Origin of the sequence: Nocardia sp. CNY236 (assembly GCF_000482385.1) — a bacterium.
In the GTDB taxonomy this organism is placed as follows: Bacteria; Actinomycetota; Actinomycetes; order Mycobacteriales; family Mycobacteriaceae; genus Nocardia.
The window spans coordinates 41646-156988 of sequence record NZ_KI519395.1 but is presented as its reverse complement, the minus strand read 5'-3'; the positions used below and the strand labels follow the sequence as shown (position 1 = coordinate 156988).

General features: G+C 64.6%; 109 protein-coding genes and 1 tRNA gene (1 of these 110 only partly in view). 42 read left to right on the top strand and 68 right to left on the bottom strand.

What is annotated here, in order from left to right:
• A protein-coding gene (locus K940_RS0124945; RefSeq protein ID WP_196812362.1) for an NAD(P)-dependent alcohol dehydrogenase crosses the window boundary here: on the top strand, positions 1 to 912 show its 3' portion. 150 nt of this gene lie to the left of the window's left edge; 912 of the gene's 1062 nt are visible here — the last part of the coding sequence; its start codon lies off the left edge, out of view; the stop codon is at positions 910 to 912.
• A gap of 92 nt (positions 913 to 1004) precedes the next feature.
• On the opposite strand, the gene K940_RS30300 is transcribed toward K940_RS0124945, so the two are convergent.
• From K940_RS30300 to K940_RS30295, 3 genes are all read right to left on the bottom strand, one after another.
• Positions 1005 to 2489, bottom strand: coding sequence for an MDR family MFS transporter (locus K940_RS30300; RefSeq protein ID WP_036530302.1), 1485 nt, complete (start codon positions 2487 to 2489; stop codon positions 1005 to 1007).
• A 454-nt stretch (positions 2490 to 2943) separates the two neighbouring features.
• The gene (locus K940_RS0124935) at positions 2944 to 3204 is read right to left on the bottom strand and encodes a hypothetical protein (RefSeq protein WP_028479703.1); all 261 of its coding nucleotides are present in this window, start codon (positions 3202 to 3204) and stop codon (positions 2944 to 2946) included.
• 211 nt (positions 3205 to 3415) lie between these two features.
• Positions 3416 to 3670: a hypothetical protein gene (locus K940_RS30295; RefSeq protein WP_081706644.1), complete on the bottom strand. Its 255-nt coding sequence runs from the start codon at positions 3668 to 3670 to the stop codon at positions 3416 to 3418.
• 18 nt (positions 3671 to 3688) lie between these two features.
• Here K940_RS30295 and K940_RS0124925 point away from each other — a divergent pair, with 18 nt between their 5' ends.
• A complete protein-coding gene (locus K940_RS0124925) occupies positions 3689 to 4345 on the top strand; it encodes a hypothetical protein (RefSeq protein WP_028479702.1) in 657 nt (218 codons plus the stop codon).
• Between the two features lie 523 nt (positions 4346 to 4868).
• Here the strand turns inward: K940_RS0124925 and K940_RS0124920 are convergent.
• A complete protein-coding gene (locus K940_RS0124920; RefSeq protein WP_028479701.1) occupies positions 4869 to 6038 on the bottom strand; it encodes an erythromycin esterase family protein in 1170 nt (389 codons plus the stop codon).
• Between the two features lie 90 nt (positions 6039 to 6128).
• On the opposite strand from K940_RS0124920, the gene K940_RS0124915 reads away from it, so the two are divergent.
• From K940_RS0124915 to K940_RS0124900, 4 genes are all read left to right on the top strand, one after another.
• Positions 6129 to 6812: a TioE family transcriptional regulator gene (locus K940_RS0124915; protein ID WP_051407539.1), complete on the top strand. Its 684-nt coding sequence runs from the start codon at positions 6129 to 6131 to the stop codon at positions 6810 to 6812.
• Between the two features lie 318 nt (positions 6813 to 7130).
• Entirely contained in the window at positions 7131 to 7784 is a 654-nt protein-coding gene (locus K940_RS30290) for a helix-turn-helix domain-containing protein (protein WP_081706643.1), read from the top strand.
• Between the two features lie 174 nt (positions 7785 to 7958).
• Complete coding sequence (locus tag K940_RS0124905; protein WP_028479699.1) at positions 7959 to 8144, top strand: hypothetical protein; 186 nt, start codon at positions 7959 to 7961, stop codon at positions 8142 to 8144.
• Between the two features lie 100 nt (positions 8145 to 8244).
• On the top strand, positions 8245 to 8940 hold the full coding sequence (locus tag K940_RS0124900) for a DUF899 family protein (RefSeq protein ID WP_028479698.1): 696 nt from the start codon (positions 8245 to 8247) through the stop codon (positions 8938 to 8940).
• A gap of 330 nt (positions 8941 to 9270) precedes the next feature.
• Here K940_RS0124900 and K940_RS0124895 read toward each other — a convergent pair whose 3' ends face one another.
• From K940_RS0124895 to K940_RS0124885, 3 genes are all read right to left on the bottom strand, one after another.
• Positions 9271 to 10881, bottom strand: a complete 1611-nt coding sequence (locus K940_RS0124895) for a serine/threonine-protein kinase (protein ID WP_028479697.1) — start codon at positions 10879 to 10881, stop codon at positions 9271 to 9273.
• Between the two features lie 139 nt (positions 10882 to 11020).
• Entirely contained in the window at positions 11021 to 11959 is a 939-nt protein-coding gene (locus K940_RS31215; protein ID WP_051407522.1) for a DUF4352 domain-containing protein, read from the bottom strand.
• On the bottom strand, positions 11956 to 12288 hold the full coding sequence (locus K940_RS0124885; RefSeq protein ID WP_155981115.1) for a hypothetical protein: 333 nt from the start codon (positions 12286 to 12288) through the stop codon (positions 11956 to 11958). The genes K940_RS31215 and K940_RS0124885 overlap by 4 nt, the downstream gene beginning before the upstream one ends.
• An 864-nt stretch (positions 12289 to 13152) precedes the next feature.
• Here K940_RS0124885 and K940_RS0124880 point away from each other — a divergent pair.
• Positions 13153 to 15591 carry an ATP-dependent RecD-like DNA helicase gene (locus tag K940_RS0124880; protein WP_231390509.1) on the top strand — a complete coding sequence of 813 codons (2439 nt, stop codon included), beginning with the start codon at positions 13153 to 13155 and terminating at the stop codon, positions 15589 to 15591.
• Positions 15592 to 15697: 106 nt separating this feature from the next.
• Here the strand turns inward: K940_RS0124880 and K940_RS33335 are convergent, their stop codons facing one another.
• Together K940_RS33335 and K940_RS30280 are read right to left on the bottom strand one after the other, a co-directional pair.
• Positions 15698 to 15838: a hypothetical protein gene (locus K940_RS33335; RefSeq protein WP_196812361.1), complete on the bottom strand. Its 141-nt coding sequence runs from the start codon at positions 15836 to 15838 to the stop codon at positions 15698 to 15700.
• A gap of 34 nt (positions 15839 to 15872) precedes the next feature.
• On the bottom strand, positions 15873 to 17123 hold the full coding sequence (locus K940_RS30280; RefSeq protein WP_051407521.1) for an amidase family protein: 1251 nt from the start codon (positions 17121 to 17123) through the stop codon (positions 15873 to 15875).
• 238 nt (positions 17124 to 17361) lie between these two features.
• Between K940_RS30280 and K940_RS0124865 the strand changes: the two genes are divergently transcribed.
• Positions 17362 to 18321, top strand: a complete 960-nt coding sequence (locus K940_RS0124865; protein ID WP_036530283.1) for an antibiotic biosynthesis monooxygenase — start codon at positions 17362 to 17364, stop codon at positions 18319 to 18321.
• A 149-nt stretch (positions 18322 to 18470) separates the two neighbouring features.
• On the opposite strand, the gene K940_RS0124855 is transcribed toward K940_RS0124865, so the two are convergent.
• Both K940_RS0124855 and K940_RS30275 read right to left on the bottom strand, forming a co-directional pair.
• Positions 18471 to 19442 (bottom strand): helix-turn-helix domain-containing protein, encoded by a 972-nt coding sequence (locus K940_RS0124855; protein WP_231390508.1) that lies wholly within the window; start codon positions 19440 to 19442, stop codon positions 18471 to 18473.
• 270 nt (positions 19443 to 19712) lie between these two features.
• Positions 19713 to 20180, bottom strand: coding sequence for a hypothetical protein (locus tag K940_RS30275; RefSeq protein ID WP_231390507.1), 468 nt, complete (start codon positions 20178 to 20180; stop codon positions 19713 to 19715).
• 434 nt (positions 20181 to 20614) lie between these two features.
• Here K940_RS30275 and K940_RS0124845 point away from each other — a divergent pair, with 434 nt between their 5' ends.
• Both K940_RS0124845 and K940_RS32730 read left to right on the top strand, forming a co-directional pair.
• Positions 20615 to 20800, top strand: a complete 186-nt coding sequence (locus K940_RS0124845) for a hypothetical protein (protein WP_155981113.1) — start codon at positions 20615 to 20617, stop codon at positions 20798 to 20800.
• Positions 20797 to 20949 (top strand): hypothetical protein, encoded by a 153-nt coding sequence (locus K940_RS32730; protein WP_155981112.1) that lies wholly within the window; start codon positions 20797 to 20799, stop codon positions 20947 to 20949. The genes K940_RS0124845 and K940_RS32730 overlap by 4 nt, the downstream gene beginning before the upstream one ends.
• Positions 20950 to 21372: 423 nt before the next feature.
• Here K940_RS32730 and K940_RS0124825 read toward each other — a convergent pair.
• Positions 21373 to 21445, bottom strand: a tRNA-Asn gene (locus tag K940_RS0124825).
• A gap of 198 nt (positions 21446 to 21643) precedes the next feature.
• Between K940_RS0124825 and K940_RS0124820 the strand changes: the two genes are divergently transcribed.
• A complete protein-coding gene (locus K940_RS0124820; protein ID WP_028479691.1) occupies positions 21644 to 21889 on the top strand; it encodes a hypothetical protein in 246 nt (81 codons plus the stop codon).
• A gap of 419 nt (positions 21890 to 22308) precedes the next feature.
• Here the strand turns inward: K940_RS0124820 and K940_RS34230 are convergent, their stop codons facing one another.
• From K940_RS34230 to K940_RS0124785, 6 genes are all read right to left on the bottom strand, one after another.
• The gene (locus K940_RS34230) at positions 22309 to 22533 is read right to left on the bottom strand and encodes a hypothetical protein (protein ID WP_231390514.1); all 225 of its coding nucleotides are present in this window, start codon (positions 22531 to 22533) and stop codon (positions 22309 to 22311) included.
• A 467-nt stretch (positions 22534 to 23000) separates the two neighbouring features.
• On the bottom strand, positions 23001 to 24920 hold the full coding sequence (dnaG, locus tag K940_RS0124805; RefSeq protein ID WP_028479689.1) for a DNA primase: 1920 nt from the start codon (positions 24918 to 24920) through the stop codon (positions 23001 to 23003).
• A 124-nt stretch (positions 24921 to 25044) separates the two neighbouring features.
• The gene (locus tag K940_RS0124800) at positions 25045 to 25866 is read right to left on the bottom strand and encodes an HAD family hydrolase (RefSeq protein ID WP_028479688.1); all 822 of its coding nucleotides are present in this window, start codon (positions 25864 to 25866) and stop codon (positions 25045 to 25047) included.
• Between the two features lie 98 nt (positions 25867 to 25964).
• Positions 25965 to 27116, bottom strand: a complete 1152-nt coding sequence (locus K940_RS0124795) for an FIST N-terminal domain-containing protein (protein WP_028479687.1) — start codon at positions 27114 to 27116, stop codon at positions 25965 to 25967.
• Between the two features lie 90 nt (positions 27117 to 27206).
• Entirely contained in the window at positions 27207 to 28466 is a 1260-nt protein-coding gene (locus K940_RS0124790) for a deoxyguanosinetriphosphate triphosphohydrolase (RefSeq protein WP_028479686.1), read from the bottom strand.
• A 6-nt stretch (positions 28467 to 28472) separates the two neighbouring features.
• A complete protein-coding gene (locus K940_RS0124785) occupies positions 28473 to 29051 on the bottom strand; it encodes a YdcF family protein (RefSeq protein ID WP_155981120.1) in 579 nt (192 codons plus the stop codon).
• A gap of 188 nt (positions 29052 to 29239) precedes the next feature.
• On the opposite strand from K940_RS0124785, the gene K940_RS0124780 reads away from it, so the two are divergent.
• Together K940_RS0124780 and K940_RS30270 are read left to right on the top strand one after the other, a co-directional pair.
• A complete protein-coding gene (locus K940_RS0124780; RefSeq protein WP_028479684.1) occupies positions 29240 to 31207 on the top strand; it encodes a TPM domain-containing protein in 1968 nt (655 codons plus the stop codon).
• 47 nt (positions 31208 to 31254) lie between these two features.
• Positions 31255 to 31701 (top strand): DUF1707 domain-containing protein, encoded by a 447-nt coding sequence (locus K940_RS30270; protein WP_051407517.1) that lies wholly within the window; start codon positions 31255 to 31257, stop codon positions 31699 to 31701.
• 52 nt (positions 31702 to 31753) lie between these two features.
• Here the strand turns inward: K940_RS30270 and K940_RS30265 are convergent, their stop codons facing one another.
• From K940_RS30265 to K940_RS0124755, 3 genes are all read right to left on the bottom strand, one after another.
• Positions 31754 to 33247 (bottom strand): NAD(P)-binding domain-containing protein, encoded by a 1494-nt coding sequence (locus K940_RS30265; RefSeq protein ID WP_081706637.1) that lies wholly within the window; start codon positions 33245 to 33247, stop codon positions 31754 to 31756.
• Between the two features lie 104 nt (positions 33248 to 33351).
• Positions 33352 to 34848 carry an NAD(P)/FAD-dependent oxidoreductase gene (locus K940_RS30260; RefSeq protein ID WP_081706635.1) on the bottom strand — a complete coding sequence of 499 codons (1497 nt, stop codon included), beginning with the start codon at positions 34846 to 34848 and terminating at the stop codon, positions 33352 to 33354.
• 106 nt (positions 34849 to 34954) lie between these two features.
• Entirely contained in the window at positions 34955 to 36346 is a 1392-nt protein-coding gene (locus K940_RS0124755; protein WP_028479683.1) for a glycine--tRNA ligase, read from the bottom strand.
• 224 nt (positions 36347 to 36570) lie between these two features.
• Here K940_RS0124755 and K940_RS0124750 point away from each other — a divergent pair, with 224 nt between their 5' ends.
• Positions 36571 to 36921, top strand: coding sequence for a helix-turn-helix transcriptional regulator (locus tag K940_RS0124750; RefSeq protein WP_028479682.1), 351 nt, complete (start codon positions 36571 to 36573; stop codon positions 36919 to 36921).
• A 3-nt stretch (positions 36922 to 36924) separates the two neighbouring features.
• Positions 36925 to 37359, top strand: coding sequence for a Fur family transcriptional regulator (locus tag K940_RS0124745; RefSeq protein WP_028479681.1), 435 nt, complete (start codon positions 36925 to 36927; stop codon positions 37357 to 37359).
• 17 nt (positions 37360 to 37376) lie between these two features.
• Here K940_RS0124745 and K940_RS0124740 read toward each other — a convergent pair whose 3' ends face one another.
• Positions 37377 to 38420, bottom strand: a complete 1044-nt coding sequence (locus K940_RS0124740; RefSeq protein ID WP_231390506.1) for a hypothetical protein — start codon at positions 38418 to 38420, stop codon at positions 37377 to 37379.
• A gap of 34 nt (positions 38421 to 38454) precedes the next feature.
• On the opposite strand from K940_RS0124740, the gene K940_RS0124735 reads away from it, so the two are divergent.
• A complete protein-coding gene (locus K940_RS0124735) occupies positions 38455 to 39072 on the top strand; it encodes a TetR/AcrR family transcriptional regulator (RefSeq protein ID WP_028479679.1) in 618 nt (205 codons plus the stop codon).
• A 5-nt stretch (positions 39073 to 39077) separates the two neighbouring features.
• Here the strand turns inward: K940_RS0124735 and K940_RS0124730 are convergent, their stop codons facing one another.
• The 5 genes from K940_RS0124730 to K940_RS0124710 all read right to left on the bottom strand — a co-directional run bounded on the left by K940_RS0124730 (position 39078) and on the right by K940_RS0124710 (position 42650).
• Entirely contained in the window at positions 39078 to 39488 is a 411-nt protein-coding gene (locus tag K940_RS0124730) for a hypothetical protein (RefSeq protein ID WP_036530268.1), read from the bottom strand.
• Between the two features lie 14 nt (positions 39489 to 39502).
• The gene (locus K940_RS0124725) at positions 39503 to 40321 is read right to left on the bottom strand and encodes an isoprenyl transferase (RefSeq protein WP_028479677.1); all 819 of its coding nucleotides are present in this window, start codon (positions 40319 to 40321) and stop codon (positions 39503 to 39505) included.
• Positions 40322 to 40387: 66 nt separating this feature from the next.
• Positions 40388 to 41170, bottom strand: coding sequence for a DNA repair protein RecO (gene recO, locus K940_RS0124720; protein WP_028479676.1), 783 nt, complete (start codon positions 41168 to 41170; stop codon positions 40388 to 40390).
• Positions 41171 to 41179: 9 nt separating this feature from the next.
• Positions 41180 to 41797 carry a TetR/AcrR family transcriptional regulator gene (locus K940_RS0124715; RefSeq protein WP_028479675.1) on the bottom strand — a complete coding sequence of 206 codons (618 nt, stop codon included), beginning with the start codon at positions 41795 to 41797 and terminating at the stop codon, positions 41180 to 41182.
• A complete protein-coding gene (locus K940_RS0124710; protein ID WP_028479674.1) occupies positions 41784 to 42650 on the bottom strand; it encodes an alpha/beta fold hydrolase in 867 nt (288 codons plus the stop codon). The genes K940_RS0124715 and K940_RS0124710 overlap by 14 nt, the downstream gene beginning before the upstream one ends.
• Positions 42651 to 42802: 152 nt before the next feature.
• On the opposite strand from K940_RS0124710, the gene K940_RS0124705 reads away from it, so the two are divergent.
• Positions 42803 to 44233 (top strand): amidase, encoded by a 1431-nt coding sequence (locus K940_RS0124705; RefSeq protein ID WP_028479673.1) that lies wholly within the window; start codon positions 42803 to 42805, stop codon positions 44231 to 44233.
• Between the two features lie 34 nt (positions 44234 to 44267).
• Here the strand turns inward: K940_RS0124705 and era are convergent, their stop codons facing one another.
• The 10 genes from era to hemW form a co-directional block, all read right to left on the bottom strand.
• Positions 44268 to 45194 (bottom strand): GTPase Era, encoded by a 927-nt coding sequence (era, locus tag K940_RS0124700; protein ID WP_028479672.1) that lies wholly within the window; start codon positions 45192 to 45194, stop codon positions 44268 to 44270.
• On the bottom strand, positions 45187 to 45570 hold the full coding sequence (locus K940_RS30255; RefSeq protein ID WP_051407516.1) for a hypothetical protein: 384 nt from the start codon (positions 45568 to 45570) through the stop codon (positions 45187 to 45189). The genes era and K940_RS30255 overlap by 8 nt, the downstream gene beginning before the upstream one ends.
• Entirely contained in the window at positions 45567 to 46931 is a 1365-nt protein-coding gene (locus K940_RS0124690; RefSeq protein ID WP_028479671.1) for a hemolysin family protein, read from the bottom strand. Before K940_RS0124690 ends, K940_RS30255 begins: the two co-directional genes overlap by 4 nt.
• Entirely contained in the window at positions 46928 to 47482 is a 555-nt protein-coding gene (ybeY, locus tag K940_RS0124685) for an rRNA maturation RNase YbeY (RefSeq protein ID WP_028479670.1), read from the bottom strand. The genes K940_RS0124690 and ybeY overlap by 4 nt, the downstream gene beginning before the upstream one ends.
• A gap of 62 nt (positions 47483 to 47544) precedes the next feature.
• Positions 47545 to 48606 (bottom strand): PhoH family protein, encoded by a 1062-nt coding sequence (locus tag K940_RS0124680; protein WP_196812367.1) that lies wholly within the window; start codon positions 48604 to 48606, stop codon positions 47545 to 47547.
• A 230-nt stretch (positions 48607 to 48836) separates the two neighbouring features.
• On the bottom strand, positions 48837 to 49577 hold the full coding sequence (locus K940_RS0124675) for a 16S rRNA (uracil(1498)-N(3))-methyltransferase (protein WP_028479668.1): 741 nt from the start codon (positions 49575 to 49577) through the stop codon (positions 48837 to 48839).
• A complete protein-coding gene (gene dnaJ, locus K940_RS0124670) occupies positions 49578 to 50732 on the bottom strand; it encodes a molecular chaperone DnaJ (RefSeq protein WP_028479667.1) in 1155 nt (384 codons plus the stop codon).
• 146 nt (positions 50733 to 50878) lie between these two features.
• A complete protein-coding gene (gene hrcA / locus K940_RS0124665) occupies positions 50879 to 51910 on the bottom strand; it encodes a heat-inducible transcriptional repressor HrcA (protein ID WP_028479666.1) in 1032 nt (343 codons plus the stop codon).
• A 278-nt stretch (positions 51911 to 52188) separates the two neighbouring features.
• Positions 52189 to 52962, bottom strand: coding sequence for an alpha/beta fold hydrolase (locus K940_RS0124660; RefSeq protein WP_231390505.1), 774 nt, complete (start codon positions 52960 to 52962; stop codon positions 52189 to 52191).
• Positions 52963 to 53164: 202 nt separating this feature from the next.
• Positions 53165 to 54295 carry a radical SAM family heme chaperone HemW gene (gene hemW / locus K940_RS0124655; protein WP_231390513.1) on the bottom strand — a complete coding sequence of 377 codons (1131 nt, stop codon included), beginning with the start codon at positions 54293 to 54295 and terminating at the stop codon, positions 53165 to 53167.
• A gap of 538 nt (positions 54296 to 54833) precedes the next feature.
• Between hemW and K940_RS0124650 the strand changes: the two genes are divergently transcribed.
• The 5 genes from K940_RS0124650 (at position 54834) to K940_RS0124630 (ending at position 60470) form a co-directional block, all read left to right on the top strand.
• Positions 54834 to 56636, top strand: coding sequence for a nitrite/sulfite reductase (locus K940_RS0124650; protein WP_081706633.1), 1803 nt, complete (start codon positions 54834 to 54836; stop codon positions 56634 to 56636).
• Positions 56633 to 57373 carry a phosphoadenylyl-sulfate reductase gene (locus tag K940_RS0124645; protein WP_196812360.1) on the top strand — a complete coding sequence of 247 codons (741 nt, stop codon included), beginning with the start codon at positions 56633 to 56635 and terminating at the stop codon, positions 57371 to 57373. The genes K940_RS0124650 and K940_RS0124645 overlap by 4 nt, the downstream gene beginning before the upstream one ends.
• Positions 57370 to 58302, top strand: a complete 933-nt coding sequence (gene cysD, locus K940_RS0124640; RefSeq protein ID WP_028479661.1) for a sulfate adenylyltransferase subunit CysD — start codon at positions 57370 to 57372, stop codon at positions 58300 to 58302. Before K940_RS0124645 ends, cysD begins: the two co-directional genes overlap by 4 nt.
• A gap of 1 nt (position 58303) precedes the next feature.
• The gene (locus K940_RS0124635; protein WP_028479660.1) at positions 58304 to 59593 is read left to right on the top strand and encodes a sulfate adenylyltransferase subunit 1; all 1290 of its coding nucleotides are present in this window, start codon (positions 58304 to 58306) and stop codon (positions 59591 to 59593) included.
• 127 nt (positions 59594 to 59720) lie between these two features.
• Positions 59721 to 60470, top strand: coding sequence for a sirohydrochlorin chelatase (locus tag K940_RS0124630; RefSeq protein WP_028479659.1), 750 nt, complete (start codon positions 59721 to 59723; stop codon positions 60468 to 60470).
• A 13-nt stretch (positions 60471 to 60483) separates the two neighbouring features.
• On the opposite strand, the gene K940_RS0124625 is transcribed toward K940_RS0124630, so the two are convergent.
• From K940_RS0124625 to K940_RS34215, 14 genes are all read right to left on the bottom strand, one after another.
• The gene (locus K940_RS0124625) at positions 60484 to 61482 is read right to left on the bottom strand and encodes a diiron oxygenase (RefSeq protein WP_051407515.1); all 999 of its coding nucleotides are present in this window, start codon (positions 61480 to 61482) and stop codon (positions 60484 to 60486) included.
• Between the two features lie 22 nt (positions 61483 to 61504).
• Positions 61505 to 62503: a diiron oxygenase gene (locus K940_RS0124620; protein ID WP_028479657.1), complete on the bottom strand. Its 999-nt coding sequence runs from the start codon at positions 62501 to 62503 to the stop codon at positions 61505 to 61507.
• Between the two features lie 147 nt (positions 62504 to 62650).
• Positions 62651 to 64234 (bottom strand): 4Fe-4S binding protein, encoded by a 1584-nt coding sequence (locus tag K940_RS0124615; RefSeq protein ID WP_028479656.1) that lies wholly within the window; start codon positions 64232 to 64234, stop codon positions 62651 to 62653.
• Positions 64235 to 64243: 9 nt separating this feature from the next.
• Positions 64244 to 65239, bottom strand: a complete 996-nt coding sequence (locus K940_RS0124610; RefSeq protein WP_028479655.1) for a diiron oxygenase — start codon at positions 65237 to 65239, stop codon at positions 64244 to 64246.
• 157 nt (positions 65240 to 65396) lie between these two features.
• Positions 65397 to 66401 (bottom strand): Hsp70 family protein, encoded by a 1005-nt coding sequence (locus tag K940_RS30250; protein WP_196812359.1) that lies wholly within the window; start codon positions 66399 to 66401, stop codon positions 65397 to 65399.
• A gap of 223 nt (positions 66402 to 66624) precedes the next feature.
• The gene (locus K940_RS34225; RefSeq protein WP_028479654.1) at positions 66625 to 66930 is read right to left on the bottom strand and encodes a diiron oxygenase; all 306 of its coding nucleotides are present in this window, start codon (positions 66928 to 66930) and stop codon (positions 66625 to 66627) included.
• Positions 66931 to 66947: 17 nt separating this feature from the next.
• Complete coding sequence (locus K940_RS34220) at positions 66948 to 67115, bottom strand: diiron oxygenase (RefSeq protein WP_369797540.1); 168 nt, start codon at positions 67113 to 67115, stop codon at positions 66948 to 66950.
• A gap of 113 nt (positions 67116 to 67228) precedes the next feature.
• Positions 67229 to 68218, bottom strand: a complete 990-nt coding sequence (locus K940_RS0124590; RefSeq protein ID WP_051407513.1) for a diiron oxygenase — start codon at positions 68216 to 68218, stop codon at positions 67229 to 67231.
• A gap of 108 nt (positions 68219 to 68326) precedes the next feature.
• Positions 68327 to 69337: a diiron oxygenase gene (locus tag K940_RS0124585; RefSeq protein WP_051407538.1), complete on the bottom strand. Its 1011-nt coding sequence runs from the start codon at positions 69335 to 69337 to the stop codon at positions 68327 to 68329.
• A gap of 198 nt (positions 69338 to 69535) precedes the next feature.
• Positions 69536 to 70531, bottom strand: coding sequence for a sulfate/molybdate ABC transporter ATP-binding protein (locus tag K940_RS0124580; protein ID WP_028479650.1), 996 nt, complete (start codon positions 70529 to 70531; stop codon positions 69536 to 69538).
• Positions 70528 to 71334 carry a sulfate ABC transporter permease subunit CysW gene (gene cysW, locus K940_RS0124575; RefSeq protein WP_028479649.1) on the bottom strand — a complete coding sequence of 269 codons (807 nt, stop codon included), beginning with the start codon at positions 71332 to 71334 and terminating at the stop codon, positions 70528 to 70530. The genes K940_RS0124580 and cysW overlap by 4 nt, the downstream gene beginning before the upstream one ends.
• Complete coding sequence (gene cysT / locus K940_RS0124570) at positions 71331 to 72221, bottom strand: sulfate ABC transporter permease subunit CysT (RefSeq protein WP_369797539.1); 891 nt, start codon at positions 72219 to 72221, stop codon at positions 71331 to 71333. Before cysT ends, cysW begins: the two co-directional genes overlap by 4 nt.
• 35 nt (positions 72222 to 72256) lie before the next feature.
• Positions 72257 to 73303 (bottom strand): extracellular solute-binding protein, encoded by a 1047-nt coding sequence (locus K940_RS0124565; protein ID WP_028479647.1) that lies wholly within the window; start codon positions 73301 to 73303, stop codon positions 72257 to 72259.
• Between the two features lie 208 nt (positions 73304 to 73511).
• Positions 73512 to 73601: an Ms4533A family Cys-rich leader peptide gene (locus K940_RS34215; protein WP_369797538.1), complete on the bottom strand. Its 90-nt coding sequence runs from the start codon at positions 73599 to 73601 to the stop codon at positions 73512 to 73514.
• Positions 73602 to 73667: 66 nt separating this feature from the next.
• On the opposite strand from K940_RS34215, the gene K940_RS0124555 reads away from it, so the two are divergent.
• Positions 73668 to 74723, top strand: coding sequence for a M48 family metallopeptidase (locus K940_RS0124555; protein WP_028479646.1), 1056 nt, complete (start codon positions 73668 to 73670; stop codon positions 74721 to 74723).
• Between the two features lie 89 nt (positions 74724 to 74812).
• Here K940_RS0124555 and K940_RS0124550 read toward each other — a convergent pair whose 3' ends face one another.
• Entirely contained in the window at positions 74813 to 75094 is a 282-nt protein-coding gene (locus tag K940_RS0124550) for a hypothetical protein (protein WP_028479645.1), read from the bottom strand.
• A gap of 102 nt (positions 75095 to 75196) precedes the next feature.
• Here K940_RS0124550 and K940_RS0124545 point away from each other — a divergent pair, with 102 nt between their 5' ends.
• Complete coding sequence (locus K940_RS0124545) at positions 75197 to 77182, top strand: glycoside hydrolase family 15 protein (RefSeq protein WP_028479644.1); 1986 nt, start codon at positions 75197 to 75199, stop codon at positions 77180 to 77182.
• Positions 77183 to 77197: 15 nt separating this feature from the next.
• On the opposite strand, the gene K940_RS0124540 is transcribed toward K940_RS0124545, so the two are convergent.
• From K940_RS0124540 to lepA, 3 genes are all read right to left on the bottom strand, one after another.
• On the bottom strand, positions 77198 to 78997 hold the full coding sequence (locus tag K940_RS0124540; RefSeq protein ID WP_028479643.1) for a dynamin family protein: 1800 nt from the start codon (positions 78995 to 78997) through the stop codon (positions 77198 to 77200).
• Between the two features lie 92 nt (positions 78998 to 79089).
• Positions 79090 to 81372, bottom strand: coding sequence for a hypothetical protein (locus tag K940_RS32725; RefSeq protein WP_028479642.1), 2283 nt, complete (start codon positions 81370 to 81372; stop codon positions 79090 to 79092).
• A 266-nt stretch (positions 81373 to 81638) separates the two neighbouring features.
• Positions 81639 to 83549: a translation elongation factor 4 gene (lepA, locus tag K940_RS0124530; protein ID WP_081706663.1), complete on the bottom strand. Its 1911-nt coding sequence runs from the start codon at positions 83547 to 83549 to the stop codon at positions 81639 to 81641.
• An 83-nt stretch (positions 83550 to 83632) separates the two neighbouring features.
• Here lepA and K940_RS0124525 point away from each other — a divergent pair, with 83 nt between their 5' ends.
• Positions 83633 to 84193 carry a type II toxin-antitoxin system PemK/MazF family toxin gene (locus tag K940_RS0124525; RefSeq protein WP_028479640.1) on the top strand — a complete coding sequence of 187 codons (561 nt, stop codon included), beginning with the start codon at positions 83633 to 83635 and terminating at the stop codon, positions 84191 to 84193.
• 26 nt (positions 84194 to 84219) lie between these two features.
• Here K940_RS0124525 and K940_RS0124520 read toward each other — a convergent pair whose 3' ends face one another.
• Positions 84220 to 85008, bottom strand: a complete 789-nt coding sequence (locus tag K940_RS0124520) for an aquaporin (RefSeq protein ID WP_028479639.1) — start codon at positions 85006 to 85008, stop codon at positions 84220 to 84222.
• A gap of 357 nt (positions 85009 to 85365) precedes the next feature.
• Between K940_RS0124520 and rpsT the strand changes: the two genes are divergently transcribed.
• Positions 85366 to 85626, top strand: a complete 261-nt coding sequence (gene rpsT, locus K940_RS0124510; RefSeq protein WP_028479638.1) for a 30S ribosomal protein S20 — start codon at positions 85366 to 85368, stop codon at positions 85624 to 85626.
• 178 nt (positions 85627 to 85804) lie between these two features.
• Positions 85805 to 86053: a hypothetical protein gene (locus tag K940_RS30240; RefSeq protein WP_036530190.1), complete on the top strand. Its 249-nt coding sequence runs from the start codon at positions 85805 to 85807 to the stop codon at positions 86051 to 86053.
• Positions 86054 to 86103: 50 nt separating this feature from the next.
• Here K940_RS30240 and holA read toward each other — a convergent pair whose 3' ends face one another.
• The 11 genes from holA to K940_RS0124445 all read right to left on the bottom strand — a co-directional run bounded on the left by holA (position 86104) and on the right by K940_RS0124445 (position 98132).
• Positions 86104 to 87072, bottom strand: a complete 969-nt coding sequence (gene holA / locus K940_RS0124500) for a DNA polymerase III subunit delta (protein ID WP_028479637.1) — start codon at positions 87070 to 87072, stop codon at positions 86104 to 86106.
• A gap of 161 nt (positions 87073 to 87233) precedes the next feature.
• Positions 87234 to 89729, bottom strand: a complete 2496-nt coding sequence (locus K940_RS30235) for a ComEC/Rec2 family competence protein (RefSeq protein ID WP_196812358.1) — start codon at positions 89727 to 89729, stop codon at positions 87234 to 87236.
• The gene (locus tag K940_RS0124490) at positions 89726 to 90667 is read right to left on the bottom strand and encodes a ComEA family DNA-binding protein (protein ID WP_081706623.1); all 942 of its coding nucleotides are present in this window, start codon (positions 90665 to 90667) and stop codon (positions 89726 to 89728) included. The genes K940_RS30235 and K940_RS0124490 overlap by 4 nt, the downstream gene beginning before the upstream one ends.
• Positions 90668 to 90980: 313 nt before the next feature.
• The gene (locus K940_RS0124480) at positions 90981 to 91823 is read right to left on the bottom strand and encodes a DegV family protein (protein ID WP_028479634.1); all 843 of its coding nucleotides are present in this window, start codon (positions 91821 to 91823) and stop codon (positions 90981 to 90983) included.
• A gap of 3 nt (positions 91824 to 91826) precedes the next feature.
• Complete coding sequence (gene octT / locus K940_RS0124475) at positions 91827 to 92552, bottom strand: diglucosylglycerate octanoyltransferase (RefSeq protein WP_028479633.1); 726 nt, start codon at positions 92550 to 92552, stop codon at positions 91827 to 91829.
• Positions 92542 to 93201, bottom strand: a complete 660-nt coding sequence (locus tag K940_RS0124470; protein WP_028479632.1) for a histidine phosphatase family protein — start codon at positions 93199 to 93201, stop codon at positions 92542 to 92544. Before K940_RS0124470 ends, octT begins: the two co-directional genes overlap by 11 nt.
• Complete coding sequence (rsfS, locus tag K940_RS0124465) at positions 93198 to 93614, bottom strand: ribosome silencing factor (protein WP_028479631.1); 417 nt, start codon at positions 93612 to 93614, stop codon at positions 93198 to 93200. The genes K940_RS0124470 and rsfS overlap by 4 nt, the downstream gene beginning before the upstream one ends.
• A 91-nt stretch (positions 93615 to 93705) precedes the next feature.
• Positions 93706 to 94350: a nicotinate-nucleotide adenylyltransferase gene (gene nadD / locus K940_RS0124460; RefSeq protein ID WP_028479630.1), complete on the bottom strand. Its 645-nt coding sequence runs from the start codon at positions 94348 to 94350 to the stop codon at positions 93706 to 93708.
• A 65-nt stretch (positions 94351 to 94415) separates the two neighbouring features.
• Positions 94416 to 95840 (bottom strand): VWA domain-containing protein, encoded by a 1425-nt coding sequence (locus K940_RS0124455; protein ID WP_028479629.1) that lies wholly within the window; start codon positions 95838 to 95840, stop codon positions 94416 to 94418.
• A 3-nt stretch (positions 95841 to 95843) separates the two neighbouring features.
• Complete coding sequence (locus K940_RS0124450) at positions 95844 to 96722, bottom strand: MoxR family ATPase (protein WP_028479628.1); 879 nt, start codon at positions 96720 to 96722, stop codon at positions 95844 to 95846.
• Between the two features lie 144 nt (positions 96723 to 96866).
• On the bottom strand, positions 96867 to 98132 hold the full coding sequence (locus tag K940_RS0124445) for a glutamate-5-semialdehyde dehydrogenase (RefSeq protein WP_028479627.1): 1266 nt from the start codon (positions 98130 to 98132) through the stop codon (positions 96867 to 96869).
• Positions 98133 to 98261: 129 nt separating this feature from the next.
• On the opposite strand from K940_RS0124445, the gene K940_RS0124440 reads away from it, so the two are divergent.
• The 5 genes from K940_RS0124440 (at position 98262) to K940_RS0124420 (ending at position 104020) form a co-directional block, all read left to right on the top strand.
• A complete protein-coding gene (locus K940_RS0124440; protein ID WP_028479626.1) occupies positions 98262 to 99137 on the top strand; it encodes a ribokinase in 876 nt (291 codons plus the stop codon).
• Positions 99138 to 99211: 74 nt separating this feature from the next.
• A complete protein-coding gene (locus K940_RS0124435; RefSeq protein WP_051407512.1) occupies positions 99212 to 100144 on the top strand; it encodes an alpha/beta fold hydrolase in 933 nt (310 codons plus the stop codon).
• A gap of 33 nt (positions 100145 to 100177) precedes the next feature.
• Positions 100178 to 102304, top strand: a complete 2127-nt coding sequence (locus K940_RS0124430; RefSeq protein ID WP_036530241.1) for an ATP-dependent DNA helicase RecQ — start codon at positions 100178 to 100180, stop codon at positions 102302 to 102304.
• Positions 102305 to 102507: 203 nt separating this feature from the next.
• Positions 102508 to 103080, top strand: a complete 573-nt coding sequence (locus tag K940_RS0124425; RefSeq protein WP_028479623.1) for a hypothetical protein — start codon at positions 102508 to 102510, stop codon at positions 103078 to 103080.
• 124 nt (positions 103081 to 103204) lie between these two features.
• Positions 103205 to 104020: a MerR family transcriptional regulator gene (locus K940_RS0124420; protein WP_028479622.1), complete on the top strand. Its 816-nt coding sequence runs from the start codon at positions 103205 to 103207 to the stop codon at positions 104018 to 104020.
• A gap of 123 nt (positions 104021 to 104143) precedes the next feature.
• On the opposite strand, the gene K940_RS0124415 is transcribed toward K940_RS0124420, so the two are convergent.
• Positions 104144 to 104887, bottom strand: coding sequence for a class I SAM-dependent methyltransferase (locus tag K940_RS0124415; RefSeq protein ID WP_051407511.1), 744 nt, complete (start codon positions 104885 to 104887; stop codon positions 104144 to 104146).
• A gap of 550 nt (positions 104888 to 105437) precedes the next feature.
• Here K940_RS0124415 and ligD point away from each other — a divergent pair.
• From ligD to K940_RS33330, 10 genes are all read left to right on the top strand, one after another.
• On the top strand, positions 105438 to 106421 hold the full coding sequence (ligD, locus tag K940_RS30230) for a non-homologous end-joining DNA ligase (protein WP_051407536.1): 984 nt from the start codon (positions 105438 to 105440) through the stop codon (positions 106419 to 106421).
• 130 nt (positions 106422 to 106551) lie between these two features.
• The gene (locus K940_RS0124400) at positions 106552 to 107502 is read left to right on the top strand and encodes a D-isomer specific 2-hydroxyacid dehydrogenase family protein (RefSeq protein WP_028479620.1); all 951 of its coding nucleotides are present in this window, start codon (positions 106552 to 106554) and stop codon (positions 107500 to 107502) included.
• Positions 107503 to 107830: 328 nt separating this feature from the next.
• Positions 107831 to 108727, top strand: a complete 897-nt coding sequence (locus K940_RS0124395) for an SDR family oxidoreductase (RefSeq protein ID WP_028479619.1) — start codon at positions 107831 to 107833, stop codon at positions 108725 to 108727.
• A 1-nt stretch (position 108728) separates the two neighbouring features.
• A complete protein-coding gene (locus K940_RS0124390) occupies positions 108729 to 109655 on the top strand; it encodes a reductase (RefSeq protein ID WP_028479618.1) in 927 nt (308 codons plus the stop codon).
• Between the two features lie 13 nt (positions 109656 to 109668).
• Positions 109669 to 111141: an NAD(P)/FAD-dependent oxidoreductase gene (locus K940_RS0124385; RefSeq protein WP_028479617.1), complete on the top strand. Its 1473-nt coding sequence runs from the start codon at positions 109669 to 109671 to the stop codon at positions 111139 to 111141.
• A 108-nt stretch (positions 111142 to 111249) separates the two neighbouring features.
• Positions 111250 to 112119, top strand: a complete 870-nt coding sequence (locus K940_RS30225) for a MerR family transcriptional regulator (RefSeq protein ID WP_369797537.1) — start codon at positions 111250 to 111252, stop codon at positions 112117 to 112119.
• A gap of 47 nt (positions 112120 to 112166) precedes the next feature.
• The gene (locus K940_RS0124375; RefSeq protein ID WP_028479616.1) at positions 112167 to 113261 is read left to right on the top strand and encodes a methyltransferase; all 1095 of its coding nucleotides are present in this window, start codon (positions 112167 to 112169) and stop codon (positions 113259 to 113261) included.
• A 55-nt stretch (positions 113262 to 113316) separates the two neighbouring features.
• A complete protein-coding gene (locus K940_RS0124370; RefSeq protein WP_028479615.1) occupies positions 113317 to 114021 on the top strand; it encodes an ESX secretion-associated protein EspG in 705 nt (234 codons plus the stop codon).
• A gap of 93 nt (positions 114022 to 114114) precedes the next feature.
• Complete coding sequence (locus tag K940_RS0124365; protein ID WP_028479614.1) at positions 114115 to 114489, top strand: hypothetical protein; 375 nt, start codon at positions 114115 to 114117, stop codon at positions 114487 to 114489.
• Positions 114486 to 115343, top strand: an 858-nt coding sequence (locus K940_RS33330; RefSeq protein ID WP_036530178.1) for a hypothetical protein, incomplete at its 3' end; no start/stop codon positions are given. The genes K940_RS0124365 and K940_RS33330, both read left to right, overlap by 4 nt.

The following is a 115343-nucleotide window of genomic DNA, read 5'->3' as shown; positions in this document are numbered from 1 at the left end:
GTGCCGGTCCCGGCACCCGCGCCCGGCCACGTACTCGTCGCAGTCGAGTCGGCCGCGCTCAATCCCCTGGACTGGCATGCGATGACCGGCACACCGTGGCTGACTCGCCCGCAGGCGGGAATCCGCAAGCCCACGGTGCCGATCATCGGATCGGACTTCGCCGGTCGGGTCGTGACGGTCGGCGACGAAGCCTCCCCGTTTCGGCCCGGTGACGAAGTCTTCGGCTCGGCGTCACAGGCGTACGCCGAGTACGTGGTTGCACCGGTCGAGCACCTGGTCGCCAAGCCGACAACGATCGGCTTCGCCGAGGCCGCAGGCCTGAGCATCACCGGCGTGACTGCCCTCCAAGGACTGCGCGACAAGGGCGAGCTGCAGCCGGGGCAATCGGTGCTGGTCAATGGCGCCTCGGGCGGGGTCGGCACCGCTGCGGTCCAACTCGCGAAGTGGCTCGGCGCCGAAGTGACCGCTGTCTGCAGTTCCCGGAATATGGAGCTGGTCGGATCGCTGGGCGCCGACCACGTCGTCGACTACACCACCACCGACTTCACCGAAACCCAGAGACGCTACGACGTCGTGCTCGACAACCACGGCAATCGCGCACTCGCCGCATGCCGAGGAATTCTCACGCCAACCGGTAGCTATGTTCTGGTCAGCGGTTCGAAGAGCAACATCATCCTCGGGCCGGTCGCCCGCATGCTCCAGACGCTGCTCTACTTCGGTGTCACCCCCCAGCGGGGCCGGCCGTTCATGGCCAGCATGCGGCACGCGGACTTGACACTGTTGGCCGAACTGGTGGCGTCACATCACCTGCGCACGGTCATCGACACCGTCTACCCGGTCACCGACATTCGTGTCGCAATGGACCACCTGGCCACGGGGCACGCCCGCGGCAAGATCATTGTCGAACTCTGAGTCCCCGCCTCTCGACCCCGGCAGTCGACCAGAAACACGGCGACGCCCTTGGTGTTCGACAACACCAAGGGCGTCACGATGTGGTATGCCGTTCAGCCTCCGACCAGCTCCGCATTCTCGTTCTCGGACTTACCCGAGGCGACATCGGACTCCGCGGCCTCATCCGAGGCAACAGCCCGGTTCGGCAGCAGCACCGCCATGACGACCATGATCAGCGCCACAGCCGCGGTGACGAGGAAAGCCAGCCGCAAGCCGTCGAGTTGCGCACCGACGATATCGCCACCGTCGGCAGCGATCGAGCTGCTGCGAGCCGACATCACCGTAATCACCAGGGCCGTGCCGAATGCCGCAGCAACCTGCTGCAGGGTGCTCAGCATCGAGCTACCGTGCGAGTACAAGTGTGGCGGCAGCGAGCCGAGGCCGAGGGTGAACACCGGAGTGAAGGCTGCAGCCAACGACAGCATCAGAAGAATGTGCAGCGCGAGCAACTGCCAATAGGGCATGGACATCGAGATCTGAGTGAACCCGGCCAGCGACACCGTGATCCCTATGGTTCCCGGAATCACCAACACGCGTGCACCGAACCGGTCGAACAGGCGCCCCACAGTCGGTCCCAACAGTCCCATGGCCAAACCACCGGGCATAACCAGTAAACCGGTCTCCAATGGGCTCAGCCCACGCAGGTTCTGCAGGTACAGCGGCAGCAGCATCATCGACCCGAGCATCGCCATGAACGCAACGGACATCAGAAACAGCGCTTTGGCGTAGGCACTCGACCGCAGAACCTGAAGATTCAGCAACGGCGTACCCGTGCGCTGCAGACTCAACTGACGGAACACGAACACCGCGATCAGGGCCAAGCCCACAGCAACGATCAGCGCCGGTTTGGCAAAATTGCCGGACTCGAACCGACTGAGCCCGAACACCAGTCCACCGAACCCGAGCGCGGCCAGCGCCACACTCACGACGTCGATGTGGCCGGCTTGCGGTTCACCGATGTTCTCCAGCTGACGCAGGCCCAACCACGCGGTCACGCCCGCAATCGGCAGCACCAGCACGAACAGCCAACGCCACGAGCCGACCTGCAGCACCGCCCCGGAGACGACCGGCCCCATCGCGGGCGCCACCGAAATGGCCAGGGTGACATTGCCCATCACCCGGCCACGGTCGTGTTCGGGCACCACGGTCATCAGCGTGGTCATCAGCAGGGGCATCATCACCGCGGTACCACCGGCTTGGATGATCCGCCCCAGCAGCAGCACCACGAACGTCGGCGCCACGGCCGACAGCGCGGTGCCGGCCAGGAAAACCGCCATCGCCACGGTATATGCCTGTCGGGTGGTCACTCGCTGTAGAAACCAGCCGGTGGTCGGAATGACCGCCGCCATGGTCAACATGAACGCCGTCGATACCCACTGTGCGGCCCGCTCGGTGACGTCGAGATCCTCCATCAGCCGCGGGATCGCATTGATCATGATGGTCTCGTTCAAGATCACCACGAATGTCGCTAGCACCAGGACCCGAACGACGGTCGGTGTCCGCCCCTTGGAGCTCGGGGCGGATGGTTCGGCGGACATCGAATACCTCCAGAACGTGGGATGTTGACAGGGAAAGTGGCCCGTTGCCGAGTCACGGATCGCATCCCGGCACAGCCAGTCGCTGAGACGGAGTCGATCTCTCGAACTCATCGGGCGCGGGTGAGTATTCCGGTCGGCACCGACACGACCACCCGTTTTCCTTTTGACGACACTCGCACCCTCGTTAGAAATCGCTGGTCAGCAGCCAACTTCACACGTTGATAGGGCTGAATAGTGAGCCTGGTCACCATTCTCGAAGCACCCGAGAGCATCTCGGGTGACATCACAGCGTCTCACAGATCAGCGGAGCTCGAGGGTCCCAGCACCGAATTGCCCACTGTTGCGCGTATCACGGGAGAAGCCATCGACTGCACCGAATCCGGAACGACCGCCGGTGCGGAGCGCATCCAGCGCCCTTCACGTCGAGGTGACTTCTATGCCGTGTCGAATGCGTTCAGTCCCCGATCGCTTCGGTGTTCCTGTTCTCCGACCCCTCGACCTCGCCCGAGGTGACAGTCCGACTGGGCAGGACAGCCACAATGACCATGATCAGCGCCAGCACCGCGGTGACGAGGAAACTCAGCTGCATGCCGTCGAGTTGTGCACCGACCCGGTCGGCGCCGTCGGTCATGAGCGCATTTCTCCGAGCAGACATCACCGTCACCGCCAGGGCCGCCCCGAATGCCGCGGCCACCTGTTCCATGGTGCTCAGCATGGAGCTTCCGTGCGAGTACAAGCGTTGCGGCAGCGAGCCGCGGCAACAGGATCATCAACCCGAGCAACGCCATGAACGCGACCGACGCCACTGCCAACCCTTTGGCATAGACGCAGTCCGGTAACGCAATCGACAGCGCGGAGCTACCGACGAGGACGGCGGTCACCGACGAAACATGCAGTAGCGGTCGTCCGTCCGGGCCAGTTCGCCTTCATCTTCTGCGTTGTGATCGGCCGCACCGGGATCTCCGAAAACACCCAGCGATTCCGGCGTGAGCCTTCGGTGGCTCGGCGTCGGTGTCAGCGGCCTCCAGCGCGGCTGTCGCCTGGGCGAATCGCATATGCAGCTGCTCACGGACCTCGTCTGGGGTGTAGGCGCGTCGACGACGCTCGGCACGCACCACCACCGCCCCGGTGGCGACCACACCGGCCAGACCCGCCAAACCCACTGCTTTCCACCACCTCACACCCCATAGGCTACGACCATGACAGATACGGCCATCAGTCTCGACCGAGCAGTCGAGATCACCAGAACCGGTGACATCTGGCTGTTCCGTGGCCATTCGGCGGCCGACCGAGTGATCCGTGTGACGACCAACAGCCCGGTCAACCACGTCGGCATGTCCGTGGTGATCGATGATCTACCTGCCTTGATCTGGCATGCGGAACTCGGGCGATCCCTGCCCGACATGTGGACCGGAGCCACCCACCGCGGCGCCCAGCTCCACAACCTGCGCGACGCGGTTCTGGTGTGGGCGCATCGCTACGGTCAGCAAGCCTGGCTACGCCAACTCGACCCACCCGCCACCCGAGAGATGGAAGACAGCGCGCTGCGTACCATCGCCCGGCTCGACGGCACCCCCTTTCCCTCCACTGCTGCCCTGGCCGGGCGGTGGCTGCGCAGTCGCATGCGATTCCCGCGGCGCGCGTCGCAGCGCCGCAGGCCCAGGCAGATGGAGAACGCCTACTGCGCCGAAGTCGTTGCCGCGACATACCAGGCCATGGAACTGCTTCCTCGGCGTCGCCGGCCCGGATGGTACGACCCGGGAAGATTCTGGAGCGGAGACCGGCTGCGACTGTCGGAGACCTATGAGCTCAGCGGTGAGATTGCAATCCGAACACCAGAACACCCGAACTCCTGACCGGTACCGACCCCAGGTCCAGACCTGTCGAGCACACCCATTGGTAGCAGCGGATTCTCGGACAGCGCGGCGAAAAGGCATTGGAGAATCGCCGCACCCTCGAAGCTCATCGCGGCCGACATTCGACGCCTGAGCGAATACGCGCAAGGCACATCCGATTACGCGGCGCAAACCGACCTCATGCCCGACCTACTGGGCGAATTGCATGGGGCCTACGCCCGTGTCCCGGAGCGTCGCCGTGAGGCGTTGCTGGGCATGATCACCTGCTACAGCTCGGCGGTGTGGACGACCAAGCGGCTCGGTGGGCGTGGCCTGCCGCTGCTGGCGGCCCGGGCGGCTCGAGAATGCGCCGAGTTGCTGGAATCCCCGGCGTGGAAGGGCTTCACGACTTGGGTGAGGGGTGACGCGGCAGGCGGACTGTCGCGGCCGGAGCAGTATCGGCGCGCAATGCAGTGTGCTGACGACCTGACTATCGCACGTGGCGGTACGTGCGTGTCAGGCCGACTGAGACGCACGCGCGCTGTCAACTCGGCCACCAACCCAGTTCGAGCGCATGCTCGAGAAACACGACACCGTCGATCGTGTCGAGCTGCGCTGGGTCCAGCGGGAAATAGGCGAAGTCATGGGAGATGCGCGGGGCGGGCCTTGTGACTGCCTGGGCCAGACGGCGGGCGTCGACGAGGGAGTTGTCCCATGGGAGCGTGGCCAGGATGCCCTCGACTGTGTCCTGAGGCGGAGTGTTGTCACCGACAGCACCGAAAGCCGAGGCCAGGTAGGCGTACCGGTCGCCCAGGTGTGCCGCGGTGATTGCTCCTGCGCTCCACATTTCCACCTGTCGGTCGCCGAGCGACAGGAAGCTTTTGTTCCGCTGGAGGTGGAGGTTGTGGGCGAAGACCAGGGCTGGGCCGTGCTCGGCGGCAGCACGAAGGTTGGCGGCCATCATCGCGTCTCGCAGGGCCGACAGCCGGGATATCCGGGCCGGCGACGTGTCGGCCATCCAGCGGTGGTAGCGGAGCAGGCCGATGGCGGTGCGCCCGTACAGTTCGGCCCGCCACCTCTCCTCGGTGCTCAGGTGCGGCGCCTGTGTGTCGAGCAGCGCCACCAGGTCGTCGGCGATCACCCGTAGCCGTTGCGCGTCGACGGACTGGCCGATCGACTCGGACGGGTCCATGAACGCGTCCTCGTTCGACCACCGGTCGTCCCTGCCCAGCAAATCGTCGAGGGTTTCGCGGCCACAGGGCAGCGGGGCGTCGAGGAGGTCGTAGAGGGCGGTAAGCGCCTGGCGTGGGCTTGCCGCCCAGTACTCGAGGGGGCCGTCGAACCCGAAGAACCGCAGCTTCTCGTCGTGCTCCTCGTTGTACGCCCGCATCCAGCGCACGAGGTCGCGGTTGCCCGGTGCCGTGCCGAAGCTATGGCTGAAGCCGCGTTTCATGATGTCATCGAGCGTGCCCACGCCGGTGGTGATGTAGTCGTCCACCACGAGCCCCATCAAGCAATCGCTCTCGATGGCGAACGACCGGTAGCCCTCGTGCTCGACCAGATACCGGAAGATCTCGTTGCGCAACTCTCCCAGTTCTCCCACGAAGTGCCTGGCCTCGCCCAGGCCGAGGAGAACGGGTCGGGCTGGAAGCGACCGCAGGAATGTCGAGATGCTCGGCCCGTCGAGTTGCCGGGCCGTGTCCTGGATATTCATTCCTTATACGATATCGTTGAACCGACCGTGAAAAGTTTCTATGAAATTGCCGCGTTTATCGCGGAAAACCTTCAATCGGTGATGCATCCCATGAGGCCAGTCGACCTAGCGCGCGAGCACCGCCTGTCCACCCAGGCGATCAGAAACTACGAGGACGCCGGCATCCTGCCCCCCGCCGAACGCACCGTCCACGGCTACCGCATCTACACGCCGCTGCACGCGCAAGCCCTGCGCGCGTTCCTCGCCCTCGTGCCCGGGCACGGTCACCAGACCGCCACGTCGATCATGCGGGCGGTCAACCGAGGTGCGACCGAAGACGCGCTGCGGCTCATCGACAGCAGCCACGGCCACCTCCTCGATGACCGCCGCACCCTCGAGGCCGTCGACGCTGCGCTCCGCGATCTGGCGCCAGTACCGCAGCAAGGCGGAGACACGTTCATCGGCCCCCTGGCCAGACGGCTCGGCCTGCGCCCTGCCACCCTGCGCAAATGGGAGGGCGCCGGGCTGGTCCGGCCGCGCCGTGATCCGCAGACCGGATACCGGATCTACAGCGCAGCCGACGTGCGGGACATCCGGCTGGCCCACCAGCTCAGGCGAGGCGGCTACCTGCTGGAGCAGATCGCCCCGTTGATCGATCAGGTCCGCTCCGCCGGCGGCGTTGCCCCGCTGGAGTCGACCCTGCGCGACTGGCAGGCCCGCCTATCCGCTCGGGCCCGCGCCATGCTCGAGGGCGCCGCACACTTGGACGTCTACGTCCGTGCCTGCGAATCCTGATAGAACGAGTCACGGCCAACGGCGGCGCCGAAAGCGACCGCACACCTACAGCCTTACAGTCACAGGTGCCACGAAGCTGGGCTGCGTATACGGCACCCAACCCGAGCAGCCCTCCGATCGACATCGGCCGTCCCTCATTGGCCGACGCGACGAAAGGTAGAGCGGCGCTGGAAAGCCTGGTTCATTCGTTCCGCTACACAGTCGACAACTCCTGCCGGACTACGTAAGCACGTTGGATCGTGGCAGAAGCACGTCGAAAATCCAAGGCGTCTGTTCCGGGAAAGTACGGGAGCTGTCCAGCGCGGCTAGCCTGTACACATGGACCTCGGGGAAAGGCTCCAGAACCGCCGTAAGCGGCACGGACTCACCCAACGCGAGCTTGCGGAGTCTGCCGGTGTGTCCGTGTCTCTCATTCGCAAGATCGAGCAAGGCGAACGTGAAGACGCCCGGATAGCCACCCTGCGCCGACTTGCTGTTGGACTCGATTGCCCGCTGACAGCTCTACTCGGTCCAGCTCCCATCATTCCAGGCGATGGGAGCACTGGCGCCCTGTGGGTGCCCACCCGAGACGCGCTCGCACAACCTGCGGATGACGACGCGATGCCAGTACCTGGCCTGGAAGCGGCTTTGGCACATGCCACGCGGCTGTATCACGACAACGAGTACGGAGGGCTCGCCCAGGTTCTGCCGGGTTCGATTCAGGACGGCAATGCCGCCCCTCCCCTGCTACGCTCACGAGTACTGCAACTGACAGGGTCGGTGCTGGTGCAGACTCGCCAACTCGAACCCGCTCGACTGGCGCTGAATCGCTCGCTGACGGACGCGGAGTCCGCGGGTAATGCACTGGATGCGGCCTCTGCCGTCATCACACTGTGCTGGTTGTTGATCGTAGCAGCGGATGGCGCGAGACATCCTGAGCCGCATCATCACCAAGCGCCGGACACTCACACCGGAGATGCGAGAACTCGCTGAGGTAGTCCGGCTCGAGTACTGATGTGGCACTTCGCACCTTCGCCTCCGAAAGTGCCATAGTGGCAAGCCTATTGCTTGCGCAAGGCTTCTAACCGGTCCCGCAGCCGGGACACAGCCGAACCTCCGGTTCCTCGACGATGGGCGCCGACCGTCATCGACCGATGGGGCGTACCTATGTTGGATCGTGGCAAAAGCAGGTCGAACCTCGTCTCGGTCCTCGACACGAGCGGGGAGCTGGCTATCGGCACAGTCGTCACGGCCATTTCCGGCCGTAAGGTGTCCATATCGACCCCGTCGGTCGAGTGCCTGACTGCCGAGTTCGTCGCGATGGGTGCAGTGATCGACGAGTACCACGACTGACCCGGCACAACAGACGCCGTCGGCGCGGTGATCACAGCGATGAGTTTCGGCCGATATTCAAGTCTTCACCTACAAGACAGCCCACCGTGAGGAGTATCCGATGACAACCCCCGAGTACGCCAAGCCACCTGTGGTCGACCAATCGACGTGGCGCGCTGCGCTCGATGAACTGCGTGCGAGGGAAAAAGCCGCCACCCGTGAACTCGACGCCATCGCCGCGCAACGGCGTCGGCTTCCCATGGTAGAAATGCCCGACTATGTCCTGATCGGCGCGAACGGCCCCGTCCGACTGGCCGAGGTGTTCGACGGCCGATCCCAGCTGATCGTCTACAACCACATGTGGACAGACGGCGCGACCTGGCAGTGCGGCGGGTGCACCGGCTTCACGTCGCAGTTCACCCGATTGGACTTCCTCGACCTCTACGACGCGCGATTCGTCATCGTCACCAATGGACCGATCGACGAGGCTCTCGCCTACAAAGCCAGGGTCGGCAACGCGATGGACTGGTACTCGTCCTCGGAGAGCTCGTTCGCCGCCGACGTCGACGCGCCCCCAGGAGAAGGGTTCGCAGTGAACGTGTTCATGCGGCATGGGGACACCGTGTACCGCACCTGGCACACCAACGGTCGAGGCACCGAACAACTGAGCCACACGTTCCCGCTCATCGACCTGCTGCCCTGGGGTCGCCAAGAAGAGTGGCTGGACTCCCCCGAAGGGTGGCCCTCCCGGCCGACCTACTCGGGCTGGCTGGACTCGCCGGATATAGCAAAACTCTACGGCGACGATGCCCACTGACCACAAGTCCGTTGGCCAGCTCAAAGCTGTTCCGATTGATGGCGTCTACTGGTCGCAACCCGCATACAACCACCTCAGGCACGGTGACCGCGCCTGACTCGACAAATACTTTCAACGACACCGGGTTGCCGAATCGTCCGAGCGGATGCAGGAGGTGAGGCCAGTTCCGTCGATCGCCGCTCGGTTCAGGTCGCCTGTCACTGTCCCTTCGCTGTCCCCCGACCCGCTTGCACGGGGCAAACCCTGTGCTCTTTTCCTGCGCAGCAAGCCGACACACGAATACGCTGTGTTGCCGCGGCATCGAGACCGATCGACCGGTGCTCCTACGGCTCATCGCTCACGCGGCATCAGCTCCACCACCGAGCCGTCTACATCGGCGGCCAGGTAGGCGCCGCCGTAGTCGTCGGCCAAATACACCAGCACCGTAGGTTTGTCCTCGTTGAAGGTCCAGGCCGGATCGACGATGACGTAGCGGGAGGTCGGCTCAGGAATGCCGAGTTCGTCCTGAGCCGTCTGGAAGAGCGCCGGGAGAGCGCCCCACTCGACCGAGCGCAGGTTCACCGTCTCCGTCTCGGTGAGCTCGCCACCGGGACCCACATGGTGGGCTTTGCCTTCGCGGTAGGTGAATTCGTCGTACAGGGTTGGCTGGTCTTGCAGCGGCGCACCGGTGTCGACGAAGGTCGGGTAGAACGTCGTTTCTGTGAATCGCTCTCCGCCGGTGACCTGTTCGAGAGCGGTGATCGCGCGCAGGATTCCATCTGGGGTGAGCAGGTCACCGACCTGCGGTGCGCTCGGGGAGGTGGACTCGGAGGGCGGCTGGACGAAGAAGGTCGGTACGCTGGACGACTCACCCGATCCGGCGGACGCGCTCGTTCTGGCAGCTCGAGGCCACAGTGCAAACGCCGCGACCACCGTGGCGCAAACCACGACCACGAGAACCGCCACGATCCACAGCCGTCGCGGCGGACTGGTCGTCCCGGTGTGCGGATCAGCCACCGAATGCGCGGATGGTCCCGACCACAGCCGTCGCGGCGGACTGGTCGTCCCGGTGTGCGGATCGGACACCGAATGCGCGGATGGTCCCGACGGCATCATTGGAGCCGACAGGCTCGAAGGCACCGGCGGAACAACCCACGGCCCTGATGATCCGGCGAACGCCTGGGACAGCATCCGGTCCACATGCTCGGCCGATGGCCTACGGTCCGGATCGGGCACCAGCACAGCCCGCAAGACCGGTGCCAGCGGCCCCGCCTGCCGAGGCGCAGGCACGTCACCCGCCATGACGGCCGCCAGCGTAGCGACCGACGTTTCGCGGCGCAGCGGGTGATAGCCCTCCACCGCGGCATACAACAGCAGCCCCAACGACCACAGATCCGAGGCCGGATGGCCCTCCAGGCCGCCGAGCCGCTCCGGCGCGACATAGTCCAGCGAGCCGACAACACTGCCGCTGGAAGTGAGTCCTTCCAGCCCGTCGATCGCCGCGATCCCGAAATCGGTCAGTACCGGTGCACCATCCTCGCGCATGAGGACATTCGCCGGTTTGATGTCGCGGTGTAGTACGCCCGCCGCGTGTGTGGCACGCAGGCCTGCGAGAATCCCCTGGCCGATCCGCGCCGTCCACGCCGGAGCCATCGGTCCGGCCGCGAGGTGATCTGCGAGCGATCGACCCCGCACCAATTCCATGACGATCCAGGGATGGGTTTCCGCGGGCGAATCCACGATGTGATGGATTGCCACCACATTCGGGTGACCGATTCGGGCCAGTGCCCGAGCCTCCCGCAACACCCGCTCGCGCTGCACACTCGCCACCCCATTCGGCTCGGCCGCCCGTACCTCCTTCAGCGCCACCTCACGATGCAAGGCGACGTCGTACGCCCGCCATACCGTCCCCATGCCGCCACTACCGAGCGGATCGATCAACTCGAAACGCCCGTCAACCATCGTCCTCCCGGAATTCACCGCGCAAGCCTATGGTTTGCGCGGTGCCCGCGCGAGAGCCGACCCCAGCGTCGGGGCGGTTCACGCGGAACCGTTCGGCACGGCGTTCGAGGCGCGCGGCTGCGGGCCGGATAGGTTCAGGTCAGGGACCGGCAACCCACTCGCCGTTGCCGCTCGAGCCCGAGCACATCACTGACCTTCCATCGGAGGTCCGCGCGAGTTTTCCTAGGTATTCGGCCGAATCGCACGATTCACCGACCTCGTGGGTTTCGGGGACGATGGGCGCGGAGTGGACCCATCGGAATTGACCATTGCCCATGAAGATACACACCAACCACGTTCCATCCGCGGCCGTACCGAAGCGGCCAGATCGGGATTCATCGCAGAATGCCCCGGCTACCGGTGTGGTCGCCGGTGGCGTACTCGGGGCCGTGGTCTTCGTCGGCATCGGGACGACCGGCGGGGCAGGTTCGGGCATTGTCGTGCGGATCTCGGACGACGGTTGCGGTGCCACGGTCGATGGTTTCGCTACGGCGGGAGGAACTTTGACGCTGAGCACAGACGTGCTGAACGGCGCGGTCGCCAGGTGGAGCTTGGCGATATGCACTCCTTCGGGAAGTTGGAACAGTACGAATCCCGATCGAGTGTCGCCGGGCGCGAGTGTGCCACTTCGAAACGGATCGCGCTCGGTGTCGTCGAGCAGCCCCACGTCGTATTGCTCGCCGTTGTCGCCGACCGCGGTAAAGAACATCGGATTCACCTTCGCACCGGCGCTGCCGATATTCTGAACCCGCACTCGGACGGCTTCGAAGTGTTTACCGGGGTCGGGTTTGCTGAATCTATCTGCCACGGGTTCTGTTTCGAGGTCGATGGCCGTCAGCTCCAGCCCGTTCCCCTGGGCCGTCGTGGTCAGCGCCTCCTCGGGGGCCGATTGCGTAGTCGTCGTGCCGATCGGTGACTGCGCCCGATCCTCGTTGTCGTCCTTGTCTGTCCACAGGCCGGTGGCTACCGCGGCAACCAGAACCAGGGTGGCGGCACCGAAGACCGCGAAGGCCACGCGACCGTTGCCGACGGTCGTCACCGCCGCGTCGCGTCTCGTGCGATAGCAGTCAGCGACCAGTCGGCGATCGCCGTCAGCGCGACTCCCGAAATAGCGGTGAGGAACAGACCTATGCCGAGACTGATGGCACTCCCCAACGGACCGCTGTCACGAATGCCCTTCATCACCCGGACCAGGTCGTACGTCCCGACACGGAAGATGCCGAGCCCAAACAGCACCGTCATCCATGCCGCTGGCAGCTTCCCTGCTCGCCAAAAGGCGTGCGCGATCGTGGAGACACCAGCCAATGTCGCCATGACGACAGTGACCTTCCCGTCCGCGTCGATACCATTGGCGGTGAACCCGAACACGCTGATCCATGGTAAAACGCCGCGATCGCCGCGACAATGACGAACACCATCGGGAGCCAAGCCCACACCAGCCGCTTATCGACGACGATGACACCCGAATTCCGCGATGGCCGTGGATCGATCGCCGGTCGCGATCCATGAAATCCCCCTCCTGAGCGAACAAGACGAGCGCGTGAAGCGTATGCCGAATAGTCGAAAACCCAACTGCGGCAGCTGATCAGGCGCTGAACCCGCTGATCCAGCTGCGCCGGAAGACTGTGTCGACCTGGCCAGGACGTCGACCCTCTCGGCAGGCCAGGAACCCGGTCACCCCGCATTTGTCAGCCCACGTCTACCGTACGTACGATCCGGAAGACTGCACGGGTCTCCGGCCCGACCACGCGCCCCCCTTGAATTGTCCGAACGTGTTGCCCCGGAGGCTATTCACTGCCAGGGCAGCGGGCAAGCGAGGACGCGCGGGCGGGCGGGCGGGCGGGTGGGAGGGAGATGCGGCCGTCGCCGACGCAGACCGTGGCGCCGGCGAGCCCAGATGTGTTTTCTGAGAAGTGAGTGGGAGCGATGGCGTCAGTAGAACAGCAGGTGCGCGGCGCGGACAGAGTGATATGTCAGAATCTGGACAGCCTTGCGGACGAGCGAGGATTCCTGTCACAGAACTTGCTCGCGCAGCTACGAAATCTCGTCGAGGGCCTCACTGTCTGGGCGCACGTCAACGATCCTTCGACTGAATTTCACTACGCCAAGGTGGGACCGGCGTTGGATACGGTCAGGGCGACCGCCAAGTGGCGGCCCCTGAGCCGGTTTCACAATCTACTCCAAACGAGCGCTTCACACTACACGCTGGACCGTGACCCATCGGAACGTCTGATGCTGAAGTACTATGAGTACTTGCTTCGAACTCGCGAGATCGCGAGAAAGCAATTGGGCATCACACTTCTCGGCAGCCTGGAGAAGTTCCCGGTCGACCTCGACCCGTCCCTTCGCGAGTACCACGAAAAGATCGCGGTACGCATCAAAGTACTGCGAATGATGCCGTCGTCGAACCAGCGCCGCGAGCGTTACTACATCCACAGTTCGCGGCCATTCTTCGTTGGCGGCCATATCTACTACGAGGTCACCTTTCACCTCGCTCACAATCGGACTAGTAAGTTCGATCGCATCATCGGATTCACCGACATCGACGTCACCGACAAGTACGCTGCCTACCTGGAGCTGGCGAGCGATTCGATCACCGTGCTCGGCCACATGATGCCGATCGTCGTCATCCGTTCGTGGGATGTGTCGATCCGCCCCTGCGAGTTCGATCACTTTGCGAGCATCCTCGGTCGGACGATTCACGTCCTGTCAAGCCACACCGAGTACCGCAACCTGATGCAGTACCTCACGGTCACCCACTCCAATCTTCTCGATCTCGTAGACATGACCGAGGCGCGCTACGTCCAAATCCGCACCTGGGTTCTCGATGACTCCCGACGAACTGCGCTGATCTTCCCCGCGCTCGACCAGGCCCGTGCGCTGATCCGCCAGAATCGGCCGGGTTCGCGTCTACTGCGGTATCTGATGCTTCGGATGAACAACCAAATCATCAAAGCGCAACTCGGCGAGACTGCGTGCGCAGCACTGTCAGACCTTTGGTTGTCGCCAGGGTGTCGGCCGTTCGACACGATGCCGTACTGCACTTCGCCGCGTCGGCACAACCCCTCCTTTGCCGACCTCGCGGAAAGTTTGAACGCGACGAGCCGACAGCACGAGTTGCTGGCGCGCCGCGTCAGGAACAACGTCGAGAAGCACGGTGCCATCTACACACCGGTCTCAGAACTCGAAGACTTGGGTGACGTCGACGAACTGATCAACCGCTACAATCGTGAACTCCCGCCTACCACTCGACACGCACCCCGGAAGCTGGCACACGCGAACGGGCATGTGTTCATCGTCGGATACGAGGACGACACTGTCACGATCATCCAAAATCTACAAAGAATTGCTTCTAGAGGCGTCGATGAACACCGCAAAGACGTGCAGCTGTGGATCGAAGCGCACCCCAATGCCATCGACGACCAGCTGAAGGCCGACGCGTTGAAAGCGCTTTTCGAACACTCAAAGATCGCGCTCATCTATGGCGCGGCCGGCACAGGGAAGTCGACGATGGTGAAGAACATCGCCAGCTACTTCGCCGACAAGTCCAAACTCTACCTCGCACACACGAACCCGGCCGTCGACAACCTGAAGCATCTGGTAGGGGCACCGAACACGGAGTTCAGCACGATCAGCAAGCACGTGTACAGCAGCTCAACGTTCGACAAACGGTACGACGTCCTCGTAATTGATGAATGCAGCATCGTGAGCAACGCTAGTCTGCTCAAAGTACTCGAGAACACCTCCTTCGACCTACTCGTGCTCGTGGGCGACGTATACCAGATCGAGTCGATCGAGTTCGGTAACTGGTTCAATATCATCCGTTCATATATCCCGGAACAATCGGTCTTCGAGCTGACCAAGCCCTTCAGGACGACCGACGAGGAATTGCTCACCTTGTGGAGCAGGGTACGAAGTCTGGATGACCGCATCGAGGAGTCACTATCCAAGAACGGCTACTCGAAGGTGCTGGGCGGCTCGCTCTTCCAACACCACGGTGCCGACGAGATCGTGCTCTGCTTGAACTACGACGGACTTTACGGCATCAACAATGTGAATCGCTTCCTACAGGCGAACAACCCCAATCCCGCTGTGACCTGGAGCGAGCGCACCTACAAGGTCGGTGACCCCGTGCTCTTCAACGAAACCGACCGGTTTCGGCCAGTGATCTTCAACAACTTGAAAGGCGAGATCGTAAAGATCGATCACGTGCGCGGCCGCATCACATTCGACGTGAGGCTCGAACTAGACATTACGGCAGACCAGGTGCACCACACTGATCTGCGCTGGATCGAGGGCTCGACCGTTCGATTCCACGTCTACGAGCGCGGGAACACCGATGATGACGACGACACAGTCCATACGATCGTACCCTTCCAGATCGCGTATGCCATCTCGATCCACAAGGCACAAGGTCTCGAGTACGACTCCGTCAAGGTTGTCATCACGGACGCCAACGAGGAGAGCATCTCCCACAACATCTTCTACACCGCGATCACCCGAGCCCGTAAGCGCCTCGAGGTGTTCTGGACACCGGAAACGCAGCAACGAATCTTGAGCGGCCTCACGATCCGTGAGAACACAAAAGACGAGCACCTGCTGAGGGTGCGCCGTGACGTGAGACCCGTGTCAGCGCGGCCGAGGCGCCAGAGAGCTCGTCAGCGGCCGTAGGCAATCGCGACTGAATCCTCGGCGGATTTGTCTACACCCAGACAGGAATCCGACTCGGCAGGAGAATTCGCACGCGTTGATCCGGGGACAGTACAAGAGTCCGACGCTACAGACTCGCGCCGAGCCAGTTCGCGAACCCCAGTGCGGGCAGTGAAGTCGCATCCGTACAAAGATGACTGCCGCCGATGTAGGCAGTCATGCCGGGGAGCCTTGCGAGCAGGTCGATGGTGCCGAGTGCCGATGCCATCAGGCGATCGGCGAGGTGGTGACCGAGGCACTGCTCAGGTCACAAACCTTCTTCCGTGCGTTGCTGGCCTCCGGGGCCGGAGGCTCTGCGTGCCGCCGCTGTCGGCGTAGCGTACGGCCGCATCCAACAGGGCTGATTCGGCATTGTGCCCGGCCAGGATGCCCACGCCGAAAGCCCGTCCGCTCGTCGGAACGACGAGTTGTGGGCACCCGGACAGGCCGGCGGGCGCAGTCAGCCGGAAGGTCGTCAGCCGGTAGGCCGCCAGTTCCGCGTCGTCGGCGTGCCGGGAGGGCGGCAGATGCGGCATGACCGGAAGCACGATTACCGATCCGTCCTCGACGATGCTGTTCATACGTTCGCGGTAGACCTCCCGGGTCCGCTCTTCGGCCCGCTGTTGATCGGCGGGCATATCGCTGACCTTTTCGGCGTGCCGCAGCCGTCCGGCGATGAGGGGGTGGAATGCGTCCCTGTGCTCGCGTACCCATGCACCGTGGGTCTGCCAGATCTCTCTGTCCACCAGATTCGCGAACATCGAGGCCGACTCATCGGAGACGAAGTCCGCGAAGGCGAAGGAGGTGTCGACAGCGCAGCCGAGCACCTCGGACAAGGTTTCCACTGTCGACCGGATGGCTCGCGCCGCCTCCTCGCAGGCGAGGCTCACGCAGTCTCGGGGAAAGCGGATACGCGAGATCTCTCGCCGAGGCCGGTCGGTCCCGTCGCCGCAGGCGATGGCGAAGCTCTGGGCGAGCAGTGCCGGGTCGATACACATCAAGCCCACTGTGTCGAACGACGGGGCCAGCGGGAGCACTCCGGTGGTGTCCAGTACCCCATGCGTGGGACGCAGGCCGAACAATCCACAGCCTGCCGACGGGACGCGTATCGATCCCGCGGTATCCGTGCCCAGACCGATGTCGACCGCTCGGCCGGCCACGGCTGATGCGGGACCCGAGGACGATCCCCCGGCGAAACGGTCCGGGTAACGGGGATTCAGCGGAGCTATACCCTCCCCGGTATTGCCTTCCAGCGAGTAGGCCAGTTCATCGAGTTTGCCCACACCGGCGATCGCCGCGCCCGCGTCGAGAAGGCGCTCGAGTACCGGGGCTGTCGTCTCACTGGGTGGATGAGTCGCTCGCCACGCGGCGAGGCCGTAGGAAGATCTGTGCCCAGCGAGCGCGATCATGTCCTTCACCGCGACCGAGTGACCGCTGAGCCCGCCCGCACATCGCGCAGGCCGAGGTGCCGAGGTGGGCACCCAGCAATGGAGGTCTTCTTCGGCTTCTGTCATGATCGTCCACTCCTTCTCCTGGAAGGCGTACGAAGGTGATGGGGTAGTCGAGTCGGGTTCGCAAAGCCATCCTGTACATCGCTCACCACGGCTGATTCCCCCTCGAGATTCTCCGAAACTGATGAAGTCGATACCAGCAGCGCGGCTATCGGCATCGCGGCCCGCAACCGCTGCTCCTGCTGGTCGATGACTGTCCGGACGAACGAACACATCGGATCCCGAGAAAGGCATGGAGCGTATGACAGAAGGTGCCACGCTGGTGGTGTCGGTGAACGTTCGCCCTGGCCTGACCGAGGAGTATCGGCGTTGGCAGGACAGGGTGATCGCTGCGGCGACCGACTTCACCGGCTGTGAGGCGACGCAAGTCCATCCGCCCGAATCGGGCGAGGGCGAGCAATGGGTGATCGCCTTCCGATTCTCGCAGCCCGAACAGCTCACGGCCTGGCTTCACTCGGATGTGCGGAGGTCCTTGCTCGAGGAGGGGGATGCCCTGATCGTCGACCAACGCATCCAGGACGTCCTGCTCGGCGGTGCGCCCGCCCATCGAAGGCCCGTTACCGCGATCATCTCGCACGAAGTGCTGCCGGGCCGTGAGCGAGACTACGAGCATTGGCGGGACGAGGTCCTCGAGGCAGCGAGGACCTTCCCTGGTTTCACGGGTTCGGAGGTCTTCGAGCCCGTGGCGGGCATCCAGGAACGTTGGGTCACGCTCATCCGTTTCGACACCCGTGGAGATCTCGACAATTGGCTGAAATCCGACGTCTACACCGAACAGCTCGAGGTAGGACGCCAGAATTTCGCCATCTATCAGGTGCGCAAAGTCGCATCCGGCTTCAGCGGCTGGTTCCGATTCGACAAGGGGGACAAAGGGATGGCCCCGGACGTTCCCCCCAACTGGAAGCAGGCCTTTGCGGTACTCCTCGCGCTCTATCCGATAGTGGTGTTCTTGTCGTACGGCGGGTCCGCACTCGGCGATATCGGGACACCTGTGTTCGTGCAGTTGTTCGTCGAGTCCGCGCTGAGTGTCGCGGCTTTGACCTGGATCGCTATGCCGGTGGTCAACAGATTCTTGGCCTTTTGGCTCATCCCCAGTCGAGTGCGCACCACGACCCGGCAACTCGCCGGTGTCGGGATCGTCGTCCTGGGATGGGCCGTGTCTGTTTCGTTCTTCGGGTTCCTCGACCTCGTTCTTTCGTGACGGCTCAGCCTGCATACTAGTGAGGGTCACGGGTGAACGCCCACCAGCACGTGGTCGGGATCCTCCTCCGTATGGAGTCGAACCAGAAACCCGCCGGTGAACTTTCGGATGACCACCGAACGGGTCTGAATTTGTCGCGGATTCACCAACTATGTGGTGGCGCCCGTGCTCATCTCCGGGTCGATCTGGGTGAGCATCGAGCGCGCCCAGTCGGTGCCCTTGTGCCCGTCCGGCAGAGCCGCGTACCCATCTTCGGCTTCCCGGATCGCGTCCGCCATGTTGCCCATCGCCGCCAGCACAATGCCGCGCTCGAGGCCCCAGAACCCTGGGGTGTACCAGTAGCCGAACGAGGGAAGGTCGATGCCCTCCGTCGCGGCGGCTGCGGCGTCGGCGTGCTTCAGTGCCCGCGCGGCCCGGCGACGATCACCTTGCAGCGCGAGCAGCTCGGCCCGCTGGAAGCGGTCGTAGACACCGAGAATCGGGTGCGCCCGCGTGACGGCTATCGCCGACTCGGTCAGGTCGACCGCGCGCCGCAGATCGCCGTTGTGGCGAGCGGTGTCGGCGCGGAAGCTGCGCGCGTGCGCAAGCTGTGATGGGTCGTCACCGTCCTCGGCGAGCTTCACAGCATCCCCCAGGATCCGGTCCGCCAGGTGCCCCCGATTCGTGGTCTGTTCCAGCCAGCCACGGTAGCAGGCGACTTCGGATGCAAGACTGGCCGACGCTGAGCCGCCTGCACGGTGGCGTGCCAGGGTGCGCGCGGTGGTGTCCATGCCGCGGACCAGCTGCACGACGGACGCCGCCCCGGCGACGTCCTCGAGGTGCCGAGTGCGCTCGAGGACGACCGTGAGGTCCGCCAACCCCGCGCGGCCCGCGCTCGACGGGTGGCCCACGGTCGAGCCGAGCCGTTCCAGGTCGACAGCATCGAGTCCCAGCACGGGGTCGCACAGCACCGACCGATACGCCTCGAGCACCGTGGCTGTGACGGGTCGCTGTCCGGTCTCGACGAGCGATAGATAGCCGGGAGTGAAGGAAGTTCGGCCAGCCATCCGGCGTAACCTGATCCCCGCGACCATGCGCAGCTCCCGCAGCAGTTCGCCCGCCACTCCCGCATCGGTAGACACAAGCAAACAGTAAACCTGTTCAGCGAACGACGCTGGAGGAAAACACTTTCCCCAGCACCTGGCGTCGGGTCGAGTCCGGCGGGTGCTTACCAACTGTGTAGCCGGATGGGACAGACCATAACTTTCAGACGACCAACTGCACAGGACCACGCCCGACGATGTCCGCAGTTATGCTTCTCTGCAACATTTTTCGTGGTTTCAGAAGAGGGTGGCGTCCGCAGTTTTCCAGCCGAATCCATGCGCTCTATCCGGGCACGCACAGGGGCATGGTCAGTGGGGAACATCCGCTTCCCCCTCCGCCGCCCGTCTCCACTTCGCCGCCCACTCCGAGCGGCGGTGCTCGACCGGTAGCGCGTCCACTGCCGCTTCGACCTCATCCCGTGACCGGTCGACCCGCCCCAGGGTCCGCAGTACGCGGGCACGCTGGAGTCCGAAGAATCCAGGGGTGTACCAATATCCGGCGTCCGGAGCGCCTTCCGCCGCAGCCGAGTCTGCCGTCTTGTCGGCCATCACCAGTAGGCGCTGCGCTTCGCATGGCTCACCGTTCACCGCATGGACACGGGCGCGCTGGAAGCGCTCGTAAACACCGATCAGTGGATGGACTCCGGGCACCCGGAGGGCCGCGTCCGACAGAGCAGCGGACTCGGCCCAGTCTCCTCGTTCCAGATCCACGTACGCGGTGAACGACAAACCATGCACCAGGCGGTCAGGGTCGCCGGACTCGATAGCCAGATCCACCGCCTTGCGAAGACTCTTCCGACAGGCGGTGTCGGCACCGGTCGCGTGCTCCAGCCATCCTCGGTACTGGGCTATCTCCGAAGCGATTCCCGCCGCCCTACCGGCTACGCTCGACCGCGCGGAGTCAGCGAAGGACTCCGCCATCGTCGCTATGCCCTGCACCGCCGGGAGCACTGCCAGTGGGCTCGCCGGGCGATTTCACGCAGCGCTACCCCCGCCGCTTCTCGCGCGGCCCGAAGCATCGCCCCTGGTTCCATGTGCCCCAGCTCCCGACTGAAAACACCTGTCAACACCGTAAGCCAGTTCGGACTGGTTTCGCACACATAGCGTCTATTTCAGCCCGCCGCTGGGTAGACGCCGTGCCCTCACAGAGTCCCCGGTGGCGGGTGCCTACCAACTGTGTAGCCGGATGCACGGACCATATGGACTCAGCGATGAACACCGGGCGGTACCTCCAGCACAGCGACGGCACATGGTCGATGGTCGGCCTGGACGGGTGGCCGATCCGCGTAGACGAACTGGACGAATTCCACCCCGATGCCCTGTCGGCCATCGCGGCCGTGCCTCTACCAGTGATCGACATGGAACTGATCATCTTGTGGAACAGTACAATTCGATGACTAGTGGATGGATCATCCTCGGGTGGGTGGCCGTGATCGGCCTGCCCTTGGTGGTGCTGGTGACCGCGATCCTGTGGCCCGAGCACATCCCGAAAGACCGGTCCGTGGAGGGAATCCGGCAGCGGATCGAGGACGAGGACGGCGAGTAGTCGGCACCCACCGGCCCTATGGTGTTCGCTTGCGGTAGCGGTTGAGGACGAAGGTTTCGGCGAGATTCCCGCCCCGCAACGCACTGCTGAACTCGAATGCGATGGTTCCCGCATACTCGTCACGACGGCGAGGATCGCGCCGCTCTGGACCCACTGACCGAACGGGTCAGGATCTTTCGATTACAAGCTGATTGTTCGTCACACGACGATGGGACGAAATCTCCGCAACTTTCTTACGCCCCATTCCGAGTGACACAGCCCGGACTCCCATCGAACTGCAAGCTGCTACCATATTCCGGTAGGAAATTCAGAGCAAACCACCCGGCATTGGTGCATCGAAAAACACCTTGTCCAAAACCATGTCGTTTTCGTGCCTCGGGATCGAATCCAAGAAGCGAAACACAGCTTTGCTGCTGATAATTGCTCCCCCATCTGGACTCGAACCAGAAACCTGCCGATTAACAGTCGGCTGCTCTGCCAATTGAGCTATAGGGGAATATTGGCGGATCATCCCGACCGGGGATGACCTGACAACAACTTTAGCGCATGGCCGAGCGGAGCCCAAATCGCTTCGCTACCTGCTGAGTTGTACGAAATCGCGCGGGAGTTGGTAGTGGGTATCCGGATCGACAGCCTCGTGGGGCGTCGGGCAGGATAGGGGCGGCAAACGGGCGACTGGGAGGAGCACATCGAGATGCTGCGGTTGATCATCGGCGTAGCGGCGGGGTACGTGCTCGGCAGCAAGGCTGGGCGAGCTCGCTACGAGCAGATCAGCGCGGCGACTCGCGCGGTAGCCGCGAGCCCGGTGACCCGCAAGCTCGTCCTCGTCGGCAGGCAGAGACTATCGGACAGGCTCAGCACCCGCCCCGTACTGGAGCCGATGGAACCGCTCGACGAGCGGACCACCGTGCTGGTGCCGCACGATCAGCTGCGACGCTGAGCACACCACCTCATCGAGGTGCGAGCTGTCGCGCCCGGACCATCTGGACAGGGCGATATCGGACGTGGGCCAGTACTCCATCCCTCCGTGATCATGGTGTGAGTCGAGATCGGCACTGATAGCGACGGCGCCGGGCTCGACGCTGATTTGCTGGCATCGGCAAAATGACCATCGGATCCGCTGACAGGGCGTTCATGCTTTCGGCAGTTCGAAGCAGCGCCAGAGAGACGGGCTACCCGTATGGTTTCAGGTCGTCAGAGTAGGCGAGAATTGTGGCGGTCGTCGCACTCGCGTCGCCTGCTCGAAAGCGTACGGGTAGCCGATGAGCTTGGACTCCGCAAATGCTCCCGCGAAGAACGACAATCCGACAGGCAAGTCGTGCACATAGCCGGCAGGCACCGAAATGTGTGGGTATCCCGCTACCGCAGGGGCTGTGGAACACCCACCCGGCAGGACGTTGTCCCCGACCAGCGGGTCGATGACGTACGGCGGTGACCCTTCGGTCGGTGCGACGATCGCGTCCAGCCGGTGTTCGTGCAGCGCCTTGTCGATTCCGTCGGTACGGCCCCAAGTACGGTCAACATGGTGGTCACATCGGCCACGCAGCGGCCCATGGGCCCGGTGGTGTCCTGTGGAGCGGCCACCCCGATGACACCCGAGCGACTCAGCAACCCGACAATGGGTTTGATCCCGACGAGCGGACCGCGGACCCGGCCCTGCCGCCGCTCCGCATCGAACCCATCGGCAATTGCCTGCGCATCGGGGTTCACCTCGATCAACGACCTCAGCGTCGGACCGGAAGAGTCGATCTCCGACACCCGGCGCAGATAGCGCCCGGTCAAGGCGGCAGCGGTCCATGCGCCGTCCTCGAAAGCCCGTTGAAGCTGCAGTACCCGCAGCAGCAGATCAGCGGCTCAACCGCTGGAATCGCAGCACGGCCAAGGGCAGGAAGATCGCGGCCGCATCACCCCAGACGGGTTACTCGACGACATGGCGCACCCGCTGCAGCGAACCGTAAGCTACTGCGGCGCAGAAGAATCCGTACCATCATACCGGAACGCCCTGATCAGGTTCTGGCCCTGGTGGTCGAATGGCCATTGGGAGGCACACCCTAGGCCCCGGTGGCGAAATCGTCGTGGTTGCCCATTGCCTGGGTGAGAAGGCTCTTGCGGTATTGCTCGAGCGCCACGAGGTCGCCGAAAAGCGCGAAATAGGCATCCGACTGCTCGGTCGACGACACCCGTTGCAGTTTGGACTTGAGCTCGGCAATTTGCCGACCGACCCACGCTTCCTGAGTACGAGCCAGTACACCGGCGATGAATCGCGGAATATCGTCCGCTGATTTCACCGGCAGTGGCTCGGTGGCCAGTTCCGACAGCAGTGCGCGCACAGCAAGGTCATCGGTGCGGTCGGCAACGGCGTTGACCCACTCGGCGCCGCCGAGTCCAGCCGCCGCTCCGCCCGCTTCGGTGATCAGCGAACGGACGACGGCATATCCAGGGTGGGTGAAGGCCGCTACTTCGAGTGCGTCGAAACTTGCGCCGGCCATCGCCGGATACTGCAACGCAGCGGCCAATGCCTGCCGCTGTGGCAGCAACGTGGGATCGTTCGGATTGGGCCGAGCCGCAGGATGTTCGGCCAGAACCTCACGCGGAACAGGCGGGCGATCCTTGCCACCGCGTGCACTGCCGTTGCGGCGGCGCCTGGCCTCTTCACCGACTCGCCGCACGACCGTCTGAATGTCGTCCCAGCCCACCCAGCCGGCCAGTTTGGTGGCGTAGGCCTTGCGCAGCGCATTGTCCTTGATCTGCGCGACCACCGGCACCGCACGGCGCAAGGCCTCCACTTGACCTTCAGCACTGTCGAGGTCGTGATCGGCCAGCAGACCGCGAATCACGAACTCGTACAACGGTGTCCGGCGCGCAACCAGATCCCGGACCGCATTGTCACCGGAGTGCTGACGCAACTCGCAGGGGTCCTGCCCGTCCGGTGCGACGGCAATGTAGGTCTGGCCGGCCAGCTTCTGGTCTCCAGCAAAGGCTTTCAACGCTGCTGCCCGACCCGCGGCATCGCCGTCGAAGGTATAGATGATCTCGCCGCGCCAGAAGTTGTCGTCCATCATCAAGCGACGTAACAGCGCGAGGTGCTCGTCGCCGAAGGCAGTACCGCAGGAGGCGACGGCAGTGTGCACACCCGCCAAATGCATTGCCATCACATCGGTGTATCCCTCGACCACGACCGCCTGGTGCCCCTTCGCGATCGCCCGCTTGGCATGGTCGAGACCGAAAAGTACCTGAGATTTCTTGTACAGCACCGTTTCCGGGGTGTTGATGTACTTGGCGGGCAATGTGTCGTCATCGAACAGTCTGCGGGCGCCGAACCCGATGACATCGCCACCGAGATTGCGGATCGGCCACAACAACCGCCGATGGAATCGGTCGATCGGACCGCGCTGACCTTGCCGAGACAGACCGGCGGCCTCCAGCTCTTTGAACTCGAACCCCTTGCGCAAAAGATGCTTGGTCAGCGCGTCCCAGCCGGCCGGGGCATAGCCGCAGCCGAACTGCTGCGCGACCGCGGCGTCGAAATTACGGTCGATGAGGTACCGACGCGCGGTTTCGGCCTCCGGTTCGCGCAATTGGGCCATGTAGAACTCGTGGGCGGCTGCGTTCGCCGCGACCAGCCGGGTGCGAGTGCCACGATCACGCTGCACCGAGGTTCCGCCACCCTGGTAGTTGATCCGATAGCCGATGCGATCGGCCAACTGCTCGACCGCCTCGACGAATCCGAGATGTTCGATCTTCTGCAAGAACGCGAACACGTCGCCGCCCTCACCGCAGCCGAAGCAGTGGAACAGACCATGGTTGGGCCGCACATGGAACGACGGTGACTTCTCGTCGTGGAAGGGACACAACCCCTTCATGGAGTCCGCGCCAGCACGCTTCAACGCGACGTACTCACCCACCACGTCTTCGATCCGGACGCGTTCACGGATTGCCGCGATATCGCGATCAGGAAGTCGTCCGGCCACGGCTCAGAGTCTAGGGGAATGCGGCGGCGAGGTGCCCAGGCGGTTCGATACGCCGCGGCGCGACCTGGCCAAAGCCCTCCCCTACTCCGAAAACCTGTCCGAGGGGGCGGCCGAGGTAATGTGATCAGAACCACCGTGCCAGTAGGGTCGCCAGACCATCCTCGATGACGGGTGGACAGACTTCGTCGGCGGCGGCACGAACGACGTCCGGGGCTTGGCCCATGGCCACCCCGTGGGCGGCCCAAGCGAGCATTTCCAGATCGTTGACGCCATCGCCGACCGCAAGGGTTTCGCTTCGTGCGACACCGAGTTCGACCCGCAGCGTCTCCAACGCGGACGCCTTCGTCACACCGGCCGAGGTCGCGACCAGCCAGGGCCCGTCCAGGCTGATCGCGCACTGTATCCATGGCATCGGCGTGTCCGAGAGCGCGGCGGCCAGTTCGGTACCGGTTCGGCCCGGCCAATGCACGGTCAGCCGGGTGGTCGGAGTTGCTACCAGTCCCGGGAAATCGACCACGCGTACCTTGCTGCTGATCTCCGGGCACGTGTCGGTGTGTCGGGTGGTGCGGTCACCGACCCCGGCTTCCTCGGCAGTGAACACCGCGCCCGGGAGCAGCCGACGCAACACCACAACTGGTTCGGCCGGGTCGAACACGATTTGGTCGAGAACCTCGCCGGTGGCGCTGTCGATCCGGACCGCGCCATTCGAGCAGATCGACACACCGGTCGACAAACCGAGCTCGGTCAGAAACGGCAGCACCGACAGCACGGGCCGACCCGTCGACAAGACCACATGAGCACCAGAATGCGACACCGCCGCCACAGCTGCACTTACCCGAGGGCTGATCATGGTGTGCGCGAGACGAGGACTCACGCCCTCGACACAGATCGTGCCATCGATATCCAGAGCCACGAGACGAGGCCGCCAGCCTCCGGGAGAAGCCACATCTCGAGACTAGACAACAGACCCTCTGACCAACCACGAGCAGCGACGAAGCCTCAGAGGGATCTCGAGCTATTCGGTGTGCGGCCGTAACTCGACGCTCATTCGACGAACAGCGCCATGGACGCGGTGAACCCGTGGAGCGCGTTGCGGCCGGCGATAGGACCGATCTCCCCCGTGGCGAAGCACCCCGCGAGCGGAATGCCGCCGAGTAGATCCACGATCGTCGCGGCATCGTGATCGGCTACCCCGAACATCTTTCGACCGCGACCGGTGCAGGTGAACAGCAGCGCACCCGCCGGATCTCCGGACAACTCCGCGCTCGCCCGTGCCAGCGTCGCGCGCAGGTCCCTGTCCGCGCCGACGGCGTCTCGAACCTGGAACTGCACCGTGGTACCGACCTCGACGGCCTCACCGATCTCCACCGCACCGCTGGGCAAGTCGGCGCCGAGGACCCCACGGATCAGGAAGTCGCCCTGCCCCGGCGCCGCCAAATGCTCGTCGACCACGATCCCGATCTGCAGGCTGTGCATGAACAGGTCCTGTTCGTCCGGTGGCAGCACCTCGATGATCTCTCGTAGCCGTTGCACGGGCGGCCGGCCGCCGAGTTCGGTGATCAGCGAACCACGCGCACCGGTGACGATATACGGGTACCCGATCGGGCGACAGCCCTGCGAAACGACCGGCACGCTGAGCAGGCCGGGCAGCCGGACGCCGACCGCACCGGAGGTCACCACATCTGCATCGCGGAACAGTCGGCTACTGTCTGGCCCCGGCGCACCGCTCACCAGTCCGCCCATGGTGACTATCCCGGGCAGTTCGGTGTTCAAGTGCTGCAGCAGCACGTGTGCCGGGAACGAGTGGGCATCCGGAAGCAGCAGGTGCAGGTCACGCGTCTGCTTGTCGAAGCGGTACCCGGTGAGCAACCCGCCACTCGCCGTGCGCACAAAGTTCAGCCGGAACGTTTCAGCAGGCAGCCCGGATGCCAACCACACCGCCACCGCAGGCTCGTTTTCGATCTCCCGGCGGCCGGCGACCACCGCCTGCGCCACGCATCCCACCAGCGCAGGCGCCTGGATCGTGCGCTGGACGCCGGCGAGAACAGCCGACGCCTCGTCGCCGTGCGCCCGGGACACGAACAGCATCGCAAGCGACACTGCCTCACCGGCAAGCTGCTCACGCGCGCGCACCGCGGCCTGCTCACCCGCCCGCGACGCAGCGGGCGCGGTGGAGAGTCCAACCCCGATCCGCACCCTCTTATCCTAGCCAACCAGCGGATTCCGAGCTGTCGTTGCGGCACAGAGTATTTCACCGCACGTTCGGGGAGGCGCCGAGAATGCGATCTAGACGTCCAGTCGAGCGGCAACCGACTCCAGGCGACTTTCGGTGTAGGAAGCGATCTGGTCGATGATGACGCGCACCCGGTCGGTGTCGGTGGCGGCGGCGTTCCAGAACGGCAGCAACAGCGGGTCGAGGCCGTCCGGGGCAGTCGTCAGGAGATTCTGCGCCACCGCGAGGATGCGCTCACGCTGCACCGCCTGGCGCAGCCGATGCTGCTGATCGGACATCACATAGCGCAGCGCGACCGTTTTCAGCAACGCGACCTCGGCGGCAACCATCCGTGGTATTTCCAGGTCGGCGTGGTATCGCGACAGTGGTTGCAGCCCAGCAACCTGCCTGGTCGCCGCGATCGCGGCCGTGGCGAAGCGGCCGACCAGCTCGCTGGTGAGGCGCTTCAACGCAACCGAGGCAGTGAAGGAACCGTCGTAGGCGGCCGCAGCCGCGACCACCGGCAGTTCCGACAAACGCTGCGCAGCGGAAGTCAGCTCGTCGGCGGCGAGCGAATGCTGGAACTGGCCGAGAGTCGCCAGCGCGTCCTGTTCGACCGGGTCGGCCAGCGCACGTAGATCGATCCGGCCGGCGAGCACGCCGTCCTCGACATCGTGCACCGAATAGGCGACGTCATCTGACCAATCCATGATCTGGCATTCCAGGCTGCGCCGCCGGTCCGGAGCGCCGCTGCGTATCCAGTCCAGACGCTGCACGTCGACGCCGTAGGCACCGAACTTCGTGCCGGGCACCGTCCGGGTCCACGGGTATTTCAGTGTCGCGTCGAGCGCGGCGCGGGTGAGATTGAGGCCCGCGCTGGCGGAATCGGATTCGACGATCTTGGGTTCGAGTCGAGTCAAGATGCGCAAGTTCTGTGCGTTTCCCTCGAATCCGCCGTGGGCGTGAGCGAAGGTATCCAATGCGATCTCACCGTTGTGGCCATAAGGCGGGTGCCCGATGTCATGGGCGAGACCGGCCAGGTCGACCAGGTCGGGATCGCAACCGAGCCCGTCGGCGATACCGCGTCCGATTTGAGCGACCTCGAGCGAATGGGTGAGCCGTGTTCGGGGAGTATCCCCCTCGCGCGGACCCATCACCTGAGTCTTGTCCGCCAGTCGGCGCAGCGCAGCGGAATGCAGCACGCGGGCCCGGTCGCGGGCGAATTCGGTGCGATGCCCGGTCACGAACTCGCTTCCCAGGCCGCCGAGCCCTGCCGTCTTGGCGTGTTCGACGACAAGACGCTGCTGATCGTGGTCGGTGTAGCGGTCGCTCATCGAAACTCACTGTTGCGCGGTGTAGGTGAAGTCCGCTGAAAAGTGTGTGAGCTGGTACCACAGCAGAGCCGCGGTCTCCCTGGCGATGCCATGCATTTGTGACTCTCGGGTGTAGACCGCAGGGCCGGTCCGCGTCGGCGCCGTCCAGGCCGCGAGGCCCTCGTCACGGGCCATCGTGCGCGTGCGCAACGAGTGCCAGGGATCGCTGACCAATATTGCCGAGGACATCTCCCGTGCCCGCATGGCCATCGCCACTGCCTCGACGCTGAGCAACGTATTCGAACCGGTTTCGACGGCAAGAATCTTGTCGCCGGGCACGCCCCGTTCGCGCAGGTAGTTCTTGCCCGAGGCCGCTTCGGTGAACAGGTCACCGTCCTGCTTGCCGCCCACAGTGATCACCTGCGGCGCGACCCCCAACTGGAACAGCTCATAGGCTTGATCGAGTCGTGCCTCGAACACCGAGGACGGCGTGCCGGAGTACTGCGCGGCGCCGAGCACCACGATCGCGTCGGCCGGGGTGTAGTCGTCGATTCGTGCGACCTGCCAGACGCGAAATGCGGTTCCGCCGACCAGCAACACCCCCATCACCGTCGCGCCGATCACCAAGCGGTGTGCCCAACGAAGCGCTCTCGCACCGATTCCGTTCGCTCCGACGGGGTCGGCGCCCGATACGCTGCGCCTCCTTGACGTATCCACCCCCCAAGTCTGCCAGCAGCACAAGGATCCCCAGATCGACCACACGCCGCCGACCGCCGACGGACTAGATTCGTGCCATGTCACTGCTGCTGTGGAATCGACTCGCTCGGCTGCTCGTGCTCGGCGTGACGCTGAGCGGCCTGCTCGTGGGCGCTGCCTCGAGCGGCGCGGAACCACCGTCACGGATGGACACCCATGTCGAGGACTCGGCCCGAGCGCTCGCCGACGATCAGCTGCGCCAGGTTCGGACGGCGGTGGACCGACTCTATGCCGACCAACGAATTCGCCTGTGGGTGACCTACGTGCGCGACTTCGACGGGATTGCCCCGCAGGACTGGGCCGCTCGCACCGCCGCGCTGTCCGGATTCGGCGAGCGGGACCTGCTGCTGGCGGTCGCGACCGAAGACCGCGCCTATCGACTCGCCGGCACAGTGCCCAGCGGCATCAGCGATTCCGAGCTCGATGACATCGAGATCGACGCGATCGAGCCCGCCCTGCGCGACGGACGCTGGGCCGAGGCAGCGATCGCGGCCGCCGACGGCATGGATTCGGCTCTGCGCAACGGTGGGGTGAGCACGCGCGCCTTGCTGCTCATCGGACTGGCAGTAGTACTGACCACCGGTGGCCTGGTGTGGTTCGGACGCAAACGGCGCGGTGATCGCTTCGAAGCTGCACTCACAGCCGCCCGAGGTATCGATCCGCAGGATACGGCAGCGCTGGCGGCACTGCCGCTGGACACCCTGCATGCGCGCTCACGAGAGGCGCTGGTCGATATCGACAATGCGGTGCGTACCAGTGGCGAAGAACTCGACCTGGCCAGCGGTGAGTTCGGTGAAACCGCCACCGCGCCGTTCCGCACCGCGCTCGAACATGCGAAAGCTGCCGCTGCCAAGGCTTTCACGATCCGCCAGCGTCTCGACGACGCCATTCCGGAAACCCCGGAACAACAACGCGCACTGCTGGTCGAATTGATCGGCACGGTGGGGGCAGCGGACAAGGAACTCGATGCGCAGGTGGCCGAATTCGACGCCATGCGTGATCTCCTCTTCGATGCTGCCGCCAGGCTGGACGCACTCACCAGGGACAGCGTCGACGTCATCGCCCGGTTCCCGGGATCGGACGCCGAAATCGTGCGGCTGCGCGCCGCCTATCCGGCCAGCGTGCTCGCACCGATCGACGACAACGTGACCATGGCGCGCGAGCGAATAGCGTTCGCAGAGAAGAATATAGACTCCGGTCGGGCGGCGCTGAGGCGGCGTGTCGGTAGGCAGGGCGGCGCGGTCGCCGCGATCCGGGCTGCCGAATCCGCGATCGGTCAGGCACGCATCCTGCTCGACGCGGTCGACAACGCATCGACGGACATCCACCAGGCCCGTGACGGACTGGCCGGAGTACTGGAAGAGTTGCGCCGCGACATCGCCACCGCCACCGAGTTCACCGCCTACGGCGGCCCGGATTTGGAGGCCGCGCGCACCGCAGCGCAATCCGCACTGGCCGAGGCGACTTCTACTGCGGCCACCGACCCGCTGACCGCCTTCCACCACGCCGTGACCGCCGACACCGACCTCGATCGCGCCCTCGCCGACGCCACCGACCGCAAACGAGCCGTCGAGGACTTGCAGCGCCGACTCGACCGTGCGCTCGCCAACGCGCGAGCCCGGATCGGCGCGGCCTTGGACTACATTACTCCCCGTCGCGGCGGCGTCGATGCCGAAGCACGCACGCGACTGTCGGAAGCGCAGCGCAATCTCGACCAAGCGAATCAGCTGAGCTCCACCGAACCTGGGCAGGCGCTGCAGTACGCGCAGACAGCGGCCGTTCTGGGCGAGCGGGCGCTGCACATCGCGCAATCCAGCGTGCTGGCCTGGGAGAGCAGAACTCCATACCGGGGCACCGACACCGCAGCGGTGCTCGGCGGCATTCTCGTCGGAGGACTACTGCGCGGAGTCGCCGGCGGCGCCCGACATTCCGGCACGGGCTTACGTGCGGGTTCTTTCGGCGGCTCGACCGGGACACGACGAATCAACCGGGGCGGGAGGTTCTGACCGAGGTTCCTCGCACACGATCGAGACCACCGACCTAAGCTGACACCGTGAGTCAGGACAACCTGCGGGCGTCGGACGCCGATCGCGAGAAGATCATCGACCAGTTGCGCCAGGCGATCGCCGAAGGAAGGCTGTCGCTGCCCGAATTCGATGAGCGCCTGCGGCAGGTCTACGCTGCGAAAACCTATGGCGAGCTGACGCCTCTGCTGTCCGACCTTCCCGTCCCTCGCGATGCACGTCTTGCACGGACTGCACGCATTCCGCAATGGGTGACGGTCATGTGGATTCCGTGGGTATTCGTCAATTCCTTGTGCCTAGCGATCTACTTGGCCACCGGCGCGGGCTACTTCTGGCCGTTCTGGGTGGCCGTACCCTGGGGTTTCGCGTTGCTGATTCCGACCACCATCGGTATCGGCAACCACAAGCAAGGCGATCGACCCGCGATCGAAGGCGACGACGGACAGGCAACGGGTCGTATCGACAAAGATCGATAGCACGGCGATACCGACGCCCCCACTGCAGCAGATGACCTGTGCCCGTCTGTCACTACTGTGCACCCGCCCCGTCGACGGACCCGCCGGAACCGTTCGCCGCTGCGCTCCGGGTCTGTGCCTGTCGGCGCCGGGCATCCTCTCTGCGCCAAGCTTTCCGATCTCGGCGCGCGGGAGCGCCGAGCCGTCGAGTACCCCATGCCTTCGCCAGGCGTATCGAGGCGTTCTCGGGGCGCAGGTGTGGCCTGGCCCCGGCCTTCTTCAGCTCCGTGAGCAACTCCCGGCGGAAGTCGCCATAGCCCACTTCGGTGGAGTGGCGTACCGAGTCGATGAACTTGAAATGCGGGTGCGCCAGTTCATGGGCGATCGCCCGCCGCATGTCGGGCGGGCGGTGATAGCGGCCGGTGATCTCCAGACAGGCGAGCATTGCCTGGTAATCGGCGAGCGGCCATACGGAGCCGAGCGGCTGGAACAAACCGATGAAGTAGAGGTTGGGTACATCGGCATGGAACATACGCCGCCACAACGGTACTTTTTTCGCTTCCTCCCAGTCGATGAACGACGTATCGAAGAACGGGAAGGTGATCTTGTACCCGGTCGCCGCTATGACCGCATCGAACACCTCACTACTACCGTCCTCGAAATGAACACGATCACCGTCGAAACGCGAAACACCAACCCTGGGCACCACATCGCCATGACCGAGCGAGTAGATCAACTCGGAATTGATGGTGGGATGACACTGCAGAACACCGTGCTCGGGACGCTGTAGACCGAAATGCTCATAGCGTCCGATGGTCAAATGGACTACCGTTTCCATGACCGGCTGGCGCACCGAATACGGGAGCATACCGGCCGTCTTGTCCGATACCACGTCGTTGGGCCAGCCCACAATAAACTTGGGGACTATCCAGAGTCCATGGCGCATCGATATATCGCAGCGCTCGGCGACGCGCGAACATTCCACTGCCACATCGGCGCCCGAATTGCCGCCGCCGATGACCAGAACACGTTTACCGGTGAATGGCACATTGCTCTTGAATGCATGTGAGTGGATGAACTCGCCGTCGAACCGCCCCGGATACTCCGGCATACGCGGATTCCAGTGATGACCATTGGCAACCATCAGAACGTCGAAAACCTCGACCTGCTCGCCCCCCGGACCGCACGAACGAATGAGCCATGCACCATCTTCACGGCGGGTAGCGTGCAACACCTCGGTATGGAAACGAATCCTGGGGATCACATCGAAGTGTTGGGCATAGTCCTGAAAGTATTTCTTCAGCTGCGTATGGTGAGGGTAGTCCGGAGTATCCGGAGGCAAGGCGAAGTCTTCGTACTCCGAGTAGTATTTGGAACTGATGGTGTGCGTGGTCCAGTAGATACTGGAATGCCCCGGATCCTCTCGGAAAACCCAGTTTCCGCCCACCTGATCGGACTTCTCGAAAACCACCAGATCCGCGCCCAAACCATGCGCGATACACTCCTTGGCGGCAGCAATACCCGATGGCCCCGCGCCGATCACCGCTATCCGAGTGCCAGCCGCCACAACACCACCTCCTGCCGACCCAGTGCCAGCGATACCCGCAACACTACGTGGTCGGGCAGCATCCGCAGGTCACATGACCATCGAATCGTTGATGTCGGGCGCTGCTACTGCTTTGCGGCGACCGCGTCGGCAGGTGCACCGGAACCGCTCGGCGCTGCACTGCGGGCCTCTGCTTGTCGGCGCTGGGCATTCTGTCTCTGTTTGGCGGCTTTCCGAAGGCGGCGCGGAGGGGCGCCGGTACGTCTGCTGGCCCACGCCTTGATCTGAACTATCGATGCGTTCTCGGGGCGCGCGTGCGGCTTGACCCCGGCCCTTTTCAGCTCGGTGAGCAACTCCCGGCGGAAGTCCGCATAGTCCACTTCGGTGGAGTGGCGTACCGAGTCGACGAACTCGAAGTGTGGGTGCGCCAGTTCGTGGGCGATCGCCCGCCGCATGTCGGTCGGGCGGTGATAGCGGCCGGTGATCTCCAGACAGGCGAGCATTGCCTGGTAATCGGCGAGCGGCCATATGGAGCCGCGCGGCTGGAACAGACCGATGAAGTAGAGATTCGGAACCTCGGCATGGAACATACGCCGCCACAACGGTACTTTTTTCGCTTCCTCCCAGTCGATGAAGGACTTGTCGAAGAAGGGAAAAGTAATTTTGTATCCAGTTGCCGCTATGACCGCATCGAACACCTCGCTACTACCGTCCTCGAAATGAACACGATCACCGTCGAAGCGCGAAACACCGACCCTGGGTACGATATCTCCGTGACCAAGTGAATAGATCAGCTCGGAATTGATGGTGAAATGACACTGCAGGAGACCGTGATCGGGATTCTGCAAACCATAGTGCTCGTAGCGCCCAACTATCAATCGCGTTGCCGCCTCCATGATCGACTGGCGCATGAAATGCGGAAGCATCCCGGAAACTTTTTCGTAGATCACGTCGATGGGCCAGCCCAGGAAGAATTTCGAGACGAACCATTGCCCACTGCGCATCGAGATGCAGCAACGCTCGGCGACGTGCGAACACTGCACTGCCACGTCGGCGCCGGAATTGCCGCCGCCGATGACCAGGACGCGCTTTCCGGTGAACGGCACATTGCTCTTGAATGCGTGTGAGTGGATGAACTCGCCGTCGAACCGCCCCGGATACTCGGGCGTATATGGATTCCAGTGATGACCATTGGCCACCATCAGAACGTCGAAAACCTCGATCTGCTCGCCCCCCGGACCGGACGAACGAATGAGCCATGCACCGTCTTCACGGCGCGTAGCGTGCAACACCTCGGTATGGAAACGAATCCTGGGGATCACATCGAAGTGTTCGGCATAGTCCTGAAAATATTTCTTCAGCTGCGTATGGTGCGGGTAGTCCGGAGTATCCGGAGGCAGCGCGAAGTCTTCGTACTCCGAGTAGTACTTCGAGCTGATGGTGTGCGTGGTCGAACAGATACTGGAATGCCCTGGATCCTCCCGGAAAACCCAGTTTCCACCGACCTGATCGGACTTCTCGAAAACCACCAGATCCGCGCCCAAACCATGCGCGATGCACTCCTTGGCAGCAGCGATACCGGATGGCCCGGCACCGATCACCGCGATCCGAGTCCCGACCACCCCACCACCTCCTACCAACCCCGGTACCAGCTACACCTGCAACAATACTTGGGTGGAGCAGCTCCCGCAGATCGAATAGCTCGGCGACTTCGTGGTCCCGCGACTCTCAGGCGCCGATCAAGTGCTGAGCCAGATAGCCTTCGACCTTGTCCAGGGCGATGCGCTCCTGGGCCATCGAATCACGCTCACGGATGGTCACCGCGTGGTCGTCGAGCGTGTCGAAATCGACTGTGACGCAGAACGGTGTACCGATCTCGTCCTGCCGGCGGTAGCGACGACCGATGGCTCCGGCATCATCGAACTCGACATTCCAGTTCTTACGCAGCCGCGCAGCGAGGTCTTTCGCCTTCGGCGTCAGATCGGCATTGCGCGACAAGGGCAACACCGCCGCCTTCACCGGAGCGAGTCGCCGATCCAGGCGCAGAACCGTGCGGGTGTCCACCCCGCCCTTGGCATTGGGTGCTTCGTCCTCGGCATAGGCATCGACCAAAAAAGCCATCAATGAGCGGGTGAGGCCCGCCGCCGGCTCGATGACATACGGCGTATAACGCTCGTTGGTGGTCTGGTCGAAGAAAGTCAATTCGGTGCCGGAATGCTCGGAGTGCGTCTTCAGATCGAAGTCGGTCCGGTTGGCGACACCTTCGAGTTCACCCCATTCACTGCCGGGGAAGCCGAAGCGGTACTCGATATCGGTCGTGCCGGCCGAATAGTGTGAGAGCTTGTCTTTCGGGTGCTCGAACAGTCGCAGGTTCTCCGCAGCGATACCGAGGTCGACGTACCACGACAGCCGATTCTCGATCCAATACTTGTGCCACTCGACGTCGTCACCCGGCTTGACGAAGAACTCCATCTCCATCTGTTCGAACTCCCGGGTACGGAAGATGAAATTTCCGGGTGTGATCTCGTTGCGAAAGCTCTTGCCGATCTGCGCGATGCCGAATGGCGGCTTCTTGCGCGCGGTGGTCATCACATTGGAGAAGTTGACGAAGATGCCCTGCGCCGTCTCCGGACGCAGGTAGTGCAGGCCTTCCTCGGATTCGATCGGACCGAGATAGGTCTTGAGCATCATGTTGAAGTCGCGCGGCTCGGTCCACTGGCCGACGGTGCCACAGTTCGGGCACGCGACCACATCCATGGCGACCGCGTCCGGGTCCTCGAGCTTGTTCTTGAGCGCGTACGCCTCTTGCAGGTGATCCTGCCGAAAACGGTGATGGCACTGCAGGCACTCGACCAACGGGTCGTTGAACACGCCGACATGGCCGGAGGCAACCCATACCTGCCGAGGCAGGATCACCGACGAGTCCAGGCCGACGACATCCTCACGACCGGTGACCACGGTGCGCCACCACTGCTTCTTGATGTTCTCCTTGAGTTCGACGCCCAGCGGACCATAGTCCCATGCCGACTTGGTGCCGCCGTAGATCTCACCGCACGGGTAGACCAGACCCCGACGCTTGGCGAGGTTGGCAACGGTGTCCACCTTCGACTTGGGTGCCACTCGAGAATTCTCCATCCACTGCGATTCGGATCGGTATCGGCCCGACCGAAGCATTCCCACTGGCCGGCCGGAACCATCGGGTCGGCTACAGCCTAACGACCCGGCCCAACCGCGCGTCCACCGCACAGCGCGCCGGACAGATGCCGCGGCCGCGGCGGGCCTGTTTGACATGCGCACCTGCGCATATGCAAACTGGTAATGCTTTCCATTAAGGAGATGGTGTGATGACCACCCAGGCCGCCGCCGAACAACCGCACAACCCGTATCGGTCGCCCGGACCAGCACCGGTTCCCGCACGAACCGTGCTGGAAGACGCCGGTGAGCTGCTGCGGGCGCTCGCAGCGCCGGTACGTATTGCTATCGTGCTGCAGCTACGCGAGTCGCCGCGCCTCGTGCACGAGTTGGTCGACGCCCTCGGTGTCACCCAGCCTCTGGTCAGCCAGCATTTGCGTATCCTCAAGGCCGCGGGCGTCGTTCACGGTGAGCGGTCGGGTCGCGAAGTGCTCTATGAACTCGTCGACGACCACCTCGCACATATCGTCGTCGACGCCGTCGCGCACGCCGAGGAAGGGTGATTCGTGCCAGACAATACGGCCGCTCCACAGAAACCGGTCGGTATCCGTAGCACCAGGCAGCGCAGTGCCATCACCGCGCTGCTCGGTGACATCGACGAGTTCCGATCTGCCCAGGAGCTACACGACGAACTGCGTAAGCGTGGCGAGGGCATCGGCCTGACCACGGTCTATCGGACCCTGCAGTCGTTGGCGGAGGCAGGAATGGTGGACGTCCTGCGTACCGATACCGGAGAGTCGCTGTACCGCCAGTGCTCCACCGGCCACCATCACCACCTGGTATGCCGCCAGTGTGGTCGAACCATCGAGGTCAAAGGCCCGACGGTCGAAGCCTGGGCCGAGGCGATCGCCGGCGAGCACGGATTCACCGAGATCAGCCACACCCTGGAAGTGTTCGGCACCTGCGCGGTCTGCAAGCCCTGCCCCCCGCAAAGCCCCTAGCGCGCATCGCACGCTGTTCAGCCCACCGGCAGTTGGCTCGGCGCCGGTGCGGCCGCCGTGCCGGTCTGCCGGCTGCGCAGCGCACCGATTCCCAGCAGCGCGAGCGCGACGACACACCAACTCGACAGGACGATGAGCGGGCCGGCAGCCGCGGCTCCGTCGAAGAACGCGACCGATCGCAGCAGCGAGGCCGCGGCGCCGGGCGGCAGCAACTGGCCGATCTCTCCCCAGGGCTGCGGCAGCAGCTCGGGCGCCGACGTCGCCGCGGACAGGGGATTGCCCAGCAACAGCATCGTGAGTGCTGCCAGACCGATACCCAGGCGACCGAACAGTGCGCCGAATCCGACAACCGAGCCCGCGACCGTGACCGAGACCAGCCCGGCAACCGAGGAGAGTACGAGATACGACCCGGGCACCACCGACAGCCAGCCTTGGATGATCGCCATACTCAGCAGGCCGCCCAGGACGCCGAAAACGAGCAGTCCGAGCGCTCTGCCGCTCACGGTGGGGATCACCAGCGCAACCAGCACACCCGCAGCGATGCCGGACATCACCAGCGGCAATGCCATGGCGCCGAACGCGATTCCGCGTGGATCGTCGGGATCGCCGGGCACGACGTCCTCCACACGGCCGGCGGGCGCACTGGACAGCTGTCGCTCGAGTTCGGTGAGCTGTTGCGCGACAGCAGGACTTGCGCCGGAAGCGACCAACACTCGTGGTGGTCCCCCGCCGGTGACGATCGCTCCGTAGACCTCTCGGTCGGCGATCGCGGCGCGGGCGGCAGGCTCGTCGGCCATGGTCGTGATCTCGAAGACCCCCGGACTGCGCTCGGCAAGCATGGCCGACACGGCCTCGCTGTGCGGACCGGTCGCCGCCAACGGTAGATCCCGCGGCGCGATATTCGCAGCCGGCCAGGCGAAGGCGATCAACATCAAGGCCTGCAACAGGGCGACGCCGAAGCCCACAGCGAGCGCCCGCCGCGCGGTATCCATAGCACCCTCCCATAAATCGAATGCTCGTTCTTTTTCGGTGATCTTCACCGTTGCACGCTCACTCGACATTGTCAAGAGCGGATATTCGTTTTATTTTGAGGGCATGCCTCGAGTCAGTGAAGAACACCTGGAACGCCGCAGACAGCAGATCCTGAACGCCGCGCAGCTCTGTTTCGCCCGGAAAGGTTTCCACGAAACGTCGATGCAAGACGTCTTCACCGAGTCGGGACTGTCCGCCGGCGCGGTCTACCGCTACTTCAAGAGCAAGGACCAACTGATCACCGCACTGGCCGCCCAGACGACCGTCCATCTGCGCGCGGTCATGGCCGAAGCGATCCAACACGAACCACTGCTCACGCCCGCTGAACTGATCACCGCCATCGCCGAGGAGATCGTGCGCCGCAGCGGCCCGGATGGACCGGTGCGGCTGGCGCCGCAGGCGTGGGCACTGGCCTTGGTCCATCCGGAGGCAGCCGAGATGGTCCGTGCGGCGACATTGGCCATGCGCGCACTGTGGGTCGCCTACGCCGAACGCATGCGCGACGAGGGCTGGCTACCCACCGACACCGACACCGACGCCGTCGCCAAAGCGATGATCGGGCTGCTGCCCGGCTTCATGCTCCAGCATCTGATCCTCGGCGACCTGGACCCGCAGACGCTGGCGCGTGGCGTGCGCACACTACTTCCCTACGGGCACCCCGTCGAGTCCCGGACCCACTGAGTCCGTCAGGGCAACAATCCCTGCCTCGCACGGCTCGCGTTGGACAGCACGAGCAGAAGCATCGTGGTCAACGCCTGGTCGTCCAAACCAGCGGCGGGAAAGGTATAGCGCAAGATGACGTCGGCGAGCTTGCCGTGGCCGATCACCGTGAGCGAACCGAACTGCAGTGCGTTGTTGCGCTCGGCGACCCGCCTGCGCAACCGCGGGTCGAGTAGCCGATCCCAGGCCAACACACAGGTCAGAGTCAGGACATCGAGACCGGGCGCAAGATTCACCGCACGCAACGAGCACAACGCACCCTCGTATTCGTATCCGAGCGACCCTTCGGGGTCGACCCGCACATCGATGCCGTAGCGGGACAAGCACGCTCCGGCGCGTGCCTGTAGTTCCTGGTCCGGGGTCACTGCTGCATCCATCTCGGCGTCCCCGCTCACTTGGTGCCGCCGAAGCGGCGATCACGGGAAGCGTACTGCAGACAGGCCGCCCAGAGGTCGCGTCGATCGAAATCGGGAAAAAGCGTTTCCTGATAAACATATTCGGCGTACGCGGACTGCCAGATGAGGAAGTTGGAGCTGCGGAACTCGCCCGATGGCCGCAAGAACAGGTCGACATCGGGCATGTCGGGCTCGTCCAGATACCGCGCCACGGTCGCCTCGGTGACTCGCTCCGGATCGATCTCGCCTACCGCCACCCGACGAGCGATCTCCCGTGCCGCATCGGCGATTTCGGCGCGGCCGCCGTAGTTCACGCACATGGTGAGGGTCATCACGGTGTTGTCGCGAGTGAGTGCCTCGGCGATCTCCAATTCCTTGATCACACTGCGCCACAGTCGTGGTCGGCGTCCGGCCCAGCGCACACGCACCCCCATCTCGTTCATTTCGTCGCGACGGCGGCGGATCACGTCGCGGTTGAAACCCATCAGGAAGCGCACTTCTTCCGGACTGCGCCGCCAGTTCTCGGTGGAGAACGCATAGGCCGACAGCCACTTCACCCCGATCTCGATACACCCCTCGACGGTGTCCATCAGGACCGCCTCGCCCCGCTCGTGTCCCGCAGTGCGCGGCAGTCCACGCTCCTGGGCCCAACGCCCGTTACCGTCCATGACCAGCGCCACATGGTTGGGCACCAGCTCCGGCAACAGATGCGGAGGCCGAGCTCCGGACGGATGCGGCGCGGGCGGGCGGACGGCGCGAGCGGCCTTCGGCCCGGTCGCGGCAGCGGAGTCTCGACGCAGGATCACGGCCTCCATCCTGCCTGATCGACGCCACCGCCTCCGCGCTACCTGGGCCGCTCACACGCACGGGATGTGCACGAATCACGACCGAGCCGTCTGTGCCGATGCCGTATCGCGTGCAGCAGCCGGTGCCACGGACCGCTCGATGAGTGGCAACGTTCGCAACTGACGCTCCAGGTGCCACTGCACGTGCGCCGCGACCAGCCCACTGGCCTGCCGGCGCGTCACGTCGGGTGTAGCTTCGACCAGCTCCCAATCCCCACGCCGCAAGGCGACCAACAGGTCGAGCACCCCTGTGGCCGGGGTGACCGCGCCTGGAGGGCGACAGTGCACGCAGACGGCGCCGCCGGCGGCGACGTGAAAGGCCCGATGCGGGCCCGGTGTCGCACAGGTGGCGCACTCGTCCAACGCGGGCGCCCAGCCGGCGAAACCCATGGCGCGCAACAGGAATGCATCCAGGATCAATTCGTGTGGACGCCGCTTGGCGGCGATCGCGCGCAGGGCGCTCGTGGTCAGTGCGTGTAGCCGTGGCGCAGGTGCCCGCTCCTCGCCCGCGAGGCGTTCGGCGGTCTCCAGGACGGCGCACGCGGTGGTGTAGCGCCCGTAGTCGTCGATGATGTCGCTGGCGAACGACTCCACCGTATGCACCTGGGTAATGGTGTCGAACGTGCGCCCGGGATACAGCTGTAGGTCGATGTAGGAAAACGGCTCCAGCCGAGCCCCGAACCTGGACTTGGTGCGCCGTACCCCTTTGGCGACTGCTCGGATCAAGCCGTACTGGCGGGTGAGCAGGGTGACGATGCGGTCCGCCTCTCCCAGCTTGTGCTGGCGCACCACAACCGCCTCGTCCCGATACACACGCACATCGCCATCCTATTTCGTCGCCGACTCGGTGGTGCGTAGGAGTCCGGAGACCACCAGCAACACCGACTGCACAGCGTGCGTACGGGCGACGTCCCGGTCGTCGGCATGCGCGACGATCAATGCCGCCTCGCTGATCACGCTGAGCAGCAACTGGGCCAATACCGGGACCGGCGCCTCCGCGATCAATCCGGCAGCCCTGGCGCGCTCGAGTTGGGTGGTGATCAGGCCCAGACCATGGGCCGCCTCGAGGTCGCGCCAGCCTTGCCAGCCGAGCACGACCAGAGCGTCGGTGAGCGCGATGCGCACCACGGCGGGCCGCTGGCAGATCTCCAGAAAGACGCCGATACCGGCCGTCATTCCAGCCAACACGTCGCCGGGGTCGGCCGCCGCAATGGCCTTTTCGGTCTCCGCTGTGATCTCGACTTCGATCTCTTCGAGGACCGCGAGAAAGAGGCCGTGCTTGTCGCCGTAGTGATAGTGCAACGCGCCCCGGGTGACCCCCGCCGCGGTGACCAACTCCTCGGCAGTGGTTCCCGCGAAGCCGCGCTCGGTGAACAGGCGCCGTCCAGCCTGTTCGAGCGCGGCCCTGGTTGCGCGCGAACGGTCTTCCTGGCTACGACGTGGCATGCAGCCGAGTGAACTCCAGTATCGATTCGGCGAGCAACTCGGGCTGGTCTTCCGCGATGAAGGTGTAGGAGTCGTCGATGAACCGCACCGTTGCCTCCGGCAGGTCGCGCGCCAATCGGTGGGCCAGCGATACCGGAAACAAGCGATCCTCGCGCGCCCAGATCAGCAGGACCGGAACGTCGACCTCGTCGAAATGCCGTGCAGCGGCCATCGTGTACCGGTGATGGACCGAGCGCAGGAAGCGACGCAGATCGTGTCGAACCGCCGCCGAGGCGCGGCTCGGTCGCAGATACGATTCGGCGATTTCCGGCGGGACCGGCCGCTTGGCGGCCCAGCCGAAGACCACTGGCAGGCGGTGCAGCGCCCGGATACGCAGCAGGTCGGTCAACAGCCGGATCGACCCAGGAATTCTCGCGATCTGCGGGAATGCCGCGAACGGTATCGGGAAGAACGCCTCGTAGCTGTCCACCGATGCGAGTACCACGCGGCCGATCCGCGAGCTGTTACGAGTCAGCACTATCTGAGCGAGGGCGCCACCGGTGTCGTTGGCCACCAGCGTGACATCGGTGAGGTCGAGCCGCTCGAGAAATGCGGCGATCAGATCGGCGAGACCGACCGGGGTCAGGTCGGCGCCGGGGACCGCGAGTTCGTGTGCGCCCAACGGCCAGTCCGGCGCGATACAGCGGTACCCCGCCGCAGCGATCGCAGGGACCACGTTGCGCCATAGGTCGGCGTTGACGAGCAGGCCGTGCACGAAAACGATCGGAGGGCCAGTCCCGGTCTCGTGGTAGCGGATGCAACCGCCGGGCACGTCCACCTCGTGGATGCGGCCGAGTGCGGTACTGGTTGCCATGGGAATCCTCCAATGGTCTCGGGTCCATCGATTTTTACATACATACGGTATGTATGTCTATATCGCTCGCAGCCCGATCCGCGTCACCGATCTGGACGCTCGACCAGAGCAAGAGGTACCGTGGTCCGAAAAACAAACGAGACGGAGCTCACATGACCGTGTCGGACCCGACCCGACTCCCGCCCGCGACAGGACAACTGGGACTGGCCGAGTTGGCATCGGCCATCGCGGACGGAACGACCAGCTCGACAGCGGCGGTCAGCAGCGCGCTCGACCGAATCGAGGCTTCACAGCCCACGCTCAACGCGTTCCGGGTCGTGCGTCGCGATCGGGCATTGGCCGAGGCCGCAGACGCCGACCGCCGGGTGGCTGCCGGGGAGCGACTGCCCTTGTTGGGCGTACCTATCGCCGTCAAGGACGACACCGACATCGCGGGCGAGCCCACCGCGTTCGGCTGCGGCGGTGACGTCGCGCCGAAAACCGAAGACGCCGAATCGGTTCGGCGGCTACGGGCAGCGGGCGCGGTGATCGTCGGCAAGACCAATACCTGCGAACTCGGGCAGTGGCCGTTCACCAGCGCCGCCTGGTTCGGGCACACGCGCAATCCCTGGGACCGCACCCGAACTCCTGGCGGGTCCTCCGGCGGCGCTTCGGCGGCCGTCGCAGCCGGATTGATTCCCGCAGCGTTGGGATCCGACGGCGCGGGCTCGATCCGCATTCCGGCCGCGTGGACGAACCTGGTCGGCATCAAGCCGCAACGCGGGCGGATCTCCACCTGGCCCGAGCCCGAGGCGTTCTACGGACTCACTGTGAACGGGCCGCTGGCGCACACCGTGGCCGACGCCGCGCTGCTCCTCGACTCGGCCACCGGCGCCCACGCCGGCGACCTACACACCCCACCGCGGATCGGCGCCACCGACGCCGTCGGTCGTGATCCCGGCCGATTGCGCATCGCGCTGTCGCTGCGCATCCCGTTCACCGCGACCAAGACCGCGCTCGACCCGCAGGTCGAACGGGCGGTGCGGCGAACCGCCGACACTTTGCGCGCACTCGGACACACCGTGACCGTCGCGGACCTGCACTACGGTATCGGGCTGGGCCTGTCGTTTCTCCCACGCTCGATGGCGGGCATCCGCCGGGCCCATATCCGGACCCCCGGTGTCGAGATCGATCCGCGGACCAAGACCAATACCCGAATCGGCCGGTTGCTGGAAGGACCGGCACTGTCTGCGGCCCGCCGACTGGAACCGGTACTGCACGCGCGTATCGGGCAGTTCTTCCGCGACTACGACGTGGTGCTGGCCCCGACCACTGCGACTGCGCCGCCGCGAGCCGACGCGCTCGACGGGATCGGCCTGACCGCGACCAACAACCTCATCACCGCGGTCTGTCCCTATACCTGGCCGTGGAACGTCCTGGGGTGGCCGAGCGTCAACGTCCCGGCCGGCTTCACCGACTCGGGTCTGCCAGTGGGTGCACAACTGATGGGAACAGCGAACACCGAACCCCGACTGATTTCCCTGGCAGCCCAGCTCGAGTCCGAACTACAGTGGCATCGTCACCGCCCTACCCCATGGTGGTGACGCCGATCGTTCACCGCCGAAACCTCGGCGGTGATCAGAACCCGAGTTTGCCGAGTTGCTTCGGATCGCGTTGCCAATCCTTGGCTACCTTGACATGGAGGTTCAGATAGATTCGGGTACCGAGGATGTGCTCGATGTGTCCGCGAGCTCTCGTGCCGACTTCCTTCAGTCGGGAACCACCCTTGCCGATGATGATGGCCTTCTGGCTGGGCCGTTCGACATAGAGCAAGGCGTGCACCTCGAGCATGTCTTCACGTTCGGCGTAGGGCAGCACCTCCTCGATGACGACGGCCAAGGAATGCGGCAGCTCATCGCGGACGCCCTCGAGCGCGGCCTCGCGAATCAGCTCGGCCATCAATGTCTCTTCCGGCTCGTCGGTGAGTTCACCGTCCGGATAGAAGGCCGGGCCCGGCGGCAGCTTCGAGGCGATGACGTCGGTCAGCACCCCGATCTGTTCACCCTCGAGTGCCGACACCGGAACCACATCGGCCTCTGGACCCAGCAACTGGGAGACCGCGAGCAGCTGTTCGGCGATCCGGTCGCGACCGACCTTGTCGATCTTGGTGACCACACCGAGCAGCGTGGTCTTCGGCGCCATCTGTTGGACCTGCTGCACGATCCAGCGATCGCCTGGACCGATCTTGTCGTCGGCCGGGATACACAGCGCGATCACGTCGACCTCGGAATAGGTGTCGCGCACGAGGTCGTTGAGGCGCTGACCGAGCAGCGTGCGCGGGCGGTGCAATCCGGGAGTATCGACCAGAATCAACTGGGCATGCTCGCGGTGCACGATACCGCGGATGGTATGCCGCGTGGTCTGCGGGCGCGAGGAGGTGATCGCAATCTTCGCGCCGACCAGTGCGTTCGTCAGAGTCGACTTACCGGTGTTCGGACGACCGACGAAACACACGAATCCCGAACGGAACTCGCCCGACTCCCCCGCTGGCGCCGCCTCACCCATGGTGTGCCTGGCCCGCATCGGCGGTGACGGCCACCGTGTCCGCGAAATCGTCGACGACTTCGAATACCGCACCCGCGCGGTCGGTGAAGATTATTCGTGCCCCCGCCGAGACCTCCCGCACCGCGGGGACACCGAAGTCGGACAATCGACCGCCGACCACCGCAGCCGCCTCGAATCCCTCGGCGCCGCTGGAAATCGCCGCGGCCACAGCGGCTTGCAGCGCAGTCAGCCGCAGGGCGGCCAAATGAACCTCACCTGCGGCATACGTGCGCCCATCGGTATCCCGAATCGCCGCTGCGCTCGGCCCTTCGGTGCGAGCGAGCGCACCTCGGGCCAAGACGACCAGCTTGGTGTCTTCCGCGTCCAGTTCGGTCATTCGGTGTCTCCGTCCTCGTCACGACCGGGCGGAATCTCTCGCTCCGATCCGTCGACTCTGCGTTTGCCATTGGGGGTGTCGCTACTGGATTTCCCGACATGGACCGTCTCATGCGTGGCTTGGACCACGACGGTGCTCACCCGCATCCGTCCGCGCGCGTCCGCGCCGCCCTCGCCGCGCAGCACCAGTCCGTGTACCTCGACCTTCGAGCCGGGCAACGGCACCCGGCCCAGCTCGTGCGCGAGCAGCCCGCCGACCGTGTCGACATCTTCCTCCTCGAATTCCAGCCCGTACAACTGCCCGAGGTCCGCCACCGACAGCCGGGCCGAGACGCGGAAGCGGCCGTCACCCAGATCTTCGACGGGCGGGGTCTCGTCGATGTCGTACTCGTCGGCGATCTCACCGACGATCTCCTCGAGCACGTCCTCGATGGTCACCAATCCCGCGATTCCGCCGTATTCGTCCACCAGCAACGCCATATGGTTGCGTTCGCGCTGCATCCCGTCGAGCAGGGTGTCCAACGGCTTCGAATCGGGGACGAACGTCGCCGGCCGCATGACCTCGCGCACCGGCACCATCCGGCTGTTGTCGGCACACAGCACGAGGTCTTTCAAGTAGACCACGCCACAGATGTCGTCGACGTTCTCGCCGATCACCGGGATGCGCGAATGCCCGGAGCGCACTGCGAGCGACATCGCCTGTGCTGCGGTCTTGTCCGCTTCGATCCACACCATCTCGGTACGCGGCACCATCACCGCCCGTGCCGGAGTGTCGCCGAGTTCGAAAACCGACTGGATCATTCGGCGCTCGTCGTCGGCCACCACACCGCGCTCACCGGCCATCTCGACCACTTCACGCAATTCGATCTCGGAAGCGAACGGTCCGTTGCGGAAACCTTTGCCTGGCGTAATCGCATTCCCGACCAAAATCAGCAGCCTGCTGAGTGGACCGAGCAGTGCCCCGATGACCTGTAACGGTAGCGCCGCCGCCAGTGCGATCGAGTACGCATGCTGGCGCCCCAATGTGCGCGGGCCCACGCCGATCACCACGTAGGACACCAGCACCATCACCAGGGCGGTGACCAGCAGCGCCCAATTCTGCGACCACAACCGCATCAGCGCCGCCGCCAGGAGCACCGTCGCCCCGATTTCGCACAGAATGCGCAGCAACACCACGAGATTGACGTAGCGCGCGCGGTCGGCCACTATCCGGGTCAGCCGAGGCGCACCCGGCCGATCGGCGCGCACCAAGTCCTCGACGCGCGCGGGTGAGATCGTGTTCAATGCGGAATCGACTCCAGCGAACACGCCACCCACCGAGATGAGCAGGACCGCGAGCAGAACGAGGATCACGGAATTCACGCGGGGCCCAGCGACTCTCCGGGTGAGATGAATCCTGTTTTGTCCAGCAGTCGCGCATCGCGTTCAGCGAGTTCGGCTCGCCGCTGCGCCACACGCAGGCTGTCGTACCACTGCTCGAGCAACCTGGCCTGCAACGCGAACATCTCCTTCTCCTCGTCCGGCTCGGCGTGATCGTAGCCGAGCAGGTGGAGCACACCGTGCACCGTGAGCAGCGCAAGTTCGTGATCCGGCGAGTGGCCGGCCTTGTGCGCCTGACCGGCGGCGAACTGTGGGCACAGCACGATGTCGCCCAACATGGACGGACCTGGTTCGGGACTGTCGGGCCGACCACCCGGTTCGAGTTCGTCCATCGGAAAGGACATGACATCGGTCGGGCCGGGCAGGTCCATCCACCGCATATGCAAGTCCGCCATGGTGTCGAGATCGACGAGCACCATCGACAGCTCCGCGGCGGGGTGCACGTCCATCTGGGCGATCACGAACCGCGCGATACTGACCAGCTCTTCTTCGGGCACGTCGATGCCCGACTCGTTGGCGATCTCGATACTCACCCCGATAGCGTACGATCCCGGCAATCGCACAGCCGGAGCGACGCCCACCCAGGCGAAGTACGCTACCGGCGCTCCGCGCGGCTGGCGGCTCTGCGCTGGGCACGATTTCCGCCGTAGTGCGCGGCAACCTGCGGCCGCGACTCGGCCTCGAACCGATCGTAGGCTTCGACGATGTCCGAGACCAGGCGGTGGCGAACCACGTCGCTGCTGGTGAGCTCGACGAAGTGAATATCCTCTATTTCGGTGAGGATCTCGCTGGCGGCACGCAGACCCGACCGCGCACCTGTCGGAAGATCGACCTGTGTCACATCGCCGGTCACGACGATCCGCGAGCCGAACCCGAGCCGAGTGAGGAACATCTTCATTTGCTCGGCCGTGGTGTTCTGCGCTTCGTCCAGGATGATGAACGAGTCGTTGAGCGTCCGACCACGCATGTACGCCAATGGCGCGACCTCGATGACGCCGGCGGCCATCAGTTTCGGAATGGCTTCTGGGTCCATCATGTCGTGCAACGCATCGTAGAGCGGACGCAGATACGGATCGATCTTCTCGTTCAGCGTGCCGGGCAGGAACCCGAGCCGCTCGCCGGCCTCGACCGCCGGGCGGGTGAGGATGATCCGGTTGACCTGCTTGGACTGCAGCGCTTGCACCGCTTTGGCCATCGCGAGATAGGTCTTGCCGGTACCTGCGGGACCGATACCGAACACGATGGTGTTGGCGTCGATCGCATCGACATAACGCTTCTGATTCAGCGTTTTGGGCCGGATCGTCTTTCCCCGACGGGACAGGATGTCCAGACTGAGCACGTCGGCCGGTGATTCGCTGGAGCCCTCGGTGAGCATCGAGACCGTGTGCCGCACGGCCTCGGGTGCGACGACCCGATTACGGCCGGTCAACGCAACCAACTGCTCGATGACCCGCTCGGCGAGTGCGACATCGGCCGCCTTGCCGGTCAAGGTGACGGAATTGCCGCGCACGTGGATGTCGGCGTCGAGCAATTCCTCCAGCTCGCGAAGGTTCTGATCGGCCGAACCCAGAAACGGGAACACGGACTCGGGTGCAAGTTCGATGCTCGACCGCACCGTACGGGCGACCGGACCCGAAGCGTCACCGCCGATGCCCACAGCAGGGGTAACCGAATCGCCGATCTCACCTTGTGTTCTCAACAGTAGCTATTGCCTGCTTTCCGGTCTCGACTGCTGCTGTCTTGACAAGAGTTTAACGCGGCCCACCGACACCGCCCAGAGAATTTGGCGGCACGGGCGCATTCGGCGGAGGATACATTCGGAAACCGCGCAGGTGGGAGCCGCCGCCAGCACACCGCGCGGGTGTCACCGACCCGCTCGCGCAGCGATCACCACCGTGCGGTCAGTGCACCCAGTGCGCCGAGCGCGACCGCCGCCGCGGTCGAGGTGCGCAGCACCGTCGGACCCAGCAGAGCGATGTTCGCGCCCGCCGCCGCCAGTGCCGTGATCTCTGCCTCGTCCAGGCCACCTTCGGGACCCACCACCAGAACGATCTCGGTGGCATCGGCAAGCGGAAGCTCCGCGAAACGGCTGCGGCCGGATTCGTGCAGCGCGACGGCAACAGCGCCGTCGGTTGTCACCTGGCGAATCAGATGAAGCAAATCCCTGGTGCGGTACAACCGAGCGACATCGGGAATGTAGGCCCGACGAGACTGGCGGGCCGCCGCGCGCGCCGCGGCACGCCACTTGCCGATCGCCTTGGCTTCCTTGCCCTCCCAATTCGCGATACAACGCGCCGCGCGCCACGGAATGATCGCATCCGCGCCCGCCTCGGTCATCAACTCGACCGCCAACTCCGAGCGGTCGGATTTCGGCAGCGCTTGGGCGACGGTCACTCGCGGCGCAGCAGGAGTGGCCCTCACCCGATCACGCACCGTCAATTCCAACCGATCCCGGTGTGCGGCGACCACTGTCGAGTCGGCGAGCACGCCGCGGCCATCGGACAGGGTGATCGACTCACCGACTCGGATGCGCCGCACGGTGGCCGCATGCCTGCCCTCTGCGCCGTCGAGTACGGCAACCGCGCCCGGTGCGGGCACCTCATCGACGTAGAAGACGGTCGCGGCCACCTATCGCCCGCTGAACGACGCGCGCAACCGCGCGAACAAGCCGCTGGTGTGCTCCGACTGCGCGGTCACCACCTCTACCCGGTCGCGGTCGCGCATTCCTTTGTATTTGCGCAGCACATCGGTCTGCTTGGTGTCCAACTTGGCGGGAACCACGATGTCCAGGTGGGCGACCAGGTCACCGCGCGCGCCGGACCGCAGGCGCGGCATCCCGTGCCCGCGCAGCACCGAGACCTCACCGGGCTGGGTGCCCGCCGGGATACTCAGCTCGGTCGGACCGTCCAGAATGGTGTCGATCACGACAGTGGTGCCCAGCGCCGCGTCGACCATGGGCACTCGGATGGTGCAGTGCAGGTCGTCACCGTCGCGCACGAACACATCGTGCGGCTGTTCCACGACCTCCACATACAGATCCCCCGCATGGCCGCCGCCGGGTCCGACCTCGCCTTGGGCCGCCAGCCGCACCCGCATACCGTTCGCGACGCCCGCGGGAATCGGCGCCGCGATCTCGCGGCGCGCCCGCACGCGACCGTCCCCGCCACACTTGCGGCACGGATCGGCCACCGTTTCGCCCGCACCCCGGCAGGTCGGGCACGGACGAGAGGTCAGCACCTGCCCCAGGAAGGAACGCTGCACGGATTGGACTTCCCCGGCACCGCCACAGGTTTCACACCGCACCGGTTTGGACGAGCCGTTGGCGCCCGATCCCTGGCAGATATCACACAAGACCGCGGTGTCCACGGTGAGATGTTTGGTCACGCCCACCGCGCACTCGGCCAGACTCAGCCGAGCGCGAATCAACGAGTCCGCCCCGGGCTGGACACGACCCCGCGGCTTGCGGGCGCCGCCCGCCCCGCTCATTCCCCCGAAAAACGCCTCGAACACGTCGCCGAGTCCACCGAAGCCAGCGCCATTGAAGCCGCCACCACCGGCGCCACCGGATTCGAGCGGATCACCGCCCATATCGACGATGCGTCGCTTCTCCGGATCCGACAACACCTCGTAGGCGCTCGACACCTCCTTGAACCGGGCCTGCGCCGCTTCGTCGGGGTTGACGTCAGGGTGGAGCTCACGCGCCAGCTTGCGGTATGCCCGCTTGATCTCCTGGTCGGTCGCGTTCTTCGCGACGCCGAGCAATCCGTAGTAGTCCCGTGCCACTTGAGTTCTCTAGTCCTTGGTCGTTGTCGACAGGGCCGCCGGTACCCGCGCCACATCCACCCGCGCCGGCAACAGCATTAGTCTTGTGCACTCAACTCTATCCGGCCGAAAAGTCGAGCACGGCAGTGGCGTGGCCGCCGCAGCGGTCAACGCTCCGCCAGAACCTCACCGATGTATCGGGCCACAGCCGCCACCGAGGCGATTGTTCCCGGGTAATCCATCCTGGTCGGGCCGAGCACACCCATCCCGCCGAGCACCGCGCCCGCCGCCCCGTAACTGGTCGACACCACCGATGTGCCGCGCATCTGTTCGACCTGGGTCTCCTCGCCTATACGCACCGTCACCGTTCCCGGCTGCTGCGCCGCGGCAAGCAGCTTGAGCACGACCACCTGCTCCTCCAATGCCTCGAGCACCGCGCGCAGCGAGCCCGGGAACCCGAAGTCGGCCGCATTGTGCGTGAGATTGGCGGTACCACCGAGCACCAGCCGCTCCTCCGGATGCTCCACCAGCGTCTCCACCAGGACCGTGGACACTCGAACCAGGACATCGCGCAACCGGATCGGTGCGCGGTCGGGCAGTTCGGCGACCGCCGCCGAGGCCGAGGCCAAGCGCTTGCCGTCCATCGCCCCACCGAGCATGCCGCGCAGAGCGGCCAAATCCTCCTCGTCGATCACCGCGCCGAGGTCCACCAGTCGCTGGTCGACTCGGCCGGTGTCGGTGATCACCACCAGCAACAGCCGTGCGGGATTGAGCGCGACGACCTCGATGTGCCGGACGGTGGACGCCGACACGGTCGGATACTGCACGACCGCCACTTGCCTGGTCAACTGCGCCAGCAATCGAACACCGCGGCGCAGCACGTCGTCCAAGTCGACGCCCGACTCGAGAAATTCCAGGATCGCCCGGCGCTCCGCCGGCGACAACGGCTTCACCTCGGCGATCCGGTCGACGAACTGTCGGTAGCCCTTGTCCGTCGGGACCCGCCCAGAACTCGTATGCGGCTGGGTGATGTAGCCCTCGGCCTCGAGCACCGCCATGTCGTTGCGCACCGTCGCGCTGGAAACCCCCAGGTTATGCCGCTCGACCAGGGTTTTCGACCCGATGGGCTCCTTGGTCGCGACATAGTCCGCGACGATCGCGCGCAGGACCTCGAAGCGTCGATCTTCGGTGCTCGACATCGGTCCCACCTCCTCGCTTCGTCTGCTCACGGGGTAGCCAGGCGTTGGCACCCACCACCGGTATGGGCGAATTCACCCGATGGTCCGTTGATTCAGTCTAGTTGTCACTCGCTCGATTGCTCGCTCGGCGTGACAGCCACGACCTTCACCACCTGCGGCGACGGGCACCACAGCGAATGCAAGCAGCCCCACCGGCCGGCAGTGCCGCATGGGGAGGCATCCGGCTTCGGGGGCTCAGGCGGGGTCGACGGCGTTGCCGGAGCCGGGACGCGCTGAACTCAGTCGGGTACGGCGGCCTCGATCACCCCGGCGACCTCGCCGGGACGAGAGACCAGCGATGCGTGTGAGGCATCGACTTCACTCGTGGTCGCACCCATCCGCGCTGCCATGAAGCGCTGCGACGCCGGCGGGATGACGCGATCGGCGGCCGAGACCAGATACCAACTGGGGGTTGTCGACCACGAGGGCGGCCCCGACGGCTGCACGTTGGCCACCAACGCGATGGACCGCTGACGGACGGCCATGTCGGCGGCGGTCACGGGATCGACGTCCTGGGCGAACACGGAGTGGAAGCTGTCGGGTGCGACGTAACCGTCGATGTTCCTTCCCGCGATACCGGTGGCGTCGTCGACGAACTTCACTTGCAATGCAGGGGGCAACAGTTGGCTACCCGGGAAGCGGATCGGGTCGAGGGCGGCCTGGGCCACCTCTCCCTCCACCGGCGCGAAAGCGGCGATGTAGACCAGCGATTCGACCTTCGGGTCGCGCAGGTTGCTGATCACGGACCCACCGTAGGAGTGCCCGACCAGTACGACCGGCCCGGTGATCGAGTCCACGGTGCGCTGCACAGCGGCGGCGTCGTGGGCCGGCCCGCGCAGCGGATTGTCCGGCGTCACTACGCGATAGCCGCGCTCGCGCAGCAGTCCCGCGACACCGTCCCAGCTGGCGGTGTCGGCGAAGGCGCCGTGTACGAGCACGATCGTAGGCAGTGATCGCGCCTGAGCCGGCCCGGCGGATACCGCCATGACCAGAGCGATGGCGAGTGCGGTCATACTGCCGCGTATGGTGCGTCTGCGCTGCATACCGGTTCCGTCCTCCTCGGTTTGGCACGCAATCTAGCAGGACGCTGTCGAATTCGAGTACTGTCCGCCACCCGGCGTCGGGCACTGGACGATGTCGCGTGCACCCAGCACCGAACGAACGCGCGTATCCTGCACTGGACGAACGCGCGCATCCTGCACTGGACGAAATCGCCTAGGTCAGCAGCTCGCGAACGACACCGTCGGCGAGCAGACGGCCGCGATCGGTCAGGACGAGTCGATCCGCACCGGCACGGACTGCACGGCCATCGGCAACGATGCGATCCACCGCAGAGGTCGCGTTCGAAGCGAGATCGGCCAACGGCAGCCCGGTACGCAGCCGCAGAGCGAGCATGACCCGCTCCATGTAGCGCTCGTCGTCACCGAGCGCTTCCCAACCGCCGACCGGCAACCCCCCTGCGCGGACTCGATCCGCGTAGCGCGCAGGGTGCTTCACATTCCACCACCGCACTCCGCCGATATGACTGTGCGCCCCGGGTCCGACCCCGAGCCAGTCGCCACCATCCCAGTAGCCGAGATTGTGTCGACAGACGGCGCTGTCGTCCGTCGCCCAGTTCGACACCTCGTACCAACCGAATCCGGCGGCGCGCAGCCGAGCATCGATGCGTTCGTAGCGTGCAGCGAGCACGTCGTCGTCCGGCTCGGGCAATTCGCCACGACGCACCCGGCGAGCCAGCGCAGTGCCGTCTTCCACGATCAGCGAATAGGCCGAGACGTGGTCGACGCCCGCAGCGAGCACCGCGTCCAGACTGGCGTCCAGATCGGCGGTGCGCTCACCCGGAGTCCCGTAGATCAGGTCCAGATTGACGTGTTCGAATCCCGCGGCACGTGCTTCGCGGGCAGCGGCCACCGCACGGCCCGGGGTGTGCGTACGGTCGAGGACCCGAAGCACATGCGCCGCGGCGGATTGCATGCCCAGCGACACCCGGGTGAATCCCGCATCCCGAATGCGTGCGAAGAAGTCCTGCGAGGTGGACTCCGGATTGGACTCCGTGGTGACCTCGACGTCCGGAGCGAGGGTGAACTCTGCGCGCACGGCGTCCAGCACCGCGGACAACCCGCCGCCGCCCAACAACGAGGGGGTACCTCCACCGACAAAGACCGTGGCGACCTGCGGAGTCGTGGTCGGCAGCATGGCGAGCTCGCATGCGGCGATCGCCAGTTCCCCGCGCACCGCCGTCAACCACGACTGCGGCGAGGCCGAGGTACCGAGCTCCCCTGCCGTATAGGTGTTGAAATCGCAGTACCCGCAGCGCGTCGCGCAGAACGGAACATGCACGTAGATGCCGAACTGCCCCCGTCCGAAATCGTGGAGTGTCGGCGCGCCGCTGTCGGCACGCCGAGGCTCGGCCGCGGAAGAACTCACCTGATCAGTCTGACCGTCGGTGCCTGCGGTCGGACAACCACCCTGCTCCGACAACCGGTCTGGTATGACAATCGTCACACCAGAAATGGAGTAACCAGGGGATTTCCCCCCTAACTCCGGAAAATGCTGGCAGACGGGCCCAAAAGCCGTCGTCGGCGTGGCACAATAACCGTATGCGCGCTTTGGAGGTACGACTGGTGGCACGTCGCCACGTCGACTATAAGCGTGTCTGCAGCAGCTGCTGTCTGCCCGGTCCCGTCCGGTAGTTCAGCAGCCCGATACCCGGAATTCAGTGGCGCCGGAACCCGGGTGAACGGTGGCACCCGAACCGTGCGTTCGCCGGCGCCCGATCCCCGGTGCCGCGATCCCCGCCCCTATCGGCCCGCTGACACCGCAGGCGTGAGCTCAGCCCCTCATGCCGACAGCAGGATGTACCACTTACCGCAGGAGCGACCTCATGCCGTCGAGCTACGATGCCGGTCCGACCGACCAGCAGGCCCCCGAATCCCGACCGGGACGTCCCGCACGCCCGGATTCCGAACGCCGCGTGCGCCCGGATCGTACCCGTCCGGAGGCCACCGCCGCGCCGCGCGTGCGTAGTGGCAAGCCGACCCGTCGTCGAGCCGAGGGCCAGTGGGCGCTCGGATACCGTGAGCCCCTGAATGCGAACGAACAGGTCAAAAAAGACGACAACCCGCTCAATGTTCGCGCTCGGATCGAAAACATCTACTCCAAAACCGGATTCGACGGCATCGACAAAGGTGATCTGCGCGGTCGGTTCCGGTGGTGGGGTTTGTACACCCAACGCGAGCAGGGGTACGACGGAAGCTGGACCGGCGATGAGAACATCGACATTCTCGAGGCCAAGTACTTCATGATGCGCATCCGCTGCGACGCCGGTGCGCTCGACGTCGCACAATTGCGCACGCTCGGTCGGATCTCCACCGAGTTCGCCCGCGACACCGCGGATCTCTCCGACCGGGAGAACGTGCAATACCACTGGATCGAAGTGGAGAACGTTCCCGAGATCTGGCAGCGGATCGAGGCGGTCGGGCTGAAGACCACCGAAGCCTGCGGTGACTGCCCGCGCGTGGTCCTCGGTTCCCCGCTGGCCGGAGAGTCGCTCGACGAGATCATCGACCCGACGCCGGCGATCGACGACATCGTGCGCCGCTACATCGGCAAGCCGGAATACGCCAACCTACCGCGCAAATTCAAGACCGCGATCTCCGGCCAACAAGATGTGGTGCACGAGATCAACGACGTCGCATTCGTCGGTGTGGTGCATCCCGAGCACGGCCCGGGCCTGGACCTGTGGGTGGGCGGCGGCCTGTCCACCAATCCCATGCTGGCCCAGCGCGTAGGAGTGTGGGTGCCGCTGGAGGAGGTCGCGGACGTCTGGGAGGCCGTCGTGTCCTTGTTCCGCGACTACGGCTACCGCCGGCTGCGTACCAAAGCCAGACTCAAGTTCCTGGTCAAGGACTGGGGCATCGACAAGTTCCGGCAGGTACTCGAAGACGAGTACCTGAAACGCCCTCTCGTCGACGGCCCCGCCCCGCAGCAGCCGACCGCGCCGATCGACCACGTCGGGGTGCAGCGGTTGCGCAATGGGCTCAACGCCGTGGGCTTCTCCCCCATCGCGGGTCGGGTTTCGGGCACCATCTTGACCAAGGTCGCTGATGCGGCCGAACGAAACGGCTCCGATCGCATTCGATTCACCCCCTATCAAAAACTGATCGTGCTCGATGTGCCCGACGACCGGGTCGAGGCTCTGATCGACGAGCTGGAACCCCTGGGCCTACAGGCCCGCCCATCTCCGTGGCGCCGTAACCTGATGGCCTGCTCCGGTATCGAGTTCTGCAAGCTCTCCTTCGCCGAGACACGCAAGCGATCCCAGGTGTTGGTGCCCGAACTGGAGCGGCGGCTGGCGGATCTGAATGCCCAACTGGATGTGCCGATCACCGTCAATATCAATGGCTGCCCCAATTCCTGCGCCCGCTCACAAATCGCCGATATCGGTTTCAAAGGGCAGCTCGTGGACGACGGCGCCGGGAATCAGGTGGAGGGGTTTCAGGTCCACCTCGGAGGCAGTCTCGGCTTCGACAGCGCCTTCGGACGCAAGTTGCGCCAGCACAAGGTGACCACTGGCGAACTGGGCGACTATATCGAGCGCGTAGTGCGCAATTTCATCAAGCACCGGGAGACCGGCGAGCGGTTCGCGCAGTGGGCGGTCCGAGCGGATGAGGCCGACCTGAGATGAGTGTCGATGGGAGAACAACTGTGACTACGGAACTGGCGCACAAACTGCCCGAGGAGCAGTTGCGTGCTATCGCCGCGCGGGGTGCGGCCGAACTCGATGGAGCCTCGGCGAGCGAACTGCTGCAGTGGACCGACGACACCTTCGGCCCGGGATACATCGTCGCCAGCAACATGCAGGACGGCGTGTTGGTGCAACTGGCCGCCGACGTGCGCGCCGGGGTGAATGTGCTGTTCCTGGACACCGGCTATCACTTCGCCGAAACCATCGGCACCCGAGACGCGGTCGCGGCGGTGTACGGAGTGAACGTGATCGACGTGCGACCCGAACACACCGTCGCACAGCAAGACGAGCTGCGCGGTAAGGATCTGTTCGCCCGGGATCCGAACGAGTGCTGCCGGCTGCGCAAGGTCGTTCCGCTGCAGCAGTCACTCGCCGGGTACAACGCGTGGGTCACCGGCATTCGGCGAGTGGAGTCGCCGACGCGGGCGAATGCACCGCTGGTCTCCTATGACGAAACCTTCGGATTGGTGAAGATCAACCCGATCGCGGCGTGGTCCGACGACGAGATGCACGACTACATCGCCACCCACGGCATTCTCGTCAATCCCTTGGTGGAAGAGGGGTATCCGTCCATCGGCTGCGCTCCGTGCACTCGGAAGCCGCAGCTGGGAGCCGATCCGCGAAGCGGGCGTTGGGCCGGCCTCGCCAAGACCGAATGCGGGTTACACCAGTCATGACCGAAACCATCCCCAGCGAACGTTCCCTCGGCATCAGCGACTTCGACACTCTGGCGGCGTTGGAGTCGGAATCGATCCACATCTTCCGGGAAGTGGCCGGAGAATTCGAGCGACCGGTGATCTTGTTCTCCGGCGGCAAGGACTCCACGGTGCTGCTGCACCTGGCGCTGAAGGCTTTCTGGCCCGCGCCGTTGCCCTTCGCGCTACTGCATGTCGACACCGGGCACAACCTGCCGGAAGTGCTGGAATTCCGTGATCGGATCGTCGAGCGCTACGGCCTGCGTCTGCATGTGGCGAAGGTAGAGGACTATCTGGCCGATGGAAGACTCACCGAGCGTCCCGACGGCATCCGCAATCCCTTGCAGACCGTCCCCTTGTTGGACGCGATCAGCGAGCATCGATTCGACGCCGTATTCGGCGGCGGACGCCGCGACGAGGAGCGCTCCCGTGCCAAAGAACGCATCTTCTCGCTGCGCAATGCCTTCGGGCAGTGGGATCCGAAGCGGCAACGCCCCGAGCTGTGGAGCCTGTACAACGGGCGCCACGCGCCAGGCGAGCACGTGCGAGTGTTCCCGCTGAGCAACTGGACCGAACTGGACATCTGGCGCTATATCGCCCGTGAGGACATCGATTTGGCCAGCATCTACTACGCGCACGACCGCCAGGTCTACCTGCGCGACGGTATGTGGATGACGCCAGGAGTGTGGGGCGGTCCGCGCGAGGGCGAAGTGGTGGAGACCCGGTCGGTGCGCTATCGCACGGTCGGTGATGGATCCTCCACCGGCGCCATCCTTTCCGACGCGGCCGACAACGAAGCCATCCTCGCCGAAGTTGCCGCTTCCCGACTGACCGAACGTGGCGCCACTCGCGGTGACGACCGAGTATCCGAAGCCGCCATGGAGGACCGCAAGCGAGAGGGCTATTTCTGACATGTCCGACCTGTTGAGACTGGCGACTGCCGGTTCTGTCGACGACGGTAAGTCCACACTGGTCGGACGGCTGCTCTACGACACGAAATCGGTGTTGGCGGACCAGATCGACGCCGTCACTCGTGCGTCGGTGGACAAAGGTCTGGCCACACCGGACCTTTCGCTCCTGGTCGACGGGCTGCGCGCAGAACGTGAACAAGGCATCACCATCGACGTTGCCTATCGCTACTTCGCCACCCCCCAACGGTCCTTCGTCCTCGCGGACACTCCAGGACATGTGCAATACACGCGCAACACCGTCTCCGGGGCGTCCACCGCGCAGTTGGTGATCTTGCTCGTGGACGCGCGCAAGGGTGTGATCGAGCAGACCCGCAGACATGCTGCGGTCCTCGCGTTGCTCGGTGTGCCGAAGCTGGTGCTCGCAGTGAACAAGATCGACTTGGTGGACGATGCCGCCACGGTGTTCGCCGATATCAGTGCACAGTTCGGAAAGCTCACTCGCGCGTTGGGGTGGTCGGACGACGACGTACTGGAGATCCCGGTCTCGGCGCTGCACGGCGACAATATCGCGACACGGTCGGACAACACGCCGTACTACACCGGTCCGTCCTTGATCGAGCATTTGAATTCCGTGCCGGTCGACAATGCCAGCGATCGCACACTGGGTCTGCGCTTTCCGGTGCAGTACGTGATCCGACCGCGTACCGCCGAATATCCCGACTACCGCGGCTATGCCGGACAGATCGCGGCCGGCGCGGTCGCGCCCGGTGACCGGGTCGTGGTGCTGCCGTCCGGCGTTCGCACCACAGTGGCGCGAATCGACACTCCCGACGGCGAACTCGCGGTGGCACAGTCCGGCCGCAGTGTCACGTTGGTTCTCACCGACGAGGTCGACATCTCCCGTGGTGACCTCATCGCCACGGCGTCCGATGCGCCGCAGCCTCGCGACACCTTCGATGCCACAGTGTGCTGGCTGGGCGATACACCCCTGCGTCCCGGCGCTCGGCTCCTGCTCAAGCACGGTACGCGTACCACCCAGGCAATCGTGGGAGCACTGCTCGAACGATTCGACGAGCAGCGCCTCATGGCGGACCCGAACCCGGAGTCGTTGGAGCTCAACGACATCGGGCGGGTTTCGATTCGTGTCGCCGAACCCATCGCTGCCGACAACTACCGCGTCAACCGCCACACCGGCAGCTTTCTGTTGATCGACCCAGCTGGCGGAAACACTCTGGCCGCGGGTTTGGTCGGCGATGTCGCGACCGCCGTCGAGGTCGGCGCCGGAGCCTGACATGGCCGCAGCGTCGTTCTCGCCCAGCATTGCGCCGGTACCTGCCACCGGTGGGTCCGCGCGCCGCTCGGGCCGGGCGAGTTGCCGGCGCCACACCGCACTGGAGAGCACGCACGTCACGGGTGCGATGTGGCGGCAGCCCGCGCTCGTCGCGGTGGCCCATGGCAGCCGCGACCCGCGGTCGGCGGCGACCATGTCCGCCGTTGTCGCCGCTGTGGCTGCGGCACGGCCGGACCTCGACGTGCGGGTAGCCTTTCTCGATCTCACGGCCCCGTCGGTCGAGCACGTCGTGGATGCCGTCGCAGCTGCGGGCCATACGCGCGCTGTGGTGACGCCACTGCTACTGGGAAGCGCGTTCCACGCCAGCGTCGATCTACCCGGACTACTGGCAGCAGCTCGCACGCGCCACCCCCAGTTGCGACTGATCCAGGCCGACGTCCTGGGCGCCGACCCCGCCTTGATCGATGCACTATGCGATCGGGTCCGCGCCGCTGCCGGCGGCCCCGGGGGCGCTGCCACAACGCATGCTGTCGGTATCGCGGTCGCGGCGGTCGGCTCGTCTGCGGCGGCCGCCAACGCGCGCACCACAGCGGTAGCGACTCGACTCGCCGCCCGGACCGGCTGGCGCACCGAGCCCTGCTTCGTCACCACCGAACCGTCGGCCACCCTCGCCATCGCGCGATTGCGTGCCCGCGGAGCGCGCCACGTGCTGGTGGCGCCCTGGTTTCTCGCACCCGGTCTACTCACCGATCGCCTGAAGCATGCCACCCCGCACGTCACCCATGCCGAGGTACTGGGTCCGCACCCGGCACTGACCACGGTGATCCTCGAGCGCTATCGCGCTGCGATCGCCGATACGGCCGCGCTCTCGGCCTGAGTTCTCGGATGACCTATGTCGCCACCCGGTGCGGCTCCGACCGATAGCGAGACGGGCGGCCGCCGACGCGGAGGATCTTCCACGCCATCTTCGCAACCGGGTTCATCAGCCCGATGTCCATGGCCAAGGCGCGCAGGTCGTCGAAATAGTCACTGATCCGCTCGACTGCCGCGGCATTACCGAACATCTCCTTGCCCACGCGCCGAGGGATGTCGAAATCGTTGAAGAACCCCCGCGGCGGAACCACAAGCGCGTAACCGACCTCCCGCATGAGCAATGGCATGACCAACGACAACACGAACCTGTGGGCACGGTTCTTTTGGGGTACGTGGGTTTTCAGAAACTCGCTCGCGAAAGAGATGTGCCGAGCTTCTTCCGCGAGATGAATCGCCGTGACAGTGCGCACGATCGGGTGCGCTCGCTCACCAGCACGCAGAGTCTGCTTCTGGATATGGTCGAGCGGTTCCTCGCCCGCCAGCAATACCATGAAGAAGAGGTTTGGAAACCACGATGCCGCCAGCGCCGCCAAGAACTTGAGTTCTCGCAACGGCGAATCGACCCCGGGAACATCCACCCCGATCCGATCGATCATCTTCTGGAACATCAGACTGTGGTAGTGCTCCTCGAGCATCTCGCGTGTGCAGTATTCGAATTCCGGAGAACCATTCGGGACGTCGAAATTGTACAAAGTCATACCACTGACCAGAACATGCTCGATCTGCTGGCCGACCTTCACGAGATTCGCCATTCGATATTTGCCGATAGCTATTTTTTTCTCGGTCGGCAGTTCCTGATACCACGGGTGCATAGCCACCACATCGATATCCGGCGGCAGGATCCACCGTTCTTCGCCGGCCTCGGCTGCCATATCGGGGTCGTCCCAATCGATGTCGGTATACGGATCGAAATGCTTGCGCACCGACGCGTCGGTGAGCATCCGCACCGTCTCGTCGTACTCCTCGATGAGCGGCGTGTCGGAATCGGCCGAGGGTGAGGTGACAACGGGCTTCATCGGCACTGCCTTTCACTACGACCTAGGTCGCATCGCGCTGGGGTTCCGACCGATGGCGGGACAGACGACCGTCGATCCGAAGGATCTTCCACACCACCTTGGCCACTGGATTCATCAGGCCGACATCATTGGCCAGGACCCGCGCGTCATCGAAATAGTCGCTGATGAAACGCGCGGCATCAGCGCTGTAGAACATCTGTCTGCGAACTCGGTCCGGGATATCGAACTCGGCGAAAAACGCTCGCGACGGAACCACGATGGCATAGCCGATCCACCGCATGATGATGGGCATCACCAGCGAAAGTCCGAACTTCCCCAGCCGACTCGATCCAGATACGTGCTTCTTCAGGAACGCATGCGCAAAGGAGATGTGGCGGGCCTCCTCGGCCAGGTGAACCGACATCACATTACGCACGATCGGATGTATATCTTCGCTCGAGCGTAGTAGCTGCTTCTGGACATGGTCCACAGGTTCTTCGCCGGCGACGACGATCATGAAAAATATGTTCGGAAACCACGACGCCATCAATGCGCCCAGAAACTTGAGCTCCCGCAACGGCCAACCCAGACCGCGCACGTCCATACCGATCCGGTCGATCATCTCCTGGAACATCAGATTGTGGTTGTGTTCCTCGATCATCTCATGGGTGCAGTACTCGAATTCCGGGGAACCGTTCGGCACGCTGTAGTTGTAGAGGGCCATCCCACTGATCAGAACGCACTCGAGTTGTTGGCCCACCTTGACGATGTTCGCCATTCGATATTTGCCGATGGCGATCTGCTGATCGATCGGCAGATTCTGATACCAGGGGTGCTTGGCTATCATGTCGTTGACCGATGGCAGAATCCAACGCTCCGCGCCGACGTCTACCGCATAGTCTGGATTGTCCCAGTCGACGTCCTTGTACGGATCGAAATGCCTGTGCACCGATCCCTCGGAGAGCAGCCGCAGTTTTTCCGCATACTCTTCGTCGCTCGCGACCTCCGAATCCGCCGCGGTCGATGTGGTTGCCGGCTTCATCGTCACCGCCTCTCCTACGCCCAACGCCTTTTATTGTTTCTCATGGTTACATCAAAAACGGGGTGGATCAACCACAATGTTTGCTCCACGATCATGCCGAGCAAGGCCACAGGCGTGCAGCCACGGCGACATGGCCGCCCGATGGATTCATGCTCGAGGGAGTAGACGGCGAAGTCGACTGCCATGAGCGGCAGATCCGCCAGCGCGAACCGCAGGCTGCCGGCGCCGCACGAGCCGATCGAAATCGGCGGTGCCACCTGGAGGTTCGGGCAAGCGTCCCATATTGAAGTCGGTGGCCAACTGTCTGACCGTCTCCTGCGCACACGACTTGTTGGTGCCGATGAAACCGTGCGGGCCCCGCTTGATCCAACCGGTGACGTACGTGCCGACGACAGGTTCGCCCCCCGGCTGCCACAGCACCCGCCCCCGCTGATTGGGGATGACCGACGCCGGCTCATCGAAGGGCAAACCCGGGATCGGGACACCCCGGTAGCCGATCGACACCAGAACCAAACCCGTTTCGAGTCGATCGATACCCTCCGCGCGAACGGCGCGAACCTGCCCGTCCGGATCGGTGCGCAGCCTGGTATGGCCCACTTCGACACCGGTCACCCGATCGGTGCCGAGGATTTCGGTCGGCGCTGCCAGATAACGGAACACGATTCGCTTGCGCTGACCAACCGGACGGGCACGCACGCTGTGCAACAGACGCAGCTTGTGCTCTTGATCGATCGGCAGCCCCTCGCACGAGTCGGGCAGATCCCCTTCGATCACGATGTCCACATCGCGGCCGAGCAGGTCGACCAACTCCGGCACGGTGAATGCCGACTCGAGTGGGCCGCGGCGGGCAAGTATCACCACTTCCTCGACCTTGCTCTCCCGCAGCGCTCGTAGCGCGTTCGGAGCGATAGCGGTGTCGACCAGATCCTCCGGACTCCCGGTCAGCACCCGCGCGACATCGAGCGCGACATTGCCGATTCCTACGACGACCGCGCGTCGAGTGGACAGATCGAATGTCGGCTGTGGGTAGTCGGGACGTCCGTTGTACCAGGCCACGAAATCGGCGGCGGGCACACAACCGGTCAAGTCCTCACCGGCAATACCCAACTCCCGATGCGACCCCGCGCCCACTGCGTAGATCACCGCGTGAAAATGCTGCAGTAGTTCGGCATGCGACAGATGGACGCCGACATCGACATTCAAATACGAGCCGAACCCGGGCTGCGCCGAGATCACATCGAACAAGGTGCTGACCCGACGGGTATTCAGGTGGTCCGGCGGGACACCGTATCTGACCATGCCGTACGGAATAGGCAGCCGATCGAGCACCGTGACGGAGACGTTGGGTTGTGTGAGCAGTTCGTCGGCAGCGTAGATCGCCGACGGCCCCGACCCCACGATCGCCACCCGCAGTGGGGTTCGCTCGGCGCGAATCAGCGCTGTCGGCACCGGCGGCGCCAGCAGTGCACGCGGCCGGGACTGCCGATAGAAATCGGCGTTGATCTCGATGAACGGCTTCTGCTCCGGGGTCAATCGTTGCGACGAGGTGATCGCCTCGGCCGGACACGCGGTGACACAGGCACCGCAATCCACGCATGTCTGCGGGTCGACGTAGAGCATCTCGACGTTCAGAAAGTCCGGCTCGTCCGGTGTGGGATGGATACAATTGACCGGACAGGCGAATACGCACGACGCATCATTACAGCACGATTGGGTTATGACGTATGGCATTCGTCGAACCTAACTCGCTACGCGCACGGGCTCCGACTGAAATCGGGACGCGCCGCCATCCATCCGCAACATCTTCCACACCGACTTGGCAACCGGGTTCATCAAACCGAACTCATGCGCCAAGGAGCGCGAATCCGTGAAGTATTCGGATGCGGTCCGCAGAGCGTCGTCGGAATAGAACATCTCGTTACGGACCTTCTTCGGTACGCCGAATTCTCTGAAGAAATCTTCGGGCGGAATCAAGCAGTTTTGGGAAATCAAGCGGATCAACACCGGATAGAACATCGACAGTATAAACCTGTATGCCGTGTTCATCCGGGGCACACGATCCCTCAACAGTTCGTGTGCGAAGGACTGATGCCGCGCCTCCTCCTGGATGTGCAGCGAAGCCACGGCGCGAGCCAGCGGGTGCATCTTGTCGCCTGCACGTACGGTCATCCGCTGGAGGCGGTCGAGCGGCTCCTCCCCGGACAAAACGATCATGAACAACACGTCGGGGAAAAAAGCTCCGCTCACTGCACCGAGGAGCCGCCAGCTGCGCAATCCCTTCGAGCCCGGCACGTCCAACCCGATTCGACGGATCAACTCCATGAACATCAAATTGTGCTTGTGCTCTTCGATCATCTCGTAGCTGGAGAATTCGAACTCCGGCGAACAATTGGGCAAACTGAAATTGCGCATGGCCACGCCACTGATCATCAAGTTCTCCATTTCCACCCCGACTTTGGCCATTTGCGCATTCCGATACTTACCGATCTCGATCTTCTTCTCGACCGGGAGTGCCTTGTACCAGGGGTGGCGACCCACCGTATCGTCGTCTGGGAGAATCCACCCTTCTACATTGGCGTCGACCGCGAGCTCCGGGCTGTCCCAGTCGATATCGATGAACGGATCGAAATACTTGCGCACCGACGCTGCGGAAAGCATCCGCACTTTCTCGACATACTCGTGCGTCGTTGCTGGATCGGAGTCGACCGTCTGAGAAGCGACCCGAAATCTGGCCATCGCCACCCTCCTGAATCGAGTTACCGTGCCTGGTGGTTACATTAATAGGCTCAGGTTACACCGATGGTGAGTCGCGTCAACCAAACGATTGCCGACACTATCCGTCGGTGCGCGCCCTCATCACGCGCACCAACGGTGTGTCACGCACGTTCCGCAGTCACACGCCTCCAGCTCTGGACACTCGACGCTTGGCCCGGCGCGACAATGCCAGAGCACGCGTGGACGCACGCACACCGGCATGGTATTGCTGATATTGGCGGCGTCCGACCAGCGCCGCGGTAGCCGCTGCTCGGCGGCCGGCGAGCGCGGCGCCTCCAGCAATCGTCCGTTCGGGGTTCTGCGCAATGAATGTAGGCTTGGCCAATTCGTCCGCAAGGACCTGGGCTACAACCGCGGGCTGTGCCGCACCACCGACCACGAGCACACAGTCGATGTCCGTCACGCTGAGACCAGCGAGCTGCGAGCAGCGGTATACGAGATCGAGCGATGCACGCACGTGACGGCCCCGCAGTGCGTCGATGACCGACGCGCCATCCGATTCCGACAATACCGGCGCGCCACGCAGGGCGTGTTCGGCGAGCGTCGCGTCCAACACACGCCCGCCGAATTGCGAAGAATACAAGGGCACTCCCACAATCGCCTCCTGTACACGCCCTGCGGCGACGCGGACCATGGTGACATTCAGACCGGCGCCGAGGTCGTAGACCAAGATCAATCCTGGGCGCAATGGCCCGCGAGCTGCTTCCAGCCACAGCGCCGCCGCTACAGGTTCCGGGATCAGGACGACTCGATCGAGCCCGATGCCATCGAGCGCCGCAGCCAGTGCATCGACGTGCTCATCGGCATAGTGTGCCGGGTAGCTCAGCGCGATACCGACGTCCGCGCCCAGCGCCCGAGGATCGCGTGCCCGAGGATCGCTCAGCATCTCGCCGACCAGACACTCGGCAACCCTGGCGACAAGCTCCGGCGCCTCCACCGCCCGATTCCCTATCCGCACGCGGTTGTCCGATCGGCGGGTCAGGTCCGCGAAGTCCGTGACCATCCGGCCATGCCGAGGTATCGCGCCGACCACAGCCGCTCCCGTGCTGTCGAAGGCGAGTGTGGTCCGACGCATGATCGTCGGTGGACACTGCGATGTCGGCGACGCCGGTGGCACGTTCACCGAACCCACCTCCGCGCGAACGGAAACCGTGTTCGCCGTGCCGATACTCAAACCGAGCCCAACCGCCATCGCAATCGCCCCTGATCGCCGTGCCGATGTGCTTCGAACGACGTCCAGGCAACCACTCCGCGATGGCCGTGCCAAGGCAGGACAACCAAATGTCCGCACCCCGCCTCGATGGTCGGCTGTGGACCGATGGACTGCGGTCGCCCATCAGCGATGTCTACCTCGCCTCGCGCCGCGGCTCCGATCGATATAGGGACACGCGACCGTCGAGCCGGGCCATCTTCCAGACGAGCTTGGACACGGGGTTCATCAAGCCGATCTCATGGGCCAGGGCTCGTGCGTCATTGGAGAATTCACTCACATACCGCGCTGCGTCGGCGCTGTAGTACGCCTGCTTGCGAACGTCCTTCGGTACATCGAACTTCTCGAAGAACTGGCGCGACGGAATCAGAATGGCATCGCCGTTCACTCGCATCAACAGCGGCATCGCCAACGACAGCACGAATCGGCGTACCGGATTCATATGGGGTACACGGTTTCTCAGGAGTCGTGAGCGAACGAAATGTGCCGTGACTCTTCTGCTACGTGGATGGCCATTATGCGACCCACGAGCGGGTGCACCTGTTCGCCCGCACGCAGGATCACCCTCTGCATATAGTCGCCCGGCTCCTCGGCGGAGATCACGATCATGAAGAAGGTATCGACCATCCGTGAGGCACCTTCGGGCATCACCATCACCGCCTGCACCCGATCACGTCTGCACGATCGATCGACTCCCAAGAGTAGCTACTCCCACCACGGGTAGCTACTCCGACCAAGGGTCAACTCGCGTGACGTACCGGTTCCGACCGAAATCTGGACCGGCCGCCGTCGATCCGCAACATCTTCCACAGCGCCTTGGCGACCGGGTTCATCACACCGATCTCGTAGGCCAGGGTACGCGAATCGTTGAAGAATTCGCTCGTGTATTGGGCCGCCTCGGCGGTGTAGAACACCTCCTTGCGCACCTTCTTCGGTACATCGAATTTCCGATAGAACTGCCGCGACGGCAACAAGAGACTGTAGCCGCCCGCTCGCATGACGATCGGAAAAGCCAACGACAAGACGAATCTGTGCACCGGATTCACTTTGGGCACACGGTTCTTGAGGAATTCCCGTGCGAAAGAGATATGCCGAGACTCTTCGGCGACATGAATGGCCATCACGCTGCGCAACAACGGGTGCGCCCTGTCCGCGCGCAAGATCATCCGCTGCATGCTGTCTCCGGGCTCTTCGCCGGATATCGCGATCATGAAGAAAAGGTTGGGAGCCATCGCCGCGGTCAGAGCACCCGAAGTCTTGAGCCACTGTAGCCACCACGGCCCCGAGTCCGCCGAACCGATTCGACTGATCAACTGCGAGAACATCAGATTGTGGTTGTGTTCCTCGATCATCTCGTGAGTGCAGTGCTCGAACTCCGGCGAGCCGTCCGGCAGACCGAAGTTGTAGACGGCCAGTCCGCTGATCAGCACACACTCGTTCTGCAGCGCGACCCGACAAATGCTGGCCAGCCGATACTTGCCGATCGCGATCTGCTGCTCGACGGGCAACTGTTGGTACCAAGGGTGACGGGCCATCGAATCGGAGATAGGTAGAATCCACCCTTCTTCATTGGCGCCGACGGCATACTCCGGGTTGTCCCAGTCGATGTCTCCGTAGGGGTCGAAATGCCTCCGCATCGCCCCCTCGGAAAGCAACCGCACGTTCTCGGCATAGTCCAGCGCCGTGGCGACATCGGCACCGACCGCATCAGCAGGCCCGACAGCTTCCATCACCAGTACCGCCTCTCGCGATTCACATTTTGCTGTATCTTCGAGTTACACAATATTGGCAGGCTACACCGGTCCACGACGCCGACGAGGCGACACCGAGGACCCGAGTCACCGTGCTCGACGCAGTGGCTCCGACCGAAATCTGGACCTGCCGCCGTCGATCCGAAGCATCTTCCACAGCGCCTTGGCGACCGGGTTCATCAGACCTATCTCATGAGCCAATGTGCGTGAATCCGTGAAGAACTCACTCAGATACTGCGCCGCCTCCGGGGTACCGTACATCTGCCGCTGGACATCCTTCGGCACATCGAATTTCCGATAGAACCGCATCGACGGAAGCAAGAGAACCCGACTACTCATCCGGATGATGAGCGGAAAGGCCATCGACAGCACGAACTTGGACAGCGGGTTCTTCGGGGGTACATTTTTCTTCAGAAACTCGCGCGTGAAGGAGATATGGCGCGACTCCTCTGCGACATGAATGGAAATCACGTTGCGCAGGAGCGGGTGCACTTGGTCCCCGGCACGCAAGATCATCTTCTGCATGCAGTCGGGAACATCCTCGACCACCTGAACGATCATGAAGAAGAGGTTCGGAGCCAGCGCGGCAGCCAACGCACCCGCTGTCCTGCCCCTCCTCAGCCACATCGGCCCCGGCTCCGCCGGACCGATTCGCTTGATCAGCTCCGCGAACATCAAATTATGATTGTGTTCCTCGATCATCTCGTGAGTGCAATACTCGAACTCCGGTGAACCAACCGGCAGACCGAAGTTGAACACAGCCATACCACTGATCAACACACACTCGTTCTGCAGTGCGACCTTGCACATGTTGGCGGTCCGGTATTTACCGATCGCGATCTTCTTCTCGGTCGGCAGCCCTTGATACCACGGGTGGCGGGCCATCACATCACTCGCAGCGGGAAGAATCCACCCCTCTTCGTTGGCCTCGACCGCAAACTCGGGATTGTCCCAGTCGATATCCGTGTACGGATCGAAACTCCGGCGCACCGATCCCTCGGAGAGCAACCGAACATTCTCGACATACTCCCGAGCCTCATCGCCATCGGCATCGACATCGGCATCGATGTCGACCGACTTCGGCCCGACTGCGTGCATCACACCACCGCCTCTCGCGCGCCACACTTTGATATATCTGCGAGTCACACCAATGTCGCCAAGGTACACCGCCGACGCGCCCTGTGCATTCGGACGAAACCACCTCGAGGACGAACCGACATTTCCTATGCTGATGCCAGCGGTGACACGTCCCTCGCGAACGCTGCGGCACCCGAGCCGTGCGGGAGCTCGCAACATTTACTGTGCAGGCAGTTCCGGAATACGCGTGGCGCGGACGTACACCGTTTCACCGTCGGAAAGGCGCAGCGCCTCGGCATCACCTCGCGTGACTTGCGCGGTGAACAGATCACCGGTCGCGGCGTTGCGCAACTCCACCCGGACCTCGAAACCGAGCGGTACGACTCGCTCCACCGACGCCCGGGTGACACCCGCCAACTTCGCGGTTCCTTCGTCCTCGGCGAAGGTCATGCTCGGATCCCGACCGACGCGAATGTCGTGCGGGCGCACCAAATGCCCGTTGAGCCGGGCCACCGCACCGAGAAACGACATGACGAACTCGTTCGCCGGCCGGTCGTACACATCCTCGGGGGTACCGATCTGCTCGATGTGTCCGCTGTTCATCACTGCGATCCGGTCGGCGACGTCGAGCGCCTCCTCTTGATCGTGGGTGACCAGCACGGTGGTCACGTGAACCTCTTCGTGGAGACGGCGCAACCACGTACGCAAGTCCGCCCGGACCTTGGCGTCCAGCGCACCGAATGGTTCGTCCAACAACAACACCTGCGGATCGACGGCGAGCGCGCGAGCGAGCGCCATGCGCTGGCGCTGACCGCCGGACAACTGCGCCGGATATCGATGTTGGAAGCCATCCAGCCCGACGATGTGTAGTAGTTCGTCGACGCGACGGGCGACCTCGCTCTTGGGGCGCTTACGGATCTCGAGCCCGAATGCCACATTGTCCCGAACCGTCATGTGCTTGAAGGCGGCGTAATGCTGGAACACGAAACCTATGCCGCGCTTCTGCGGCGGCACCCGGGTCACGTCGCGCCCTGCGATGGTGACCACGCCGGTGTCCAGCGACTCGAGGCCGGCAATGGAGCGCAACAGCGTCGACTTGCCAGAACCGGAAGGACCGAGCAACGCGGTCAGTTCACCGGATGGGATGTCGATGCTCACGTCATCGAGAGCAGCGAACGAACCGTAGTTCTTCTTCGCGTTGGTCACAGTGATCACTTGGCGTCCCGCCTACGTTCCAGAAGGGTCATCGATACCAGGGTGAGAAGGGCGATGCCCATCAACAGCGTCGCCGCGCTATAGGCACCGAAGGTGTTGTGGTCGTTGATGTAGCGGCCGTGCACCAACAACGTCAACGTCAACGACTCACCGGGCAGTGCGGACGACACCATGATCACCGCACCGAATTCACCGAGGGCGCGGGCGACGGTGAGCACCACGCCGTAGGTGAGGCCCCAGCGAATCGCCGGCAGGGTGATCCGCCAGAACGACTGCCACGCAGACGCACCGAGGGTTGCCGCAGCTTGCTCTTGATCGTCGCCGATCTCGACGAGCACCGGTTCCACCTCGCGCACCACGAACGGCAGGGTCACGAAGATGGTCGCGATCACCATGCCCGGTAGTCCGAAGATGACCTGGAGCCCAAGTTTCTCCAACCCACCGAACCATCCACCCGCACCCCACAACAGAATCAACGCCACACCCACGACCACAGGTGATGTGGCGAACGGCAAGTCGACGACGCCTTGCACCAGATTACGGCCGGGGAACCTCCCACGGACCAAGGCGAGGGCCGTCACCACCCCGAAGACCACATTGATCGGAACGACGACGACCACGATGAGCATGGACAGCTGGAACGCAGAGATCGCCGCTGGAGTACTGATCGAGTCGATGAACGCACCCACTCCCCGCTCGAAGGTACGCCACAGAATGACGAGCAACGGCAACAACAGCAGCGCGAACAGGTAGCCCAGCGCCACCGTTCGAAGCGAAAGACGTGCCGATAAGGACAGCTTCATAGGGTCGCGCGCTCCCTCCGCGCGGAACGTTCGGCGAGCAGTCGCAGCACAACCAATGTCGTGAACGAGATCGCCAGGAGCACCACCGACACTGCCGCCGCGTTCACCAGCCGGTCACTTTCGATCTGCTTCTGAATGTATTGGGAAGCCACCTCGGTCTTGCGCGGAATCGCACCACCTATCAGTACGACCGATCCGTATTCACCGATCGCGCGGGCAAAGGCCAGACCGCCGCCGCTGATGATGGCCGGAGTGAGCGCAGGGAGCACGATTCGACGGAAGGTGGTCCAATTGCTCGCGCCGAGTGAGAGTGCGGCCTGCTCCACCTCTCGGTCGGCTTCGATCAGTACCGGCTGTACCGATCGCACGACGAAGGGCAGGGTGACAAACGCCAACGCCACCATCACCCCCGGCTGAGTGGCGTTCAGTTGCACATCGATCGGACTCTGTGGCCCATACAACGACAGCAGCACGATGCTGGCCACGATCGTCGGTAGCGCGAACGGCAGATCGATGAGCGCATTGACGATTCCCCTCCCGACGAACTCGTCGCGGACCAACACCCAGGCCAGGAGCGTACCCATCACGACGTTGATCAGCGCGACCACCGCCGAGATGAATACGGTCACCCGCAGCGAGGCCACCGCAGCGGGCGCGGTGACCGCATCGAAGAACCCGCTCCACCCATCCTCGAGACTGGTCACCGCCAATGCGGCCAGTGGCAGCAGCACGATGATGCTCAGCCACAGCACCGCCGTGGCGATGCCGAGTGGACCCACCGTGCCGGTCACCCGCAGCCACGACCGATTCCTGCGTCGTGCCCGGCGACTGGTGGCGGAAGCGTGGGTGTCCACCTGTGGGGCACCGGAATTACTGCTGTCGGTCACGGTCGTCCAGTATCCGTTGTAACCTGGGTCACCCGTCATTCGGTCGCGTCGTCGTAGATCGCCGCGACAGCGCCGGTGTCCGGATCGAACAAGCTCGCGTCCACCGCCGACCAACCACCCAGGTCGGCGATCGTCCACAATTGCTGTGGAGTCGGAAACTGGTCGGCATACTCCGCAGCGACCTGCGGATCGACCGGTCGGAAACCTCCCTCGGCCCAGGCCCGCTGCCCGGCGACGGAGAACAGGAAGTCCCGAAAAGCGATGGCCTGCTCGCGGCTGCGACTGTTCTCCGGCACGGCTACCGGATTCTCGATCCGCACGGTGACCGGCGGGACGATATGTTCGATCGGCTCGCCGGTGCGCTCGATGAAGATCGCCTCGTTCTCATAGCTCAACAGCGCATCACCAGTGCCCTGCAAGAATGCCTCGGTGGCCTCGCGACCGGATTTCGGCTGCACGCGTACATGATCCTCGGTGATCAATCGGCTCAGGTAGTCCAAGCCTGCTTGCGGGTTCGCGCCCCCTGCGCTCTTGGCGGCATAGGGCGCCAGCAGGTTCCATTTGGCCGATCCGGAGCTGAACGGGTTCGGGGTCACCACCTCGATACCCGGTTTCAGCAGATCGTCCCAGTCCTCGATGCCCTTCGGATTGCCCTCGCGCACCACGATCGTCACCACCGAACCGAAAGGAACGCCCTTGGTGGCATCTGCGTCCCAGCTCGCATCCACCAGGCCGGCGTCGACCAGACGCGTCACATCGGGCTCGATCGAGAAACTCACCACGTCCGCGGGGGCGCCGTCCTTGACCTTGCGGGACTGATCGCCGGAGGCACCGTAGGACGCCCGGATCTGCACGCCGGCGCCGGCGTCGGTCTCGTTGAACTCCGCGATGACCCGGTCGAAACCAGGCTTCGGCACAGCGAAGGCATACAGGTTCACAGTGCCGGCGCTACCGTCCGCGCCGCGCCCGTCGGTCGAATCACTGGCTCCGCCACCGCAGGCGGCCACACCCAGCGTCGCAAGCGCCACGACCGCGGCCGAGAGGCGCTGCCGGCGTCGAAGAAGCCAGGAGATGCGAGCCATCGGGAGGGACCTTTCTTGCGAACCGCCATCCGTCCGGTGGGTCCTCGGTGGCGGCAATCGGAGTGTCGATCAGGTCAGGAGCGTCGACGCGTCGACCGCACACGCGACCTGGCGCGCAGCCGACCTCGACCAGCCGGGCGCAGCCACTTCGTAGGTGGACAGTGTGCAGACCTACTGGAAGCGAAACTCGAGCGCGCCCAACCGCCGATCAACGACAGTAGATGTCCGCGACGGCGAGGTCACCTACAGCGATCAACGCCAATTCATGGCGGACCTGCGGGACAGCGCTCGACAACACGGGCAGACTGTAGCAGAGCATACGGCGCAGGCCGAATCGAAGAGTGACCGAAAGAGGGTTCGATCCATGACCGCCACTCCGGATCGTATCCGGGCACAGTTCCCAGGCATCAGCACCCGCGCGTGGGAGCATCCTGCCGACCGCACCGCACTGGTCGCCTTGCGCTCATTGTCGGGGTTCGACATCGTACTGCGGACACTGTCGAGCGTGCTGCAGGAACGCCAGCATAGGCTGCTCTATCTGGCCACCGCGGTCCGTGTGGAACAGCGGCAGTTCCGTACGCTGCATCACCTGCGCCGAGACTGCGTACAGATCATGGATGCTCCGACCACACCGGAGCTGTTCGTACTACAGAGCCCGCAGGTGAACGCGTTCACCATCGGCATGGACCAGCCGTTCATCGTTCTGACCACAGGATTGATCGATCTGCTCGACGTCGAGGAGCTGCGCTTCGTCGTCGGCCACGAACTGGGACACGCCCTGTCCGGACACGCGGTGTATCGAACGATGCTGATGCATCTGCTACGGATCACGGCGAATTTCGGATGGATGCCGGTGGGCGGCTGGGCGCTGCGCGCTGTGGTCGCAGCGCTGATGGAATGGAGCCGCAAGTCCGAGCTGTCCGGCGACCGCGCAGGGCTACTGTGCAGCCAAGACGTCGAGGCCTCGACCCGGGTGCATATGAAGTTGGCCGGTGGCGCCGGCGTCGAACAGATGAATCTCGGGGCCTTCCTGGCCCAGGCGGACGACTACGAGCGCTCCGGCGACCTCCGCGACGGGGTGCTCAAACTGCTCAATCTGGAACTACAGAGCCACCCGTTCTCCGTGCTACGCGCGGCGGAACTGCGCCGTTGGGTCCACAGCGGCGAGTACGACCGTATCGTCGCAGGCAGCTACCCGCGCCGCGAACAGGACCGCGAGGCCACCCTTACCGACGAGATGAAACAAGCCGCTCGAGCCTACAGCGCGACTTTCGATCAGTCCGAAGACCCGCTCATCCGGACGGTGCGCACACTGAGTCGCGATGTCGGTACGGCGGCGGGAACCGTCGCGCAGGAGGTCGGTGAGACGGTCGTGAAGATCGGCAAACGATTCACCGATTGGCGAAGTGGCGCCAACTGAGCGACATGCCGGTCAACGGGTGAACAACCAGGCGACGACGACGAGCACCAACAGGGCGATCAACGCGAGCTGAACCCGAGACCGGGGCATCAGCGCGCTCCACTCGAGACGGGCGCGCGGTCGTCTACGACCAGACGCTCGGGTTCCGCGGCCAACGGCGCGCCGACCTGCACAGGCCCGATCGAAGCGGCGGCGGTGACAGAGCCGCGATCAGCCCTGCGCAGCACAGCACGCACGACGCGGTCGAGCCCGTAGGCAAGCGCCGTGCTGATCGGAACCATGCCTACGAGGACCACGAGAAACTGCGGTATGAACGGCAGCCCCGCGACCCACAGCTCGAAACCGTCCCACCATCCTGCGATGCGATGCACGGGTTCAGCCTAGTCGGTCCGCCGACCGAGACCGCGAGGCCGTGAAACCGGCACTCCGGCGGCGCAGTGGACGGCGCCCATGCCTGCGGCTGAAGATGGGGTATGGGCTCCCTTGTCGATTTCCCGGCCGACGATCCCGACGTGGTTTCGTTGTCGAACCTGAGCGAACCGCAACGTCGCGGGGCCTATCCCCCGATCGACGACTACGCGTTCCTGTCCGACTGCGAGACCAGCTGCCTGGTCGCCAGCAATGGCTCCGTGGAATGGATGTGCGTGCCCCGACCGGATTCGCCGAGCATCTTCGGCGCCATCCTGGACCGCAGCGCGGGTCATTTCCGGATCGGACCCTACGGGGTCAATGTACCCGCCGCCCGCCGTTATCTGCCCGGCGGAATGATCCTCGAAACCACGTGGCAAACCGGAACCGGCTGGCTGATCGTGCGGGACGCCCTGGTGCTCGGGGAGTGGCACAACAATGATCAACGCAGCAAGACTCATCGCCGCACCCCGATGGACTGGGATGCCGGCCACCTGCTGTTGCGCACGGTGAAATGCGTGAACGGCACTGTGGAGCTCGAAATGAGCTGCGAACCCGCGTTCGACTACCATCGCGCCACCGCCCGATGGGAGTACACCGGTAAGGTGTACGAGGAAGCGACCGCAGTCCCCAGCGACGACGCGAGCATGGGTCCGACGCTGGTGCTCACCACGAATTTGCGCCTCGGCCTGGAAGGCAGGGAGGCGCGCGCCCGCACCAGAATGGAGGAAGGCGACGAAGTCTTCGTCGCGCTCACGTGGTCGGAATTGCCCGCGCCACGCACCTTCGACGAGGCGGCGCAGAAGATGTGGCAGACCACCGAATGTTGGCGGCAATGGATCACACTGGGCAAGTTTCCGGATCACCCGTGGCGTGACTACTTGCAGCGCAGCGCACTCACACTCAAAGGGCTCACCTACGCCCCCACCGGCGCACTGATGGCAGCCGCTACCACCTCGCTTCCGGAAACACCTGGTGGCGAACGCAACTGGGACTACCGCTACACGTGGGTGCGGGATGCGAGTTTCGCGCTGTGGGGTCTGTACACGCTCGGTCTGGATCGCGAGGCCGACGACTTCTTCGCCTTCCTCAACGACGCAACCACCGGGGCGAACGGCGACCCAGCCCCGCTCCAGGTGCTCTACGGCATCGGGGCGGAACGCGAGCTCACCGAAAGCGTCCTCGACCACCTCGGTGGCTATGACAGCGCTCGGCCGGTGCGAATCGGCAACAACGCCTACAACCAACAGCAACACGACATCTGGGGCACCATGCTCGATGCGGTATATCTGCATGTGAAGTCGCGCCAGCAGGTTCCGGAGACCCTGTGGCCGCTGCTGGTCCGTCAAGTGCACGCAGCCATCGAGCATTGGCAACAACCCGACCGCGGCATCTGGGAGGTGCGTGGCGAGCCGCAGCATTTCACCTCGTCCAAAGTGATGTGCTGGGTAGCGCTCGACCGAGGCGCGAAGCTCGCGGAACTACACGGACAGTTCGACCACGCCGCCGAGTGGTCCGCGACTGCCGAAGAGATCAAGGCCGACATTCTGGCCAACGGCGTGAATGCCAACGGCGTGTTCACCCAGGTCTACGGCGGCGACACCCTGGATGCCTCGCTGCTGCTGGTGGTGCTCACCCGATTCCTGCCACCGGAGGACCATCGCGTGTGCGCCACTGTGCTGGCCATTGCCGACCAACTCACCGAAAACGGTCTGGTGCTGCGGTATCGGACCGAGACGACCGACGACGGCTTGAGCGGCACCGAGGGCGCGTTCACGATCTGCTCGTTCTGGCTGGTCTCCGCACTGGTGGAGATCGGTGAATTTCAACGCGCCCTGCATCTGTGCGAACGACTGCTCGGCTACGCCAGTCCATTGCGACTGTTCGCCGAGGAAATCGATCCCCGCAGCGGCCGCCATCTCGGCAATTTCCCGCAGGCATTCACCCACCTCGCTCTGATCAACGCGGTGACACACGTGATTCGAGCCGAGGATTTGCGGCACGCCCATCAGTTCCAGCCGGCACACTCGCCGCAGGGCCACCCAGTGTGAACACACCGAGCCCTATCACAGCGTTGCGGCACGCTCGCGGAGCGTACGCAGACGAACCAAGAGTCGGTCGAGTTCGTCGCTTCGACGATGTCGACGCTCATCCGAATAGTGCGCAGCGGCCTCTTCCGCGTTACGCAACGATGCATCCAGCGAACGATGGGTTTCATTCGCGACATCGGTGAAATGGTCACGCTGGGCACGCTGCACCGCGCGCACGCGAGCACGCGATTCCTTGCCGACCTGGAAGACCACGTCGTCCATCAAACGCGCAACGGCGACCTTGGCCTCTGCTTGCCGGCGAGTCTTCGCGGCCTTGCGCTCGTCGAAGAGGGCACTGGCACCCAAGAGTATGCCGGCCGTCACCGAGTACCAGTTCACCAGTGACATGTGCAGGAGACTGGTGACGAGGCCGACCATCAGGATGCCGCCATACGATCCCCGTAGAGCGCTGAGAGAATGTGCCAAGGGTGTGGATTTCGCGCTGACCAACGGCTCGAGCGGGACAACCGCCTCCAATACGTCGCCGGGTTGCGTGTGTCGTAGATCGGGTAGCTGCGGACGAGGCCGATCGATCGGGAACATCTCGGTCACCTGCTCGGACAGCTCGACGATCCGATAGTGGGCCATGGCGAAATTCTGTTCGACTGCTTCGCAAATGCGCGTGTCCAGGTCGGCGCCGAACTCCTTCCATCGGCGCGCCGGATCGGTTCGGGCGATCTCGGCCTCGGCGTCGCGGGTCAGGCTGCGTAGCCGGTGGCGCAAGTCGTGCTCGATGTCGGCCATGTATTCCGTGCCACCATCGGCCAGCGTGACCTGCCAGTTCGCGGTGCGCTGGCGCAGCTCGTCGACTTCGTTGCGCGCATGGTCGAGTCGGGCGAGCATCTCGGCCCTGCGGTGCGAATCGCGCAGCGCGTCGGCCTCCGAGCGTAGTGTCACCGCAAGGTGGTCGCAGACCAGGGTGATGTCTTGGACCGCGGCTTCGGAAACCACCGAGTCGGCCTTGGCGATCACATAGTCGCGCAGATGATCGATCAGCTGCGGTACACCGGACTCGATGTCGCTGTGATACTCGCCTGCTCTACCCGCCTGCTGGTGCAGCCGGGCCGATACCGGCGCCACCGCGAACCCGAGCCCGGCCGCGTCGAGTAGATCCCGGTTACGCTGCTGGGTGTGCGCCCAGTGCGGATAGAGATCGATCTTGTTCAGCACACAGACCACTGTGGGGCAGATCCGTTGAATGCGCTGTAACTCGGTGATCTGGTCCCCGGTCAACTCGGCGTCGGCATCACTCACGTACAACACGGCGTCGGCGGCAGCAATCATCGACCGCATAGTCCGGTTGTCACCCCGAGCTCCGGGGGCATCCATGATCACGACACCGCTGGCGAGCAATGGGCTCGGCTGGGTGAACTCGGTACGCACCACAGCCTGAGCGCTGAAAGCAGCGCCGGCGTCGAGCGGGTCGACCAGCTGGCGCTCGGTTCGTCCAGACGCCGCCCGACGCACGAGAGTCGCGGTCGGTTCGGGGCCGTACTCGACGATCACCGGGACGCTGAGATCACTGTTGGTCGCACTGACCGAAGCGCGCACCAGGCTGTTGACCAACGTGCTCATGCCATTCTTCGGATGGCCGACCACCACGAGCCTCAGCCGCGGATCGCTCGCGCGAGCGCGAACCATGCTCAGCCGAATGCCGAGGTCCTCACGCCCCGCCGTTCGAGTCATCTCCCGCAACTCGTCGAGTATGCCGATGATCGGAGCCATCGTCTCCGGATGCTTCACAGTCGCGGCCTTCAGCCCGGCAGCGGCAGACAACCCTCGTCCTTACTCTCGGAGACCCGAGCTCGGCAATTCTCGATCCACTTCCCCCTGCGGACGCTCACCCGTCCGACTCGTTGGCGGCCCAGCTACAGCACGGAGCCGTCCAACGCGCTCGCGCCGGAGTGGTGCCCCGCACCGGTAACCGGTTGCGGAAACAGTCCCTCCGACAGACCGCCTGCGGCGGCAACGAGTCCGCACTGGTGGTACTCGTAGTCGGCCACCGGAGGTACTGCGAGACCGTGTGCCACCGTCGGAGCCGAAATCCCTTGCGGGTCGTCGGAATCTGTCCTGAGTGGCTCGATCGATGCTTGCTCGGGTCCCGGAAAGTTTTGGACACCGGTATCTGGAGAGAGCGGGCCGATGGTTGGCCCATCGGTGGACGAGGTTTCGAGAGTTCCCGCGCGCCCCTGGTCCGGCGGCGACAATGCCGGATCCGAGGGTTGCGGCGCTTTCGGCGTGCCAGCCGCTGGTGGCTTCAGGTCCGGCACGTCGGGTGTCTGCGCCCCATCAGTCGGCGCATCCGCACTCGGCGGCTCGACTGGCGGCGCATCGACACTCGGCGGCACCGCTGTCGGCGCATCCGCACTCGGCGGCTCAGCTGTTGGCCCATCGATGATCGACGGGTCGGCTGCCGGCGGCCGACCGGCATCGCTACTCGGCGCCGTCGCATCGCTTCCGGAAGTGGTCGGCGGGGATTGAGTGACGGTCGCATCCGACGTCGTGGTACCGGTCACACCAGGTGCCGTGGTCGCGGTGTCCGGCGCCGATGTGTGCGCACGCGTCGTGGTGACCTCGATGTCCCACGTGCGGGGTCCGGACAAACCCACCTCGTCACCTGCTGCACGTGAGATCGTCGGACTGCTCACCGCGGAAGAACTGGTTGCTGCCGTGGAACTGGCAGCTGCGTTCGGCGCTGTCGAACTGGTCACTGCGGTGGTGAGCGCGCTGGTCGATTCGGATGCCTGTGAATCGGACATCGACGCCGGCTCGTCGGCCTGTTTCGAGAAGATCCTGTCGAACAGTGCCGGGAGATCGGCGGCCGGGGCGGTCAACAGCAACGATCCCTCGGGCGCAGCGCCCACATTGGCAATCGGCGTCGTGGCGGCGTCCGGCTGAACAGTGGTTTGCAACGGAGTCACGGCGACAACCGGGGCAGGAGCCGGAGCCGCGGCGGCCGGAGTCGCAACCACCGGGGCAGCAACCACCGGGGTAGCAACCACCGGGGCAGCAGTAACCGGGGCAACCGCCGAAACCGACATCGAAGCGCCCGGAGTGACCGGCGCCGTGGGAGTTGGCGCGACCGCGGCAGGTCCAGTCGATGCCGTAGTGACACCCGAGCCCACCGACGGCAGACTCGTACCCGAGCCCACCGACGGCTGGGCGGCACCCGAGCCCTGCCCAGCAGAATTGCCCGCAGACGGCACCGCCACCTCGCCGAGTTGGTCACCGACCCGACCGACCTCGACCTCGACCTCGACCTCGACCTCGACCTCGACCTCGACCTCGACCTTCATCTCCGATTCGAAATAGATCCCATCAAGACCGACGGCGACATCGAGCGACCACGCCGTGTCCACGGATATCCCGAGACTGCCGCTGATACCGACCCCAACGAAGACGTCACCCTCCGTCGGAGCGCCCAGCCCATTGCTTCCTGGCAGCTCGAAGGCTCCCGAACCTGGAACGAAGCCGTTCGCGTCGGGTAGACCGAAACCATGGCCGGCCCACCCCGGTCCATCCCCGGGTAGGCCGAACCCGGGCACGTCGAGGTCGTCGAGGAATTCCGATTCAGCACCGGGCGAGGTCGGCACATCGGCCGAGCTGCCCCCACTCCCCGGGAGAGCCAGTCCGCTTTCGGAACCATCGTCCCCACTCGGAGTACCCCCGAGTCCGCGGGTGTCCTCACCGTCGTATCCGGACAGGTGCATCGAGTACCCGCCCGAGTCGAGTCCCGGCGTGCTCGGCGATGTCGGGCCGGCATCGGTTCCGCTGCGCTCGCCGCCGAGAGTGGGGTGCCGCATCGCCACCTGTTCGACAGTCACGCTCGAGTCCGTCTGCGTCGAGTCGGCATCGAATGCGCGCGCGGAAGGCCGTTCGAGCTCTGGCACTCGATCCGGGAAGGTGATCACGAGGCTCGGCTGATTGGGATCGGGATCGCTGCGGCGGGCCCAATTGGCATTCCAGCTGTCCTGTTGAGATTCACCCGACTCGGGCAAGACCTCACCACCGTTGGCAGCCATCAGGGCGCCGCCGGTGACGTAGGCGCCGGCCCGCGCCACCCGGGCTGCACCGCTGAGGACGCGATAGGCAGTGTCGGCCGGGCGTTCAGCTCCTTCGGCGCCGCCGTCGAAGGGCAGATCACGCGTCATTAGAGCTCCACTCCCGGTTGTCCCGCATCGATATCACGCTGGTACGACCAAACGAACAAAAACCACTGACGCATCGGAAGGGTCTCCCGCTGCTTACTTCAGGACTTTAGAGAACACGAACATATCGAGCAACATGGTTGTATTCAATCGATAACGAAACCGAAAGCCCTATTTCGGACAGTGCCCCGACCTGCCGCAAGCCGACATGCCCGACGTCGCGGTATACCGCGTCGGCGCTGGCCGACCAGCCAACGCCGACCTTCGGACTACTTCTTGTCCTTCGGCTTGTCGGCGGCGGCGTCGGAGGACAGCGCGGCCACGAAAGCCTCCTGGGGAACATCCACGCGGCCGATGGTCTTCATCCGCTTCTTGCCTTCCTTCTGCTTCTCCAGCAGCTTGCGCTTGCGACTGATGTCACCGCCGTAGCACTTCGCGAGCACATCCTTACGGATCGCCCGGATGTTCTCGCGGGCGATGATCTTCGAGCCGATCGCTGCCTGAATGGGCACCTCGAACTGCTGGCGCGGAATCAGCTCGCGCAGTGTGCTGGTCATCTTGCGGCCGTATGCCTGCGCCGCATCCCGGTGCACGATCGCGCTGAACGCATCCACCGCCTCGCCCTGCAGCAGGATGTCGACCTTCACCAACTGCGACTGCTGCTCACCCGCCTCTTCGTAGTCGAGGCTGGCATATCCTCGGGTTCGCGACTTCAGCGAATCGAAGAAATCGAAGATGATCTCTGCCATCGGCATCGCGTAACGCAACTCGACGCGGGTCTCCGACAGATAGTCCATCCCACCGAGATCGCCACGACGCGACTGACACAGTTCCATGATCGAGCCGATGAACTCGCTGGGGGTAATGATCGTGCACTTCACGACCGGCTCGTAGACGCTGCCGACCTTTCCTTCAGGCCAATACGACGGATTGGTGACCACCTGTTCGGCCCCGTCTTCCATCTCTACCCGATAGACGACGTTCGGCGCAGTGGAGATCAGTTCCAAGCCGAACTCACGCTGTAGACGCTCCCGGGTGATCTCCATGTGCAGCAACCCCAGAAAACCGCAGCGGAACCCGAACCCGAGCGCCACCGAGGTTTCCGGAGCGTAGGTCAGCGCGGCGTCGTTGAGCTGTAGTTTCTCCAAAGCGTCGCGCAAGTCCGGATAGTCGGAACCATCCACCGGGTAGAGACCCGAGTAGACCATCGGACGCGGCTCGCGATAGCCGGTGAGCGGTTCCACGGCGCCGCCACGTGCCGTGGTCACGGTGTCGCCCACCTTCGATTGCCGCACGTCCTTCACGCCGGTGATCAAATAGCCGACTTCGCCCACACCGAGACCTCGGGTGGGTTTGGGCTCCGGCGAAACGATACCGATTTCCAGGAGCTCGTGCGTGGCGCCGGTGGACATCATCTTGATCTTCTCGCGTGGAGTCAGCTTGCCGTCCACCACCCGGATATAGGTGACCACCCCGCGATAGGTGTCATAGACCGAGTCGAAGATCATCGCGCGCGCAGGCGCGTCGGCGACACCGACCGGGGGCGGTACCTGCGCGATCACCTGGTCGAGTAGTTCGACTACACCCTCGCCGGTCTTGCCGGAGACACGCAGCACATCCGACGGCTCGCACCCCACGATGTGAGCCAACTCGGCGGCGTACCGTTCCGGGTCCGCGGCTGGTAAGTCGATCTTGTTCAACACCGGAATGATCGTCAGATCCTTCTCCAGCGCGAGATACAAGTTGGCGAGTGTCTGCGCCTCGATACCCTGAGCAGCGTCGACCAACAGAATCGCGCCCTCACAGGCTTCCAAAGCACGTGACACTTCGTAGGTGAAGTCGACGTGGCCGGGCGTGTCGATGAGGTGCAACACGAAATCGGTCCCGGCGCCGTCGCCCGCTCGCGGGGTCCAGGGCAGCCGCACGTTCTGCGCCTTGATCGTGATGCCACGTTCGCGCTCGATGTCCATACGGTCCAGGTACTGGGCACGCATCCGCCGCTCCTCGACCACACCGGTCAGTTGCAGCATCCGATCGGCCAACGTCGACTTGCCGTGATCGATGTGAGCAATTATGCAGAAGTTTCTGATCCGGGCCGGATCGGTGAACGTCGTATCAGCGAAACTGGCGGGCACTCCACTCCTCATGGGTATCGGCGAACTGCCCGTCCATGGTCCCATGAGCGGTGCGCGGCCGACGCCGGTGGTGCAGCCAGCCACGCGGCGCGGGTGAGAACCCGGCCAACCGCCGTTATCCTCCAGTGATGGCCCGAAGTTGGAACTCCCTCGGCAAACAGATCGGCCTCCTGGCGAAGGAACAGAGCTTCAAGATCGTCAAGGGACAGGTGTCGGCCCCCGGGCTGGTCGAGCGACTGGTCGGGGCGATGGTCCAACGGCGTCCTTCGCATGGTGTTTCGGTGCGCCCCGCCGCGTCGATGCCGGTACCGACGGCCGAGCGGGCGCGGCAGATCGTCTATTCGCCGCACCTGAACGGACGAGCCGATCCCGGCGAAATCGTTTGGACCTGGGTACCTTTCGAGGAAGACCCGAGCAATGGCAAAGACCGACCGGTCCTGGTCGTAGGTCGGGATCAGCACACTCTTCTGGGCCTGATGCTGTCGTCCCATCCGCAACGCGCCCACGACCGCGATTGGATCGGGATCGGTAGCGGACCGTGGGATCATGCCAGACGACCCAGCTGGGTTCGACTCGATCGCGTGCTCGACGTACCGGAAGAAGGCATTCGCCGAGAAGGAGCGATCGTTGAGCGCAAGGTATTCGATCTGGTCGCCCATCGGCTGTGCGCCGAATATTCCTGGTACTGAACCGATCCGCTGGTTCGAGGATGGCCTCACGCACTCGGATTGCGGGAGCGCCCGTACAGCAGCCCGTAGAGCAGTGCCCCCAGAGTGCCACCGATCAGCGGGAACACCACGAATGCCCACACCTGGCCCATGGCCCCGTTCTGGTACGGCGCGACGGCGAGACTGCGGGCAGGATTCACCGAGGTATTGTCCACCGGTATCGACACGAGGTGCACCACCGCCAGCGTCACGCCGATCGATACTCCGGACAGGGAAACGTCGGACAGCTGATCGGTCGAGGCCAGCACGACAAAGACCAACAACGCCGTGAGCATCACCTCGACGATGATCATCGCGGCCAGCCCGTAGCCGTTTTCCACGACCACCTCGGCAAGTGGCCCCCGGGCGGCTGCCGGGCTGTGCTCACCCCACCCGTTGGCGCCCAGCCCATCGATCGCACGGTTGTAGGAGGGAAGATTCTTGGCGAGTGCGAACAGTACGAGACCCGCGAGTAGGCCGCCGATCAACTGCGCGATCACATATCCGGCCGCCGACACCCCGCTGATCCGTCCGAGCAATACATGCCCCAGGGTGACTGCCGGGTTGACATGACAGCCCGAGATCGGCCCGATCGAGTAGACGAGGAGCATCAGCGTCAGGCCGAACGCCAGTGCCACCCCCAAGGCGCCGACTCTCTCGCCGGCCAGCACCGCGGTACCGACCCCACCGAGTACCAGGATGAAGGTACCGAGGGCCTCGGCCCCCCATTTCTTGCTCTCGGGAATCGATGGGTTCGCGACTTTTTCGTCGGAAGATTCCCGGGCCGTTGGAGACATCTGTCCACCTTCCGCGTGCCAGAAGACGTGCTGCGTGCCAGAGACGTGCTGCATGCCAGAAGACGTGTGCGTGCCACAGGACGTGCTGGTGCAACGAGACGTGCTGCGGCGAGTCTCGGTACCGCTTCGACAACAGAGCCGCTCGAGATCAACGGTTGCTCGGGACGCTACGCGAGTCCGGTGCTCTCTACAACGACCTCGACGCGGCGACATCACTGGAGCGATCCGCGTCGATTTCGTATGCCGCACCTCGACTGGTAGTGTCGACCTTCGGCGTATGCAACACCCCGCTGGGGGAAGGCGCGCGCTGTCGAACTTTCAGCACACACCACCAGACAGGAACATGAGGAACGAGGCGTGGCCAACATCAAGTCCCAGATGAAGCGGATCCGCACCAACGAGGCGGCGCGCAAGCGCAACCAGTCGGTCAAATCCGCGCTGCGCACCGCTATTCGTGGCTTCCGCGAGGCTGCGGCCGAAGGCGACAAGGCCAAGGCCGCCGAACGCCTGCAGTTCGCCAGTCGCAAACTGGACAAGGCCGCCTCGAAGGGTGTCATTCACGCCAACCAAGCCGCGAACAAGAAGTCGGCACTGGCGCTGGCGTTCAACAAACTCTGATACATCCGGCGCCGGACTGTTGTGACCGGTGCCGTTGCCCGACAGGTAGCCGCTGTGGCCTCGACGACCACCGCGGCTTTCGTCGCTAGGTATCAGTGATCATCGATTGCCACCTGAGCCCGTCAGCGGTTTCCAGATCAGCCGGCGCGGGCCAGAGGTTCCAGCTACCATTCCGCGCATGGTCACCGTATATGCCAACCAGTCGGTCGTTCGCGGCGAGGACCTGCCCGAGGTGATCCGCGCGGCGGAGGTACTCGGATTCGGGCTCAAGATCGAGAATGTGCTGGTCTCCGACGATGAAGGCAACTATTCGTTGGAATGGATCGTCACGCGCGATGACGATGTGCCGGCCTACGAGGAATGGGACGGCCGCTACGAGGACGTGGAGGAAGAACAGGAGCTGGCGCTGAACTCGGCGCAGCAGTAGCACCGGACGCACGGTGTGGGGTCCGCATCAGGCGAACCCCACACCGTGGCCTAAGCGCCGTGCAGGTCCACGATCCGAGTCAGAGCGTGTTCGAGGGCATAGCCGGCGTCTGCAGCGCCTCCTTTGACATCGGCATTGAGCGTTGCAACCGCCTGAAGCGCCGAACCGATAGCAGCCGCGGTCCAACTACGGGCACGGGCCTGGGCCTTCTTCACTTTCCAGGGTGGCATGCCGAGCCGCCGGGCCAGTTCGAGCGGGTCCGTGCGTCCGGCCGCGCTCACGCGAGCGATGGTGTGCACCGAGTCGGCCAACGCATCGGCGAGCAGAACGTGCGGCACGCCGCGATCGATTGCCCAGCGCAAGGCTTCCATCGCGCCAGGGCGGTCGCCGGCCACAGCACGATCGGCGACGTCGAACCCGGAAACCTCTGCCTTGCCGGAGTAGTACCGGCGCACCGCAGCGCCATCGACCTTCCCGCCGGTGTCGGCAACGAGCTGACCACACGCCGCAGCCAGTTCCCGCAGATCGGAGCCCACCGCCTCCAACACCAACTGCACGACCTCGCTGGACACTCGCACGCCCGCGGAGCGGAACTCCCCGCGGACGAAGTCGACGCGTTCGGCGTTCTTGGTCAGTTTGGCACACATATATGTGACCGCCCCGGCCTTCTGCACGACGGGCACGAGAGCCTTGGCTCGCCCGCCGCCAGAGTGCACGATCAGCAGGACCGTGCCCTCGGGAGGGTTTCGTGCCGCGTCGGTGATCACCGACACGGCCTGTTTGCCCGCCTCGGCGGCCGCATCCAGGACGATCACCCGATCCTCGGCAAACAACGATGGACTCAGCAGTTCGGCCAGCTCCGCAGTGCTGGCATCCCCAGCGCGTAGCCGCCCGACAGGCACTGCATCCGGATCAGGCGCGGCCGAGCGGACCTGCGCTACCACCGCCCTCACCGCACGCTCGACCAACAGCTCTTCGTCACCGAGCACGAGATGCAGCGATGCAGCACGCTCACTCACCGCAATACCGCCCCGCGCAACGCCGCCCCGCGACTCGAACCGAAGCTGTGCAGGTGTTCTGTGTTGGGCCGCTCACCGCATGCACTCACAGACCGATCCTACGGCCCACGTCCGACACCCCATCCGCCCCACGGCGAATATCTCGGCGTGAATTCGCCGGCTCAACGCGAACTCGCCATCCGTGGCTGCTCACGGTTGCCGAGAACCACGATGTCGCCCCGAAGATCGGTTCGCGCCACCATCGCACCTCGCGAGGTCAGTCCGGCCAGTACCGCTGCGTTCGGGTGCCCGAAGGTGTTCTGTGCGCCGACACTGACCAACACCAGTCGCGGCTGTATCGCTTCGAGGAAGTCCGACGCCGACGTGCGCGATCCGTGGTGCGGAAGTTTGAGGATATCGGCCTGAATGTGCGCCCCGGAATGCAGCAGCGCGCGCTGTGTGGGTTCCTCGATGTCTCCAGTGAACAGAACGCGGCCCACGCGGGTTCGGGCGACGATGACCACTGATCGGTCGTTCGCATTGTCGGCTTCCGCGCCCGGGACCGGCCGCGGACTGCTGCTGGTCGGCGCCAGTACCTCGAGACCGACTGCTCCGAAATTCAGCTGATGGCCGGCCGACAACTCCCACATCGGCACACCTGCGTCGCCAGCCACCGCGGCGACCTGCATCAGGCCCGAGGTGTTTCCGGCGGCAACGGATCGGTGCGAAATCGCAGCCGGCAGCGCGACGACCGAGCATTCGAAACGGGCATCGCAGGTCGCACGATCTGGTTCGACCTGGCCAGCCGAGATGAGTGCGTCGAGTTCACGATTGCCGACTGCAATGGCGTCCACCTTGCGATTGCGCAGGGCGCCGGTGATTCCACCGATGTGGTCGGCATGCGGATGGGTGAGGATCAGTAGTGGGATACGCGAGATCCGCAGGCCATCCAGGCACCGTCGAATCGCGCGGGGGTCGGGTCCGACGTCGATCACCACAGCGGCGCCCGGTCCGACCGCGAGCGCCAAACCATCGCCTTGTCCGACGTCGCAGGCCGCGACGACCCACCCGTCGGGTGGCCACGCTGGATACCAGAGATGCGCTGGAACGAGGACCAGCGCGACGCCCGACACCACCGTGACGACGAGGTGCCGCCCGACCCGCGAACGCAAGACCGCGATCACGACGACGACAACCACGCCGGCGACCAGCCCGCCACGACGACCACCGGGTACGGCGACGGACGCGCCCGGTAGTGCGGCTGTATGTGCTGCGACCGACAACAACCACCACATCGGCGCGGCGGCACAGCGAAGAACGAACTCGGCCAGCGGGGACCACAGACACGACAGCACGGCGCCGCTCGTCCCGATGAGCATGATCGGAGCGACAACCGGTGCCACAATGATGTTCGCGAGCACCGCGACCAGGCTGAGCCGACCGGTGAGCGCAATCATGATCGGGGTCGTGACCACGAATGCCCCAGCCGACACCGCGACGATCTCCGCAGGCGCCCGCCACCACCCGTGGGCGCGCAACCAATCGGCCCAACTCGGCGCCAGCAGGATCAGCCCACCGGTCGCCACCACCGACAACGCGAAACCGACATCGATAGCGAGTTCGGGCCATAGGGTCAGCAGGGCGACGACGGCCGCGCACAGTGCCGGAAGTGCCTGCTTCCGCCGCCCCGTGAGGACAGCCAGAAGCGTGATCGAACCCATCGCCGCGGCACGCAACACGCTTGGTTCCGGCCGCGCGACGACAACGAACATCAACAGAACGGTCGCGGCAGCACCAACGGTCGCCCACGGTCCCAGAGCGAACAGTCTCGATGCGAACAGCACGAACGACAGCAGAATCGTGAAGTTCGCACCACTGACTACACACAGGTGCTGTAGACCGGCGCGTTCGAAATCCTCGCGCACTCCGTCGGGCAGATGCGAAACGTCGCCGACGACGAGCGCGGGCAACAGTCCGGCGGCATCAACGGGCAGCGCCTCGCGCGCCGATGCCGCGAAGTCGCCGCGCACCGCATTCGCGATACGGTGCCACCATGGCAACGACTCGGCGAGCACTGGTGATCCCCGTGCATGCAGAACCGCGATGGTGAGATCGGCTCGATTCGGCCGATCCGCCCGAGCCTGCACCTCGACTCGCCTTCCAGGCGTGAGTTCTCCCCACTCCGATCCGGTGGCCAATACCACGACAGCTCCGCCAGAATGCACAGTCGTACCTGCGCGCCGGAATTCGTGGAGTTCGGCTCGCACGACCCAAGTGCGATTCGCACCGAATGTCTTGCTGCGCAGCGGTTTCGGGTCTGTAGTCGGCGTGATGACCACGCGCACCGACAGCCCGACTGCATTCCGCAACGGATGTGTCGCCGCGGCCCGCTCCCGCCATGCGGCCGCGACGGCGCACCCCGCGCCCAGTATCACAGCTCCCAGCGCGACCAGCGCAGCCGAACGCCAGCGCACACTGCGATCGGTCGACCGAATCGTCAGCGCCACCACCACAGCCGCGAACGCCGCCAGCACCGCGGCCAGTACCAGCCCAATTGTCCACCCCATAGTCAGCGTCGCAGCGGTCGCAGCCCAGCACGACAGCGCGGCAGGTAGCAGCCGTGCGTCGAGAACTTGGAGAACGGCGGCTTCACCAGTCGGTCCACCGCGGGTGGTCATACGATGACCAGATCACGCAACCGGGCCAAGCGAACCGGCCCGATGCCGTCGACCTCGCCGAGCTGATCCACGGAGTCGAAGCGCCCGTTGGTGGTGCGCCAAGTGACAATGGCGGCGGCGGTGACGGGCCCGACTCCCGGAAGAGCATCGAGTTGGGCCTCGGACGCGGAGTTGAGATCGACCTTGGCTGCCGGCTTCGACGAACCGTCCGGCGCGGAACGGGAAGGCGGATTCCCGGCCGCGCCGATTGTCGTGCTACCACGATATGGTGGACCGGTATTGGGTCCAGCTGGGCCGACCATCACTTGGTCGCCGTCCAATAGGCGTTGCGCCAGATTCAAACCGCTGGTGTCGGCGCCAGGCCGCGTTCCACCCGCTGCCGCAAGGGCATCGGCGACCCGGGCCCCGGTCGGGAGCCGGACCAACCCGGCGTGCTGGACCAAGCCGACAACGCTGACCACCAGGTCGGTCCTCGGCTGCTCCGCATCGGCGGGCGTCGGCGAGGCGGACACCGACCCGACGACCGCAGTGGCGACCACGCCCCGCTGACGAGCGACCTCCGGCGAACTCGCAGCGACGGTGGGTGCCGCCGCCGCGATCGGTGGAACCGGTTGTCCCATCGGCCGTTCACGGAATACGACGATCCCGGCGATCACCACCACGACCAATCCGGCCAATGCGAAAATGCGCACTCCTCCCCGGCCAGGATCGAGCCGGACGCCCCGGAATCGATCCGGAACCAGACGGTCCTGCCATCGCGTGGTGACGTCGGGGTCATCCAGCCAACGGGGGGTCCGCACTCGGTGGGTGACGTCGTCGGTATCCTTCGCCACGACGTCGTGGTCGCACGGCACCTGGTCGCGATCCTGTGGTCCCGCTGCCCGAGTGCGACCACCCGACCGAGTGCGACCGCCCGACCGAGTAGGACTCACGGGCATCAGCTCGCCGGGCGGCCGCCGATTCCATGCCGGCCGATGGTCTTCCGCTGGACCATCCAGCCCATTCGCGACGACCTCGACGCCACTCTGGGGCGCAGTGGCCGAGCCACCGCCGGTCGTGCTGGCGCCGACTCGAGCCCTCAGCTCACCTACTCGCCGTCGTCCCCGCTCGCGTTCCTCGTGTCGAGACATACCAGCGACGGTATGTCGGCTTCATCATCCGAAACCCGTACCGTCCAGGCGATTCGGTGAGGCTGTTGACGCATGCGGCGCTGTGCACAACTCATCCGCCAACCGTGTGCCGCGCTCGCCATCACGCACAACCACCCGGTATGACGAGCACGCCGACCGCACCGAGGCCCAAATGCACCGCCAACGCCGGACCGAATTCGGCGACGATGAGCTCACCGACGCCGGGGATCAGATCGCGTAACTGGCTCGCGATGGTATTCGCCGCCTCCTGCGCGCCCACATGCTGTACGGCCACAGCAGCACCATCCTCACCTGCCGAGTCGACTGCCGCCGCAACGAGTTTTGTGTATGCCTTGGAGCGGGTCCGGACCTTCTCGCGCAGTTCGAGCCGCCCCGAGACAATCTGCAGCAGCGGCCTGGTGACCAGCTCGGACCCGAAGAACGACGCAGCCGAGGACAACCGCCCGCCGCGACGTAGCTGCTCGGTGCGGTTGACCAAAATGAACGCCCGGGCACGCGCAGCGGCGGCCACCGCGGTGTCGTAGACGATGTCCAGCGGCGCCCCGCCTCTCGCCCGCCGTGCTGCGGCCAGCACGGGTAATCCGGTTGCCAGTCCGGCACCCTGGGAGTCCACCAGGCGGACCCGATCCGCGGCATCCATATCACCGATCGCCTGCCGCCCGGCCTCCCACGTCGCCGACAGCTGCCGAGAAAGATGCACCGCGACCACGCCGTCACCACCGCTGTGGTGCCATGCGTGCTCGTATGCCGCGCGTAGCTCACCGGGCGAGGCGGCCGAGGTGGTCACCACGTCTGTGGCGTAGTCGATGTCGACCGGATCGAGACCTTCCCTGATCGCCCGGTCACCGACCAGGATGTGCAAGGGTACGACCGTGACGCCCAGCGTGTCGAGATGTTCGGCGGAGAGGCTGGCAGCGGAATCGGTGACGACCACGACGGGCACGGACTACCGGACCTCCTGCAGGATCTTGACCATCGCATTGGCTACCGCGGCGTGACCTGCCCAGCCCCAGTGGATACCGTCCGGATTGGCTTCGCCGGAGAAGACATTGTCGCGCACCGCCTCGCCGAGGTCGACCAACGGCACCGACGTGCGTTCCGACCAGGTACGCAGTGCCTCGACCGCACGCGGCCGACCTGTGTGCACCCGCGCGTAGGCGTCGCAGTTGTGTACCGACGGCAGCACGCCGACGACCGGAAGATCGGGACGCAACTGTGCTAGGGCGGCGCGCGACTGGTCCAAGTAGTCGACGCTCACCGCCGGCGGAAGCGCAACCGGCCCTCCGAGTTTCGACAGCTTCGGCTGGGACCAGGCGTAGGTCGCCCGAACCGCGCGGCGCAAGGCAGGCGGCCGCACGTAGCGGATCAATTCGCGCAGCGCGGTGGGCAGTGGGGAGGGCAACGTGTCCATGCCACCCACCGCGAAAACCACTGCGCCGGCACGGGGAACGGCAGCCCACACGCGCGGATCTCCGATGAGCGCCCAATACGCGTCGCGACAGGTCCAACCGATCCGAGCGACCAGCTCGACATCCCAATCCAATTCGGCAGCAACGAGGTTCGGCCAGATCAGAGGATGATTTGCCGGCAAACCGCCCTTGGGGCCGAAATAGGCGAGCGAATCGGCGAGCACGAGCAACACCGGTCGGGCGGCCCGCTCTTCAGAGGACATCCGGGGCCACCTTTGCCGCCGCGTTCCACACATCCAGGCGCCAGCCGGGTTGGTCGATACTCGGGCCGTGGCTGCTCAGTTGCACCCAACTGGTGTTGGCGAGCCCACCCAGAACGGGCCAGCTGTGCGGTGGCAGGTCGAGCAACGCGGCCGTGAGGGCCGCGATCAACCCGCCGTGTGCCACCAGGATGACGGCCCGGCCCGGCCAGTCCTGCCGCTCGACCAACAATTCTCGGACCACCGGCAGCGACCGCGCACCGACCTCGAGCTTGCTCTCACCGTTCGGCGGAACATAGCTCGCATCCAGCCGCCATGCCATGCGCGCGCCCGGGTAGTCCGCATCCACCTCCAGATGCGTCGATCCTTCCCAGTCACCCAGGTTGGTCTCCCGCAGCCTGGAATCCGCAACGACCGCGTGCCCGGTGTGGTCGGCCAGCGTCGTTGCGGTGTACCAGGCTCTGCGCAGATCAGAGGACACGATCGCGATGACGTTGCGGGAAACCAGCTCCCGCGCGACCTCTTTGGCCTGTCTACGGCCGAGTTCGGTGAGATCGGTATCGATCTGACCTTGCATCCGGTCGGTCGCATTCCATTCGGTTTGACCGTGCCGCAACAAGATCAGCGTGCGGACCCCGGCACGCCGACTCACGATTGCGCCTCGTTCTCGGGCGACATCTCGGGGCGCTCCGACGTCGCAGGCGCGGTGATTCCCTCGACGGGCACGACGGGGCAGTCCTTCCACAGCCGCTCCAGTGCGTAGAAGTCACGCTCGTCGGCGTGTTGGATGTGCACCACGACGTCGATGTAGTCCAACAACGCCCAGCGACCTTCGCGTGTGCCCTCGCGCCGGACCGGTTTGTGCCCGGCCGCGCGCAACTTCTCCTCCACATTGTCGACAATGGCGTTCACCTGCCGCTCGTTGGGCGCGGACGCAATCACGAAGCAATCGGTGATCACCAGTTGCTCGGACACGTCGAGCACCACCACGTCGGTTGCCAGCTTCTCGTCGGCTGCACGCGCCGCGACCTCTGCCATCGCCACCGACTCGACCGACGCGCTCATGTCCGGTCCTCGCCGGCCCACCACAGCGCCCCGACTGCGTCCACGACCCGCTTCCCCACTCGGCCTGCACCTCGCTGCGCTCCGCTCACGCTCAGCTACCTTCCGCTGCTCCGGGCACATACAGGTGCCGCTTCGATATGTACTGCACGACGCCATCAGGGACGAGATACCACACCGGCCGGTTCTCGGCGGCACGGCGACGACATTCGCTCGACGAGATCGCCAGCGCGGGGACTTCGATCATGGTCACCGCATCCGCCGGTTGATCTCGCAGATGCGCCGCGAGATGATCGATGTTCAGCTCGTACCCCGGACGGCTCACCCCGACGAACTTCGCCAGTTCGAACAGTTCCGCCCAATCCTGCCATGTCAGGATGCTGGCCAAAGCGTCCGCACCAGTGATGAAGTACAACTGGGCATCGGGATATTCCGAACGCATCTCCCGCAACGTGTCCACGGTATAGGTGACCTTGTCACGGTCGATGTCGGTGCGACTGACCGAGAACCGTGGGTTGGACGCGGTCGCGATGACGGTCATCAAGTAGCGATCTTCGGCGGGGCTGACCTCGTGATGCGCTTTCTGCCACGGCTGCCCGGTCGGAACGAAGATCACTTCGTCCAGTTCGAAGCGGTGGGCCACCTCACTGGCGGCCATGAGGTGCCCGTGGTGGACGGGATCGAAGGTGCCGCCCATCACTCCGATCTTGCGGCCTCGTCCACCACCTGTCTCACGCATGACTGGTCAGCTTAACGGGTCGTATTCGATCCGCTCGGGCCGGCAAGTGCGCCGACATCACCGAGCTACACCGGCAGGAGTCGGGAGACCACCGCAGTGAGTTGTGCGGCCGAGCGGCATTCGTGCATTTCGATCACTTCACGATACTTTTCGGCTGCGGAATCACCCGAGCCCCACTGCTCGCGCGGCTCCGGATTGAGCCAGTGCGCGTGCTTGGCGACCTCGACCAACGACCGTAGGGTGGCCAATTCGGGATCACGATAGTTCGTGCGGGCGTCGCCGAGAATCAACAATGAACTGCGGCTGGTGACGACCTCGGAGTAGGCGTCGGCGAACCCGGCCAGCGCACGACCATAGTCGGAGTGCCCGCCCATGCCCACCACATTCGCTTCGGTGAAGATCCTGGTCATGGACTGCTCCACCGGGGTGTTCGGATCGAAGAGCGAGGTCACCTCGTCCACCTGGTCGACGAACGCGAAGATCCGCACCCGGGAGAACTGCTCGCGCAACGCGCTCACCAGCAGCAACGTGAAATTGCTGAAGCCCGCAACCGAGCCCGAGACGTCACACAACAACACCAATTCGGGACGTCCGGGGCGCGGCTTGCGATTGGCCAGGTCGATCGGCACTCCGCCGGTCGACATCGACTTGCGGAGGGTGCGGCGTAGATCGACCGCGCCGCGGCGGGCGTGCCTGCGCCGTAGGGCCAGCCGCGCAGCCAAGATCCGCGCCAAGCGTTGCGTGCTTCGCCGCAGCTCGGCGAGTTCGGCCTCCGACGCCCGCAGGAAATCGACGTCCTCGGCCTGGCGGGGCACGCCATAGCTCGCGACCCGATCCCGCCCGATTCGTTCGGCAACCCGCCGCTTGGTCTCGGCTTCCACAGTCTCGCGAAACCCGGCGATGCGCTGTCGGGCCGCGCGCCGGGCGATCTCGAGGTCGAACTCACTGGCATCCGGCCTTCTGGCCAACGCGTCCAGGATCTGAGCCAACAGGGTGTGCGGCTGCACCTCTTTCATCGCCTGATACGCCGAGAACGACGGACCACGCGCGGATTGGTACCGGCCCATTTGGTCGACCAGTTCCCCAGCCAATACTTCCAACCTCGGAGCCGCCGATTCCTGTGCGAGCAACTCGGCCAACATCGAACGCAGAGCACGGATATCCACCTCACCCGAGGGCGTTCGAGGAATTGCGACATCGTCCTGCGCTGCGGTGCGCTCCCCCATCGCGGCCGGGAACCACAGGTCGAACAATCCGTCGAAAGTCGCTCGGTGCGTGGTGCGTCGTAGCAGCGCGCATGCCAAACCTTCTCGCAAGACCTCACGGTCCATCAGATCGAGCACGGTCACCACCCTGCCCGCGTCCACCGTTTCCGACGACCCGACCGCGATGCCGCGCGCCCGCAGCGCCTCCACGAACCCGACCAGATGCCCCGCTATCCCATGCGCGCCCGACAACCCACCGTCTGCAGGAATCGGTGCCGCCACCATGGGTCAGGCCAGTTTCAGCTCGGCCAGCGCACGCCGATGGTCGGTTCGATGTTTGAGCACCACGCCGAGTGTGGCGTGCACGGCAGTGTCGTCGAGGTCGTGCAGGCCGAGAGCCAACAAGGTACGGCCCCAGTCGATCGACTCCGCGACCGAGGGCAGCTTTTTCAGCTGCATGCCGCGCAGGACGTGCACGATCCGCACCAACTGTGCGGCCACCGTGGCCGACAATTCGGGAACCCGGCTGGCCAGGATACGCCGCTCCAGATCCTCGTCCGGGAAGTCCAAGTGCAGGTAGAGACAGCGCCGTTTGAGCGCCTCGGACAGTTCGCGGGTGGCGTTGGAGGTGAGCACGACGAATGGCCTCCGGCTGGCGGTGATGGTGCCCAGTTCTGGAACCGTCACCGCGAAATCGCTGAGCACTTCCAGCAGCAGGCCCTCGATCTCCACATCGGCCTTGTCGGTCTCATCGACCAGCAGCACCGTGGGGTCGGTACGTCGGATCGCGGTCAGCAATGGCCGCGACAGCAAGAACTCCTCGGTGAAGACATCGGCCTTCGTCTCCTCCCAGTCGTTCTCGCTGGAAGCCTGGATTCGCAGGATTTGTTTGGCGTGGTTCCATTCGTACAGCGCGCGCGCCTCGTCGACACCCTCGTAGCACTGCAAGCGAACCAGCTGCGCGCCAGCGGTCTGCGCAACTGCGCGAGCCAACTCGGTCTTCCCGACCCCGGCCGGACCCTCGATCAACAGCGGCTTGCCCAATCGGTCGGCCAGAAACACCGAAGTGGCAGTCGCCTTGTCCGCCAGATATCCCGTCTCCGCCAAACGATCGATCACGTTGTCCACCGATGCGAAGACCGGCTCCTGCCCCTTACTGTCAGACACTACCCGGCACCTTTCCTTCCGATCCCACCACTACGCTACGGCAGCGCCGAGACGACACCGAGTCGACGTCGGCGCGCAGCCGCATTGTCCGCGTCGGACGGGGGGATCTTGCCCGCGTCGGACGGGGGGCGGATCGTGCCCGCGTCAGACAAGGCGGATCTGACCCTCACCCCACACGATCCACTTGGTGGAGGTGAGTTCGGGCAGAGCCATGGGGCCGCGGGCGTGCAGCTTCTGGGTCGAGATACCGATTTCGGCACCGAACCCGAACTGCTCACCATCGGTGAACGCGGTGGAAGCGTTCACCAGCACGGCAGCGGCATCGACCCGACTGGTGAATTCACGCGCCGCACTCAGATCGCCGGTGACGATGGCCTCGGTGTGACCGCTGCCCCATCGGTCGATGTGCTCGAGGGCGCGGTCCAGGTCGTCCACCACTTTCAACGCGATGTCCAACGACAGGTACTCCTCACCCCAATCGACATCGGTTGCAGGAACCTGGCCGGGCAGATCCCCGTGAATCGTGACGCCGTGCCGCTGCAGCGCCTCGGTGAGCCGCGGTAACGCGGTATCGACGATCGCAGCGTCGATGAGCAGAGTCTCGGCGGTATTGCACACGCTGGGGCGCCGAGTCTTGGCGTTGATCAGAATCTGCTCGGCCATATCCAGGTCGGCGGCGGCGTGCACGTAGACGTGGCAGTTGCCGGTGCCGGTCTCGATGGTGGGTACGTGTGCATCGCGGACGACCGCATCGATCAGGCCGGCGCCGCCCCGGGGGATGACCAGGTCGACCAAGCCACGGGCTTGGATCAGGTGGGTCACGCTGGAGCGGTCTCGACTCGGCAAAAGCTGGACGGCATCGGCCGGAATGTCCTGTGCGGCCAACGCTTCGCGCAACACCATGACCAGCGCCGCATTGGAACGCGCCGCCGACGACGACCCGCGCAGCAGCGCCGCGTTGCCGGATTTGAGCGCGAGGCCGGAGGCGTCGACGGTGACGTTGGGCCGAGCCTCGTACACCATGCCGATCACCCCGAGCGGAACCCGCACCTGCTTGATCTCCAGGCCGTTGGGCAGGGTGGAGCCGCGAACCACCACACCGACGGGGTCGGGCAGACCGGCTACCTGCCGAAGGCCCGAGGCGATGCCATCGATTCGAGCCTTCGTCAGCCGCAACCGATCCAGTAGCGACTCTTCGGTGCCCCCGGCTCGGGCTGCGACGATGTCCTCGGTGTTCGCCGCCAGTATCTCGTCGGCGGCGGCCAGCACGGCATCTGCGCACGCGTGCAATGCGTCGTTCTTCTGCGCAGTCGTCAGTCGGGCCAACGCTCGCGAAGCGACCCGTGCCCGACGTGCAGCCGCGCGCACCGCCTCACGGACATCCGGCTGAGTCGTCGTTCCTACCGTCATGGTCAACAGCCTACGCACCACGTGGGTCGGCGATTTCATCAGCCGAAGGCCCCGGGCCAGGCGTCCGACGCGGACGCCTGGCCCGCCGGTCCGGTGTGTGCCGGACCGACCACGACTACCGTCCGCGATATGACGGCACCATCACATACCCCGGCGATCGCGGTCCTCGGCAGCATCAACATGGACATGGTGACCACCACTGCACGGCGCCCCGCTCTCGGCGAGACGGTACTGGGAACCGACTTCGTCATGGTGCCGGGCGGCAAAGGCGCCAATCAGGCCATCGCTGCCCAGCGAGCCGGTGGCCGAACCCAATTCCTGGGAGCGGTGGGTGACGATGCCTTCGGCGCCGAACTCCGGGCGGCGCTCACCGAGGACGTCGTGGGAGTGGACCGGTTGCGCACGGTCACCGGCCCCAGCGGGGTCGCCACGATCGTGATCGACAGCGCCGGGGAGAACACCATCATCGTCGTCGCCGGCGCAAACTCCCGAATGACCGAACTGACCGAATCCGATCTGGCGGTCATCGCTGCTGCCGATATTCTCCTGTGTCAGTTGGAAATTCCGCTCGACACGGTGGCCGCGGCCGCCCAGCATGCCCGTGCGCACGGTACGGTGGTTGTGCTGAATCCCTCCCCGGTGCGGCGACTGCCCCCTGGATTCTGGGCCGATATCGAGGTGGCCGTGGTGAATTCCGGCGAAGCGGCACAACTCGGCGCCGATCTCGAACCCGTTCCGCATGTCATCGAGACCAAGGGTGCAGCGGGCGCCGTCTACCGCGGACCGGACGGGGTACGGCTGTCGCGTCCCAGTCCGGCAGTGGACACCGTCGACACCACCGGTGCCGGCGACGCGTTCACCGGTGCCTTGGCCGCAGCCTGGCATCGTGGCCCGGAATGGGCACTCACCTGGGCATGCGCAGCCGGAGCATGGGCGACGACCTCCCGCGGGGCGAGCAGTTCGATCCCCACCCGACACGATATCGACGCACTGATACCGCGGTGACCCCGGCGCTGTGCGCGCCGCTGGATCATCGGACCGGCCTGGCTTTCCCACCGATCTCCTCGATACCATAGGATATGCCGTGGCGGCCTGCGTTCTTCTCTCCCGATCCGGAGTCGGATCCGGCAGCCGGTCCGCCGGAGATCCCCGGCGTGAGGCGATCGTTCGTCCTCGCGCGCGGCGTGCGCTTTCATGTCACGGAGGCCGGTCCACCGGATGGGCGCCCGGTCCTGGTGCTGCACGGTTGGCCACAGCATCACTACTCCTACCGCAATTTGCTTGCCGATCCACCGGATGGTCTGCGGATCGTCGCACCGGACCTACCCGGATACGGCTGGTCCGGACCTGCCCCACACCGATGGGCAAAGGATGACGTCGCTTCCGATCTACTCGCACTGCTCGACGCGCTCGGCCTGAACCGCGTCCTGCTGGTCGGGCACGACTGGGGCGGCTACATCGGCTACCTCATGGTTTTGCGCAGGCCGGAGCGATTCGATGCGCTGCTGGCGTTGAATATTGCCCATCCATGGCAGACCCCGCGCAGTATCCTTCCCCACGCGTGGCGCCTACTGGCCTATCAACCGCCGATCGCGGCCTTCGGACAGTATCTACATCGCCACACCCGGTTCCTGGAACAGCTGATCTTCGCCGCCGGTACGCGCCATCGCGACGCATTGCCACCCGAGGTGGTTCGCATCTATGCCGATCGCTTCCGTGATCCCATTCGTGCACGCAGCGCAACCAACACCTACCGCACCTTCTTGGTACGTGAAGTTCCACGCGCGGCGAAGCAGGGGGAACACCGCCGGGCACAGATGCCCATTCGCACACTCTTCGGTGTCGACGACCCCGCGGTCCATCCGTCCCTCGCAGCCGAGGAGACGGCACAGGCCGACGACTATCGGCTCGAACGCGTCGAGGACTGCGGGCACTTCATCGTCGAAGAGCGGCCGGACTTGGTGCGCGCCCGACTACTCGAATTGGCGGCCACGAGCGCCCGCCCCGCCTGAACCGGGGGGCGACAGTCGGGCACGATGGAGCGCATGGCCGCGGCGACCGATGCCCCTTCGAGCAATCTCGGCGACCACCCGGACCTGCGTTCGCATGCGGAGCGCATGCTGCAGGCCATGGCCGGGTCGCGCGCACACCTGCGCGAAGACCAGTGGACCGCGATCACGGCCCTCGTCGTGCACCGACGCCGCGCGCTGGTCGTGCAGCGCACCGGCTGGGGCAAATCAGCGGTGTACTTCATCGCCGCGGCACTGCTTCGTGCAGCCGGACACGGACCGACCGTGATCGTGTCACCGTTGCTCGCGCTCATGCGCAACCAGGTGGCCGCCGCGCAGCGCAGCGGTATCGTGGCCGTCACCATCAACTCCGGCAACGTCGCCGAATGGGACGACATCCACGCCCGCGTTGCCCAGGGCGTGGTCGACGTGCTGTTGGTCAGCCCGGAGCGACTGAACAATCCCGACTTCCGCGACCGCGTCCTGCCGCGACTCGCTGCGGACGCGGGGCTGGTCGTGATCGACGAAGCCCATTGCGTATCGGACTGGGGCCATGATTTCCGGCCGGACTATCGGCGTATCCGCACGCTGATCGCGGATCTCGGCTCGGACGTCCCGGTACTCGCGACCACCGCTACCGCCACCGATAGGGTGGTCACCGACATCGCGACCCAGATCGGCGCCGACACGATGGTGCTGCGGGGCGCCCTGGATCGCGAGTCGCTACACCTGTCGGTGCTGCGTTTCGATGACGCTGTGCGCCGCACGGCCTGGCTCGCCGAGTATCTGAACCGATTGCCGGGCTGCGGCATCGTCTACGCGTTGACTGTGGCCGCCGCGCACGACCTGGCCGATGTCCTGCGCACGCATGGCCACGCCGTCGCCGCCTACACCGGTCGGACCGACCCCGCCGAACGCGAGGCGCTGGAGACCGCCTTACTGAACAACGAGGTGAAGGCCCTGGTCGCCACGTCCGCTCTCGGTATGGGATTCGACAAACCCGATCTCGGGTTCGTGGTGCACATCGGCGCGCCTTCCTCCCCGATCGCCTACTACCAACAGGTGGGTCGCGCCGGGCGCAGCACCCACCGAGCCGATGTCGTCCTGCTCCCTGGCCCGGAGGACAAGCGAATCTGGAGCTACTTCGACTCGGTCGCCTTTCCGCGCGAACACATCGTGCGGGCAGTGCTCGACGCTCTGGATGCCGACCGTCCGTTGTCCACTGTGGCACTGGAACCACTGGTGGATCTGAACCGTACCCGGCTGGATATGGTGCTGAAGGTCCTCGATGTGGACGGCGCGGTCCGCCGGGTCCGCGGTGGATGGATCGCCACCGGTCGCCCCTGGAGCTACGAGACCGAACGCTACGAACGCCTGTCGGTAGCCCGCGCAGCCGAACAACAGGCCATGATCGACTACCAGACGACCGCGGGGTGCCGGATGGAGTTTCTCCGTCGCCAACTCGACGACCCGGAACTACCAGCCGACCCGGCAGATTCGCCGGGCTGTGGCCGTTGTGACAATTGCACCGGGACCCGCCCCGATCCGGTCGTGGCCACACAAGTCGTCGCCACGACCCGGGCGCGGCTCGAGCGGCCCGGCGTTGACATCGTGCCCCGAAAGCAGTGGCCCACCGCAGTATCGAAGCTCGGCGTTCCATTGTCCGGCAAAATCACCGCAGGCGCGAACACCGGCCGCACGCTCGGGCGGTTGACCGACTTCGCCTGGGGACCACGACTGCGAGCACTGCTGGATGGACCGGACGCACCCATCCCCGACGATGTCTTCGATGCGTGTGTCACCGTACTGCGCAAATGGGATTGGGCGACTCGCCCGACGTCGGTACTCACGCTGGAATCCACGCGCAATCCCGTGCTCACCGCGACCTTGGCTCGACGCCTTGCCGCGGTGGGCCGCTTGCGCGACCTCGGCACGCTACGCACTCGACGGGGTCGACTACCGGTGGCTGCGGCGAATTCCGCGCACCGCGTTGCGGGACTGTACGACTCGTGGGACGTACCCGACCTCACCGACGTGGCAGGACCGATCCTGTTGGTGAATACCGTCACCGACACCGGATGGACGTTCACCGTCGCCGCCAGTGCACTACGAGCAGCGGGCGCCGATGCTGTCCTGCCGTTCGCATTGGCCACGCCGACGTGACGCCGAGACGACGAGAGCTGGCGGAATCGATCACTGCGGACAATGCCACGTCTCTCCGGGAGGTGGTACGACAGTTTACGAATTCCTCGAAAGACATTGCAGGCCAGATCGTTTGCTAGCATCTCAGCAGAGGGGCGGTCGTCCGACTGAACTCGGCTCATTCCGAATTGGTGTCCGATGGCTAGGAACGCAAGGCGAGTGACGTGACAGTTTCCCGTATCCGACATGCGGTAGCCGACAGCGTGATCTACGGAAACCTCTTGATCACCGCAACCGATAGCAGTGTCTCGGTACAACTCGAGTCCGACGACTCAACGGTTGTCGTCATCGAAAGAACGGGTCCTCGAACTCGGAAGAACATTCCGATCGGAACGAGGGATCCGCGCTTCCTCACCGCGCGCGTCAACGATCGTGAGATCACGGTGACCCCAGGCAGTGGAAGGTTTCTGAAGCGAAGCTATCGCATTCTGGTGGAAATCGAGGACAGGGTCATCAGTCTCGGAGCGATGGACATCGACACGTCTACGTTCATCGACGGAAAGCCGAACGAAATCGTCAACCAGTACGGCGATCTCACCGCCCGGTCCGATGGATCGGTCGAGGTCGGCTGGGCGGTACCGCAGAGGGTCCGACTGGTGAACAGGATGGTTGTGCCACCTGAGCCGACTGTCGACGATGTACTGATCGGCTTTGCGCTCGCCGCGGCGTTCGGGACGGGAGGACTGTCTGTGACCACGATTGTCATGGGCCTGGTTGCGTCCGTGTTCCCCTCCTGAGCGCGAGACGGCATCGTCCGCCGCCGCACCTGAGCGACGGACACCGACCCGCTCACGGTATTGCCGGGAATCCGGGTGTGGTGTTGACCCTCACACCGTGTCAGACGGTCTACTAGGAGGCACCATGTTCACCATCGGAGACTTCGCCCGGCACGGCCGCGTCTCGGTCCGGATGCTGCGTCACTACGACACAACCGGCCTCCTGCGACCTGCCCGCGTCGACCCGGCCACCGGATACCGCTTCTACACCGCGGCCCAACTGGCACGCCTCAACCGCGTCATCGCACTCAAGGATCTCGGTTTCACCCTTCTGCAGGTCCAACAAATTCTGGACGAGAAGGTCACCGCCGAGGAGCTGCGCGCGATGCTCCGGCTGCGTCGCGCCGAGCTGGAAACGTCGATGACCACGACAGCGGCCCGGCTGACCCAGGTCGAGGCGAGGCTCCGCTCGATCGAAAGCGAGGGGCAGATGCCCAGCAACGACGTCGTGCTCAAGACCCTGCCGAGCGTGCGGGTGGCCGAACTGACCGGATCGGCACCGGACTTCACTGCCATCACGCCGGTCATCCAGCCGCTTTTCGGCGAGCTGTTGCGGCATCTGGCGGCTGCGGGTATCACCCCCTCCGGCCCGGCGGTCGCCTATTACGAGGATGCGCCCGACGGCGGGATCCTCGTTCATGCGGGGGTCGAAGTCACCGCACCTCTCGGCGAGGACGACCGATTGCGAATCGTGGACCTCCCGCCCGTGGAGCAGGCTGCCACGATCATGCACCACGGCTCGATGGAGACCGTTCTGCCCACGGTTCAAGCTCTCGGCCACTGGATCGACGCCAATGGCTACCGCTCGGCCGGCTATCCGCGAGAGATCAGCCTGAGTTGCGAAGGCGACCACGACGGGTGGGTTACCGAGCTTCAAGAACCGGTGAACAAGCTCGCCTGACGAGTCCGACGATGGTCCCGCCGCGGTACCGCACGGCGAACACCTCTTTGGGGCAAGATATGAGCGAAATCGCTGACATACAACGACCAGAGCAGCACCGCAACCCAGAGGATCACCCACAGATCAGTCGATGCGTGTGGCGTGCACGGCCCAGCAGGGTATGTGCACGATGTGGTCTTCCAACAACGGTTCGATGACGTGGAATTGCTCTCGCACCGGTTCCATCGTCCGTGCCCATTCATGATAGCTCTGCTCGAATAGCCATGCGAAGAACTCAGGGACCAAGCGGTCTCGATACGTCGTAGTACCTATATAGTCGATACGCCAGCCCGATGCAGGAAGTACCCGCTCGAAACTCTCGGCCGACAGCCCCGACAACTGCACGCCGTTGACGTTGTGACGCCCGAATTCGAACATATACAGCCGAGCTCCTGGTTTGGTCACTCGATGCAACGTCTGCGCGTACGACATCTGCGTATCTTCGTCGTCCATATACGTGTCATAGCACCCGGAATCGACGACGGTGTCGAATCGATTCTCGTACCCCTCGAGTCGGGTCACATCACCCAGGTGGAAGTCTACTCTCACCTCGGCAACGCGCGCATTGTGTTCAGCTCGCTCGATCGCCGCAGGTGAGGCGTCGATTCCGGTGGCGGAGTATCCTTTCGAAGCGTAATGGATCGCATGGTGGCCCGGCCCGGTCCCCGGGTCGAGCACCTCGCCACGCACGGCCCCATGTGCCACCAACTCCTGCACCACCGGCTGTGGACCACCGATATCCCACGGAATCAGCGCCGGCAGCGCCTCGCGTGACCGTTCTTCACTGTATACTTTTTCGTACGCCGGCTCGATAGTTTCCCTGGACACCCTATACCTCGATTCTCGGTGACGACAACCTGGAAGCAAGCAGGAAATCTGGCCCCAAAACCCCGAAAGGGGTATCTCGCTATTTTATGAGCACTGACAATCTCTTTCCAGTTTTCATAGATGGAAATTTCCGGCGGAACAGCATGCGCGCACAGTGAACACCGATCGACTTTGTTCACGTGAACAAAGTCCATGCGCCAATACTGCTGTGCAGCATCGGATTGGACGGCCGTCGCAGCCGCGAACATCGCATGTCGACCGAAACGACCACCGCCGGGCTCGACCCCCCGAGTTCGTGAGCGGCTGCAGCAGCGCGGTCTGGACATTGCCCACCACCCGGCTGGCGTCACCGATTGTGGCGACGCGCAGGAATGAGTCCGGTCATACGGCCCGCCCGGATGTATGGTCGGGGTAACCGTTGTCCCGAGTAGACGGTCGGCGATTCGAGGGTGTGCTCGGCTTCCACCCGAGCGAATTCACCTACCGAACAGCCGCTGACGGCAGCCGAGAAGCCTTTCCGCGCAGTGACTTTCCAAGACAGGGGCACCAGGTGGCCGGAAAATCCACAGCACCGGCAATCGAACTCGGGGTCGGCGACCACAGCATTCGCATTTCCCATCCCGACCGGGTCTACTTTCCGCAGATCGGCGCAACCAAGCTCGACCTGGTGCAGTACTACCTGAGCGTCGGAGACGGCATCGTGAACGCACTACGCGATCGGCCCTGCATGCTGCACCGATTCCCACGAGGCCTGCCCGGCGGCAAAGTACACCAGAAGCGGCTGCCAGCCGGCGCCCCGGACTGGGTTCCGACCACCCGGGTGCACTTCCCACGCTACGGCAGGTCCGCCGATGAGCTTTGTGTCGCCGAACTGGCAGATGTGATCTGGGCGGTGCAAATGTCGACAATCGAGTTCCATCCATGGAACTCCCGCGCGGCGGACACCGAACGGCCCGACGAGTGGCGCATCGACCTCGATCCGATGCCCGACTGCCCGTGGAACCGAGTGCAGCGGGTGGCCAGCGTCGTCCACGAGGTGCTCGATGAGATCGGCGCAGTGGGCTGGCCGAAGACATCCGGGGGGAGCGGACTCCACATCTATGTCCGCATCGCGCCACACTGGGGATTCCACGATGTGCGCCGAGCGGCACTCGCCTTCGCTCGGGAGGTCGAACGCCGCGCACCCAAGGATGTGACCACCGCGTGGTGGCGTCGAGACCGGGATCCGGCTCTGCTGTTCGTGGACTACAACCAGAACGCGCGCGACCACACGATGGCCGCCGCCTACTCGGTGCGCGGTGTACCCACCGCGACGGTTTCCACTCCGGTGAGCTGGCACGAGATCGACCGGGTCGATCCCCGCGAGTTCACCCTGTCCACCGTCCCCGTGCGTGTGGCCGAACTCGGCGATCTCCATGCAGGCATCGACAGCGCGGTCTTCGACCTGGAACCGCTGCTGGAATGGAGTGACAGAGCGAACCACCACGACACGAGGTCCAGCGATCCCGACGTACCGGCGTATCCGGACGACTAGGACGTTCGCATCGTTGTGCGGACGACAGGGCCTGGCGCGCCGCTCGTGCCGCGATGTTACGGTCACAGCAGCAACACGAACTGCTGTTCGCCTGCTTCGAACATGCTCTACCGCACGGAGGAGGTCATCCATGAGCCGGCCGGCAATCCCGATCGCAATCGGCCCCAGCGAACCTCCCGCAACCCTATTGGAGAAGGCGGTGCTGGAGGGGGGTGCAGTTCTGTCTGCGCTCGAAGAAGCGCGCGCGCTGATCTGGACCGGCAGCCCCGACGAGTTCCCCCATGCATTACCGTCCACAGTGCAGTGGGTCCAATTGCCCGCCGCCGGTGTGGAGGATTGGTTTGCTGCGGGGATCATCGCCGAACATCCCGAGGTTCGTTTCACCTCCGCTGCAGGCGCTTTCGCCGCCAGCGTGGCCGAACACGCGCTCATGCTGCTGCTCGCGGGCATTCGCTACCTGCCCGAACAGCTGCGCGCCAGCGGGTGGCGCCAGCAGGACTTCTTTCCACATGTCGGCACGTTGCGCGGTAAGACGGTGACGATCGTCGGGGCGGGCGGTATCGGTCGGGCGCTGATCCCGATGCTACTTCCACTCGGCGCGCATGTGATCGCGGTGAATCGCAGCGGGCGACCCGTCACCGGGCGCGGGATACCAGAGACGGTCGAGACATTCTCCGCCGACCACTTGGGCCGGATCTGGCCGCGCACCGATCACGTGGTCATCGCCGCGCCTGCCACACCGGCCACCGAGCATCTCATCGGCACGGAGGAGCTCGCCAGACTCAAACCGTCTTCCTGGATCGTCAATGTCGCACGTGGCAGCCTCGTCGACACCGACGCGTTGGTGGCCGCGCTCGCCTCGGGCGCCATCGGCGGGGCTGGACTCGACGTCACCGACCCCGAACCTCTCCCGGACGGCCATCCACTCTGGGTACTGCCGAATGCGATCGTCACGCCCCACGATTCGAACCCGCCTCAACTGCGGTTCGCGGCCTTCGCCGACCATGTCGCCGCCAACGTTGCGCGCTTCGTCGGCGAGCGCGATCTACTAGCGCCGATCGAGCTGGTACGCGGATATTGATCCACCGCGGTACCTGCCGTTCCCGCATCGGTGCACTACCCCGAGACGAATGAGCGCCGGCACACGCCGAATCCACCTGCGCTTCTTGATCACCCTTTTACCAATGTGCCATTGACAATTGGCACATTGGTAGCTGACTCTTGGTGTACGACAAGGTCGGTGCGGACCTCGTTCGCCCGGTAGTCCGGCACGTCCTGCGCGTAGGGCACATGTCGCCACGGCTGCGGCGGCCAGGCCTCTCATCGTCGGAGAGCTCGAGCCCTCGGCCTTGCCGCCGGTTTCGCAGCGACGACGGCGCGGTTGTGCCGTGGACGGAAGGGCACAGGCCATGTTCGGGTTGAACAGACCGACGGATCGATCTCGACGGACACACGGCGCACGCGCAGTGGTCACCGGCGCGGGCAGCGGCATCGGACGAGCCTTCGCCTGCGAAATCGCCGCCCGCGGTGGTCGAGTGGTCTGTGCCGATCGCGATGAACAGCGCGCCGACGACACGGTGGCGCTCATAGAACGCACGTATCCCGGCGTCGCATACGCGTTCCGTTGCGACGTGACACGTCACGAGGACGTGGCAGCGCTCGCCCGTTTCGCCGATACCTTGTTCGACCGTCCGGTCGACTTGGTGATCAACAATGCGGGGGTCGGTATCGGCGGTAAACCCGTGGGCCGGATCGGATTCGATGACTGGCAATGGGCATTGGATACCAATCTGTGGGGCGTTGTCCACGGCTGCGAGATATTCGCACCGCGACTGCGCAAGGCAGGGCGGGGCGGAATCATCAATGTTTCCTCGGCTGCCGGCTTCGCCGCCGCGCCGACCATGGCCGCCTACAACGTGTCCAAGGCGGGCGTGCTGTCCTTGTCGGAAACGATGTCCGCGGAACTGAACGGCACCGGGGTCGCGGTCACCGTCCTGTGTCCGACCTTCGTCCAGACCAACGTCGCGCGCGACGGCCGGATCACCGCCGAATCAGCTCAGGTGGCCGATTTCCTCATGCGCAGGTCCAGCCACTCGCCCGCACGCATCGCGCGCACGGCGCTGGACGCACACGACCGCGGCCAACTCTATGTCGTTCCCCAACTCGACGCGCGTGCTATCTGGCTGCTCAAGCGGTCTTTTCCAGCCGGATACACCTTCGTTCTCGGGTTGTTGAAACGGCTACTGCCGCAGAACGACTCGAACACCGTCGACCGCCCGGCGGTCACCGACCCGACCGGAGTCTGATATGTCCACCACACTCGACTTCGAGGACATGTTGCGCAAGATCAAGGACCGTCAGTGGGCCCTGGCCGACATCGACTGGGGAGCACCAGGCGCCGACCTGATCGAACCGGACCTCCACACGCGGCTGCGGCCGTTCATGGCCGATCTGGTGTGGATCGAGAATGTCGGCGCGCGCGGCTTCGCGGCAATGGCCACGAAAGCGCCGAACGACACCCTGCGCGAAATCTACCGATACTTCCACGCCGAGGAACAGCGCCACGCCAATGCAGAACTGGCTCTGATGCACCGGTGGGGCATGCTCGACGGGGACGAGATCCCGCAGCCGAACGTGAACGTCAAACTGGTGATCGACTTCCTGGACAAGTACTCCGACGACATGTCGCTGTCGTTCCTGGGCACAGTGATCCCGATGCTCGAGGTCGCGCTGGACGGGGCGCTGATCAAGTTCGTCATGGACGAGATCGACGACCCGGTCTGCCAGGAGACCTTCAAGAAGATCAATGCCGACGAATCACGTCACTTGGCAGTCGATTTCGCGGTAATGGATCTGCTCGGCCATGCGCGCATGCGCAAGCTGCTCATCGATCTGGTCGGCGGCTGGGCCAATCCTTCGTTTCTCATCGGCGTGCTGAGCTATGTGCCGCTACTGAACAAGATGCGCGACAACATCGTCGAGATGGGCGTCGACGAACAGAAGCTGTACCGCGCGCTCGAGCGGTATGCGAATGTCGGCGAACGCAGCCCATTCGTCCGTCGACTTCCGATGTACCAGATTGTCAAGACACATGGCAGCTGGGTGATCGACCGTAATCATCCTTACCACCTGCTCGCCGACACGCTGGTGAAGATCACCGCTCGAGTGCCACGACGGCTGCTGCGCCACGACCCGACATGGTCGAAGGAACTGACCTACGAACCCGCCGCCTAGCAAGGACCATGGCATGCACACCCTCGATGTCGCCATCATCGGCGCCGGATTCGCCGGCATCGGCGCGGCGATCCGGCTACAGCAGCACGGCATCCACAATTTCATGATCGTGGAGCGTGCCGCCACGATCGGGGGGACCTGGCGGGACAACACCTATCCCGGTGCGGCGTGCGATATTCCGTCGCGCCTGTACTGCTACAGCTTCGCACCGAACCCCAACTGGACGCATACCTACTCCGGCAGCGCCGAGATCCTGGACTACCTCCATGCGCTGGTCACCGAGCACCGACTCCGGCCGTATATCAGGCTCGGGCACAACGTCACCGGCCTCGCTTTCGACGAGCGGACAGGAGTCTGGCAGATCACCCTCGAGGGACGTGCACTCGCGATGCTGGCGCGCTCCGTCGTGCTGGCGGCGGGGCCACTGGCGAACCCCAGCCTCCCCGATATTCGAGGCATCGACACCTACCGCGGACGCAAGATCCACAGTGCCCGATGGGATCACGACTACGACTTCACCGACAAGCGCGTCGCCGTCATCGGCACTGGGGCCAGTGCGGTGCAGATCATCCCCGAACTGGTCGACACAGCCGCCACGGTGAAGGTGTTCCAACGCACCCCGGGCTGGGTACTGCCGCGCATCAACCGGCGCACCAATAACCTGGTCAAGCAGCTGTACCGCAAGGTTCCCCTCGCCGAACGACTGGCCCGCCACGCGTGGTTCTACGGGCACGAGTCGGTCGCCGTGGGCGTGGTGTGGAATTCGCCGCTGACCCGCGCGGTGGAGTTGGTCGGCACTGCGCAGCTGCGCAGACAAGTCGAAGATCCCTGGCTTCGCCGCCAACTCACTCCGAACTTTCGCGCCGGCTGCAAGCGCCTTCTGCTGAGCGACGAGTACTACCCTGCGTTGCAGCGCGCCAATTGTACGCTGATCACCTGGCCGATCGCTCGGATCTGCGAAGAGGGTATTCGCACTGCCGAAGGTGTGGAACACCGTGCGGATTGCATCGTGTTCGCAACCGGATTCGACGTGTCGAAGGCAGGGACACCGATCCCGGTGGTCGGGCGAGATGGACGGCTCCTCGCCGAGGAATGGGCACGCGGGGCCTACGCGTACAAGAGCGTCGCAGTGTCGGGGTATCCGAACCTGTTCCTCACCTTCGGACCCAATTCCGGACCGGGCCACAACTCGGCATTCGTCTATCTGGAAGCGCAACTCGACTACCTCGTCCGCGCAGTCGGAACGATCCTGGAACGGAATCTTCGAATGCTCGACGTCCGTCGAGATCGCCAGGATCGGTACAACGCCGCTATCCAGCGCCGGCTGGCTGCGACCACATGGAACTCGGGCTGTCGTAGTTGGTATCTCACCGAGGACCGGTTCAATCCCACCATGTATCCGGGGTTCGCCACTCAGTACGTCCACCACTTGCGCTCGGTCGATCTGGACGACTACCTGCTCGTCGAGTCGACTGCCGGCCAGTAGCCACCTCGGATCGCGTCTGCTCAGCCAATGAACTGTCGGTGCGGACGATAGACTTCGATACACCGAATGCAGCACGCCACCGATCGAAAACACCGCGGGACAGGGGAGGTGAGGTCGACGCCGGCATACCGAATCGACGATCTCGCGCGGGCCGCGGGGACCACCACCCGCAATGTGCGCGCCTACCAGGAACGTGGACTGCTACCCCCACCGGCCGGGAGAGACGGCCGGGCCAGCATTTACGACGACTCGCACGTGGAGCGGCTGCGTTTGATCGACGCACTTCTGCAACGCGGCTTCACCACGGCGCATATCGCGGACTTCATCACCAGCTGGGAGACCGGCAAGGACTTGACCGAGGTACTCGGACTGCAACATGCCGTAGCGGCGTCCTGGGCCAGGGACGATCCCTTCGAGGTGCCGCATGAACTGATCGACACCATCCTGGGCGTCGAGGCCGAGGAATTGGTCGGGCGCCTGCGCGAGATGAAGCTGGTTCGGGTCGAGGGCGACACCGTGGTATTCGCCGAAACTCAGCTGCTGACCGCCTTTGCCGAACTCCACGAGTACGGCCTCGAGCTGCGCACACTGATCCAGATCTACGCCGAAGTGGCCGACCGAATCGATGACATCGCGCACATCATGATCACCGCGGCCAAACAGCACATCATCGATGAACACGGACCCGGCTGGATGCCCGACACCAGCACTGAAATCGCCGACACCACGACGATGCTCACCAAGATGCGCACCCTGGCGGTCACCTCGGTGCACGCCACGCTCGCCCGTTCACTCGATACGACGCTTCGGCGAGAACTCGGAGACTATCTCGCCACCGCCGTCGACCGAGAGCGTGCACGTACCGATTCCGGTCCCGACGTCCGACCTGCCGGCCCGGCCGTGGAACGAAACCGAACCCACCGCCCGATGCAGGACACACGCCCGCGTGTGCCACCGGTCCGGCCGTCGACGTCGTAGACTTCTGCGCGAGCCTGGAGTGCCGACCTCGAGGAATGGAGCCGATCATGGCTTTCGTCCGGCCGAGCATACCGCCACTGCCCCTGCGCTGGGCCGCCGAAACGATCCGAGGCGCCTTGACCGTCGCTGTGCGCGCACTCGTACCAGGGCATGTCGCCCTGCTCGAGCTGGTCACCGGTGGGTGGATCTCCCAAGCAATTCATGCCGCTGCGACGCTCGGCGTCGCCGATGAGCTGGCCGACGAACCGCGCTCGGCTGCGGAACTCGCCGCCGCGGTCGGCGCCGACGAGGACGCCTTGCAACGACTGCTGCGGCTGCTGACCAGCTACGGCATCTTCACCCAACAGCGCGACGGCCGGTATGCGCTGACACCGATGGCGCAGCCGCTGCGGCGGGACGCGGAAGTGACGTTGCGCGACGCGGTGCTGCTATTCGGTTCACCGATGCACCGCGATCACTGGTCGTACCTGGTCGAAAGCATCCGGTCCGGTGAGCCCGCCGCCGAGCGAGTACGCGGTATGCCGTTGTTCGACTACCTGCAGCGCGACCGCGAATTCGGCGAACTCTTCGACCGAGCGATGGCCAGCATGGACACACTCGCCCTGAAACCACTGCTCGCGGCCTACGATTTCGGCCGCTACGAGACCATCGTCGATGTGGCTGGCGGCACCGGGACCGTTCTCACCGAAATACTGCGCCATACGCCAGAATCGCGCGGAATCCTGTTCGACCTGCCCGATGTCGTGCGCTCTGCGCCCCGCCGGATCGAAGAACTCGGCCTCACCGACCGCTGCGCGGTCGAAAGCGGGTCGTTCTTCGACCGTGTCCCCGAGGGGGGAGACGCCTACATCCTCAAATACATCGTGCACGACTGGAACGATCGGGATGCCGGCCGCATCCTGGACACGTTGCGCGCCGCAATGTCCCCCCATGCACGGTTATTGCTCCTCGAAACGATTCTCCCCGGCCACTCCCGCCCACACTTCGGCAAAGTACTCGACCTCGAGATGTTGGTACAGGTCACGGGCCGGGAACGAACACTGTCCGGCTATCGAGAACTCCTTGCCCACCATGGGTTCACGCTGCTCCAGCAGGTGCCGACCACATCACCGGTGCATGTGATCGAAGCCCGGCCGAGCTGAATACCGCCTAGGCTACGAGCAGCATTGGTGCGTTCGATGAGGATGTGATTCGGCCATGAACTGGACTTTCACGCCGGACGAATTCGTCCATGTCTGGCGCGAGACCGACGTCGATCGTCCGCCGTATCCGCTGCGAATACTGGAGACACCGGGCACCGAGCACGACGCCGAGACGCTCACTGCCGCTCTGGCCGAACGGCTACCGCACGGCGGCGATCCGGACCTTTCCGCATGCCTACGAATTCTCGCCGAACCACACACCAGGATCGTGGTCATCGGCAGCACGGATCGGCCCGGCGGCGAACTTCGCCTGCTGGCCGGCACGATCTACGACCGTGCCGTACTTGCTGTGCAGGAACCGGGACCGACTCCGGAATTCGGCGACCGCATCCGAATTTCGATCGGGCACAGCACCAAACTGGGCAGGCGAATCGTGGCCCTGCTGCCGAAATCGCCGCCTGGCAAAGAACCCGCTCGGGCCGCCGCCGGCTACGCCGTACGCGACGAGGAGGCAGCACCGACGGCACAATCGGCCGCGGCCCGGATCCGCCGACTCTTGCTGAAACCGCACGCCGCACAAGGGCATATCAGAATCGAACCACGGCTGGATCGTGCTGTTCCCCCCGCACCCGTCCACTACACATGGATCGATGTGCACAACGACGGACGCTACCTGATACGAGCCGACGATGAGGTGCGCATCACACCGGCCTCGGCCGAACAGATCGCCGGTCACCTGCAGAAACGGATTCCGCGCTGACCGAGGTCGACTGCTACGCACACTACCTACAGCTGACTGGCACCGTGCTTACGGTTAGTCTGGGTCGGACCGACCGATCTCAGGGGTGCCACGATGACGATCGAGACCAGCCGAGCCGATATCGCCCGATTCAAGCAGGCGGCGCAGGCCGGGACCGTCCAGTTCGATCCAGCGGCCGCACGCAGGTGCGCGGAGCTGTACCACCGGCAGGCCGATCGACTGCTCTATTTACAGCAGCGTCTCGAAACAGCCTCGGAATCAGGAGGATTCGGCGGCTTCGTCTCCGCACAACAACTCCAGGCCGGCTTCCAGCACAAAGCGCGCGACGCGGCGGCCCTGCTCGACCACTACATCGAGGCGGCCTACCGGATGAAAGAAGCATTCCTGATCAGCGGTGGACTTCTCGAAGAGGCCGATGCCGCGAGCGCCGCCGCCCTGCGCACGGTCGAGACAAGGCTGCCGCGATGACCGGACCTGATCCCGTCTACATCAACTCGATGGAGCATTTCGAGTCGATGCGGCACGAAGAGATCTACACCAAGGCCCAACAGATCGATGCCGCCTCGATACTGCACGCCTCCACGACCTGGCTGGAAGTCGCCGGGGCACTCACTACATCGTTCCCACTCACCCGCGACGCAGTGGACCGCGTGATGAATTCCATGGATTGGCAGGGCGCCACCGCCGAGGCAGCCATGGCCAGCGCGCGGAGCTTCGCAGCCTCGGTCGATGAACTGGCCTCGGTACTGGGCCAGGTCGGTGCCCGGCTCGGCGGAGTGGCCGCGGCCGCTGAAGCGGTGAAGCTGGCCGTGGTGCCGCCAGGCGATTCCGGACCGGTCGGCACCATCGCGAGGGCCTTGGAAGCCGCGGGCGTCATAGATGCCCACATGGCACAAGAGGCGCTGCGCCACGAAGCGATACTGGTGATGAACATGGTCTACAAACCGGCGTATTCCGCAGCCGGGAGCGGTGTTCCAGCGCTGCCCGCTCCACCCGAAGTCCCCATGACTCCCTCCGACCCGCCGGCAGGCGGACCTACCCGATCGGGGCACTCGATACCCGAGGGCGCCCAGCCGGACAGTCCGCCGAAGCCGGACACGACACCTCCCACACCATCCCCGCCGACACCGTCCGTACCGCAGAACGACGACGCCGAATCGGCGGAGCGCCGCGACCACAACGCCGAACAGACCCCGCCAGCGCCAACCGAACACGCTCCATCGCCCACGCCCCCACCGGCATCCACACCCCCGCCGGTACCGCGGATTCCAGAGCCCACCCCATCGACGCCACCCCCGATTCCCAGCCCCACCGAGCCCCAA

What these genes read in the sequence shown, in the direction of transcription:
- K940_RS0124440 (WP_028479626.1), top strand. Translation starts at nt 98,262, where the DNA reads ATGACGGCACCATCACATACCCCGGCGATCGCGGTCCTCGGCAGCATC.
- octT (WP_028479633.1), bottom strand. Translation starts at nt 92,552, where the DNA reads ATGTCCTCTGAAGAGCGGGCCGCCCGACCGGTGTTGCTCGTGCTCGCC.
- K940_RS30280 (WP_051407521.1), bottom strand. Translation starts at nt 17,123, where the DNA reads ATGACAGAAGCCGAAGAAGACCTCCATTGCTGGGTGCCCACCTCGGCA.
- K940_RS0124630 (WP_028479659.1), top strand. Translation starts at nt 59,721, where the DNA reads ATGTGGCGGCAGCCCGCGCTCGTCGCGGTGGCCCATGGCAGCCGCGAC.
- K940_RS0124635 (WP_028479660.1), top strand. Translation starts at nt 58,304, where the DNA reads ATGTCCGACCTGTTGAGACTGGCGACTGCCGGTTCTGTCGACGACGGT.
- K940_RS0124385 (WP_028479617.1), top strand. Translation starts at nt 109,669, where the DNA reads ATGCACACCCTCGATGTCGCCATCATCGGCGCCGGATTCGCCGGCATC.
- K940_RS0124660 (WP_231390505.1), bottom strand. Translation starts at nt 52,962, where the DNA reads ATGACCGCACTCGCCATCGCTCTGGTCATGGCGGTATCCGCCGGGCCG.
- K940_RS32725 (WP_028479642.1), bottom strand. Translation starts at nt 81,372, where the DNA reads ATGACGCGTGATCTGCCCTTCGACGGCGGCGCCGAAGGAGCTGAACGC.
- K940_RS30255 (WP_051407516.1), bottom strand. Translation starts at nt 45,570, where the DNA reads ATGACCGAACTGGACGCGGAAGACACCAAGCTGGTCGTCTTGGCCCGA.
- K940_RS0124650 (WP_081706633.1), top strand. Translation starts at nt 54,834, where the DNA reads ATGCCGTCGAGCTACGATGCCGGTCCGACCGACCAGCAGGCCCCCGAA.
- K940_RS0124430 (WP_036530241.1), top strand. Translation starts at nt 100,178, where the DNA reads ATGGCCGCGGCGACCGATGCCCCTTCGAGCAATCTCGGCGACCACCCG.
- K940_RS30235 (WP_196812358.1), bottom strand. Translation starts at nt 89,729, where the DNA reads ATGACCACCCGCGGTGGACCGACTGGTGAAGCCGCCGTTCTCCAAGTT.
- K940_RS30300 (WP_036530302.1), bottom strand. Translation starts at nt 2,489, where the DNA reads ATGTCCGCCGAACCATCCGCCCCGAGCTCCAAGGGGCGGACACCGACC.
- K940_RS0124715 (WP_028479675.1), bottom strand. Translation starts at nt 41,797, where the DNA reads ATGCCACGTCGTAGCCAGGAAGACCGTTCGCGCGCAACCAGGGCCGCG.
- K940_RS30240 (WP_036530190.1), top strand. Translation starts at nt 85,805, where the DNA reads ATGGTCACCGTATATGCCAACCAGTCGGTCGTTCGCGGCGAGGACCTG.
- K940_RS0124820 (WP_028479691.1), top strand. Translation starts at nt 21,644, where the DNA reads ATGCTGCGGTTGATCATCGGCGTAGCGGCGGGGTACGTGCTCGGCAGC.
- K940_RS0124370 (WP_028479615.1), top strand. Translation starts at nt 113,317, where the DNA reads ATGAACTGGACTTTCACGCCGGACGAATTCGTCCATGTCTGGCGCGAG.
- K940_RS0124400 (WP_028479620.1), top strand. Translation starts at nt 106,552, where the DNA reads ATGAGCCGGCCGGCAATCCCGATCGCAATCGGCCCCAGCGAACCTCCC.
- K940_RS0124455 (WP_028479629.1), bottom strand. Translation starts at nt 95,840, where the DNA reads ATGGTGGCGGCACCGATTCCTGCAGACGGTGGGTTGTCGGGCGCGCAT.
- K940_RS0124740 (WP_231390506.1), bottom strand. Translation starts at nt 38,420, where the DNA reads ATGTCGAGTGAGCGTGCAACGGTGAAGATCACCGAAAAAGAACGAGCA.
- K940_RS0124615 (WP_028479656.1), bottom strand. Translation starts at nt 64,234, where the DNA reads ATGCCATACGTCATAACCCAATCGTGCTGTAATGATGCGTCGTGCGTA.
- K940_RS0124490 (WP_081706623.1), bottom strand. Translation starts at nt 90,667, where the DNA reads ATGCCCGTGAGTCCTACTCGGTCGGGCGGTCGCACTCGGTCGGGTGGT.
- K940_RS0124390 (WP_028479618.1), top strand. Translation starts at nt 108,729, where the DNA reads ATGTCCACCACACTCGACTTCGAGGACATGTTGCGCAAGATCAAGGAC.
- K940_RS0124365 (WP_028479614.1), top strand. Translation starts at nt 114,115, where the DNA reads ATGACGATCGAGACCAGCCGAGCCGATATCGCCCGATTCAAGCAGGCG.
- K940_RS0124435 (WP_051407512.1), top strand. Translation starts at nt 99,212, where the DNA reads ATGCCGTGGCGGCCTGCGTTCTTCTCTCCCGATCCGGAGTCGGATCCG.
- K940_RS0124590 (WP_051407513.1), bottom strand. Translation starts at nt 68,218, where the DNA reads ATGGAAGCTGTCGGGCCTGCTGATGCGGTCGGTGCCGATGTCGCCACG.
- K940_RS0124705 (WP_028479673.1), top strand. Translation starts at nt 42,803, where the DNA reads ATGACCGTGTCGGACCCGACCCGACTCCCGCCCGCGACAGGACAACTG.
- nadD (WP_028479630.1), bottom strand. Translation starts at nt 94,350, where the DNA reads ATGCGTGAGACAGGTGGTGGACGAGGCCGCAAGATCGGAGTGATGGGC.
- cysD (WP_028479661.1), top strand. Translation starts at nt 57,370, where the DNA reads ATGACCGAAACCATCCCCAGCGAACGTTCCCTCGGCATCAGCGACTTC.
- K940_RS0124935 (WP_028479703.1), bottom strand. Translation starts at nt 3,204, where the DNA reads ATGCTGAGCACCATGGAACAGGTGGCCGCGGCATTCGGGGCGGCCCTG.
- K940_RS0124710 (WP_028479674.1), bottom strand. Translation starts at nt 42,650, where the DNA reads ATGGCAACCAGTACCGCACTCGGCCGCATCCACGAGGTGGACGTGCCC.
- K940_RS0124880 (WP_231390509.1), top strand. Translation starts at nt 13,153, where the DNA reads ATGCTGAAGTACTATGAGTACTTGCTTCGAACTCGCGAGATCGCGAGA.
- K940_RS0124565 (WP_028479647.1), bottom strand. Translation starts at nt 73,303, where the DNA reads ATGGCTCGCATCTCCTGGCTTCTTCGACGCCGGCAGCGCCTCTCGGCC.
- K940_RS0124865 (WP_036530283.1), top strand. Translation starts at nt 17,362, where the DNA reads ATGACAGAAGGTGCCACGCTGGTGGTGTCGGTGAACGTTCGCCCTGGC.
- K940_RS0124420 (WP_028479622.1), top strand. Translation starts at nt 103,205, where the DNA reads ATGTTCACCATCGGAGACTTCGCCCGGCACGGCCGCGTCTCGGTCCGG.
- K940_RS0124900 (WP_028479698.1), top strand. Translation starts at nt 8,245, where the DNA reads ATGACAACCCCCGAGTACGCCAAGCCACCTGTGGTCGACCAATCGACG.
- K940_RS34220 (WP_369797540.1), bottom strand. Translation starts at nt 67,115, where the DNA reads ATGGTCGATACCTTCTTCATGATCGTGATCTCCGCCGAGGAGCCGGGC.
- K940_RS0124585 (WP_051407538.1), bottom strand. Translation starts at nt 69,337, where the DNA reads ATGCACGCAGTCGGGCCGAAGTCGGTCGACATCGATGCCGATGTCGAT.
- K940_RS0124730 (WP_036530268.1), bottom strand. Translation starts at nt 39,488, where the DNA reads ATGGATGCAGCAGTGACCCCGGACCAGGAACTACAGGCACGCGCCGGA.
- cysW (WP_028479649.1), bottom strand. Translation starts at nt 71,334, where the DNA reads ATGAAGCTGTCCTTATCGGCACGTCTTTCGCTTCGAACGGTGGCGCTG.
- K940_RS33335 (WP_196812361.1), bottom strand. Translation starts at nt 15,838, where the DNA reads ATGGCATCGGCACTCGGCACCATCGACCTGCTCGCAAGGCTCCCCGGC.
- K940_RS0124925 (WP_028479702.1), top strand. Translation starts at nt 3,689, where the DNA reads ATGACAGATACGGCCATCAGTCTCGACCGAGCAGTCGAGATCACCAGA.
- K940_RS0124520 (WP_028479639.1), bottom strand. Translation starts at nt 85,008, where the DNA reads ATGTCTCCAACGGCCCGGGAATCTTCCGACGAAAAAGTCGCGAACCCA.
- K940_RS0124915 (WP_051407539.1), top strand. Translation starts at nt 6,129, where the DNA reads ATGAGGCCAGTCGACCTAGCGCGCGAGCACCGCCTGTCCACCCAGGCG.
- K940_RS32730 (WP_155981112.1), top strand. Translation starts at nt 20,797, where the DNA reads ATGACTAGTGGATGGATCATCCTCGGGTGGGTGGCCGTGATCGGCCTG.
- K940_RS0124645 (WP_196812360.1), top strand. Translation starts at nt 56,633, where the DNA reads ATGAGTGTCGATGGGAGAACAACTGTGACTACGGAACTGGCGCACAAA.
- hrcA (WP_028479666.1), bottom strand. Translation starts at nt 51,910, where the DNA reads ATGTCGAGCACCGAAGATCGACGCTTCGAGGTCCTGCGCGCGATCGTC.
- K940_RS0124375 (WP_028479616.1), top strand. Translation starts at nt 112,167, where the DNA reads ATGGCTTTCGTCCGGCCGAGCATACCGCCACTGCCCCTGCGCTGGGCC.
- K940_RS34225 (WP_028479654.1), bottom strand. Translation starts at nt 66,930, where the DNA reads ATGAATCCGGTACGCCGATTCGTGCTGTCGTTGGCGATGCCGCTGTTG.
- K940_RS0124780 (WP_028479684.1), top strand. Translation starts at nt 29,240, where the DNA reads ATGTCACTGCTGCTGTGGAATCGACTCGCTCGGCTGCTCGTGCTCGGC.
- K940_RS0124610 (WP_028479655.1), bottom strand. Translation starts at nt 65,239, where the DNA reads ATGGCCAGATTTCGGGTCGCTTCTCAGACGGTCGACTCCGATCCAGCA.
- K940_RS0124735 (WP_028479679.1), top strand. Translation starts at nt 38,455, where the DNA reads ATGCCTCGAGTCAGTGAAGAACACCTGGAACGCCGCAGACAGCAGATC.
- K940_RS0124555 (WP_028479646.1), top strand. Translation starts at nt 73,668, where the DNA reads ATGACCGCCACTCCGGATCGTATCCGGGCACAGTTCCCAGGCATCAGC.
- lepA (WP_081706663.1), bottom strand. Translation starts at nt 83,549, where the DNA reads ATGGGACCATGGACGGGCAGTTCGCCGATACCCATGAGGAGTGGAGTG.
- K940_RS0124785 (WP_155981120.1), bottom strand. Translation starts at nt 29,051, where the DNA reads ATGGGGGTGTTGCTGGTCGGCGGAACCGCATTTCGCGTCTGGCAGGTC.
- K940_RS0124395 (WP_028479619.1), top strand. Translation starts at nt 107,831, where the DNA reads ATGTTCGGGTTGAACAGACCGACGGATCGATCTCGACGGACACACGGC.
- K940_RS0124750 (WP_028479682.1), top strand. Translation starts at nt 36,571, where the DNA reads ATGACCACCCAGGCCGCCGCCGAACAACCGCACAACCCGTATCGGTCG.
- era (WP_028479672.1), bottom strand. Translation starts at nt 45,194, where the DNA reads ATGGGTGAGGCGGCGCCAGCGGGGGAGTCGGGCGAGTTCCGTTCGGGA.
- K940_RS0124625 (WP_051407515.1), bottom strand. Translation starts at nt 61,482, where the DNA reads ATGAAGCCCGTTGTCACCTCACCCTCGGCCGATTCCGACACGCCGCTC.
- K940_RS0124445 (WP_028479627.1), bottom strand. Translation starts at nt 98,132, where the DNA reads ATGACGGTAGGAACGACGACTCAGCCGGATGTCCGTGAGGCGGTGCGC.
- K940_RS0124845 (WP_155981113.1), top strand. Translation starts at nt 20,615, where the DNA reads ATGAACACCGGGCGGTACCTCCAGCACAGCGACGGCACATGGTCGATG.
- K940_RS0124725 (WP_028479677.1), bottom strand. Translation starts at nt 40,321, where the DNA reads ATGGAGGCCGTGATCCTGCGTCGAGACTCCGCTGCCGCGACCGGGCCG.
- K940_RS0124525 (WP_028479640.1), top strand. Translation starts at nt 83,633, where the DNA reads ATGGCCCGAAGTTGGAACTCCCTCGGCAAACAGATCGGCCTCCTGGCG.
- rsfS (WP_028479631.1), bottom strand. Translation starts at nt 93,614, where the DNA reads ATGAGCGCGTCGGTCGAGTCGGTGGCGATGGCAGAGGTCGCGGCGCGT.
- K940_RS0124545 (WP_028479644.1), top strand. Translation starts at nt 75,197, where the DNA reads ATGGGCTCCCTTGTCGATTTCCCGGCCGACGATCCCGACGTGGTTTCG.
- K940_RS0124790 (WP_028479686.1), bottom strand. Translation starts at nt 28,466, where the DNA reads ATGAGCGACCGCTACACCGACCACGATCAGCAGCGTCTTGTCGTCGAA.
- K940_RS0124920 (WP_028479701.1), bottom strand. Translation starts at nt 6,038, where the DNA reads ATGAATATCCAGGACACGGCCCGGCAACTCGACGGGCCGAGCATCTCG.
- K940_RS0124620 (WP_028479657.1), bottom strand. Translation starts at nt 62,503, where the DNA reads ATGAAGCCGGCAACCACATCGACCGCGGCGGATTCGGAGGTCGCGAGC.
- K940_RS30290 (WP_081706643.1), top strand. Translation starts at nt 7,131, where the DNA reads ATGGACCTCGGGGAAAGGCTCCAGAACCGCCGTAAGCGGCACGGACTC.
- K940_RS0124905 (WP_028479699.1), top strand. Translation starts at nt 7,959, where the DNA reads ATGTTGGATCGTGGCAAAAGCAGGTCGAACCTCGTCTCGGTCCTCGAC.
- K940_RS0124895 (WP_028479697.1), bottom strand. Translation starts at nt 10,881, where the DNA reads ATGGTTGACGGGCGTTTCGAGTTGATCGATCCGCTCGGTAGTGGCGGC.